This window comes from Methylobacterium sp. 17Sr1-1, assembly GCF_003173775.1.
Classification (GTDB): domain Bacteria; phylum Pseudomonadota; class Alphaproteobacteria; order Rhizobiales; family Beijerinckiaceae; genus Methylobacterium.
In genome coordinates this window covers 5864433-5976415 of record NZ_CP029552.1, presented here as the reverse complement: position 1 = coordinate 5976415, position 111983 = coordinate 5864433, and the positions used below count along the sequence as shown (strand labels likewise).

Below are 111983 nucleotides of genomic sequence, written 5' to 3'. Positions count from 1 at the left end.
TGACGGTAGGGGGCGAGGAACGACGGATCGGCCGCCAGCAGATAGCCGCGCACGCCCGTTTCCTGGTTGAGCATCCCGGCCAGGGCGTCGTCGACGGCGTGAAGTACCGCCTGCGTGTGCTCGGTCCAGTAGTTCCGCTCCTCGATCGACTGGAAGCTCCAATAGTTCAGGGCGTTGACCGTCAGGGTGACGGCCACCAGGCTGCCGAACGCGATGGCCAGCTTGGGAACGATCTTGAGATTGTTGAGCGCGCGCATCGGCCTGCTCGGCAAGACAGCCCCCGGGAGAGCTGGCGGTGAATCGGTGACGCAGATCTGCGTTCACTGAACCTTACAGTCAGGCGTTAATACCCAATCACTGTTGACAATTTTTTACCCGGCTAACCGTTAAGGAGCACGTTTCGTCAATTACAGATTGTGACGATGATGCTGCGTCATCGCTGCGTCAGGCCGCGCGAATACCTCGGCACCCTGTCGACGGACTGCAGCCTCCTCAACGGAGCCTCTGGCTCGGCTCATGATCCGCTCCCCGCCCGGCTCGTTCCGACATCGATAAGGCGCGGGATCCCCCCTCCCGTGTGGGAGAGGGGTAGGGGTGAGGGTGCTACGGTTCTGAGTCGAACTCGGACTGTTCCGCTGCCGGCACCGCGGACACAACTTTACACGGAAGCGCGGTACACTCACCTTCGGCCACGCTTCCCCACGGGAGAGGGGAGATAAGCTTCATGTTGACTTGGACGAACCAAGCGGAAGCTGGGGTGAGAATCGGCCGCCGCGTGTCCGGTGCATTCCACGACACGATGGGACGGGCGCCGGGCCGCCAAGACGCGACGGCCCCGCTTACACGCAAGCCTTGCACGGCCCAAACCTGCCCTCCGTCAGCCCGCGGCAGCCTGGTCGAGCAGCCACACCGTCTCCCCGCGGGCCCGGGCCCGGCCGGAGGGCAGATCCTCGCCGGCGGCGAGACGCACGAGCGGCGCCCGCTTGCCCGCGCCGGTGACCAGGAACAGGATCAGCGGCGTCGCTCCGAGCGCCGGCAGGGTCAGGCTCACCCGCGGGACGAAGGGGGCGAGGCCGGCCTCCGGCACCGCCACGACCCAGGCCTCGCCCTCCCGCGCCTCGGGCTTGCCCGGGAACAGCGAGGCGGTGTGGCCGTCCTCGCCGAGGCCGAGGAGCACGAGGTCGAAGAGCGGCCGGTCCGGATCGAGCCGGTCTGCGCCGTACCAGGCCCTCAGCTCCGCCGCATAGGCCTCCGCGCAGGCCGGCACGTCGCGGTCGGTCGGGATCGGGTGCAGGTGGCCGTCGGGCACGAGGTCACCGAACGCTTCCTCGGCCAGGCGCCGGTTGCTGCCGGCCTCGGGCCCGTCGCCGACGCGCTCGTCGCCGAAGAACCAGTGCAGGCGCTCCCAGGGGAGGCGGTCGCGGAAGTCCGGCCCGGCGAGCAGCCGGTAGAGCAGCTTCGGGGTCGAGCCGCCCGCCAGGCAGAGTCCGATCCGCCCCTGCTTGGCGGAGGCCACGGCGACCAGCCGCTCGGCCGCCGCCCGGGCGACCGCGTCGGCATCGGGCAGGATGCGGGATCCGGGGGGGAGGGCGCTCACGACCCGTGCTCCAGCGAGCGCCAGTCCCGTCCGTCGCGGGTCAGGAGGTCGCGGGCTTGCCTCGGCCCGGCGCTGCCCGCCTCGTAGGGGAGGGCGGCGAGTTCGCCCTTTTCCGCCGCGTCGAGGATCGGCTGGACGATGCGCCAGCCGGCCTCGATCATGTCGGCGCGCTGGAACAAAGTCGGATCGCCGATCATCGCGTCGTAGATCAGCGTCTCGTAGCCGGTGCTGGGCTCGGTCTTGAAGTAGTCCTTGTAGCAGAACCGCATGTCGACGCTGCCCAGCCGCACCGCCGGGCCCGGCACCTTGGCGCCGAATTGCAGCGAGATGCCCTCGTCGGGCTGCAACTGCAGCACCAGCCAGTTCGGCACGTCCTCGCGCACGTTGGTGCCCTTGAACAGCGACAGCGGCGCCTGCTTGAACCGGATCGCGATCTCGGTGTCGCGCCGGGTCATCGCCTTGCCGGTGCGCAGATAGAACGGCACCCCGGCCCAGCGCCAGTTGTCGATGCCGAGCTTCAGGGCCACGAAGGTCTCGGTGCCGCTGTCCGGCGCGACGTCGGGCTCCTCGCGGTAGTCCTTCACGGCCTTGCCGTTGACGGTGCCGGCGGTGTAGCGGCCCCGCACCACGTCCTCGACTCTGGCCGAGGGGGTGGCGAGCAGCACCTCCTCCTTCTTGTCGCGCACGGCCTCGGCCTCGAACGAGATCGGCGGCTCCATCGCGACGAGCGTGTAGAGCTGGAACAGGTGGTTCGGCACCATGTCGCGGAGCGCGCCGGTGGCCTCGTAGAACTTCCCCCGCCCCTCGACGCCGACGGTCTCGGCGACGGTGATCTGGACGTGGTCGATGTGGTCCCGGTTCCACAAGGGCTCGAACAGGCCGTTGCCGAACCGGAACGCCATGATGTTCTGCACCGTCTCCTTGCCGAGGAAGTGGTCGATGCGGAAGATCTGGTCCTCGGACAGGACCTTCAGGATGTCGGCGTCGAGCTTTTCCGCCGAGGGCAGGTCGTGGCCGAACGGCTTCTCGATGATGACCCGGCGCCAGCTATCCTCACCCTCCTCGGTCAGGCCCGCCTCGCCGAGCTTGGCGATCGTCGGCCCGAACAGGCTGGCGGCGACCGCGAGGTAGAACAGGACGTTGCCGCCGCTCTCCTGGCCCGACACCTCGGCGATGGCGCCCTTCAGCTCGGCGAAGAAGCCTGAATCCGAGAGGTCGCCCGAGCGGTAATGGACGCGCCCGACGAGGTCGTTCCACACGCCCTCGTCGAAGGAGCCGCCGCCGGCCTCGCCGCCCTTGGCGGTGATGAAGCCGCGCACGGTCTCGCTCAGCTCGGCGCGAAACTCCTCCGACGACATCTCCGTGCGGCTGACGCCGATGACGGAAAAATCCTTCGGCAGCAGGCCCCAGCGACCGAGATTGTAGAGCGCCGGCATCAGGAGCCGGTGGGTGAGGTCGCCGGTCGCCCCGAAGATCACCAGGGTGCAGGCGGGCGGGGGCGCGGCCCCCTCGGCCATGGCGCTCGTCATTTCGGCTCCTGGTGGCCGCCGAAGCCCTTGCGCATCGCCGAGAGCAGCTTGTCGGCGTAGGTCGCGCTCTGGCGCGAGCGGAAGCGGGCGTAGAGCGCGGCCGACAGCACGTGGGCCGGCACGGCCTCCTCGATCGCGGCGTTCAGCGTCCAGCGGCCCTCGCCCGAATCGGCGACGTGGCCCGAGAAGGCGTCGAGGTTCTCGTCGCCGGCGAGCGCGGTCGCGGTGAGGTCGAGGAGCCAGGACGAGACCACGCTGCCCCGGCGCCACACTTCCGCGATGTCGCCGATGTTGAGGTCGAAGCGCTGCGCCTCCGGCAGTTCGGTCGAGTTGGCGTGCTTGAGGATGTCGAAGCCCTCGGCATAGGCCTGCATCAGGCCGTACTCGATGCCGTTATGGATCATCTTGACGAAGTGGCCGGCGCCGCTCGGGCCGGCATGGATGTAGCCGTGCTCGGCGCGGGCGTCCCGGCCGGCGCGGCCCGGGGTGCGCGGCACATCGCCGAGGCCGGGGGCGAGGGTCGAGAAGATCGGGTCGAGCCGGTCGACCGCCGCCTTGTGGCCGCCGATCATCATGCAGTAGCCGCGCTCCAGCCCCCAGACGCCGCCGGAGGTGCCGACATCGACGTAGTGCAGGCCCTTCTCGTCGAGCACGGCCGCGCGGCGGATGTCGTCCTTGTAGAACGAGTTGCCGCCGTCGATGATGACGTCGTCGGGCTGCATCAGCCCGGCGATCTTCATCACCGTCACCTCGGTCGGGTCGCCCGCCGGCAGCATCACCCAGGCGGTGCGCGGCACCTCGAGCTTCGCGACGAAGTCCTCGAGGCTGTCGGCGCCGACCGCGCCCTCCTGCACCAGGGCCGCCACGGCCTTGGGATCCTGGTCGAACACCACGGCGGTGTGTCCGTTGCGCAGGAGCCGCCGGACGATGTTGCCGCCCATCCGACCGAGACCGACCATGCCGAGTTGCATCGCGTCACTCCTCGCCGGCGAGGCCGGGGCCGGCGGCCCGTGGGCGTGGGGCCCGTTGTCTTGTGTCTCTTACGCGGTCCCCCTCTCCCGTGTGGGAGAGGGGTTAGGGGTGAGGGTGGCTCGGGTTCCGCAATGATCCTGAACCGTCGAGCTGCGCAGTTCCACGCTCGGCGCTTCACACGGATGCGCGCCACCCTCACCCCCGACCCCTCTCCCAAACGGGAGAGGGGAGAGATCGCGATCCAACCTCTAACTAAGGGCCGCCTTCAGCCGGTCGAGCCCCTTGCCCACATCGCCCTTGATGTGGACCCGCAGGGCCCGGCGGCCACGCTCGGAGAGCACGCCGAAATCGCCCCGGGCCTGCGCGGCGATCACGGTCGCGAAGCCGAGGCTGCGGCCGGGGATGGCGAGGTCGGGGGCCTCCGAGGTGATCTGGAGGAAGACGCCGCTGTCGGGCCCGCCCTTGTAGGCCTGGCCGGTCGAGTGCAGGAAGCGCGGCCCGAACTCGGCGCAGGTCGCGACGTGCCTGGCCTCGCGCAGGGCCACGCGGGCCTCCTGGAGCGGTTTCAGGTGCTCCGGGTTGCGGGTGACGTAGGCGAGCAGCGCGACGTAGTCGCCGGCCGAGACCCGGCCGATCTGCGCCTTGATCCAGCTCTCCGGGTCCGCGCCGGCGCCGGCCTTGCGCAGGGCGTCGGCATTCGTCGGGTCGGTGTAGAGGGCGAAGGTCTCGTCCTCCGCCACCGGCGTCTCGGCCGGCAGGGCGCCGTTCGTCTCGGCGGCGGAGAAGAGCTCGCGGGTCTTGACCTTGCTCGCCTCGACGTCGGGCTGGTCGAACGGGTTGATGCCGAGCACCGCGCCCGCCACCGCCGTGGCGATCTCGAAGCGGAAGAATTCCTGCGGCAGGCTCGCCTTCGAGGCGAGCGCGATCCGCACGACCGGGTGGCCGGCCGCCTCCAGCGCCTTGACGGCGGAATCCTGCGCGGGATCGGCGCCCTCGTCGAGGCGGAGATAGACGAAGAACCGGTCCTTGCCGTAGGCGGCCGGCGCCGCGAGCGGCTCGTTGTCGATCGGGATGAGGCCCTTGCCCTCCTTCCCGGTCGACTCGGCGATCAGCTGCTCGGCCCAGGCGCCGAAGGTGTCGATGCCCGGCGAGGCGATCAGCGTGACCTTGTCGCGGCCCTCGGCCGTCGCCGCGATGCCCATCGCGAGGCCGAGCTGCACGCCGGGATTCAGGTCCGGCGGCACGTCGGAGCCGCAGGAGCGCACCATGGTGCGGGCGCTCGCCAGGAAGCCCGCGACGTCGAGGCCCATGGCGGCGGCCGGCACCAGCCCGAAGGCCGAGAGCACCGAGTAGCGCCCGCCGATCTGCGGCACGCCGTAGAAGATGCGCCGGAAGCCGTCGTCCTTGGCCGCCTTCTCCATCGCCGAGCCCGGATCGGTCACGGCGACGAAGTGCCGGCCGGCCTTCTCATCCCCGACCACGTCGCGCATCCGGCCGAGGAAGTAATCGCGGAAGACGTTGGGCTCGAGGGTGGAGCCCGACTTCGAGGCGACGATGAACAGGGTGCGCTCGAGGGTCACCGCCGCCTCGACCGCCCGGACCTCGTCCGGATCGGTCGAATCGAGGATGCGCAGGCGCGGGAAGCCGGCTTGCGGCCCGTAGGTCTCGGCGAGCACCTCCGGCCCGAGGCTGGAGCCGCCCATGCCGAGCACCACCACGTCGGTGAAGCCCTCCCGCTTCACTTCCGTAGCGAAGGCGGCGTACTCGGCGGTCTTCTTCGCTTCGTCCTCGACGATGGTGAGCCAGCCGAGCCACTTCGCCTCGTCGGCGCCGCTCCACACCTTGGCGTCGCGCTGCCACAGGCGGCGCACCAGCCCGTCCTTGCGCCAGGTCTCGATCGCCGTCTTCAGCGGCGCGTCGAGGCTGCCGAGCGCGAGCGCCTGCCGGTCGAGGCCGTGATCGAGGAACTTCTCGCGCTTGCCGGCGACGGCGCCCAGCACCTTGTCGGCGGCGTCGACGAAGAGCTGCACGCCCTCCTCGACGAGCTGGCGCGCCACGGCGTCGAGGTCGATCCCGGTCTTGGCGAGGTGGGCGAGCACCCGCTCGGCCTCGTCGACGCCCTCTTCCAGGCTCGCCCGCACCTTTCCGTGATCGCGGAAGGCGTCCATCGTCGCCGGCGGGATGGTGTTGACCGTGTTGGGACCGATCAGCTCCTCGACGTAGAGCACGTCGGAATAGGCCTTGTTCTTGACGCCGGTGGAGGCCCAGAGCAGGCGCTGCGGATGGGCGCCCTTGGCGGCGAGCTTCTGCCAGCGCTCGCCGGCGAACAGGCGCTTGTAGCGCCGATAGGCGAGCTTGGCGTTGGCGATCGCGACCTTGCCCTTCAGGCCCTCCAAAGCCGCCTTCTCGTCCGGATCGTTGGCCGCGGCGATTTTTTCGTCCAGCAGCTTGTCCACCGCCGCGTCGATGCGGCTGATGAAGAAGCTCGCGACGCTCGCGACCCGACCGATGTCGCCGCCGCTCGCCGCGAAGTGTTCCAGACCCTCGATATAGGCGTTCGCCACCTGCTCGTAGGCGTCCTGCGCGAAGAGCAGCGTGACGTTGATGTTGATGCCGTCGGCGGTGAGGTCGCGGATCGCCGGGATGCCCTCGGGCGTGGCCGGTACCTTCACCATCAGGTTGTCGCGGGCCACCGCCTTGTGCAGGCGGCGGGCCTCGGCGAGGGTCTCGGCGGTGTCGAGGGCGAGATAGGGCGACACTTCCAGGCTGACGAAGCCGTCCTGCCCGCCGCTGGCCTCGTAGACCGGGCGCAGCACGTCCGCCGCGGCCTGAATGTCGGCGATGGCCAGCCCCTCGTAGAGGTCGATCACCCGCTCGTCGCCCGCGGCCTTCAGAGCGTCGTCGTACTCGTCGGAATGGCCGATCGCCTTCTCGAAGATCGCCGGGTTCGAGGTCACGCCGCGCAGGCCGTCCTCGTCGACCAGGCGCTTGAGCCCACCCTCCTGAACGAAGCCCCGGGCCACGAAATCGAGCCAGACGGCTTGGTCCTGTTCGGCGTGCAGCTTCTTGAGCGGGTTCATGCCTGCAGTCTCCGCGTGTTTGCCGCAGATGTGGCCCGCAGGCGGGTGATGTCCAGGGGGAGGGCCGAGGGAAGCTTGGCCTTGAGGCCGAAAACGACGCCCGGGACGGCCCGTCAGCGCCTGGCCGGCCAGAATCCCGCGACCGCCACCAGCACCCAGCCGAGAATCAGGATCATGCCGCCGCTCGGCGCCGCCATCGGGAAGAGTGGCACCTGCAGGAGCGCGCGGACCGAGAGGTCGCCGGAGAACAGCGCGAGGCCGAGGGCGAGGGCGAACCCGGCGATCCGCGCCGGGACCGGATGCACGCGACCGCTGCCGGCCAGCAGCGCGAGGCCGAGCAGGGCAGGGGCGTGGAAGAGGAGGAACTGCGCGGCCGTGGCGAGGCTCGTGGCGCCTGCGATGTGGGCGGCCGCCGCCGACAGCCCGACGCCGAGCGCGCCGGCGAGCCCGGCGAGCGCGATCAGGGCTCGGTCGGCGGCAGAAATCCCGTTGGACGTCTGCATCACTCGCCGCGCTCGGAGAGCAGGCGGGCGATGCTGGCGCGCAGATCCGCGACGCCGTCGTCGGTGCGGCTCGAGGTCAGGATGATCTCGGGGTAGGCCGCCGGGCGCCGCGAGATCGCCGTCGCGGTGGAGCTGAGCCGCGCATCGATCTCGCCCTTCTTGAGCGCGTCGGCCTTGGTCAGCACGATCTGGTAGGAGACCGCCGCCTTGTCGAGGCCGTCCAGCACCTCGGCGTCGATCGGCTTGATGCCGTGGCGCGAGTCGATCAGCACGTAGACCCGGGCGAGGTTGGCCCGCCCGCGCAGGTAGTCGTGAATCAGCTCGGTCCAGGCCGCGACCTTCGCCTTCTCGACCGCGGCGTAGCCGTAGCCCGGCATGTCGACGAGGACGAGCTTGCCGCCGCCGATGTCGAAGAAGTTGAGCTGCTGGGTACGCCCGGGCGTGTGCGAGGTGCGCGCCAGCGCGTTGCGCCCGGTGAGCGCGTTGATCAGGCTCGACTTGCCGACGTTGGAGCGGCCCGCGAAGGCGATCTCGTGGCCCCGCATCGGCGGCAGGATCGCGAGCTTGTCGGCGGCGTAGAAGAAGTCGGCCGAGCCGGCGAAGAGCAGCCGCCCCGCTTCGCGCAGGGCGGCAACCTTCTCTTCCTCAGAACGAGGATCGTCCTGCATCAGCTCTTGGCCTTCGCGGCCTTCGGCGTGCGCGAGAACGTCGAGCGCAGGTTGTCCCACAGCTCCACCTTCACCCCGTTGCGCCGCATGATCACGTATTGCTGGATCACCGACAGGGTGTTGTTCCAGGCCCAGTAGATCACCAGGCCGGCCGGGAACGAGCCGAGCATGAAGGTGAAGATGATCGGCATGAAGGTGAAGACCTGGGCCTGGACCGGGTCCGGCGGCGCGGGGTTCATCTTCATCTGCACGAACATCGTCACGCCCATGATGAGCGGCCAGATGCCGAGGTGGAGGATGTCGGGCGGGGTGAAGGGCAGGAGGCCGAACAGGTTGAACAGCGAGGTCGGGTCCGGCGCCGCGAGGTCGCGGATCCAGCCGAAGAACGGCGCGTGCCGCATCTCGATGGTGACGAACAGCACCTTGTAGAGCGCGAAGAAGACCGGGATCTGCACCAGCACCGGCCAGCAGCCGGCAACCGGGTTGATCTTCTCCTTCTTGTACAGCTCCATCATCGCCTGCTGCTGCTTGACCTTGTCGTCACCGTAGCGCTCGCGGATGGCGGTCATCTCCGGCTGGACGGCCTTCATCTTGGCCATCGAGACGTAGGAGCGGTTGGCGATCGGCAGGAAGAACAGCTTCAGGATGAAGGTGACGACCAGGATCGAGACGCCGAAGTTGCCGAACAGCCGGTAGAAGAAGTCCAGCGCCTTGAACATCGGCTTGGTGATGAAGTAGAACCAGCCCCAGTCGATCAGCAGGTCGAAGCGCTTGATGCCGGCCGACTTCTCGTAGCCGTCGATGGTGCCGACCTCCTTGGCACCGGCGAACAGGCGCTGGCTGGCCTGGACGGTGGCGCCGGGCGCGAGCTGCTTGGCCTCGCCGAGGCTGCTGGCCTGGTAGACCTTGGTGGCGCCCTCGTCGCGCTCGGTGAACGAGCCGGTATAGGGCGCGGCCTGATCGGGGATCGCGGCCGCGGCCCAGTACTTGTCGGTGATGCCGAGGAAGCCGCCGGTCACGCCGGTCCAGGAATGGCCGCGGGTGCCGGGGGCGCCGAGCGGGTTCTCCTTGGCGAGCTTGTCGTAGGTGTATTCCTGCAGGCCCTGGTCGCCGAGCACGCCGATCAGGCCCTCGTGCAGGACGTAGTAGCCTTGGGTGTGCGGCTTGCCCCAGCGCGAGACGAGGCCGTACGGGTAGAGGGTGACGGCGTTGCCGCCCTTGTTCTCGACCGCGTCGGCGACCGTGAACATGAACTTGTCGTCGACCGAGATGGTGCGGCGGAAGGTGAGGCCGGCGCCGTTGTCCCAGGTCAGCACCAGGGGCTTCTGCGGCGTCAGCACGTCGCCCTCGGCCGTCCAGAGCGTGTCGCCGCCCGGCAGCGGGCCGGCATTCTGCCCGACCCAGCCGAACTCGGCGTAGTACGGGTTGGCCGAGCCGGTGGGCGAGAGCAGCTCGATGCGCGGCGAGCTGTTGTCGACGGTCTCGTGGTAGTTCTTCAGGAGGACGTCGTCGATGCGGCCGCCCTTGAGCGCCACCGAGCCGGCCAGCGCCGGGGTGTCGATCTTCACCCGCGGCGAGCGGGCGAGGGCCTCGGCGCGGCTCGCGGCGAGGACCGGGCTGCCGGCCGGGGCTCCCGGCAGGGTGCCGGGCAACGGCGCCGCGGGGCCACCCTCGCGGGGGCTCGCCGCCGGGCCGTCCTTCGCGGCTTGCGCCTGCTTGGCGGCCTGTTCCTGGCGCTGGCGCTCCACCTGCGGCGCGCTGACGAAGTAGTTCCAGCCGAGCAGCACTGCCAAGGACAGCACCACGGCGATGATCATGTTCGTCTTGTCGTTACCCATGGACCCGCGACGCCTGCCGCCTAAAGAGCGGGACCGAGGGCGGGCCTGGCGGCCCGCGTCCCGGCCCTCACGACCAACACGACGAGGCGATTCCGGCTGCCCGGGATCGCCTCACGAATTCCGTTCCGGGGGCCTCGGCTCCGGTCGCGGGGGCTTCCCCGCTCCGCCCGAGCCCCGCTTGCCGCGCCCCGCCTTGCGGGCGGGCTGCCCACCGTCGGGGGAGGGCGGTTTCGGCGCACGCGGCTTCGTGACCGCGCCGAGGGCCTGGCGGACGTCCTCGACCAGTTGCGCGAAGGGCGCCGCCAGGGCATCGCGCCGGCCGATCAGCACCACGTCGGCCGCCTTGTCCCGCTGCGCCGGACCGGCCTGCGCCGCCGCGATCTGCGCCGCGACCTTGAGGCGGCGGCGGATGCGGTTGCGCTCGGTGGCGTGGCCCTCGCGCTTCGTCACGGTGAAGCCCACGCGCAGGCCGCCCGGCGGTCCATCGTCCCGCAGGCGGCCCTGTGCCGTCAGGCGCTCGGTATGAAAACGGCGGCCCTTGGCCGCCGCCAGATAATCCGGGCGCCGGGTGATCCAGCCGATCGGCGGCGAACCACCGGTCATCGCGGCGCTTGTCGGCACCGCGAGGGACCTTACGCCGACAGGCGCTTGCGGCCGCGGGCGCGGCGGGCGGCGATGACCTTGCGGCCGCCGACGGTGGCCATGCGGGCACGGAAGCCGTGGCGGCGCTTGCGCACGAGCTTCGACGGTTGATAGGTTCTCTTCACGGCTCGTTCTCCGAAGGCCGGGGCCGGCTGACGCGCGACGCGCTGCCGAGGCCCTCGTGGTCCAGAATGTCTTGGCGAAAGCGAACCGCGCCCGAATGGGGCGCGGTCACGTCGCGCCGGTGTATGGCGGAATGGTCCGGGCGAGTCAATCGCGTTAAGGATCGCGCCGCGGGCGCCGTGAGGGCGCCCGCGCGCGAGGGAGACGCCGATGTTCGACGACGCCGAGACCCGCAAGCCGCCGCAGACCGCGCACCAGATCGGGCAGGACCTCGCCGCCCTGTCCGTCTCCGACCTCGACGAGCGGATCGAGGTCCTGCGCCGCGAGATCGCCCGGCTGGAGGAGGACAAGCGGCGCAAGCAGGCCTCGCAGGAGGCGGCCCGGGCAGCGTTCAAGTTCTGACGCCGGGCGAGTTCCGGAACGGGACGCGGGTGGGGGAGGGCGTCCCGATTCGGGGCGCTGGGGCAGGTCTGGCCGGGTACAGGCTGGGCTTGGTTCTGAAGCATACCGAGCGCCTCTCTCGCCCCATGGGTGAGCTATACCCGGTGAAGGGCCAGGCGCGGCTCCCCTCTCCCGAGTGGGAGAGGGGCCGTGGGGATCGAAGATCCCGCGTGAGGGTGGCTCGGGTTCAGGACATGACGCCGGGTGTTGAGCTGCGCAGCTCTACGGTCCGAGCTTTATTCTCAAACCGAACCACCCTCGCGCGATCTCCGATCGCCCCTACCCCTCTCCCACACCTTGCAGCGATACCGGGCAAGCCCGGTATCGCCTGGAGAGGGGATCCCGCGCCATTCTGAATGACCCGGGCGAGTTCACATCGAAAGGACGATGGGAGCCGCGCGGCTTCGCCCGCCGGTCCTCACACACCCGCACCCCCCTGCACCCCCACCGCTTTCACCACCCCCCTCCCTTCGCGTTAACCATTTTTTAAGCCTTCCGGGTGATAACCAACGCAGTCCAGCTTTCTGGATGTCGAGTGGTCTCTGTCCACTCTGTTTGATGCCTCCCTGTACGACTCTTTCAGCCGCCCCCTCGGGGCGGCTTTCTTTTTTGGCCCTTTCGGCCGCGGTTCCGCAGAAATTCCCGTTGTCCCCGGGATCGTCCGTCCCCTGCCGGCGTTGACGTTAAGGTTAACCAATCGTTGACGGCGCGCGGCCCGCCGAGTGGCGCTATCGTTGCGCCAGACAGCCCGAGCGCACCGTGAATGTCCCGTATCGAGGCGGGACCGGCGTCGCGGTGGCACAGGAGGGATCATGGGCGTGATGGACGTGATGTTTCGGGACGAGCAGCCCACCGTGCGGTTCGGCGAGACCTTCGTGGCTTCGGACAGCTTCAAGATGCTGTTTCGCGAGGGCATGACCCTCGTGGAGGAGACCGCGGCCTATCTCGACGGTCCCGGCCGCGACGAATCGCGCCTGCTCGCCCGCCACGCCGCCCTGACCTATGCCAGCGAGAGCATGCGGCTCACCACCCGGCTGATGCAGATCGCCTCCTGGCTCCTCGTGCAGCGCGCCGTGTCCGAGGGCGAGCTCAGCCTGAGCGAGGCCGCCGAGGAGAAGACCCGGGTGCGCCTCTCGACCGCCGAACCGAACGAGAGCGGGCCGGTCCTGATCGCCGAGCTACCGCTGTCGCTTCAGGCGCTGATCGCCCAGTCGAAGCGACTGCACGCCCGCATCATCCACCTCGACCGCCTGATCTCAGACGACCGTCCGACCCCCGAGCCGCGGGTGAGCCCGGTCTTCGCCCAGCACGACATGCTGCGCGTGGCCTTCGGCTGACGGACGGGGGAGGGCTTTTGCCCTCCCCACCTCGACGTTGCAGGCACGAAAAAAGCCCCGGCCGCGAGGCCGGGGCTTTTTTCGCGCGAAGCTTCGAGATCGGGAGGCTTACTTCTTGCCGCCGAACGAGATGCCGGCGAAGCGCGAGTTGAAGCGGGACAGGCGGCCGCCGCGGTCCATCAGCTTCTGCTCGCCGCCGGTCCAGGCCGGGTGCGTGCTCGGGTCGATGTCGAGGTTGAGGGTGTCGCCCTCCTTGCCGTAGGTCGACCGGGTCATGAACGAGCTGCCGTCGGTCAGCACCACCTTGATGAAGTGGTAGTCCGGGTGCTCGGTCGCGGTGCGGGCCACCTTCGGGGTCGCGACCGACTTGCCGGCGGGGACCGCCTGCTTGGCGGCGGGGGCTGCTTGCTTTGCCATGACGAATTCCTAAGAGTGCGACCCGCGCCGAACGCTCCGCCTCGGGCCGCGGCCATTGATCGCGCGTAATCGGATGAGCGGCGGCCTATACCTCACCTCCGTGCGCCAAACAAGCGCCGTACCCCGGACAGCACGACAGTTCAGATGGCACGTTCCGACACCGCCCGTCCCCGCGCGTCCCTGGGGGCGCTGAAGCCCCTCTTTCCCTTCGCGGCGCGCTACAAGGGCCGGATCGCCGCCGCGATCGTGGCGCTGATCGCGGCCTCGGGCGCGACCCTGACGGTGCCGGTGGCGGTGCGCCGGGTGGTCGATCTCGGCTTCTCGCACGGCGAGGTCGGGATGATCGACGCCTATTTCGGCGCGCTGATCGGGGTGGTGGCGGTGCTCGCGCTCGCCAGCGCCGCCCGCTACTACTGCGTCGTGACGCTCGGCGAGCGGGTGGTGGCGGACCTGCGCGCCGCGGTGTTCGCCCGCCTCACGACCCTCGATCCCGCCTTCTTCGACCGGGCGCGCAGCGGCGAGCTGGTCTCGCGCCTGACCGCCGACGCCGCGCAGGTGAAGTCGGTCTTCGGCGTCTCGCTCTCGATCCTCCTGCGCAACCTGTTCCTGTTCGCCGGCGCGGTCGGCATGATGGTCTGGACCAGCCCCCGGCTCTCGGTGCTGGTCCTCGCCGCGATCCCGCTCATCGTCTTCCCGCTGATTCTCTCCGGCCGCGGCGTGCGCCGCCGCTCGCGGGCGGCGCAGGACCGGCTCGCCGACGCCTCGGCCTTCGCGACCGAGGCCGTGGGGGCGGTGCGTACCATGCAGGCCTTCGGCATGGCCGCGGCCACCGCCGCCCGCTTCGCCGCCGCCTCCGAGGAGGCGTTCCTGGCCTCCCGCGGCTCGGCCCGGGCGCGGGCGCTGCTCACCGGCGTGGCGATCTTCCTGATCTCGGCCAGCGTCGTCGGCGTGCTGTGGTACGGCGCGCAAGGGGTCGCGGCCGGGACGATCTCGGCCGGGCAATTGTCGCAGTTCGTGCTCTACGCGGTGTTCGGCGCGAGCGCGCTCGGCCAGCTCTCCGAGGTCTACGGCGAGCTGACGCTGGCCGCCGGCGCCGCGGAGCGCCTGGGGGAAATCCTCGACACCGTGCCGGTCATCGCCGCGCCGGACCGGCCGCGTGCCCTGCCGGTGCCGCCGCGCGGCGAGATCACCTTCGAGCGGGTGCGCTTCCACTATCCCACCCGGCCCGAGCACGCGGCGCTCCACGACCTCAGCTTCACGGTGGCGCCGGGGGAGCGGGTCGCCCTCGTCGGGCCCTCGGGCGCCGGCAAGAGCACGGTGCTGCAACTGCTGCTGCGCTTCTACGATCCGGAATCCGGCGAGGTCCGGATCGACGGCGTGCCGGTCGACGCGGTCGAGCCCGAGTCCCTACGCGCCCGCATGGCCCTGGTGCCGCAGGATCCGACCGTGTTCAGCGGCAGCATCCTCGACAACATCCGCTACGGCCGGCCGGAGGCGACCCAGGCCGAGGTGGAGCGCGCCGCCGCCCAGGCCCATGCCGACGGCTTCATCCGCGCCCTGCCGCAGGGCTACGCGACCCTCGTCGGCGAGCGCGGCGTCACCCTGTCGGGCGGCCAGCGCCAGCGCATCGCCATCGCCCGCGCGATCCTCAAGGACGCGCCGATCCTGCTCCTCGATGAAGCCACCTCCGCCCTCGACGCCGAGAGCGAGCGGGCGGTGCAGGCGGCCCTCGACCTGCTGATGAAGGGCCGCACCACCCTGGTCATCGCCCACCGGCTCGCCACCATCCGGGCTGCCGACCGCATCCTGGTGCTGGAGGACGGCCGCATCGCCGAGCAGGGCAGCCACGACGCGCTGCTCGCCCGCGGCGGACTCTACGCCCAGCTGGCGGCGTTGCAGTTCGGCGCCGGCATGGAGGCGGCGGGCGAGCGGCAGGTGGCGGAGGCGTGACGCCCGCCGTCCATCGACGGTTTTGCCGAAAATTTGAGCAGAGTCACGCCGATCCCTGCCCGTCCTGCACCATCACACCTGACCTTGCGCAAGGAATATGGGTTTGACGCCCGCGCAGGACGCATTTCCTTTGCCTTGGCCCCCGTCTTGCGTCTAGCTTCGGGGCAAACAGAGGGACGCCCATGCCGCTCAGCGCGTTCGACGAGATGACGGGTACTCAGGAGAGCGGACTGAGCCCGGCCGCGGTGCGCGAGGCGTACGCGGCGCTCAAGACCTGGCTCGACAGTACCCCGCCCGAGCATTTCGACACGCGGCGCAGCCAGGCCGAATTGTTCTTCCGCCGGATCGGGATCACCTTCGCGGTCTACGGCGACAACGAATCGACCGAGCGGCTGATCCCGTTCGACATCATCCCCCGGGTGCTGACCAAGCCCGAATGGGGCTTCCTGGAGCGCGGCCTCAAGCAGCGCGTCACCGCCCTCAACATGTTCCTGGCCGACGTCTACGGCCCGCAGGAATGCATCAAGGCCGGGATCATCCCGGGCGACCTCGTCTACCGGAACCCGCATTACCGGCTCGAGATGCGCGACTTCAAGGTCCCGCACGGCAAGTACGTCCATATCGCCGGCATCGACATCGTGCGCACCGGCGAGGACCAGTTCTTCGTGCTGGAGGACAATGCCCGCACGCCGTCGGGGGTCTCCTACATGCTGGAGAACCGGGAGGTGATGCTGCGGCTCTTCCCCGAGCTGTTTTCCAAGCACCGGGTCTCCCCGGTCGAGGCCTATCCGGACGCCTTGCTCGCGACCCTGCGCAGCCTCGCGCCGATGAGCGCGGCGCGCGATCCCACGGTGGTGCTGCTGACGCCGGGCCGGTTCAACTCGGCCTTCTACGAGCACTCCTTCCTGGCCGACAAGCTCGGCGTCGACCTCGTCGAGGCCTCCGACCTCTTCACCAAGGACGACGTGGTCTACATGCGGACCACCGAGGGGCCGCGGCGCGTCGACGTGATCTACCGGCGCATCGACGACGACTTCCTCGATCCGCTGGTGTTCCGGCCCGATTCGGTCCTCGGCGTCCCGGGGCTGATGAGCGCCTACCAGAGCGGCAGCGTCACGCTGGCCAACGCCGTCGGCACCGGCATCGCCGACGACAAGGCGGTCTACAGCTACATGCCGGAGATCGTGCGCTTCTTCACCGGCGAGGAGCCGATCCTGCACAACGTGCCGACCTGGCGCTGCCGCGAGAAGGACGCGCTGAACCACGTGCTCGCGAATCTCGGCGACCTCGTGGTCAAGGAGGTCAACGGCTCGGGCGGCTACGGCATGCTGGTCGGCCCCCACGCCACCAAGCGCGAGATCGAGGAGTTCGGGCGCAAGCTGCGCCACGCGCCGGACGGCTTCATCGCCCAGCCGACGCTCGCCCTCTCGACCTGCCCGACCTTCGTCGCCTCCGGCGTCGCGCCGCGCCACGTCGACCTCAGGCCCTTCGTGCTCGCGGGCGCCGACGAGATCCGGATCGTGCCGGGCGGGCTGACCCGCGTGGCGCTGAAGGAGGGGTCGCTCGTGGTCAATTCGAGCCAGGGCGGCGGCACCAAGGACACCTGGGTGCTCGACGGCTGAGACCCGTCGCGGCCCCTGCGCCCCCGAGAGAGTCAGCCGGGCCGTCCGGCCCGGTTTTCGCCCGCACTGCCCCACAGCGTGAGCCTCCTGCCCGCCATGCTCTCCCGCACCGCCGACAACCTGTACTGGCTCTCGCGCTACGCCGAGCGCGCCGACTTCGTCGCCCGCATCCTCGACGCGGCCCTGCGCCTCTCCGCCCTGCCGGCCAATTACGGCGGCAGCGACACCAACGAGTGGGAATCGGCGCTGGCCTCGGCCGGCAACATCGAGCTCTTTCGCCCGCTCTACGACAGCGTCAACGAGCACACCGTCCGGGACTTCCTGGCCTTCAGCCCCAACAACCCGTCCTCGATCCGCTCCTGCCTGCAGACCGCCCGGGAGAACGCCCGGTCCGTGCGCACGGCGCTGACGAGCGAGATGTGGGAGGCGATCAACGAGGCCTTCCTGCACCTGCGCAGCTTCGAGGGCCGGGACATGACCCGGGAGGAATTCGCCCGCTTCCTCGACTGGGTGAAGGGCGTGTCGCTGGCCTTCGACGGCTCGGCCTACCGCACGATGCTGCGCAACGACGCCTACTGGTTCACCCGGCTCGGCGTCGCCCTCGAACGCGCCGACAACACCGCCCGCATCCTCGACGTGAAGTACCACGTGCTCCTGCCCGAGACCGAACGGGTCGGCGGCAGCCTCGACTACTTCCAATGGACCACGATCCTGCGCGAGGTCTCGGCGCTCACCGCCTATCACTGGGTCTACCGCGAGAGCATCAAGCCCTGGCTGGTCGCCGACCTCTTGATCCTCAACCGCGAGATGCCACGCTCGCTGGCCAATTGCTACGAGATGCTGGTCAACAACCTCGACCGCATCGCCGATTCCTATGGCCGCCGGGGTCCGAGCCAGCGCCTCGCCCGCGGCATGCTGGCCAAGCTCGACGACGTCACGGTGGAGGAGATCTTCGCCTCCGGCCTGCACGAGTTCATCCAGGCCTTCATCGCCGAGAACAACCGCCTCGGAGCGGCGGTGGTCGAGCAGTATCTCGGCTGAGGGCAGGCTCCGCATTCCGGCCAAGGTTTCGCCCATCCGCGGGACGGTGTACGACCGCCCCGCTTTCAGCATGACAGCGAGCATCGCGACACCATGCGCATCCGCGTCGTCCACGAGACGGTTTACCAGTACGACAGCCCGGCCCGGGGCCTGATCCAGATGCTGCGGCTGACGCCGCGGGACCATGACGGCCAGCACGTGCGCGCCTGGCGCATCGAGCCGACCGTGGACGGGCGGCTCAGCCGGCGCGAGGACGGTTTCGGCAACGTCGTCCACGTCTTCAGCGCCGACTGCCCGGAGGAGACCCTGACCATCCGGGCCACCGGCGAGATCGAGACCAGCGAGACCCACGGGGTGATGCGCGGCATCTCCGAGTGGCTGCCGGACCCGTTCTACCTGCGCGAATCGCGCTTCGCCGTCGCCGACGAGGCGATCCGGACCTTCGCCGACGAGGCGGTGGGTTCTGCGACCAACCGGCTCGACCAGCTGCACCGCCTGCTCGCCGCCGTCCATCAGGCGGTCGATTACGCCCCCGGCCCGACCGGCGCCGCGACCACCGCGGCGGAGGCCTTCGCGCTACGCAAGGGGGTGGGGCAGGACCTCGCCCACGTCTTCATCGCGGCGGCGCGCCACCTCGAGATCCCGGTGCGCTACGTCTCGGGCTATTGCTGGCAACCCGACATGGCGGACCGAGAAGCCGGCCACGCCTGGGTCGAGGCGCGGGTGCCGGATCTCGGCTGGGTCGGGTTCGATCCCGCCCACGGCATCGCCGTCACCGAGGCGCATCTGCGGGTGGCGATCGGCCTCGACTACCTCGACGCCGCCCCGGTCCGCGGCAGCCGCACCGGCGGCGGCACCGAGACCATGACGGTGCGGGTCAGGGTCGACGATGCCCGGGCGCAGGCGCAGGCCCAGCAGGCGCAGGCACCGCAGAAGGCCAAGGATCAGGCCCAAGACCAGGTGCAGGCGCAAGGATAGCGACGCCCCCTGTGGCCCCGCCGCGCCAGGCGAGGGCCACCTCACCTCGGGGCAGCGGAATAGGCTGGATTAAGGCCACGGGCTGCGCCAGGGTGGCGCCGCGCGCGGTGCCGGACCGCTCGCCTGAGATCGCCGGGGGGCGAGCGATGACCTATTGCGTCGGGATCCTGGTGGAAGAGGGTCTCGTCATGATCGCCGACACCCGCACGAATGCGGGGCTCGACGACATCTCGACCTACCGCAAGCTCCACATGTTCACGAAGCCCGGCGAGCGGGTGCTGTCGCTCGCCTCGGCCGGCAACCTCTCGGTGACCCAGTCGGTGCTCTCGCTCTTGACCGAGGGCGTCGAGGATCCCGATACCGGCAAGCTGGAGACGATCTACGACGCGCCGACGATGTTCCGCGCCGCCCAGCTCATCGGCCGGGCGATCCGCAAGGTGCGGACGATCGAGCGCGCCGGCTTCGAGGCGGCGCAGCTGCGCTTCGAGGTATCGTTCCTGTTCGGCGGCCAGATCGGCGACGGGCCGATGCGGCTCTACATGATCTACTCCGCCGGCAACTTCATCGCCTGCAGCCAGGACGCGCCGTTCCTGCAGATCGGCGAGCACAAATACGGCAAGCCGATCCTCGACCGCGCGGTGACCTTCCGCACCGACATCTACGACGCCCTGAAGGTCGGCCTGGTCTCGATGGATTCGACGATGCGGTCGAATCTCGGCGTCGGCCTGCCGATCGACCTCACGGTGATCCGCCGCAACACCTGCGACACCGAGGTGCTGCACCGGATCGAGGCCGGCGAGCCCTATTTCCACGACCTGCGCGAGCGCTGGTCGGCGGCCCTGCGGGCGGCCCACCGGGCGATCCCGCGGCCGCCCTACGGGCCCGGGACGAAGTAGGGCGGATTAGAAACACTTACCCGCGAGCCCGTCCCGACCTCGTGGACGGGACGGGCCCCGGTGCTGGTTCCGGTGAGTCCGAGCGGCGCAGCCTCCACTTGATCTGTACAAATAAAGACAAGGCGTGCCTCCCCTCTCCCGTTTGGGAGAGGGGATCCCGCGCTTCATTTTTATTGATTCAGATTGTTACTTGGACGGAACGCCGCGCGGCATCCCGTCAGGCCGCCGGCTCGCGCCGCACCCGCACGGCGAGGCACAGGAAGGCGGCGATCACCGGCCCGGCCGCCAGGGCGAGGAGGGCGGGGGTGAAGCTCTGCGTCGCGTCGCGGATCCACCCGACCAGGTAGGGCCCGCCGAAGCCGGCGATCTGGGCGAGCCCGTTGATCATCGCCAGGCCGCCGGCCGCCGCCGCGCCGGTGAGGAACTGGGTCGGCAGGGCCCAGAACACGCCGAGCAGGGCCCAGACCCCGAAGGCGGCGGCGCAGAGCAGGAGCAGGCTGAGGAGCGGCGTCGGCGCCACGGCGCTGGCGGCCAGGAACAGGCCGCCGATCAGCGCCGAGAGGGCGGTGTGGAACTTGCGCTCGCCGGTGCGGTCGGAGGAGCGCGCCACCACGACGAGGCCGATCGCCGCGAAGACGAACGGGATCGCGGTGACGAAGCCGGTCTGCAGATCGGAGAGGCCCCCGATGCTGCGCACGATCTGCGGCAGCCACAGCACCACGCCGTACACCGCCACGGCGTTGAACATGTAGACGAGGGTGAGCAGCCAGACGCGGTAATCGCGGAAGATGGTGCGGAACTCGTGCGAGCCGACGCTCTCGACCTGGCGGTTCTCCTCGGCGAGCGTGCGGACCAGCCAGGCGCGCTCCTCGGCATCGAGCCAGCGCCCGTCCTCGGGCCGATCGACGAGGTAGAAGAACGTCACGACGCCGAGGATCACCGCGGGGGCGGCCTCGAGGATGAACAGCCACTGCCAGGCCGCCAGCCCGAACCAGGTCGGGTTGCTGGCGAGGATCCAGCCGGAGAGCGGCGCGCCGATCACGCTCGAGAGCACCGTCGCGGTCATGAAGCCGGCCGTCGCCTTGGCGCGGTCACGGGCCGGGTACCAGTAGGTGAGGTAGAGCAGGATCCCGGGCACGAAGCCGGCCTCGGCCAGCCCGAGCAGGAAGCGCATTGCGTAGAAGCTCCACTCGCCCTGCACGAAGGCCATGCCGCCGGAGACGAGGCCCCAGCTCACCATGATCCGGGCGATCCAGCGCCGGGGGCCGACCCGGTGCATGATCATGTTGCTCGGCACCTCGAACAGGATGTAGCCGAGGAAGAAGATGCCGGCGCCGAACCCGTAGGCGGTGGCCGACAGCCCGAGATCCTTGTTCATGTGAAGCGCCGCGAAGCCGACGTTCACCCGGTCGAGGTAGTTGATGATGAACAGGACGAAGCAATAGAGCACGATGCGCGGCCGGAGCTTGGCGAGCACGCGGCGGCGCAGGTCGGGATCACGGCTCGCGGCTGCGGAGACATCCGCGACGGCGGCCATGGAGGCGGTGTTCATGGTGTCCTCTCGGTGAAAAGCCGGACGGCGCGCGAGGGGCGGGCCGGCGGGCGACAGGGAAAGCTGGGTTCGCCGAAGTCTGGTCCGGGGCGGGGCACCTCGCGCCTCGATCGGGTACGATCGCGGCATGGAACGGTGCACCGGATCGACAAATCTGCCGCAGCCGCGGAACCTGATCGGGACTTGGCGGCGCTTCGGCGTTACAGGCCCGGTCTACGAGAATGTCGGCGTCGGGCAGACCTTGGGCGACGATGACTGCCTGATGCGCGTGCGGCTCGTCGAGACCGGCGAGGAAGTGGCTTACCGTTTCACGGACATCCTCGACGATCCTCCGGAGCAGTGATGTTCGCCATCGCGTTCGATCCCGTGGTGGCCGAGACCCAGAAGCATCACCCGCGAGGCGTTGCCAGGCCTATGCGGATAGTCGATCCAGTCTCGGCGAACATGGCTTCGACTGGATCCAGGGAAGCCTCCATGCCAGAGCTTGCCCGATTGAAAACACACAGAGTTGGCACCCTGCATGTCATTCCGGGGCCGCGCAGCGGAGCCCGGAATCCAGAACCGCTGATGATTCAGGATTGAGCGGACGTCATTCCGCCTTATTCTGAAAAACCTGTGGTTCTGGATCCCGGCCTCCGCTGCGCGGCCCCGGGATGACCCTGAGTGGTGGAAGCGTCATTGCCGAAGATTTCGGCCGAAGACCTCGGCCGACAACCGCCGCGACGAATGCTCAGTACGTCGCCCGGCCCCCCGACACGTCGAACACCGCGCCGGTCGAGAACGACGCCTCCTCGCTCGCCAGGAAGCAGATCAGCGAGGTCACCTCGTCGATCGCCCCGAAGCGGCCGATCGGGATCTTCGACAGCATGAAGTCGATGTGCTGTTGCGTCATCTGGTCGAAGATCGCGGTGCGCACCGCCGCAGGCGTGATGCAGTTCACCCGGATCTCCGACTTCGCCAGTTCCTTGCCGAGCGACTTCGTCAGCCCGATCACCCCGGCCTTGGAAGCCGAGTAGGCCGAGGCGTTGGGGTTGCCCTCCTTGCCAGCGATCGACGCGACGTTGACGATGCGGCCGTAGCCGCCCGCCTCCATCGCCGGCACCGCGGCACGGTTGCAGTAGAACAGCCCGTTGAGGTTGACGTCGATCACCCGCTGCCAGGCGTCGACGGGGTAGTCGCGGAGCGTGGTGTTCGGCCCGGTGATGCCGGCGCTGCAGACCAGCACGTCGAGGCGGCCACCCAGAGTAGCCAGGGTCTCGCGCATCGCGGCCTCGACCGCGGCGGCGTCCGCGATGTCGAGGGCCTGCGTGTCGGCGGCGCCGCTCTCGGCCTTGGCTTTCGCCAGCGCCTCCTCGTTCAGGTCCCAGATGGCGACCGTGGCGCCCTCGGCCCTCAGCCGCGCGGCGACCGAGAGGCCGATGCCGGAAGCGCCGCCGGTGACGAGGGCCGTGCGGCCCTCGAAGCGGTTCGGGAAGGTCATGCTCTCACGCCTCCCGGCGCTGCCAGGCGGTGACGTCCTGGCGCTGTTGCCCAAGCTTCTCGATGCCGAGCGTCATCACGTCGCCGGCCTTGAGGAAGACCGGCTCGGGCTTCATGCCCATGCCGACGCCGGGGGGCGTGCCGGTGGTGATGATGTCGCCGGGCATCAGGGTCATGAAGCGGCTGACGTAGGAGACGATCTGCGCGCAGGTGAAGATCATCGTCCGGGTGTTGCCGGTCTGCATGCGCTTGCCGTTGAGGTCGAGCCACATGTCGAGGCTCTGCGGATCGCCGACCTCGTCGGAGGTGACGAGCCAGGGGCCGACCGGCCCGAAGGTGTCGCAGCCCTTGCCCTTGTCCCAGGTGCCGCCGCGCTCGATCTGGTACTCGCGCTCCGAGACGTCGTTGACGAGGCAGTAGCCCGCCACGTAGTCGAGCGCCTGCGCCTCCTCGACGTAAGCCGCGCGGCGGCCGATCACGATGCCGAGCTCGACCTCCCAATCGCTCTTCACCGAGTCCTTCGGCAGCATCACCGGGTCGTTGGGGCCCGAGAGCGAGCTGATCGCCTTGGTGAAGACAATCGGCTCCTTCGGCACCGGAAGGTTCGACTCGGCGGCGTGGTCGGCGAAGTTGAGCCCGATGGCGATGAACTTGCCCACATTGGCCACCGGCGTGCCGAGGCGCGGCGTGCCCTCGACCACAGGCAGACTGCCGGCATCGATCGCCGCGAAGCGGGCCAGCACCTCGGGGGCCAGGGCCTCGGGGCCGAGATCGGGCAGGTGGGCGGAGAGGTCGCGGATGCGGCCCTCCGCGTCGAGCAGGCCGGGCTTCTCCTGGCCCGCGGGGCCGTAGCGCAACAGCTTCATCGGGTCGAACCTCCTTGGAATCCGGGCGCACCCCTCACGGCGCGCGGGTCTGCGGGCGCGGGGCAGGGCGGGACGGAGGTGTTCACTGCGGTTTCCTCCGGCACGGCCCTGGCGCCGCGCCACTCGATCCTATATGTTGGGATCTTGTTCTTGTATGTGGGACGATACGCCGATGCGATCGAAGCCGTCAACCGCGGAGGCGGGCGGGGCGCCGGGGAGCCAGACGCTCCTGCGCGGTCTCGCCATCCTGGAGGCGGTGGCGGGGGGCGCGCGGGACCTCGCCGCCCTGTCGGCGTCGCTCGGCACCACCCGCAGCACCACCCACCGCCTCGCCGCGGCCCTCGTCGAGCAGCGCTACCTCACCTTCGCGCCGCGGGAGGGCTATGCGCTCGGCCCCAAGCTCGTCGAACTGGGATTTCGCGCCCAGCAGGCGGCGCCGGTGACCCGGGTGGCCCGGCCCCACCTCGAGCGCCTCTCGGCGGAATGCGGCGACACCATCCATCTCGGCGTGCTGGAGGGCGACTGGGCGCTCTATCTCGACAAGCTGCCGGGGCGTCGGCGCATCGAGATCAGCTCGCGGGTCGGCGAGCGCCAGCCGGTCTGGTCGACCGGCCTCGGCAAGGCGCTGATCCTCGATCTCGACGAGGCGCGCTGGCGGAGCTTCCACCGCCTCGGCGCGGCGCGGGGCGGCCACAGCCCGGACCTGGAGACCCTGAGCCTAGAGACCTGGCTCGCGCGGATGCGGACCTACGCGGCGCGGGGCATCGCCTACGACCGCGAGGAGAACGAGCCCGAGGTGCGCTGCGTCGCCGGCCCGATCCGCGACGCCAGCGGGGCGATCGTCGCGGCGTTCAGCGTGACGAGCACGGTGCAGTACATGGACGAGGCCCGGATGGAGGCGCTGGCCGGGACGGTCCGGGCGGTCGCCGGCGCGATCAGCCGGGACCTCGGCTGGTCGGATTAGCGCATTCTCCGGGAACGCGCCGCGCCGCTCAACCGGCCCCCTCCCGCAAGGAAGACGAACAAGGGGATGGGATGACCGTCAGGTCAGGCGGATGAACCCGACGTCGCACCGATCCACTGTCCACCTTCGGCCGAGCGCTTTACTGGCTCGCGGCAGACGCTAACTTCCCGTCGGGACAAGACGGGAAACTCGCGCTGCCGAGCCGCGGGCCGGAGGGGTGCACGATGAATCCGCTGATCCGGAAGCTCGAACGATTCACGCGCCTGAGCGACGCGGACAAGCGCCTGCTGCAGCAGGCCGCGAGCGCCCGGATCGTCAACTACGACTCGCATCAGGACATCATCGCCGAGGGCGAGGAGCCGAACGACGTCAACCTCATCCTCGGCGGCTGGGTCTGCCGCTACAAGCAGCTCGCCGATGGCGGCCGCCAGATCATGTCGTTCCTGCTCCCGGGCGACCTGTGCGACCTCAACATCTTCCTCCTGCGCCGCATGGACCACGCTCTCGGCACCCTCACCCCCGTGGCGGTGGCCAAGATCTCGCGCGACCTGCTCGACGAGATGCTGAACGCCGATCCGCGGCTGACCCAGGCCCTGTGGTGGGAGGTGCTGGTGACGGCCGCGATCCACCGCGAATGGCTGGTCAATATCGGCCGGCGCACGGCGCTGGAGCGCGTCGCCCACCTGCTCTGCGAGGTCTACGTGCGCCAGCAGGCGGTCGGGCGGGTGCGGGACGGCCGGTGCGAGCTGCCCATCACCCAGGTCGAGCTCGCCGACGCGCTCGGCCTCTCGGCCGTGCACGTCAACCGCACCTTGCGCGAATTGCGCCTGTCCGGCCTGATCGACTGGCGCGACAAGCAGCTCGGCATCCCGGACCTCGACGCCCTGACGGCGGTCGCCCGGTTCGATCCGGATTACCTGCATCTCGACTACGAGGGCGAGCGGTTCGAGACGGGGTGCTAAGCAGACCTGCGTTGGCTGGCCGACGCTTCGTCCGCTCAGGCTTTTGGTCTTCGCAAATTTTTGTCGCTGACCCGGCGACCACTTTTGCGAAATCTGCTCGGCTTTATCGCCCGCGATGCCCCACCCGGGACGTCACCGCATCCCGCGCTTGAGATCGTCCGCGATCAGGAGCGCGCTGCGCCCGTCCCCGGCCTCGGCCAGGCGGTTGCGGTAGACCTGCAGATTCTCGGTCACCCGCTGGACGTAGTTGCGGGTCTCGGTGAAGGGGATGCGCTCGACCCAGTCGACCGGGTCGATGCCCGGGTTGCGGGGATCGCCGTAGGCGTCGATCCACTTCTTCACGTTGCCGCCGCCGGCATTGTAGGCGGCGAAGGCGAGGATGTAGGAACCGCGCCAATCCTCCATCAGCTCGCCGAGATGGGCCTGGCCGAGGCGGGCATTGTAGGCCGGGTCGCTGGTCAGCCGGTCGGTGTCGAAGGCGGCGCTGACCCGGCGGGCGGTGCGCTGCGCCGTGGCCGGCATCATCTGCATCAGGCCGCGGGCCCCGACGCTCGACTGCGCCCGCGGGTCGAACTGGCTCTCCTGCCGGGCGATGGCGAAGACCATCGCGCGCTCGACCTGCGGCACCGCCGCGGAGGCCTCGTAGGCCGGGATGCCGTTGGTCGGGTAGGCGTGCCGGTCGAGGGGCAGGCCGCGCTGCACCGCGGTCTTGCCGATCGCCACGAGGGCGCGGGGATCGTTGAGCGACATCGCGACGTCGCCGAGGGCGTTGAGCTCGGCCGGCTCGCTCAGCCGCTGGGCGAAGTCCATGTAGAGCGGCAGCATCAGCTCCTTGAGGCCGGCGGCCGCCAGCAGGCGCAGGGCCCGCACGGCGTTGCGGTTCTCGAAGGCGGTGCGGGCAGTCTCGTCGAGGGTGCTGCACGGGCGCAGGGCCAGGGACGACTGGCCGAGCTTCGCCCGGGCGAGCTGGCCGTAATAGGCGATCGGCTGGGCGCTCGCGCGCTCGTAGAAGGCTCTCGCCTCCGTGGCCTGGCCCAGGCTTTCCGCGGCGCGGCCCTGCCAGTAGGCGGCGCGCGCCACCGAGATCGGCGTCTCGGCGATCGCCGCGGCAGTGGCGAAATGCGTCGCCGCGAGGGTGGCGTCGTGGAGGAAGCGGAGCGCGATCCAGCCGGCGTGGAACTCGGCCTCGATGCGCTTCTCGACCGTGCGGGCGCTGTGGCCGGCAGCGACCGCGTAGGCCGCCTTGGCGTCGTCGGCATCGAGGAGCTTGCGGGCGACGATGCGGCGCTCGATCCACCACTCGTCGGGATCGGCCAGAACCTCGGGGTTGCGCGGCGCCTGGGCCATCACGGCGGCGGCCTCCGCCGGCCGGTCGAGGCGGCGGAAGTACTGGGCACGGGAATAGAGGTAGGAGGAATCCTGCCGCAGGCTCGGCGGCACCGCGTCGAGGGCGGAGCCGGCATTGGCGGCCTTCGCCTCGACGGCGCGGCGGGCGCGCACCAGGGTGCCGTAGGCCTTGCCGGCGTAAGCCGCGGCGCGGCCGGCGGTGTCCCAGTCCTCCCGCATCAGCGCCCGCTCCATGCGGTAGCGGTGATCGATCTCGCCGATCAACCCCGGGAAGGCGTCGAGGACCCTCAGCTCCAGGGTGCGGCCGAACGTGTCCTCGCGCCACAGGTCGCGCACCAGGCCGGCGGCGTCCTCGGAAAGCCCGTCGGCCTTGAAGGCGAGGGCGAGGGCGAACTTGCCCGGCGCGCTCTGCGGCCGGCGCGCGGCGAAGTAGGACCGCACCAGGGACGGGGACTTGCGCTGCGAGAGCAGGGCCTCCTCGGCGCGCCGGCGCAGGACGGCGCCGACCGGCCAGTCCGGGTTGTCGCGGATGAACGCGACCGTGCGCTCGAAGCCGATGCCGGCCCCGGCGCGGATCGCCGCCCAGTCGAGGAGCGCGCGGGCGGCCGGGTCCTTGAGCCCGTCGCGGATCCGGTCGCCCTCGCTCACCTGGCCGCGCCGGTAGGCCTCGACCGCGCTGCGCAGGGCCGGGCCGTCGACCTCGATGCCGAGCACCGGCCGGCCCGGATCGGGCACGCTCGGCACCGGGGCAGGAGGGTTGATCGCCGCGTCCGGGGCGGGGAAGGGGATCGGCACCTCCGGGTCGGCGGCGGCGAAGGACGCGGCCGTCGCGGGCAGCCGCTCGGCCGCCGCGCCCGCGCGCTGGCCGTCCTCGTCGACCCGCTCGACCGCGCGGGCGGTTGGCGCCGGCAGGGTCGTCCCCGGCAACGTCGTCCCGGGAAGGGCCGCCGCGGCGGCCGGAGCCTCCGGCGGAGCCGTCACGGTCGAGCCGCCGAGCGCCGACAGCGAGGTCAGCGCGGCGCCGGACACCGTGAGGGCGAGGACCGCGAAGCGGCGCCGTCGAGGCGAGAGCAGCATGGTTCCCGTTCCCCTGGAGAGCTCGAAAGACCGGACGCCCATCGTGCGGGCGCCGCGTTAAGAAGCGATTAACCCTGGCGCCCGGTCGTGCCGGAACGCGAGGCTGGACGTGAGCGTTTGCGCGCGACGCGGCGTGCGCCGGAGCGTTTGCGCCGAGGCCCCGAAGGTCCTATGTGTCGGACGCCGGACGGCCGAGTTGTTGGTCCCCCAGAGCTGGATCCCTCTCAAGATCGGCATGCGGACCGGCCTCCCAACCAGAGATCCCGGGGGCGTCGCCCCGACCGGGCGAGGAACGCCACCATGACGTCGACGCAGACTTCGCAGCGCCTGAGGGGCTCGCTCACCGCCCTGGTGACGCCGTTCCGCGACGGCGCCTTCGACGAGCACGCCTTCCGGGCCTTCGTCGCCTGGCAGATCGAGAACGGCACCCACGGCCTGGTGCCCACCGGCACCACCGGCGAGAGCCCGACGCTCAGCCACGCCGAGCACGACCGGGTGGTCGAGGCCTGCATCGACGAGGCCGCCGGCAAGGTGCCGGTGGTGGCCGGCGCCGGCTCGAACTCCACCGCGGAGGCGATCGAGCGGTCCCGTCATGCGGAGAAGGCCGGCGCGGACGCGCTGCTCATCGTCACGCCCTACTACAACAAGCCGACCCAGGAAGGGCTGTACCAGCACTTCAAGGCGGTGAACGATGCGGTCGGCATTCCCATCCTGATCTACAACATCCCCGGTCGCTCGGTGATCGACATGAGCGTCGACACCATGGCCCGGCTCTTCGAGCTGCCGAACATCGCCGGGGTGAAAGACGCCACCGCCAACGTCGCCCGGGTCAGCCTGCAACGCCAAGCCATGGGCGAAGACTTCGTCCAACTTTCTGGCGAAGATGCGACCGCTCTGGGATTCATGGCGCATGGCGGCCACGGCACGATCTCGGTGACCTCGAACGTCGCGCCGCGCCTCTGCGCCGACTTCCAGGAGGCCTGCCTGTCGGGCGACTACCGCACGGCGCTCACGCTCCAGGACCGGCTGATGCCGCTCCACACCCACCTCTTCGCCGAGACCAACCCGTCGCCGACCAAGTACGCGCTGGCCCGCCTCGGCCTGATGCGCGAGGACGTGCGCCTGCCGATGGTGCCGGTGGGCGAGGGGACGCGCGGCCTCGTCGACGGGGCGCTGCGCCATGCCGGCCTCACCAACGGCTGAGCCGCGCCTTATATGAGGGCGGGGGCCTGCCGGCTCCCGCTGCCCGCTTCCGAGGACCTCCGCCGCCCGATGGCCAAGAAACCCGAGCCGAAGAACCGCGTCGTCGCCGACAACCGGAAGGCCCGCTTCAACTACGAGATCACCGACACGGTCGAGGCGGGCATCGCGCTGACGGGCACCGAGGTGAAATCCCTGCGCGGCGGCAAGGCGACGATCGGCGAGGCCTTCGCCGGGCCGTCGGGCAACGACCTCCTGCTGTTCAACGCCTACATCCCCGAATACCTCGAGGCGAACCGCTTCAACCACGACACCAAGCGGCCCCGCCGCCTGCTGCTGCACCGCCGCCAGATCGACAAGTTCATCGGCGCGACCCAGCGCGAGGGCTACACGGTGGTGCCGCTGAAGATCTACTTCAACGAGCGCGGCCGGGCGAAGGTCGAGCTGGGGCTCGGGCGCGGCAAGAAGCTCCACGACAAGCGCGAGACCGCCAAGGAGCGCGACTGGCAGCGCGACAAGGCCCGGCTGATGCGCGACAAGGGCTGAGGGGCCGAGCCCGGTCGGCTCGCCTCGAGCGAAGGGCTGCAGAGGGTCAGGCACCCGACGTTAGAAGCCGTGTCCTCGTCTTGGCCCGGGGAAAGGCCTTTCTCGTGGACCGCAGGCCGCTTCCCGCGCCCATGGCGCGGTCGCGCGTATCGGGACCGGTCGTCCTGCTCGCGTCCCTGCCCATCCTCGTTCTCGCCCATCACGCGGCCGTGCTTGTCCACGAATACGGGCATTCGGGGGTGGCGTGGCTTCTCGGGCTGAAAGCCACGCCCGGGTCGCTGCGGTGGGGACCGGTGACGCTCATGAACGCCCTCACCCTGCACGGCATCGGCGAGAACGTCGATTATGCCAGCGCCTTCGCCGCCGGGCGGGGCACGGCCGTCGCGCTCGTCGCCGCCACGGGACCGCTCATCCTGAATGGCGGCCTCTATCTCGTCGCGCGACACATTCTGCTGCGCACGCCGACCGCCCTGACCGGGCTCGGGGGACTGCTCGTCTACTGGTTCCTGTTCATGAACCTCGCCAACGTCTTCGACTACGTGCCCATCCGCACGTTCGCGCAAGGCGACATCGGCCATCTCTGCCAGGGGCTCGGCCTTCCTCCGTGGGTCGTCTGCGTCGTCCTGACGCCGCCGGTCATCGTCGCGCTTCTCGACCTCTACCGCACGGTGCTCCCAACCCTTTACGGGGTGCTGCGTCTGCCGTCGTCCGCCTGCATCGTGACGCACGTCCTGACCACGGGCTTGATGTTCGGGTATTTCGGCTTGGCGGGTCTGCGATCGAGCGATGCGATCTCGGCACGCCTCTCACTGCTCTCGCTCGCATGCCTCCCGATCGTGCTCCTGGCGGGCTGGCCGCGCCGCGCCTGGGTGCGCGCCAGGGCAGAGGCCGCGGCGGCGTCCCTGCGAGCGGCCTGACCCTCCGCTCCGGGTGGCGGGCCGCCCCTCGCGCCGCGCGGCTGATCGAGCCCCAGGTCCGAGCGTGCCGTCGGGCACAACACGCCGCACTGACAGTACCGCCCCGGCCTCCTACCTTCCGTGGGCATAGGCCCGCGCGGAGGCGCCGATGTTCGTCGAGGGAGGATGGCGGCCGCCCTGGGAGCCGCCGCCGCGCCCGCCCCGGCCCAGGCTGACCGGGCGCCAGGAGCGGGTGCTGGTCTGGATCATCGTCGTCAACGTGCTCTTGTGGTTCCTCGCCCCGATCGGCGGCGCGACCGTGATCCACGCGGCGCTGGCGATGATGCATCAAGAGGCCAGGCTCACCGGCCGGTGATGACCGGCAAGTGACTACCGACACGTGACGAAGACGCTCATCGCCTTGGAGTGGTCGGCGAGGTCGGCCGGCGCCATCGGGGCCGTGGCTGATCCCGGCGTGAAGGTGACGCCGTTGCTGTCCAGGAAGTTCGCCGCCACCATGCCCTTCAGGGCGAAGTTGACGTTCTGCGGGATGTCGCCGTTGATATTCATCATTTTTTGGGCGTTGAGCTTCGCCGTCACCACGCCGATCAGGTTGCCGTTGCCGTCGAGGAGCGGCCCGCCGGAATTGCCCGGCTGCACCGGCGCCGAGACCTGCAGGTAGCTGGTGTTGTCGCCGAGCCCGGTCAGCGCCGTCACGTTGCCGAGGGTGAAGTTGCCCGAGGTCGAGAGCATGCCGGCGAGGGGATAGCCGAAGGCCGCCACCGGCTCGCCGAGGCGGATGCCGGTGCGCAGGCCCGCGACCTTCGGGGGCGTGAGGCCGGTGCGCAGGATCGCGAGGTCGTTGGCCGGGTCGCGGGCGACGACCTGGGCCGGCACGCTCCCGAGCGGGCCGCGGACCTCGACCCGTCCGCACCCCTCGACCACGTGCGCGTTGGTCAGCACCTCGCCGGCCCGGCCGACGAAGAAGCCGCTGCCGGAACTGCCGCTCGGCTTTCCGGCGGACGGGCTCGGAGGGGCGGCAGGCGGCACGACCGGAGAGGCCGGCGGGGGTGGCATGGCCGGCGGCGCGGTCTGGACCGGCGGCTGGGCGAGCATGCGGGGCTCGGGCGCGACGAAGTCGGGCAGCGGGATGGGAGGCGCGTCCGGCGTCATCGCCGACCACAGCGAGGCGGAGAGCAGGACCGCGATGCGCTCGGCGGACAGGTCGGTCGCCCGCGTCTCCCAGCGCAGGGCGAAGCCGAGCGCACCCGACCCGTCGCGGTGGTAGCGCATGTAGATCTCGGTACCGTCCCGCGCGGCCGAGAGGGCGAAGAAGTCCGGCCGCAGCACCTTGTAGTCGACGGTGGCGCCCTCGCGCCGGAGCCTCTCGAGCGTCGAGGCATACGCCTCCGCGACTGTGACGTCCGGCAGGAAGTTGTAGGCGAGGGAGAGCCGCCCGCCCGGGTCCTTGAGATCGAGGCCGCGAGACGTGCGCTGGGCCGTGAGCCCGAGGCCCATCGGCGCCCAGATCGCGACCGGGCGGAGGGGATGCGCGATCGTCCTCAGGCCCCAGAGCGCGAGCTTCGGGCTCGCCAGCTCCCGCAGCCGGGCGACCTGTGCGCCGTCGAGCCAGCCGGTCGGCCGGAAGCCGTTCTCGCCCTGGAACTGCGCGATCGCCTCGAACAGCCGCTGCCCGAACGTGACGTTGGGCATGCCGGTCCAGTAGCCTGCGGCGGTCAGCAAGGTCTGCACCCGCACCCGCCGCTCGGTCTCCATGAAGGCGAAGCGCGATTCCGCTTCGGCGTAGCCCGCCCGTGCCTGAGCGAGGGCAGGCACCGGCCCCGCGAGCGCGAGACCGACGGCGAGGGCGGTCCGGTGAACGCGATGCAGGGCCATGCTGGTGGAGTCTCCGTGTCGCCGGGCAATCTGCACGCCGAGGCTTTGACACGGCCTTGACGGGCAGGCGGCAATTGTCCGGGCTCGCGTAACCCTCGCGCGCCGCCGCAGCCCAGACGCGCGCCGCCCCGAATTGCCGCACCGCAACCCCCGTGCTAGCGCGGCGTCCGATTCCACGGACGAAGCGAGCATCATGGCGCGGCGCCCCCTCCTCTCCGGCGACATGCTGCCGCTGCTCACCCGGCTGTGGCGCGACTGGCTGCGGCCGCATGCCGGCACGCTGGCGATCGTGCTGGTGCTGATCGCGGTGATCGGCGCCGCCACCGGTTTCTATCCCACCCTGATCAAGGCCGCCTTCGACGCCTTCGACGCCAAGGATGCCGGGGCGCTCGCCTACGGTCCGGTGCTGGTGATCGCCGTCACCGCGGTGCGGGGCTTCGCGTTGCTCGGCCAGACGGTGCTGACCAACCGGGTCGTCACCCGGATCGAGGCCGACATGCAGGCGGCGCTCTACGGCCACATGATCGAGCAGGACCTGGCCCAGATCGGCCGCGAGAGCCCGGCGAGCCTGACGCAGCGCTTCACCACCGACTTCGCCTTCATCAAGGAGGCGCTGACGCGGATCTCCACCGTGCTCCTGCGCGACGTGGCGATGCTGGTGGCTTTGGTCTGCGCGATGGTGTGGATGGATCCCTGGCTGACCCTCGTCGCCGGGGTCACGGTGCCGTTCGTCGCCGGGCCGATCGCCCGGATCGGCAAGAAGCTGCGCCGGGTCTCGACCTCGACCCAGGAGCAGGTCGGCGTCACCGCGAGCCTGATCAGCGAGAGCCTGGCCGGGATCCGGGTCGCCAAGACCTACGGCCTCGAGGGCTACCTCAAGGGCCGCACCCGCGACGCCCTCGACGAGGTGCGCCGCCTGAAGATGAAGGCCGCCAATGCCCGCGGCCGGCTCGACCCGCTCTTGGAGGTCGGCGGCGGGCTCGCGGTCGCGGGCGTGCTCGCCTTCATCGGCCACCGCATCCTCTCGGGCGAGAAGACGGTGGGGGACTTCACCGGCTACGTCGCGGCGCTCCTGCTCGCCGCCCAGCCGGCCCGGGCGCTCGGCAACCTCAACGCCATCCTCCAGGAGGCGCTCGCTGCCCTGTCGCGCACCTTCGCGCTGATGGACGAGGCGCCGACGATCCGGGAGAAGCCGGGCGCGCCGGCTCTCACGGTCTCCGGCGGCGAGGTCCGGTTCGAGGGCGTGCACTTCCGCTACCGCGACGACGCGCCGGCGCTGGAGGGCATCGACCTGACCGTACCGGCCGGGCGCACCACGGCCCTCGTCGGCCGCTCGGGCTCGGGCAAGTCGACGCTGCTCTCCCTGGTGCCGCGGCTCTACGACGTCGGGCAAGGCCGGGTCGCGATCGACGGGCAGGACGTGCGCGACGTGACGCTGGCCTCGCTCCGCCGCGCCGTCGCGGTGGTGTCGCAGGACGTGGTGCTGTTCGACGACACCATCGCGCAGAACATCGCCTTCGGCCGCGAGGGCGCGAGCCGGGACGAGATCGAGGCGGCGGCGCGGGACGCCGCGGCGCACGGCTTCATCACCGCGAGGCCTGAGGGCTACGACTTCCGGGTCGGGCCCGCCGGCAACCGGCTGTCGGGCGGCGAGCGCCAGCGCATCGCCCTCGCCCGCGCTTTCCTGCGCGACGCGCCGATCCTGCTCCTCGACGAGGCGACCTCGGCGCTGGACGCCGAATCCGAGCAAGCGGTCCAGGCGGCCCTGACCCGGCTGATGCGGGGCCGGACCACGCTCGTCATCGCCCACCGCCTCTCGACGGTGCGCGACGCCGACCTGATCGTCGCGATGGAGGGCGGCCGGATCGCCGAGACCGGCAGCCACGCCGCGCTGATCGCCCGGGGCGGCACCTACGCCCGGCTGCACCGGCTCCAGCTCGCCGACGACCGGGAACCCGCTTCCGCGGCGCAGGCGTCGTGAGGCCGCTCGCCACCGAGGCGCCCGCCGGGCGGCGCCTCGCGGAGGGCGTCGCCTTCGCGCTCCTCGCCGTCAGCCTGTGGGGCGGGTGGTTCGTCATCACCCGCCGGGCAGTGGGGGCGGGGGGCGTGCTCGGCCCGGCCGACCTCGTGGCCCTGCGCTTCGGCATTGGCGGCCTCGTGCTGCTGCCGGTGCTGCTCTTGCGGCTGCGCGGGCTGCGCCTCAACCGCGCGACCGTCCTCGACGGGGCGGTGCTGTTCGTCTCCCAAGGCGCGCCGTTCGCGCTGCTGATCTCGACCGCCCTGCGCTTTGCTCCCGCAGGCCACGGCGCGGCGCTGACGCCCGGCACGATGCCGCTCTTCGCCGCCCTCCTCGGCGCCCTCGTGCTGCGCGACCGGCCGGGGCGCCTGGCGCTGGCCGGCCTCGGGCTGATCGCTGCGGGCGCCCTCACCCTGGCCGGCGGCTTTCGCGATGCCGACGAACTCCTGGGCTACGCCATCTTCCTGACCGCGGCCCTGATCTGGGCCGCCGGCACGGTGCGGATGCGCCGCTCGCGTCTCTCGGCCGTCGACGCCACCGCGCTGATCTGCGTCGGCTCGCTCGTCACCTACATCCCGCTCTACCTGCTCTCGGGCGTGTCGCGGCTCGCGCAGGCGCCGATGGCCGAGGTGGCGATCCAGGCGGTCTACCAGGGGGTGATGGTGAGCGTGGTGGCGCTCATCGCCTTCAACCGCTCGCTGGCGCTGATCGGACGGCGCACCCCGGCCTTCACCGCCCTGGTGCCGGTGATCGCGACCCTGCTGGCGATCCCGGTCCTCGGCGAGGTGCCGGACCCGCTCCATGTCGGGGCCATCCTGGCGATCGGGGCGGGGGTGCTGCTGACGACGCGGGGGTGAGCCCGGTGCTGCCTTCGCTCATGCGCCGCGGGGGCTTGTGAGACGAGAACCGGACATCATCGTCCGGTTCTCGTCTCACTCCCGCCGCAGCAGCCGGTCCACCAGCAGGTCCGACCACAGCCCGGCGCGGAAGTCGCGCTTGAGCGCCTCCGGGTCGTAGACGTGCTCCACCCAGTCGAGGAAGCTCAGGCCCTTCGGCTCGCCCTCGGTGAGATAGCGCTCGAAGAACGCGTCGAGGATGCCGGTCTTGGCGAAGCGGAAATGGCCGAACTTCGCCGAGAGCTGGCGCGCCGCCTCGCGCACCGGCCGGCCCTCGTGCAGGATCAGGTAGAGCGCGGCGGCCAGCCCCGCCCGGTCGGCGCCGGACTTGCAGTGCAGCACCGCCGGATAGGCGAGGCCGGCGAAGAAGTCCTTGGCGGCGAGCAGCGTCGCCCGGTCGGGCGCCTCGCGCGAGCGCATCACGAACTCGACGAGCTGCAGCCCCTCGCGCTCGCAGGCCTCGCGCTGGAGCTGCCAGGAGCCGTGCTCGCGCCCGCCGCGCAGCGAGATGATCGTGCGCACGCCCTGGCGCCGGAACCAGGCGAGATCGTGGGGCGCCGGCTGGGCCGAGCGCCAGACCATCCCGCGCCCGATCCGGTGCCGGTTGAGATAGGCCAGCCGGATCACGCCGTGGTCGATCAGCAGCATGTTGGCCCAGGCGCGCAGGCGGCCGCCCGGGCCGGCGATCGGCTGCTCCCAGCGGGCGATGCGGGCCATGCGGCGCGCGTAGCGGGTCTCGGGCGGAAGGAAACGGTTGAGCACGAAGGGGAGGGCGCCTGGCTTCAAGGAAAAATACGCGATTCGCGTGACGCGCAGCGTGCCGCTCTATCAGCCGCGTGACCCGGCCGCAACGACGCCGCCGGAGATGAGCCGGCGCACAAGCCTGGCATTGCGCTTGCGACGCCTCCCCCGCATCGTAGGGACGCGATCCGTCGGGTAGAGCACCAGCCGATCGCGTTGCAATCGGCTGGTGCTCTAGGTCTTTGATTTTGCCGCATTTTCTTCGACGGGCGGGTATCCGCCTCGTCGGACAATGCTTTAACAATCGAGGGGGAAGGCCGTGAGCACTCAGGTCGTCAGCATTCGCCGGGCCCGGGACCAGGATGCCGGGATGCTGTCGGAGATCTTCGACGCCGCCTGGCGCGAGGCCTATCAGGGCATCATCCCGGGCGTCGCCCTCGACCGGATGCTGGCCCGGCGCGGGCCGCGCTGGTGGCGCTCCACCATCGGCCGCAACCGGCCGCTGGTGGTGCTGGAGTTGGGTGAGAGCGTCATCGGCTACGTCTCCTACGGCCGCTGCCGCGACCGGGGGCTGAAGGCCGAGGGCGAGATCGACGAGATCTATCTCGCGCCGACCTACCAGGGTCTCGGCTACGGCACCCGGCTGTTCCGGGCGGTGCGCAACGACCTCGCCGACCGGGACGTGCGCCGGGTCGCGGTGTGGTCGCTCGCCGAGAACGATCGGGCGCGGGACTTCTACGAGCGGATGGGCGGGCGCGTAGTGGCCGAGGCGACCGACCGCATCGCCGGCGCCGACCTGCACAAGGTCGCCTACCTGTTCGGCTGACGGAAGGGAGCGGCTCCCCGGCGGAGCGGTCCTGCCTCTTCGGTGACCACGGAGGCGGGCGACTGCCCAATCCGGGGTCATCTGCAGCAGCGGGCGCGGGGGCGACGGTCGTCGCCCGCCGCCCGGCCGCGGCGGAACTTGTCCTCGACTGTCACGGCGACCGTTGCGTCCCGGCGCTTGTGCGGGCGCCCGCGTCCCTCTAAGTGCACCTCACGAAGCTCCTGCTGCGCTGACGCCGCCACGGCGAGCAACGGCGGCGACCGTGGAAGCTTCGTGAGAGACACTCAGGACCGCGCCATTCAGGGGCATTCGCGCCCTTGCAGGGAGTTTGCTCATGCGCCTCGATGCCATCTCCATCGGCAAGAACCCGCCCGAAGACGTCAACGTCGTCATCGAGGTTCCGGTCGGCGGCGAGCCGATCAAGTACGAGATGGACAAGGAGGCCGGGACGCTGATCGTCGACCGGTTCCTCTACACCGCGATGCATTACCCGGGGAACTACGGCTTCATTCCGCACACGCTGTCGGGCGACGGCGACCCGTGCGACGTGCTGATCGCCAACACCCGGGCGATCGTCCCCGGCGCCGTGATGAGCGTGCGCCCGGTCGGCGTGCTGGTGATGGAGGACAATGCCGGCGAGGACGAGAAGATCATCGCCGTCCCGTCGCGCAACCTGACCAAGCGCTACGACCGGATCGAGAACTACACCGACCTGCCCGACATCACGATCCACCAGATCCAGCACTTCTTCGAGCACTACAAGGATCTCGAGCCCGGCAAGTGGGTCAAGATCGTGCGCTGGGGCGACAAGGCCGAGGCGCAGCGCTTGATCCTCGAGGGTATCGAGCGGGCCAACAAGGCGAAGTGAGGAGGAGCGGGCGCCCTTTGCGCCTGCCTCCGCTTCTGCGAGGGCCGCAACGCGAACCCTCCCCCACGGATCTTGGGCTTGCCCGAGATCCGCATCCACGTGCCCAAGTCAGCAAGCCCGACTTGGATCGGGGGAGGGTGGTCCCCGCGTCGGCAGGGGCCGGGAGGGGGCAGCGCGACGCTGTTCCAGGGGGCGCCCTTCATCGGGGTCGCGACCTCTCCGGAAGCGTGGTTCCCCTCTCCCGCCCGGCTACGCCGGGCGCCCTCCCCCGCAGAGGGGGAGGGTTGATGCGATCACGGGGCACACCGCATCGCCCGCTCCATCGAGGCGATCTCGGCGATCTCGGCGCGCTGCCGCGCGGACAGAGGCACGTCGGCCTGATCGTCGTAGCGGCAGCCGGCATTGCCGAAGTTCCGGATCGCCTTGGCGGTCTTGAAGCAGTAGCCCGCCTCCTTGAAGATCATGTTCCGCTGATACCAGAACTCGTCGCAGGACTGCGCCAGAACGGGCGTCGCGCCGGCCAGCAGCAGCAGGACGGAGATCGCGGCTGTCTTCATGAATCGCACCTGTTTCCGGTGGACCGAGGCGGGTCAGGACGAGACGCCGCCCCGCTCGCGGGCGGATCCGGCCGTCAGGCCCGCGCGGCCGCGCTTCCCGTCCGCGGCTTCTTCACCGCGTCGTTGTAGGGCGCGTTGTAGGCGCGGCGCACCGAGGCCCAGTAGGCCTCGCGCTCGCGGGCCGAGAGGCGGCCGAGCGCGGCGTTGAGCGCGGCCTCGCCGGCAGCTTCCAGCCCGCGCAGCTGGTCCGGGGTGACGTCGTGAACACTGGTCATGGTGGAGGGGTCCCGAGCCCGGTTGGGTTCGGCCGGCACCATGCCACAAGCGCGGCGGTTCCGCACGCCTGCGCTTGCCCCGCGGCAGCGTCGCCCTACAGCATTTTTCGACGCGAGCCGCCGATCGGCTCAGCGGTGCACGGAATCCACGCGATGGTCAGGCAGTACCGCATCGTCGCCGACTACCATCAGTTCTACCTGTGGGATCACGGGACGAGTCCCGATGCGCCGACGGACTTCACCGACGCGGACGTCGCCCGCCGGATCAAGGCGGCGCCCCACGTGGTCGTCGTCCAGCCCGAGCGGAACATGGAAGTGCCCGTCGAGATCGAGGTCGTATCGGACGCCCCGCCCCTCGACCTGGATCGCTGGGATCACGTCGCGGAGGCGAGCCTCGCCCTTCCCTCCGGGCGGCTGGAGATCCATGAATGCACGGGCGGGTCGGTCGACGTCGTCCCGGTGACTCCCGGCACCTACCGGGTGAGGGTCGAGCATGGCGGCCTCGGCACGATCAGCCCGGACGGTCTCGACGGCCAGGACCAGTACCGGATCGTCTTGTGGCCGGCCCCCTTCGCGGAGGTCGCGGTTCTGAAGCAGTACGACGCGTGAAGCGCCCGCGCCGACCGGCCGCCCCGCGAAAACAGCCGCGCGGCCCGCACGCTCAGCGCGCGCCGCTCCTCGACCCGGACAGAGCGGGATTGCGGTCGGCGGCCCGGGCGGCGCTCGGCGGCAGGCCGTCGGCGTCCTGCGGCTTGTCCCAGGCGGGGAGGGGCGTGCCGGGCGTCCTGCCCTCGCGATGCGCCTTGCCCCAGCCGTAGCCCGCATTGACCCCGGCATAGAAGCCGGTGAAGTCCTCCGCCGCCGCCGGGCCGGACAGGGCACCCGCCACGGCGAGACCGATCAGGACGGCGCACAAACGGAAAGGAGCGGTGGCCAGGGGCCACCGCTCCGTCCGTGTCGATCGATCACTCGTGCGACAACGCACCGAGGATCAGTCCACGCTGATGCTCTGAGCCTCGCGGCCCTTCATGCCCTCGACCACGCCCATGGTGACGGGCTGGCCCTCGGCGAGGGACTCGAGGCCGGCGCGGGCGAGCGCCGAGCGATGGATGAAGACGTCCTTGCCGCCGTCATTCACCGAGACGAAGCCGAAGCCCTTGGCGGGGTCGTACCACTTCACGGTGCCGCTCATCTCGGTCGACGGACCGGAGGCGAAGCGGCCACCGCCGCCACCGCGCTCGGGACGATCGCCGAAGCCGCCGCCACCGAAGCCGCCGCTGCGCGGCGGACGGGGATCGCGACGGACCGGAGCCTCGGCCGTGCTGGTGTCCACGCTGGTGATGTTGGTCACCTGCGGGCCCTTCTGGCCCTGCGCCGTCTGGACGGTCAGGCGGGTGCCCGGCATCAGATCGGCATGACCGGCCGCCTCGACGGCGCGGATGTGGAGGAAGGCGTCGCCCGAGCCGTCGCCGAGCTCGACGAAGCCGAAGCCCTTCTCCTTGTTGAACCACTTGACCGTCGCGTCACGCTCCGGCCCCGAGGGGGCAGCGCCGCGCGGTCCGCCGCGGTCGAAGCCACCGCCGCCGCCGCCGAAGCCGCCGCCGCCGTAACCACCACCGCCGCCACCACCGTAGCCGCCGCCACCGCCACCGTAGCCACCGCCGTAGCTGCTGCCCTGCGGCGCCTGGTCAGGCCACCGCGGCTCGCCACCACCCTCGTCGAAGCCGCGACGGCGCGGCTCCCTGAAATCACGACCACGTCCCATTAGAAGCTCGCCAAAACGTAAAAACCGCCGACCACCCTTGTACCCCGGTGCGCTCTGTGCCTGACAGCCGACGCCTCGAGATCGTTCCATTCCCGGCTGCGGTGACCAAGATGACCGCCACACTCCTGACGCAACTCAGACCGTACCGCAAGGCGGATCTGCCACGCGTGGCGATGACGGGGGTTACTTTCTCACGTCGCGGCGCGGATTGACAGCCCGATTCGGCATCTTTTCCCCGTGTCCATCGCGCATCACTGTGGCGTATGAGCACGGTCTCGTACCCGCGAGCACGGCCCCGCGCGACACGGGCAGGGGTCCAACACCACGGGTGCATCCGCGCGGGACCCCGCCGAAGCCGCGACGCGTTGCCTGTCCTGCTCCCGTGCTTCACTCACCCCCTTCCGTCCGCCGAGGTCCCGATGCCGGCCCCCTCCCTTCGCCCGTCGCGCCGTCACGCCGATCTCGGCCCCGACTTCTACGACGTCGTCGCGCCCGCCCGCTTCCCGGCCCATATCCTGCGCCACCGCAACCAGCCCTGGGCCGAGCGCGTCGGCCTGGGCGCCCTCACGGACGAGGAGTGGATCGCGCATTTCGGCCGGTTCCAACCCCTGCCGGGCAGCTTTCCCGAGCCGCTGGCCTTGCGCTACCACGGCCACCAGTTCCGCAGCTACAACCCGGATCTCGGCGACGGCCGCGGGTTCCTGTTCGCCCAACTCCACGACCTCCGGGACGGGCGCCTGCTCGATCTCGGCACGAAGGGCAGCGGCCAGACGCCGTGGTCGCGTACCGCCGACGGACGCCTGACGCTCAAGGGCGGGGTGCGCGAGGTGCTGGCGACCACGATGCTGGAGGCGCTCGGCGTCGAGACCTCGAAGTCGTTCAGCCTGATCGAGACCGGGGAGGCGCTGATCCGCGGCGACGAGCCGTCGCCGACCCGCTCGGCGGTGCTGGTGCGGCTCAGCCACTCGCATCTCCGCATCGGCACGTTCCAGCGCTTCCGCGCCTACGACGACCGCGACAACCTGCTCCGGCTCCTCGACCACACGATCCGCACCTACCGGCCGGACGTCTGGCGCGACGACCCGGGCGACCGGGCGGCGGCCTTCCTCGCCGATGTCTGCCGAAGGGTTGCCCGGATGGGCGCGCAATGGATGGCGGCGGGCTTCGTCCACGGCGTGCTCAACACCGACAACATCAACGTGACCGGCGAGAGCTTCGATTACGGCCCCTGGCGCTTCGCCCCGGTGAACGATCCGGCCTTCACCGCCGCCTATTTCGACGAACACGGCCTCTACGCGTTCGGCCGCCAGCCGGAGGCCCTGGGGTGGAACCTGGCGCGGCTCGCCGAATGCCTGCTGCCGCTCTCCGACGAGGCGCGGCTGGGGAGCGCCATGGACGCCTACGGCCCGGCCCTGCAGGAGGCCTTCGCGGGTGCGATCCTGCGCCGCCTCGGCCTCGCGGTGCCGGCGGACGAGACGGCGATGCACGCCCTCGTCGGCGCGTTCTGGGCCTTCCTGCAGCAGAGCCGGGCGCCGTTCGAGCAGGTCTTCTTCGACTGGTACGGCGGGCTGGCGAGCGAGGCGCGGGCGGCCCGCAGCCCGGCCGCGGCGCATTACACGGGTGAAGGCTTCGCGCGGGTGCGCCGGGCGCTCGAACCGCTCTCGCCCGATCCGGCGGCGCGGCTCGACCATCCGTACTTCGCGAAGGAGACGCCCTGCACGATGCTGATCGACGAGGTCGAGGCCCTGTGGGCGCCGATCGCGGCCGCCGACGACTGGTCGGCCTACCACGCCAAGCTCGCGGCGATCGGCGAGATGGCGCAGGCCTACGGCACGGAACCCGCAGCGCCCTGAGGCCGGAGGCCTGAGGCCCCGCGGGATTCGGACCCGCTCAGCCCGACGCCGCGAAACAGGTGCCGGCCGAGGGGGTCCATCCGGTAGCCCGTCACCTCGCGCCGCGCGACGACGAACACCGCCGAGTGGGCGATCGGCACCCACGGCACCTCGCGGGCGAAGATGGCTTGTGCCTGGACGTAGAGCGCGGCCCGGGCGGCCTGGTCGGGCAGGCGCCGGGCCCGGGTCACCAGGGCGTCGAAGGCGGGGTCGCACCAGCGGGCGACGTTGCTGCCGCCGGGCCGGGCCGGGATGCAGCCGAGCAGCACGCCGAGGAAGTTGTCCGGGTCGCCGTTGTCGGCGGTCCAGCCGAACAGGGCCATCGCCGGCACGCCGGCCAGCATCTTGGCCCGGTAGGCGCTCCACTCGTCGGTGAGAAGCCGCAGGCGCACGCCGATGCGGGCGAGGTCGGCCTGGATCATGTCGGCGACGCGCCGGCCGTTGGGGTTGTAGGCCCGGCTCACCGGCGGATACCACAATTCGGCCTCGAAGCCCGAGGGGAAGCCCGCCTCGGCGAGCAGCTTCTGCGCCGCCGGCCGGTCGAGGGCTAAGTCCCGGAGCGTCGGGTCGTGGCCCCAGAGGTTCGGCGGCAGGGGCGAACGGGCCGCGGTGCCGCCCGGGCCGTAGATTCCCTCGACGATCGCCGCCTTGTCGATCGCCATCGCGACGGCGCGGCGCACCCGCAGGTCGTCGAAGGGCGGTCTCAGCACGTTGAGGGCGAGGTAGCCGATGTTCAGCTCCTCCTCCCGCATCAGGGTCAAGGCCGGATCGGCCCGGATGGACTCGAGATCGGACGGGTTGGGGAAGGGCATCAGGTGGCACTCGCCGGCCCGGACCTTGGCCAGCCGCACCGCCGCGTTGGGGGTGATCGAGAAGACCAGGCTGTCGATCGCGGGGCGCCCGCCCCAGTAGTCCGGAAACACGCGGTAGCGGAGCGCCACGTCGGGCTGGAACGCCACGAAGCTGAACGGCCCGGTGCCGATCGGCTCGCGGTCGAAGCGCTCCTGCTCGCCGGCCGCCAGGAGCGTGGCGGCGTATTCCGCCGACTGGACCGCCCCGAGGGTCATGGCGATGTTCGGCAGGAAGGTGGCGTCGGCCTCGCGCAGGCGGATGCGCACCGTGCGGGGATCGGGCGCCTCGACCGCCTCGATCAGCTCGGGCAGGCCGAGATCGCGAAAGTACGCGTATTGCCCGCCGGAGACGGCGTGGAACGGGTGGTCCGCCCGCCATTGCCGGGTGATCGAGAACACCACGTCCTCGGCGGCGAGCGGCCGGGTCGGCTTGAACCGGGCATTGCGGTGGAAGGCGACGGCGGGCCGCAAGGTGAAGGTGTAGTCGCGCCCGTCCGGCGAGATCGTCCAGGATTCGGCGAGGCTCGGGCGGATCGTGGTGGTGCCGGGCTCGAACGCCACCAGGGTGTCGAAGACCGGCCAGGCGGCGTCCATCCCGGTCGTCGTGGTGACGAGCTGCGGGTTGAGCGATTCGGGATTGCCCTCGGAGCAGAAGACCAGGGTCCTGGCCGCGGCCGGCAGCGCGGCGAGGCAGAGGAGGGTGGCCAAGAGGGCCGGTGCGGCGCGAAGGAGCGCCGGGGGCCGCCCCGCGGCCCGGCAGCGCTTGCCGCCTCGTCGTGTCCTGCCCGGCATCGCTCCCCCGCCTTCCGTCCCGCGACGTCGGACCGGAGCGGCGCCCGATCGGGTGCCGCGCCAGGCCCCAGCCCCATCATCCCGGCCGAAGCGGTCCTCCGCCCGCCGGACGATGCCTGCCGTGTCACTACACCACGGCAAGGAAAAAAATTCCCAATCTGCGCCGCACACTACTGCGCCGCCACGCGAGTCTCCGCGCCCGCCCGGGCGGATGCCGGCACGGGAGCCGGTTTTGCGAGGCGGGCCGGGAACTCGACCCGCACCACCGTGCCGCTGCCCTCCCGGCTCTCGACCGCGATGCGGCCCTGCAGCTGCCCGGTGACCAGGTTGTAGACGATGTGCATGCCCAGCCCCGAGCTGCCACGGTGGCGAGCGGTGGTGAAGAACGGATCGAAGATCCGCTCGCGGTCCGCCGCCGCGATGCCGCGCCCGTCGTCGCGCACCTCGAGGCGCACCCAGGCGCCCTCCTGCGGAAGCGCCCCCTGAGGGAGTGCGCCCTGCGGGAGTGCACCTTGGGGCGCCGCGACCTGCGACACAGCGACGACGATGCGCCCCGGCTGTCCGTCCGCGAAGGCGTGCACCACCGCGTTCTTGACCAGGTTGGTGATGACCTGGGCGAGCGCCCCCGGATGGGTGTCGACCTCGAACTCCCCGCCGTCGATCCCATCCCGGGCCTCAGGCCCCTCCAGTTCGAGCCGGTGCCCGCCGCGGCGCAGGAGCGGGCCGAGGCTGCGCAGCAATTCCCCCAGCCACTCGCGCAAGGCGAAGCGGCGGTGCTCGTCGCTCACGCGGTCGACGGCGACCTGCTTGAAGCTGTGGACGAGGTCCGCCGCCCGGGCGAGGTTGGCGGTGAGCAGGTGCGAGCCCTCCTGCATCCGCTCGACGAAGTGGGACAGGCGCGAGCGCGAGAGCTGGCCGGTCTTTGCCAGCTCGCCGAAATCCCGCGCCTCGTCGCGCACCAGGGTCGCGGTGGTGAGCGCGATGCCGAGCGGCGTGTTGATCTCGTGCGCCACCCCGGCGACGAGCTGGCCCAGCGAGGCGAGCTTCTCGGCCTGGATCAGGTCGGACTGGGTCTGGCGCAGCTCGGCGAGCGTCCGGTCGGCCTCCTCCTTGGCTCGGCGCAGGGCGCGCTCGCGCCGGCCGATCTCCTCGACGAACATCGCGGTGGCGCGCGCCATGTCGCCGAGTTCGTCGCGACGGCGCCCGACCGCCTCGCCCACATCTCTGCCCCCGATTTCGCCCCCTCCCAGCACGCGCCGGGACGGATCGGCGGCGAGCACCAGCATGCTGCGCTGGAGCTGGCGCAGCGGTCCGGTGATCGAGCGCGCCGCCGCGAGACCGACCGTCGAGCCGACCACCAGGCCGGCGCCGGCGCCGACGAGCAGGAGGCGCAGGAGGAAGGTGCCGAGGCGATCGGCATCGTCGATGAAGATCTCGTTGAGGCTGCGGGCGGTCTCGCCGATCACCGCGGCGAGGCCGTCCATCGCCGCGATGCCCTCGTTCTGCCGGCGCAGGCCCTCGACCGTGGTGCCGAGGCGCTCGCGCCAGCCGTCGATCGCGTCGATCATCTCGCCCTGGATCAGCGGCGAGATCGGCAGGGCGGCGGCGGTCTCGGACAGGCGCCGCCCGTCCTCCAGCATCGCCGCCGCCGCCGGCACGTCGCGCCGGCGCAGGGCCTCGGCGGTGCGCTGGCCGAGCTTGAGGGTCTCGAGGGCGATGTTCTGGGTCGCCTGCTCGGTCTCGTTGGCCTGCACCGCGTAGGAGAGGAGCTGCGTGACCTCGTCGTGCAGGGCGCGCTGGGCCGAGCCGTCGATCTTGAGGATCCGCTCGCACCACTCGTCGAGGACGTTGACCGGGGAGGGGAGCGGCGCGTGCTCCGGCACCGTGCCGCCCGCCGCCAGAGGGCGCGGCTCCTCGGCCCCGCGCCAGGCCTCGTAGGCGGCGGTCAGGATCAGCAGCTCCTCCGCCTCGCGCTCGCGCCGGTCGCCCTTGAGCGCCGTCGCGAGGTCGCGGGCGGCGTTGCGCACTTGAACCATGGTGGATTGGACCATGGTGGACGGCGCAGCGCCGGCACCACCGCCGCCCTTGTCGGCGCCTCTGGCGGCCTCGATCTCGGCCCGGGCCACCAGGCTGCGCAGCTCGTTGACGGCACCGACCACGTCGCGGACCTGGCGCAGGGTGGCGGCCTTGTCGGTGAGGGAGACGACGAGGTCGGTGTTGGCGGCGCGCTGGCGGTCGCGGGCCTGGTCGGCGAGGCTCACCAGGGCGTCGGCGCGGGCGGCCATGTCGGCGATCAGCCCGTCGTTCTCCCGGGTGATCCGCACCAGGGCCTGCATCTGCTCGATCGAGTCCCGCAGCGCATCGCGCGCCGCCTCGATGCGGGCGGCCTGATCCGGGGTGCGGGCGTAGCGGCGCAGGTCGTCGAGCGAGCCGGCCGACTCGGCCGTCAGGCGGGCGAAGCGCTCGGCATGGTCGGTGCGCTCGGCCGGGCGCGCCGCCACGAACTCGTCGCGCACCGTCGTCGACAGGGTCAGGGTGCGGTAGATGGCGCCGGCCAGCACCGCGCCGTCGCGGGCCTTCCCGGCCTGGTCGAGCAGGAGCCAGCCCGCGAGCGCGATCAGCGCCGCGATGGCGATCGGCAGACCGCCGACCAGGAAGATCTTGTGGCCGACCCGCATCGTGGTCCCGTTCCGCCGCGGGTGCCGACTATGCATTATTTCTCAAGGTCTGCCAGCGCCCGGGGCCAGCCGGACCCGGAGAGGCCGGCCCGCCTCATCCCGGCATCGGCGGCCGCAGGATCGTCCGGCCGCGGGTCCCGGAGACCGGGCCAGGACCGCTTTTCATCGACCGGCGTTTCGTCGCCCGGCCTTCGGGGACCTGCCGCCTCGGCCGGGGGGCGGGGACCGGCGCCGCCGGACGGGCGGGGGTCAGGGGAGCCGGCCGGCAGCCGGTGCAGCGGCTCGGGCCCGCACCGAAGAGGGCGCGCAGCGCCTCCAGCCCGGCGGGATCGCCGGTGAGGAGCGCATCGAGGCGATCGGCGCTGAAATGCGGCATGGCGGTCTCGCGGTCGGCGGCCTCGTCGCGGGGTGTCCCGCGTCATCCGACCGAGACCCGGCCGGGCATCCGGACGGGCGAGGCCGGGCGCAGCTCCTCGATCATCCGCACCGGCCGGCGCGGCGCGGTCCCCTGCGGGGCGCCCTCCGGCTGCAGGCAGGTGTCGGGCCGGAAGGGCCAGGCCGCCTCCGTGCAGGCGCGCCCGGCGGCCGGGGCCGTCGAGACCGGGAGCGCCCGGGGCATCTCGGCGGGCGCTTCCACGGACATCCCGGCGGGGACCGCCCCGCGGGCATCCCCGGCCAGGTGCGCGGCCGTCGTCTTGGTCAGCTCGACGACGCCGGCCGTCAGCATTGCACTCATCAGGATCACCCGCGCCACAATCATCTTCGCCTCCTCGCAACCCGTTATGTCCGGGGCTCTTGTGGGGGGCGGTATAGGGGCGTTGCATGTCCGCGATTTTGCGTCGGAGACCCAATTCGGCCCAGTCGGAGCGGATCGTGTTTCGTCGGCTGTAGTCGACGAAACATTCGCCGTTGCAGCACAGCCGAGAAAAATCCCCCTCTCCGGCGGGAGAGGGGGACGGACTTCGTCGGAGGAGCTTGGTGCGGTCGCAGACCGCGAGCGAACCGATCGTTTCAGATCAATCGACCGCGAACCAGTCCGATTGGATCACTCGGCCGGATGCTGCTCGGCGGTGAAGTGGCCGCACCAGTCCTGGCCGGCGACGACCGGCCACAGGCCGTGGCCCTGCGGCTCCGGCTGGCTGACCGGCGGGTTGTAGCGGCACAGGCCCTGGTCGCCGGTGGCGGCGGCGCCATTGAGCTTGTGGTCGTCGAAGTAGCGGCAGCTGTTGCAGGCCGCGCCCTGGGTGGTCGCCATCGTGATCTCTCCCGTCCGGTGAGCCGTCGCCCGGCCCCGTCAGTTGTTAATTAGAACAACTCAAAACTGGAGGCAAGAGGAACCTGAGGGAAAGCGCATCCGCGGCGAGAGGCTGCCGGAACGAACTCCGGGCCGCGGTCCCGCGGCCGGGCCCGTGGGGCTTGCGCCGGCCCTCCTCCCCGTCTTCCTGCCGCTCCATCCTCCTGCCGGCACGCGCAGGACCACCCGCGCCTCACGTCCTGGCACCATGCGCCAGGATGGCCGGCACACCTCTCGAAGACGCGGATCTGCGGGGTGCTGCGGCGACGCCCCTCGGAAGGCACCTCCCATCCGCCCACGGCGCCGACGGTGCAGCCGCCCCCGATTCGCGGGCCGCCCAGCCAGACCGGACGCCTCGCCTCCACAGCGGAGTCCGGATCGCCCCGGACGCCGCCGCTCGCGAGCTGTCCGGGACGGCTGCAGAAATCCTTCGAACATCGTAATCGTACCGACCCCGACGGATCGGCATCACATCGATATCGACCGGATATTCCATCGGCGATTAGAAATTTTTACTGATTAAACTATTCCTATCCGTGATTATGCTCACATTTGACAGATCTGACTCTCGACATTTCTATTTTGTTAGCGCCTGATGACGGCGGAAGTAATCATAACGACATTGCTTGTTAGTTCTTGACGACTTTGTTAGCGCATAAGTCACATCTAAGATGTGGCACAGTCACAATGTGGTGATTCTGCCACATTCTCCCGTCAAGGCGGCTTCAGGCGCTTGTTAGTGCTTGGATGAGATTGATCAACTCGGCGTCATGAAAGATTGTTCCGTCGCACCGCATGAAGTCAGGTGCGGTTCGGCCGAACCTGTGCGGCGGCCGAATCTTCGGGGGCATAAGAGGGACATGGTCTCGAGGCCGAAAAGGTCTTCGGAACAGAGTCGTTCACCCCTTTCGGGTCCGAAATCTTGGAGGTCTCCATGAAGCTCGTTAAGAGCCTTCTTCTCGGGTCGGCCGCTGGCCTGACCGTTGTTGCCGCTGCGCAAGCCGCCGATCTGCCGATCAAGAAGGCTGCGCCCGTCGAGTACGTCCGCGTCTGCTCGACCCACGGCGCCGGCTTCTTCTACATCCCGGGTACCGACACCTGCCTGCGCGTCTCCGGTCGTGCCCGGTTCCAGGCCACCTACCTGCAGAGCTACACCCGCGGCACCAACAACAACGGCGGTGACCTGACGGGCTACCAGGGCCTCGGCCGCCTGAACCTCGACGCCCGCACGGCGACCGGCTACGGCACCCTGCGCGCCTTCGTCCGCTTCGACCTGTCCTACGGCACCGGTCCGTTCCTCGCCTCCGGCACCGCCCGCAACGCCGGCACCGGCTTCCCGGCCTTCGGCGTCGACACGTTCGGCCGCGTGACCAACGGCGTGAACCTCGACAAGGCGTTCATCCAGTTCGCCGGCTTCACCGCCGGTCGCGCCGCCTCGTTCTTCGACTTCTACGCCCACGACCTCGAGTTCATCGCGTCGTCGCTCGGCTCCGACATCTCCTCGACCAACCTGCTCGCCTACACGGCGACCTTCGGTCAGGGCTTCTCGGCCACGCTGTCGATGGAAGACCCGCTGCTCCGCAAGACCCCGATCTACGGCAGCGGCGCGGTCGGCGGCAACTTCACCGGCTACCAGATCTTCGTCCCGAACTCGGGCAACTTCACCCCGGTGCTGGGCACCAACGCCCTCGGCCAGCCGGTCATCGCCGACTACGACGTGATCCAGCGTCAGCGCCTGCCCGACTTCGTCGGCGCGCTCCGCTACGACGCCGCCTGGGGTTCGGCCCAGATCTCCGCCGCCGTGCACGAGATCAACACCGCCAACGCCAACCAGGTGCGTTCGTTCGGTGGCTTCTCGACCGTCGGTGCCTCGGCGCCGCGTCCGGGCAGCGACTACGGCTGGGCCGTCCAGGGTGGTCTGAAGATCAACCTGCCGTTCATCGCCGCCGGCGACCTGCTCTACCTGCAGGGCTCCTACGGCGAGGGCGCGATCCGCTACACCGGCTACAACGCCTGGCTCGGCGGCTACACCAACTTCGCCACGCTCGCCGCCGGCACCTCGCTCGGCTCCTCGCTGGTCGACGCGGTCGTCGATCCGGTGACCGGCAAGCTCGATCTGTCGACCTCGTGGACGGTTACCGCGTCCTACCTGCACTACTGGACCCCCGAGTGGCGTTCGGCGGTGTTCGGCAGCTACGGCGAGATGTCCTACGGCAAGCAGAGCCGCGCCAATCTCGGCCTCGTGAACCAGATCGGCGGCTTCGCCACCTCGTCGCTGCCGAGCCCGTTCGCTGCCGGCTACGCGTTCTCGAACCAGATCCGCGACACCAACCAGCTCGTGGTCGGCGCCAACCTGATCTGGTCGCCGGTGCGTGACCTCGACATCGGTCTGGAGGGCAACTACGCCCGCCTCGCGACCCAGAGCGGCCGCGTGATCGACCAGAACAAGGCTCCGGGCGTCACCGCCGCCTCGGTCGCCAGCGTCGTCAACGGCGTGCCGTTCACCGCCGCCGGCGTCGCCCTGCCGACCACCAGCGCCACGGACACGTTCCAGATCCGCATGCGCGTCCAGCGCGACTTCTAAGATCTCGGAAGTCCAGATATCGGGGGTCCCGGCGCGAGCCGGGACCCCTTTTTCGTTGCCCAGGTATCGAGACAAGAAAAAAGGCGCACTCGGGGAGTGCGCCTTGCAGGTGCCCTGGGTCTCGAAACTCAGGATGCCCTTTTCTATCAGCATCCGAAGGTCACTTCAACTGTCAGAGCTCAGTTTATATCCATCGTCACAATAAAAAATTCCCATCCGCTAAGCACTAACAATGTCAGGCTTCGAGCTTCGCCGACGGGAGCGGGCCGGCGCCGTGCGATCCGGCCGGTCGAGGGAGGCCGCAGCCGTTCCCACACCGGCGATCGCCGGATCCTCTCGGCCGGCGTTTCAGGCCCGCTGCTCCTTCAGGCGGCGGACGCAGCGGCTGTAATATTGCGGCCAGCGCGGCCCCTGTGCCGCCTTGTCGGGCGGCGTCAAGGCGCGCCACTCGGCGCCGCACCGGCGCTGGCGCTCGCGGGCGGCGAGGCTGCGCGGGCTCGGCTCCCGGCGCGGCGCGGCTTCCGGACCTGGGACGGTCTGGCCGAGGGCCGCGGCGGGTGCGGCGACGAGGAACGCCGCCAGGCAGGCGCGAAGGAGAGGGGAGGGCAGGCTCATCGGAAGGCTCGCGGCAGGCGCGCCGTCGAATCGGCCGGCGCGGGACCGACAGTGCCACAGCCTGACGCAAGGGCAAGACGATTGGGCGAGGGGCCCGGGCAGGAGACTCGAGCGAGAGACTCCGGCGAGGAGCTCAGGCGGAGACGACAGGTGGGATCTCGCCGGTCCAGGCCGCGACACCGGTGCACGACCGGCGCGAGATCGCCGATTGAGACAACCTTCACCCTGTACAGGGCGGGCCCGGGTCTGTTTACCTCTCCGGAACGCCCGATGCGCGACGGACGCGCCCCGTCCCCGCCGTGCCAGAAGGACCAGCCGCATGTCGGCCGTGACGACGACGCCGATCGACCTCTACTACTGGACGACGCCGAACGGCTGGAAGGCCTCGATCATGCTCGAGGAATGCGGCCTGCCGTACCGCATGGTGCCGATCAACATCGGCAAGGGCGCGCAAGGAGCGCCGGACTTCCTGGCGGTGTCGCCGCACGGCAAGATCCCGGTCATCGTCGATCCGGACGGGCCCGGCGGCACCCCGATCACGGTGTTCGAGTCGAACGCGATCCTGCAATATCTCGGCCGCAAGACCGGCTTGTTCTACCCCGCCGAGGAGCGGGCGCGCATCGCGGTCGACATCTGGCTGTTCTGGCAGGCGGCGAATTTCGGGCCGGCCCTCGGCCAGACCCACCATTTCCGCATCTACGCCTCGGAGAAGATCCCCTACGCGATCGAGCGCTTCACCGCCGCGACGACGAAGCTCTACGCCACCCTCGACGCGCAGCTCGGCCGCCACCCCCACGTCGCGGGCGAGGACTACACCATCGCCGACATCGCGATCCTGCCCTGGGCCAAGCTCTGGGAGCGCCAGGGCCAGGACATCGCCGCGTTCCCGAACGTCGCCGCCTGGATCGACCGGATGAAGGCCCGGCCGGGGGTCCTGCGCGGCTTCCGGCTCAAGCCGGACCCGGAGGAGGGGCCGGGTCCGCGCGGGTGAGGCCTTGTACCAACGGCCTAAGATGCTGATGCATCGACGTCGATCTCGGGCGGGCCCGAGATCGACGAGGCCTCTGATCCATCCTCGAATGTTCGATGCCAAGCCAGAGGCTTGACGACAACTCGAGAACGGAACCAGAGGTCGTTTTCAACGACCGTTGGTATCAATTCGCCGCGGGCTTCGCCTTCGGCGCGGCGTGGGCGGCGGCCGGAACGGCCTGCGCGAACTCGTCGGGCGCCTTGGTCCAGGTCTGCGAGCCGCACAGGATCTTCAGCATGCAGCCCGAGATCGCGAGCTCGCTCGCGCTCGCGCGGTTGATCGAGACGTCGTAGAGCTTGCCTTCCTCGGCATTGTAGATCTGGCCCTTGTAGGCGCCGTCCTCGGGCTTCAGGCTGTCCATCAGGGTGAGGCCGATCACCGGGCGGGTGCGCTTCTTCGGGTCGGGATTCTTGATGTCGGTGCGCGGCTGACCCTGGTCGTTGAGGGGCGTCTTCAGCCACACCACCTTGCCGCAGGCATGGGCGGCGCCCGGACCGCACTTCTCGATCTTGATCTTGGCCCGGCCGTCCTCGGTGAGCCAGGTCCCCGACGGATCGCCCGCAGGGGCCGCGGCGGCGGCACCGGCCGAGAGCAGGGAGGCGGCGAGGGTCGGGATCAGGATCGAGCGCATGCAGGAAGCTCCTGGCTGTCCGCGGCCCGCGCAGGGCGCCGGCGGCGGAAGGCTTGAGGGACGCCGCCGCGGACGAACCGGGCAGCGTGGCCGAATGGTCACGTCCGAGTCACCAAGCCCGATCTTTGGGGCGATTTTTCGGCCGTGTTGCGGCGCTGCCGCATCAGGCGGCCCGCCGGCGCCGTATCGGGCAATTCTCCCGCGCCGCCTTCGGCGCTTGAGGGAGGCGGGGCCCACGGCTATAAGCCCGGCGCCGGACGTCCGCTCACGGACCCGGCGCGCGGGCGCTCGCGCCCGGCTTGAGAGCCGGACCTCCCAGGTTTGATCCTGAAGGGTCCGGTGCCGCGCGGCATCCCACCGCCCACGCCACCGCTATTCTTCGAACGGACGTCCCATGGCCACCGAGCGCACCTTCTCCATCCTGAAGCCCGACGCCACCGCCCGGAACCTCACCGGCGCGGTCAACGCCGTGATCGAGGAGGCGGGCCTGCGCATCGTCGCCCAGCGCCGCATCCGCATGTCCGACGCCCAGGCCAAGAAGTTCTACGAGGTCCACGCCGAGCGTCCGTTCTACGGCGAACTCGTCGAGTTCATGACCTCGGGCCCGGTCGTGGTCCAGGTGCTCGAGGGCGAGAACGCCGTCGCCAAGTACCGTGAGGTGATGGGCGCCACCAACCCGGCCCAGGCCGCCGAGGGCACCATCCGCCAGAAGTTCGCGAAGTCGGTCGGCGAGAACACCGTGCACGGCTCCGACAGCCTCGAGAACGCCGGCATCGAGATCAAGCAGTTCTTCGACGACAAGGACATCGTCGGCTGACGGTTCCCCCGACCGGGAAACGCCGATAGGCTGACAGCCCTCGCCGCCCCGCGGCGGGGGTTTTTTCATGCAGGAGCGAGCGGTGACGGCGCAGCCACGGATCGAGCGGACGACCTCCACCTGCCCGCACGACTGCCCGTCGGTCTGCGCCCTCGAGGTCGAGGTGATCGACGGCGCCACGATCGGCCGGGTGCGCGGCAACCCGCGCCACAGCTACACGGCGGGCGTCGTCTGCGCCAAGGTCGCGCGCTACGCCGAGCGCATCCACCATCCCGACCGGCTGACCCAGCCCCTCATCCGCACCGGCCCGAAGGGCTCCGGGCAGTTCGCGCCGGTCGGCTGGGACGAGGCGCTCGACCGCGTGGCGGAGGCGTTCCGCGAGGCCGAGGCCGCGCACGGGCCGGAAGCGGTCTGGCCCTACTACTATGCCGGCACGATGGGGCTGGTGATGCGCGACGGCATCAACCGCCTGCGCCACGCCAAGGGCTATTCGGGCCAGTACTCGACCATCTGCACCACGCTCGCCTGGTCGGGCTACATCGCCGGCACCGGCCGCCTCGGCGGGGTCGATCCGCGCGAGATCGCCGAGAGCGACTGCGTGGTGATCTGGGGCACCAACCCGGTGCACACCCAGGTCAACCTGATGACCCACGTCCAGGCCGCCCGCAAGAACCGGGGCGCCAAAGTGGTGGTCGTCGACATCTACGACAACCCGACGATGAAACAGGCGGACCTCGCCCTGCTGCTGCGGCCGGGCACCGACGGGGCGCTCGCCTGCGCGGTGATGCACGTGCTGTTCCGGGACGGCTTGGCCGACCGCGACTACATGGCCCGCTTCACCGACTGCCCGGAGGAGCTGGAGGCGCATCTCCGGAGCCGCGATCCCGCATGGGCCGCCGCGATCACCGGGCTCAGCGTCGAGGAGATCGAGCGTTTCGCCCACCTGGTGGGTGTGACGAAGAACACCTTCTTCCGCCTCGGCTACGGCTTCGCCCGCAGCCGCAACGGCGCGGCCAACATGCATGCGGCGCTCTGCATCCCGGCGGTGACGGGCGCCTGGCAGCACCGCGGCGGCGGCGCCTTCCACTCGAACAGCGGCGTGTTCGGCCTCAACAAGCGCCTGATCGAGGGGCTCGACGTCGTCCGCCCCGGCACCCGCATGCTCGATCAGTCGCAGATCGGCCGGGTGCTCACCGGCGACCCGGAGGCCCTGCGCCAGGGCCCGCCGGTGACCGCGATGCTGATCCAGAACACCAACCCGGTCTCGGTCGCGCCGGAGCAGGAGCTGGTGAAGCAGGGCTTCGCCCGCGAGGACCTGTTCGTCTGCGTCCACGAGCAGTTCATGACCGAGACCGCCCGCATGGCCGATCTCGTCCTGCCCGCCACGATGTTCCTGGAGCACGACGACCTCTATACCGGCGGCGGCCAGCAGCACATCCAGCTGGGGTTGAAGCGCATCGCGCCGCCCCAGCTCTGCCGCTCGAACCACGAGGTGATCGTGGCCTTGGGCCAGCGTCTCGGCGCCGAGCATCCGGGCTTTGCCATGAGCCCGCGCGACTTGATCGACGCCACCCTCAAGGCGTCGCGCCGCGGCAGCCTGGCGGAGATGGAGGGGGAGGGCTTCCTCGACGTGCAGCCGGCCTTTGAACGCGCCCACTTCCTCGACGGCTTCGCCTATCCGGACCGGCGCTTCCGCTTCAAGCCGGACTGGGCGAGCGTACCGGTCGCCAAGGACGGGCCGCGCGGGCCCATGATGCCGCCGCTCCCCGACCATTGGGAAGCGCCGCTGATGGCGGCGACGGTCGATCACCCGTTCCGCCTCGCCACCAGCCCGGCGCGCAACTTCCTCAATTCGAGCTTCACCGAGACCCCGACCTCCCTCGCCAAGGAGCGCCACCCGACGGTGATGATCCACCCGGAGGATGCCGGGCCGCTCGGGATCGGGGAGGGGGCGTGGGTGCGCCTGTCGAACGAGCGCGGCGCGGTCACCCTGCGGGCGACGCTGTTTCCCGGCCTGCGCCGCGGCGTGCTGATCGCCGAGTCGATCTGGCCCAACGACGCCTATCCGGACGGGCGCGGCATCAACACCCTGACGGGGGCCGACGCACCGGCCCCGTTCGGCGGCGCCGCGTTCCACGACAACCATGTCGCCATCGCGGCCCTGCCGCAGTAGCGGACTTTCGTCCCCGGTGTGGCCCGCCCGCCCTTGTGCGGGCGGGGAGTTTCGGCGTCCAACGGTCGAGCTTGACGACAAGCAGCCCAACGGACCTCACTTCCCATGCGTCTCCGCACCTTCCTCGCCGCCGGCTTCCTCGCGCTGGGCGTCACTTCGGCGCTCGCCGGCGCCTCCTCGTCGCAGCTCGAGGCCTACCAGCCCGATCCGTCGCTGCGCAGCGCGCCGACCTCGGAGCTCGAGACCCGGGTGCGCCGCGCCTGCGCCGTCGTCCAGGCCCGGATGCAGAACGCCGCCGAGACCAGCTTCGAGCGCCCCTGCGGCTGCTACGCCCGCACCACCCTGCGTTCCCTCGACGCCTCCGAGATCGCGGCCTACCGCACCACCGGCTACTTCAACGATTCGGCCCGCGCCAAGGCGCTCGGCGCCATCGACAGCTGCAAGCTGCAGCGGCCGGTCTGAACGGTGTGAGCCGGGAGCCTGAGACTCGCACAAACTATATCGTCCCACTCTCCACCTCATCCTGAGGTGGAGAGTGGAATTCGATGAGTTTCGGATGTCCGGGATCCGGCACCCGAAACGCTTCTACAACCGCGCCCGCGCGGACCGCGGCGTCGACAGCAACAGGTGCGTCTCCGAGGTGGTCACGCCCGGCACCAGGCGCACCCGCCGCAGCATCTCGTCCAGCTCCGGCAGGCTGCCGGCGGCGACCTCCACGACGATGTCCCAGGTACCGACCGTCGTGTGGACCGCGGTGATCTCGGCGAAACCCTTGAGCGCGTCGATCACGTCGCCGGCCTTGCGCCCCTCGACCGCGACGAGGGTGATCGCCCGCACCGCCGCCGGCATCGCGTCGGTGCGCAGCACCACCGTGTAGCCGACGATCTCGCCGTCGCGCTCGAGCCGGTCGAGCCGCGCCCGCACGGTGGCGCGCGACACCTTCAGCAGCACCGCGAGTTCCGAGACCGGACGCCGGCAATCGTGCCGCAGCAGGGTGACGAGGTTCTGGTCGAGGGCATCCATGTCGACACTCTGCGCAGTGATGCTTGCCAGACTGTGCGATCCGGCTCGAAAATCGACCACCTTCCCGTGTTCAGAGTGACGCGGCCGCACGCTACCGTCGAGCCTGCTCGGGAGACGGGAGCGGGCGGGTGGCGGCAAGACATCGAGTGGCGGGCACACATCCTGAGAGGTGCGTCCTGGTCGGGGCGCCGGTGCAGTCTGGCACCGACCGGCTCGGCTGCGACATGGGGCCGAGCGCCTACCGGGCGGCGGGCCTCGTCGAGGCGATCCGCGATCTCGGCCTGCCGGTCGAGGATGCCGGCGCGGTCGCGCCGCTCCCCTTCGCGAGCTCAGCCCACCCGAACCGGGCGATCCACCACCTCGCCGAGACGGCGGGCTGGACGCTGGCGCTGACCGAGGCCGCCTTCCGGCACAGCGCCGAGGCGCGGCCGATCTTCCTCGGCGGCGACCACAGCCTGTCGGCCGGCACCGTGGCGGGCATGGCGCGGCGGGCGGACGCGGAGGGACGGCCGCTGTTCCTGCTCTGGCTCGATGCCCATGCCGACCTCCACACCCTCGACACGACGACGAGCGGCAACCTGCACGGCGTGCCGCTGGCCTACCTCACCGGCAGGCCGGGGTTCTCCGGCTACTTCCCGCCGCTGAAAGCCGCCCTCGATCCGGCCAGGATCTGCATGTTCGGCCTGCGCAGCGTCGATCCGGCGGAGCGCGGGGCGCTCGCCGAGAGCGGTGCCCGGGTCCACGACATGCGCGACATCGACGAGACCGGGATCGTCGCCCCCTTGCGCGACTTCCTGCGCGAGGTGAGCGCGGCGGAGGGCCTGCTCCACGTCAGCCTCGACGTCGATTTCCTCGATCCCGGCATCGCGCCTGGGGTCGGCACCACCGTGCCGGGCGGGGCCACCTTCCGGGAGGCCCACCTGATCATGGAGCTGCTGCACGATTCCGGGTTGGTGCGCAGCCTCGACCTCGTGGAGCTCAACCCCTTCCTCGACGAGCGCGGCCGCACCGCCCTGCTGATGACGGACCTCGCCGCCAGCCTCTTCGGCCGCCGCATCCTCGACCGACCGACACGGAGCTTCTAGATGCCGGCCCTCAACGTCGTCCCCTTCGTCAGTGTCGACAACATGATGCGCCTCGTCCACGCGGTCGGGATCGAGGCGCTGCTCGCCCGCCTCGCCGCCGCCATCGCGGAGGATTTTTCCCGTTGGGACGCCTTCCACAAGACGCCCCGGATCGCCGCCCACAGCCCTGACGGCGTCATCGAGCTGATGCCGACGAGCGACGGCCACACCTACGGCTTCAAATACGTCAACGGCCACCCGAAGAACGCCGCCGGCGGGCGCCAGACCGTCACCGCCTTCGGGGTGCTGGCCGATGTCGGCAACGGCTATCCGGTGCTGATCACCGAGATGACCCTGCTGACGGCGCTCCGCACCGCCGCCACCTCGGCGCTGGCGGCGCAAGCCCTCGCGCGGCCGGATGCGCGCACCCTGGCGCTGATCGGCAACGGCGCCCAGGCCGAGTTCCAGGCCCTGGCCTTCCGGGCGCTCCTCGGGATCGACCGTTTGCGCCTCCACGACATCGACCCGGCGGCGACCGCCAAGTGCCTGCGGAACCTCGCGCGCTTCGGCTTCGACCTCACGGCCTGCGCCAGCACCGCCGAGGCGGTGCGCGGGGCCGACATCGTCACCACCGTGACGGCGGACAAGCGCAACGCCGTGATCCTCGGCGACAACCTGGTCGGGGAGGGGGTGCACATCAACGCCGTCGGCGGCGACTGCCCGGGCAAGACCGAGCTGGCGCCAGCCATCCTGCGCCGCGCCGCCCTCTTCGTCGAGTACGAGCCGCAGACCCGCATCGAGGGCGAGATCCAGCAGCTGGCGCCGGACCATCCGGTGACCGAGCTGTGGCAGGTCCTCGCCGGCCTCGCGCCCGGCCGCCGCGATGCCCGCGAGGTCACGGTGTTCGACTCCGTCGGCTTCGCGATCGAGGACTTTTCCGCGCTTCGCACCGTGCGAGACCTCCTGGCCGCGCACCCCTACTACGAGAACCTCGACCTCCTGGCCGATCCGGACGATCCGCGCGACCTCTTCGGCATGCTGCTGCGGGCGGAGCCGCCGCGCCTCGTCGCCTGACGCGTCCGCGCGGGACATCGCCGCGCAGCGGGTCCGGACGTTCGAGGATCCGTCGCTCGCGCCTCGGAGCCTGTTCGAGGTCACCGGCCGAGCCCCCATCCTCCATCGTCATCCCGGGGCCGCGACAGCGGAACCCGGGATGACGCGAGAGTAGAATCTCGACTGACGCCACACCTCGAACGGGACGAATCCAACTTCCCTCATCTTCGAGGCAGAGTGGACTGGGTTGCTCCGTCCGCGGTCCTTGAAGCGCTCCAGTCGGCATCCTGGCGAAGATCGCAGTCACCGTCCGGCATCGCTGGAATCGGCGCCGAGAGCAGGATCGTTCCCCGACACCGCATCTCCCGGTCAAGACACTCTCCGGGAGTGTCATCAAGCAATCATGCCGTCCTACCGCAGTGGTTACAGGGCCTTCGCCGGCCCGTCATGCACAGGCCTTCCCCAACGAAACTACCTACGCAATGTCGACAGCCCCGGCGTAAGTCTTTGTCGGCGATCCGCTTTCCGGAAGCGCCTTAGTTAACGAACCGTCAAGTGTTCGCCTGCACGTCTCGACACGTTTTGAAACATCTGGCATCTCAAGACTGCGGACGGGGCAAGAAACCAGCCCCGGACTTGAGGACAGCCCCGATGAAGACTCTCGACCTGAAGACTCTCGGCACCATCGCTGGCGGCACCATCTGCGCCCCGGTCTGCCCGCCCCCGGCCCCCGCCTGCCCCCCGCCGGCTCCGTCCTGCGGCAGCAGCAAGTCCAAGAAGCACTGCTGATCGCTCCCGCGTCAGCCCGACTTCAACCATCCAAAGACAGACAGGAGAGACCATCGTGAAGAAGCTCGACCTGAAGACTCTCGGCACCGTCGCCGGCGGCACCATCTGCGCCCCGGTCTGCCCGCCCCCGGCCCCCGCCTGCCCCCCGCCGGCTCCGTCCTGCGGCAGCAGCAAGTCCAAGAAGCACTGCTGAGCCGCCGACCGCGGACCCGTGCGGGGCACTTGCTTGAGAGGGATTGAGGTCTGATGAGGACGGCCCCGCACATCCCCTGGACCACCGCGCGGCTGGCGAGCCTGCCGCTCACCTGGCGACGGCGCGCCCTGCGCGCCCTCGTCACGGGCCGCCGCCTCCTGACCGGGGACAAGGGCGACGGCTTCGCGGCGACCTTCGAGAGCGTGCTGCGGCTGCCGCGCCGCGAGGCCCTGCGCCTGTCGCGCGAGGCCGCCCACCACGACGTAGCCTCCGAGATCGAGTGGTGCGCCCTGCACAGGCGCCCGATCGCGGCGATCCAGCGCGACATCGCGCGGGTGCGGGTCGCCGATCCGGCGGTGATGGAGCGCATCGCCGCCACCGGCCGGCCGGTGATCCTGGCGCCGCTCCACATGGGCGCCTACGTGCTCGGCCTCGCCGCCCTGATGACCCGCTACTTCCCCGGCCGGCCGATGCTGGTCCTGCGCCAGCGCGACGACATGGCGATGGAGACGGAGGTGATCGAGCGCCTGCGCGAGGTCGACGTCGACGTGCGCTTCCTCAATGTCAGCCAGCGGGCCGATTTCCTGTCCGCGGTGCGCTTCGCCCAGAAGGGTGCGGTGATCGTGGTGTTCTGCGACCTCGACCCGTCCTACGGGGCGCCGGCCGAGATGCCGATGTTCGGGATGCCCTTCCGGTTCGCCTTCGGCACCGACACCCTGGCGCGGCTCACCGGCGCGACCGTGGTGCCGGTCGCCACCACCATGGACGACCACGGCGACACGATCGGCCTCGGCCGGCCCTTCGAGGTGCGCGGGACCGCGTCCGAGGAGCGGGCGCACGTCGCCGCCATCATGCGCCGGCACATCCAGGCCGCCATTGCGGCCCGACCGGAGCAGTGGCATCTCTGGCCGCTGCTCGCCGAATATTTACCCTCCTCTGCGACGGTGCAGGACAACTCTCCGGCAGGCGGGGAGGCGCCGCGCGACCTCGTGGCGTGAGGTCCAGCGAGCGGACGGTCGATGAGCGAACCCGCGGCGCCTCCTCCCGCGGAGGCCAGTTTCCAGCGCCGGCGGCTCACCGGCAGCGTCCACCTCCAGCACGACCGCGGCAGCGTCTGGATGGCGTGGTTCTTCGGCGCCATCATCGTCGTCATCGTCGCGAGCCTCTTCCTCGGCCGCCTCGCCCGGTCCGAAGCGGTGCGCGGCTACGTCTCGGCCGCCTCGGGCCTCACCCGCCTCGACGCCCAGGCCGCCGGCATCGTCCGGGAGATCGCCGTCAAGCAGGGTGACACCGTCGCCCGCGGCCAGCGCCTGATGCAGGTGCAGCTGCGCGAGCAGACGACGGGCGGCGTCTCGACCGTCGGGGCGACCCTGCGCAGCCTGCAGGAGCGGCGCACCAGCCTGTCCGCCGAGCAGGCGCGCCTCTCGGCCTATCTCGACTCGACCCGCGGCGACCGGGACGACACCGAGCGCAACGTCGCGGCGGTCCTGCGCGCCCTCGACGACCAGGAGCGCACCCTCAAGGAGGGTCTCGCCCAGCAGGAGGAGATGGTCGCCCGCGTCGAGGCCTATCTCCGCCAAGGCTACGCCACCCGCGAGACCCTCAACGGCCAGCGCCGCGCCGCCCTCGACTACGCCCGCCAGATCGCCGAACTGCGCGCCCGCCGGGCCGAATTGCGCCAGAGCACCTCCGAGCGCCTGCGGGCGCAACGCACCGGCGACACCGAGAAGGCGGCCCAGCTCGCCGCCACCCGCAACGAATTGAGCGCGATCGAGGCGCAGATCACCGCGCTCGGCGCCCAGTCCCGCATCGACGTGGTCGCCCCCACCGACGGCGAGGTCGCCGGCCTCTACGTCCAGCCCGGCGATTCGGTCACCGCCGACCAGGTGGTGGCGATCCTCGGCGACACGCGGGCCGATCCGCTGGTCGTGCTCGAAGTGCCGGCCCGCGCGATCGGGCTGGCCAAGGTCGGCCAGGAGGTGGTGCTGAAATACGACGCCTTCCCGTTCAAGACCTTCGGCATTGCCAAGGGCACGATCACGGTGATCTCCGGCACCCCGTTGCGCAACCCGATGCTGGCGTCCGCCGAGGAGGGCGGGGGCGATGCGGCGGCGGCCGCCGCGCGCCAATCCGTCTACCGGGTCGAGGTGCGGCCCGACTCGCGCACCATGCGCGCCTACGGCACCGACGAGCCGATCCGCATCGGCTCGACCCTCTCGGCGGACATCGTGGTCGAGCGGCGGCGGTTGATCGACTGGATGCTCGATCCGATCCGGGCGATGCGCGGAAGAGGATGATCCGATGACCGACTGGCTCAGGCGCGCGCTCACGCGCAAGCGGCGGGTGCGCTCGATCCTCCAGAACGAGGCCAACGAGTGCGGGCTCGCGGCGCTGGCGATGGTGGCGAATTACCACCGCCACGACATCGACCTCGCCTATCTGCGGGCGCTGTTTCCGCTGTCGCGCAACGGCATGACGCTCGCGAGCATCGTGCAGGTCGCCGACAGCCTCGATCTCGACGCCAGCGGCTACGCCCTCGACGGGGTGACCGAGCTGGATCAGGTGGCCCTGCCGGCGATCCTGCACTGGCGCGGCAACCACTTCGTGGTGCTGGAGAAGATCGCCCGCGGCCGGTACCACGTCCAGGATCCGGAATTCGGCCTGCGGGTCTACGAGCGCGCCGACATGGAGCGGCTGTTCGGCGGCGTCGTGCTCGAATTCGCGCCACGGATGGACTTTCGGGCGATCAAGGTCGGCGACCGGCTCAAGCTGTTCGACATCCTGCGCAGCGCCCGGGGCTTGAGCGGCACGGTGTGGCAGATCACGCTGGTCTCGGTGGCGATCTCGCTCCTCGGCCTCACCACCCCGGTGCTGCTCCAGATCGCGCTGGACGTGGTGATCCCGCAGGTCGACCTCGACCTGATGCAGATGCTGGCCGCCGGCCTGGTCCTGATGATGCTGTTCGAGGCGTTCGGGCAGTGGCTGCGCGGCTACATCGCCTTGCGCGCCTCGACGCTGCTCCAGCTCCAGTTCACCCGCAACGTCGTCGGCCACGCGCTGCGCCTGCCGCTGAGCTACTTCGAATTGCGCCATCCGGGCGACTTCGTGACCCGGATCCAGTCGATCGACACGATCCGCACCTTCATGGTCGGAGGCCTGGTGACGTCGTTCGCCGATATCGGCACGTCGTTCCTGCTCGTCGGGCTGATGGTCTATTACTCGCCCGTCATGGCGTCGATCACGCTGGCGACGCTGGCCGCGGTGCTGGCGATGCGCTTCGTCACCTTCCCGACGCTGGACCGCGCCACCGCCGGCTCGCTCGAGGCGCGCTCGCAGGAGCAGGCGAGCCTGATCGACGGGTTGCAGCGCATCGGCAGCCTGAAGGCCCACAACAGCACCGAGCTCTTCGCCATGAACTGGTTCGAGAGCTTCGCGCGCTTCGCCAATCTCGACTTCCGGGCGAAGAAGGCCGGGCTCGACGCCGAGTTCCTGATGCACGTCGTCATCGCGGTGAGCACCGTGGCGACGCTCTATCTCGGTATCACCGGCGTCATCAAGAACACGCTGACGATCGGCACGCTCTACGCCTTCATCGCCCTGCGCACCGACTTCTTCGACCGGGTCAACCACCTGACCTCGAGCCTGCTCCAGCTCGCCGCCCTCAAGGTCCACGTCGCCCGCCTCGACGACGTGATCGGCCAGGCGCCGGAGGAGGGCCTGCACGAGGCGATGGTCCACCGGTCGATCCGCAAGGAGGTGCGGGTCGACAACGTCACGATCCGGTTCGGCCGCGGCGACGAGCCGATCCTGACGGGGGCCTCCCTCACCATCGATGTCGGCCGCTGCGAGACGATCGCGATCGTCGGCGCCTCGGGCTCGGGCAAGTCGTCGCTGATGCGGATCCTCGCCAGCCTCACCGAGCCCGCCGCCGGCTCGGTCATGGTCGACGGCGCGCCGTTGAGCCAGTTCGGCAAGCGCGAGTACCGGGCCAATCTCGGGGTCGTCTTCGCCGATGACGGGCTCTTCGCCGGCACCGTGGCCGACAACCTGTCGCTGTTCGATCCCGCCGTGTCCCACGCCGAGATGGAGGCGGCCCTGGTCCGGGTCGGCTTGCGCGAGGAGATCGAGCGGCTGCCCCAGGGCTACGCCACCCACGTCTCGGAGGAGGGCAGCGTGCTCTCCACCGGCCAGCGCCGCCGCCTGCTGCTCGCCCGCGCGATCTGCCGCCGGCCGCGGCTGATGCTCCTCGACGAGGTGACGGCGAATCTCGACCCGGCGACGGAGGTCGCCCTCGTCGAGAGCCTGAAGGGCGTGAAGGCCGCCAAGGTGTTCATCACCCACTCCGAGCGCCTGCTCGATCAGGTCGACCGGGTCTTCCGGATCGAGAACGGGCGGCTGACGGAGGATCCGCGCCCGCCGGAGAAGCCCGGAGCGCCGGTGCCGGAGGCGGCGTGAGGGGCGGCGTGCCTCGGTGCGAGGTGAGCGGCGGATCGAGAAGACGCTTCCCCCAAACGGACCTGGCACCCTCCGCGTCATTCCGGGGCCTCCAAGCGGAACCCAGCATGAGCCGGAGGGTGTCGATCCAGCTGGAGCACGGCATCCGACAATGATCCAGGTCGGAGCTTGCAAGAGGACGTTTGTCATAGGGCTCCCCTTTCCCGGACGACTGAAGCGTCAGCGGAAGGAGATCCGGGATCCAGGAGAGAAGTGCCGCGAAGCGGCTCCTTGACTGCACCGTTGCAGACAGACGGACGCTTCGCGAAGTTTCCTGCTGGATCCCGGATCTCCTTCCGCTATCGCTTCAGTCGTCCGGGAAAGGGCGCGGGGTGAAAACTGAATCATCGCTCATTCGAGACGATCGCCCACCACTGCCGTACCGCGTGCGGCTCGAGATCATCCGTCAGCTCGACCCAGGGCCCCCGCGCCGAGACCCGGCACTCTACCGGGAACCGGCTTCCGCCCGCGACACCCGCAGCACCGGCGCTGGCAGCGCCCTCGCCCCCACCGCCGCCGGCCCTGCGCCGCTCCCGCGCAGGACCGGCACAGCCTCGACAGGCGCCGCCGCGAGCGAGCGGCGCAGGGCCGGCGGCGGCGGCGGGGCGACCGACTCGAACCGCCGCGCCGGCGACCCACCCGGCGCGGCGTCGAGGAGCGCCGCCGCGGCGGCGAGCTGGAGCGCCTGCCCGTCGCGCTCGTTCAGCACGATTTCCGCCGCCACCTCGGCATTGGCGAGCTCGCCGCGGATGTTCAGTTCGTCGAGGACGGTGCGGAAGCCCGCCGCCCGCTCGATGCCGAAGCCGCGCATCGTCTCGCGCAGTTCGCGGATCCGCGCCGTCAGCTGGGCGTATTGCTCGGCGGTAGCCTGGCGCCGCGCGAATGCGATGCGGGCCGCGGTGAGCGTCGCCAGTTCCTTGTCCTGCGCCTCGTAGCCGCGCTGGCGCGCGAGCGCCGAGGCTTCGCCGATCCGCGGCAGGCTGCCGGGCTCGTAGATCGGTACGCTCGCGACGACCCGGGTCGTGGTGTCGGTGATCCGGTCGAGGGCCGGGCTGTAGCCGAGCTGCGCGATCTTCGAGAATTGCAGGTTGACCTTGGGGAGCAGGTCCGCGACCGCCGCCTTGGCCTGGTAGCCGGCGGCCTCCGCCTCGAGCTGGAACGCCGCGATGTCGGGATTCGCCTTGCGCACCAGCTCGGCATAGGCGTCGGCGCTGCGCGGCAGCCCGTCGGGCAGGCGCGGCGGCAGCATCCGCTCCGGCGCCATCCGGGTGAGCCGGGTGAAATCGAGCCGGGAGGCCGTGAGGTCGGCCTGGGCCCGCAGGCGCAGGGCCTCGGCCTCCTGCACCCGCGAGCGGGCGAGCGCCACGTCGGTGCGGGTGGCGTCGTTGAGCTCGAACTGCTTGTCGGTGAAGGCGGCGATGCGCTGGATCGCGACCCGTTGCGCCTCGCGCGCCGCCAGGATCCGGGTGTCGCGCAGGACCGCGAGATAGGCGATCGCGGTGTCGAGCAGCACCTGCTGGCGCCGGCCGATCAGGAGCAGCCGGCCCGATTCGGCGAGCGTGCGGGCGGTCTGGTAGCCGTTCCAGCGCCGGAACCCGTCGAAGAGCGGCAGGTTCGCGGTGATCCCGACCACGCTCGGCGCCCGCCGCGGCGTCGCGTCGAGCCCGACCACCGGCGGGGCGGCCTCCGGCGCGTAGGTGATCCGGCTCTTGAGCGGCCGGTCGGCCGTGAAGGCGACGGTGGGCATGAAGGCGTCGATGGCACCGCGCAGGCGCTCCTCGGCGCCGTCCTGCCGGGCGCGCTCGGCCCGCAGCACGAAGCTCGATTCGAGCGCCGCCGCGGAGGCCTCCTCGAGGCTCTGCGCCCGGACCGCACCCGCGGAGCCCGCCAGGATCGCCAGGACGCAGCCCAGCCTCTCCATCCTCGCGCGCCGCACCGACATCTGAGCTCCGAAGGAAGGCGACGACCGGTCGCCGCCCCAGGGTTAATCCGAGGCGGACGCCGCGAACGGCCGCTCTCTTCTTCGCGCAACAGGGTGAAGGAAGCCTTACCTACGGACGCGCACCCGTGCAGGCACCGGTTGCACAGCGAAACGCCACCGGATCCACAGATGCGACGTGCACATCATCTCGATAGCGCAACGTCATGCCTGGCGCATGAAACGTCGAGCGGCCGATCGCGCCTGACCCGGAGGGCGGCAATACTGTCGAGCAGCTCGAACAGGTTCTGAGATCCAGACCGATCGAGACCTGGCCCGCAGGGCACGGAGACCTCATCCGGCGGGCGGAAGCGCCTCGACGGCCTCCGGCCCGTGCATCCGCGCCGGCGCACCGCCCAGCGGGCCGACCGCGATCGAGCGCAGCAGAGTCGCCCGGGCGGTGCGCAGATGGGCCCGGCAGGTCTGGTCGATCTGGCGCAGGTCGCGCGAGCGCAGGGCGGCGATGTAGTCGAGGTGCTCGCGCAGGGCGACGCGGTGGCGCTCCTTCTCGTCGGATTTGTCCCATTGGTAATGGTAGTGGAAGATGATCGAGATCACGTCGTAGAAGTCGCGGATGAAGCGGTTGCGCGAGGCGTCGTGGATCAGCCGGTGCAGCCGCTCGTCGAGGCGTGAGAAGTCGCGATAGCGCGCGTCGATCTCGGCGAGCAGGGCGTGATGCTCGCGCTCGATCGCCGCAAGCTCGGCCCAGGCCGGCGAATCCGGCGCCAGTTCGACGAAGCGGCGGGCCGAGCGCAGCTCGAACATCTCGCGGATCTCGTAGATTTCGGCGGCGAAGTCCGGCGTCACCCCGGCGAAGATCCAGCCGCTGTTCTCGCGCCGCTTCAGCAGCCCGAACTGGCTGAACCGGGTCAGGTATTCCCGCACCGCCGTGGTCGAGACGCCGAACAGGCGCGCCAGTTCCGCGGTGTTGACCATCTGGCCCGGGCGGCAATCGCCCTGGAGCACCCATTGCATGAACTTGCGCTCGACGGCTTCGGCCACCGTCTCGGTCTCGAGTCCCGGAAAATAATCCTCCGGCCGCGGATGACGGATCAGGCAGCGCCGTGCCCCGTCCATCCCGACGATGCCGGACGCGGCGAGCCCTGCCAGCACGCCCCGCACCGTCGTGCGGCTGACCTCGAGCAACTCGGACAGGTCGGCCTCCGAGGCGGACCAGGATCCGAGCGGCCGCGCCGCCAGCACGGACAAGCATTGGTTGTAGGCCCGCTTGTGGACCGTGTTCGCCCGCATCCCGTCCTCCCGCGGGCACGAGTCCAGCACGCCGCACGGCCCCGCGTCCATCCGCCTTCAGGCGGCTTTTCGCACATAAAAAACCGTTTGACAGCCGGAGCCGGGCGGTTCTTTATGCATGATAATACATAAGCCCCATTCGGTGAGGACACGCCCATGGCCCCGATCGGCAGCATTTCCGCCTGTGCGGCGCGTTGCGCATGAGCGTCGCCCCCGAGAGCAGCACCCGTCCGACCCGGCGGGTCGTCCAGTTCGGCACCAGCCGCTTCCTGCAGGCCCATGCCGACCTCTTCATCCACGAGGCGCGCGAGGCCGGCCAGGCGGTCGGCCCGGTCGCGGTGGTGCAGACCTCGGGCGCGGCCTCCCGCGCCGGACGCGTCGCCGCCTTCGGGGCGCCGGAGGGCTATCCGGTCGTCATCCGTGGCATCGCGGACGGCGCCCCGGTCGAGCGGCAGGTCACCGTCACCAGCATCGACCGCGGCCTCTCGGCGACGACCGATTGGGACGCCGTGACGGCCCTGTTCGTCGAGGAGGCCGAGATCGTCCTCTCGAATACCGGCGATACCGGCTACGCGATGGCCGCCTCCGACCGCGGTGCGGGATGGGTCGAGGCGCATCCCCCGGCCTCGTTTCCGGGCAAGCTGACCCAGCTCCTCTACCGCCGCTGGCAGGCGGGCGGGCGCCCGCTCACGGTGCTGCCCTGCGAGCTGATCAACCGCAACGGCCGGGTGCTCCAGGGCCTGGTCCTCGACCTCGCGGGCGAGGCCGGACTGCCGGACGCCTTCCGGACCTGGCTGCGCGAGGGCGTGACCTTCACCGACACCCTCGTCGACCGCATCGTCTCCGAGCCGATCGAGCCGGTGGGCGCCGTGGCCGAGCCCTACGCCCTGTGGGCGATCGAGCGCCGGCCCGGCCTCGTGCTCCCCTGCGAGCATCCTTGCATCGTGCTCGCCGACGATCTCGAACCCTACGAGCGGCTGAAGCTGCACATCCTCAATCTCGGCCACACGTTCCTCGCCGAGATCTGGCAGCGCGAGGGCCGGCCCGAAGCCGAGACCGTGCGCGAGATCCTGGCCGATCCGGCGATCCGGGCGCGGCTCGACGCGCTCTACCGCGACGAGGTGGTGCCGGGATTTTCCGCCCGCGGGATGGGGGCGGAGGCCGAGGCCTACGTCGCCGCCACCCTCGACCGGTTCCTCAACCCCTACCTGAACCACCGCCTCTCCGACATCGCCCAGAACCACGTCCAGAAGGTCGAGCGGCGGATCCCCGCCTTCCTGGCCTGGGTCGAGGAGGCGGGCACGCAGCCGCCCGCGCCGGTCCTGCGCGCGCTCGCCGCCGCCTATCCGGCCTCGGGCGCGGCATGACCTACCAGTTCGATTTCGCCGCGCTGCTGCCGTACTGGCGCGACTTCGCCGCCGGGGTCTGGCTGACGCTCCAGCTCTCGGCGCTGGCGACGGTGCTCGGCTTCGTCGGCGGCGCGCTCTGCGCCATCGCGCGGGCCGACGGGCCGCCCTGGGTGAAGCGGGTCGTCGGCGCCTATGTCGAGGTGATCCGCAACACGCCGCTGCTCGTGCAGATCTTCCTGGTCTATTTCGGCATCGCGGTGCTCGGCCTGCGGGTCGATGCCAACGTGGCGGCGGTGCTCGCCCTCGTCGTCAACGTGGTGGCCTATACCTGCGAGATCATGCGCGCCGGGATCGAGAGCATCCACAGGGCGCAGGTCGAGGCCGGGGAGTGCCTGGGGCTGAACCGCCGCCAGATCTACTGGCACGTGGTGTTGCGCCCGGCGATCGAGCGGGTCTATCCGGCGCTGGTCAGCCAGTACGTGCTGCTGATGCTCGCCTCGTCGATCTGCTCGCAGATCTCGGCCGAGGAGCTGACGGCGGTGGCGAACCGCATCCAGTCCGACACCTTCCGCAGCTTCGAGACCTACATCGTCGTCGGCCTCGTCTACCTCGCCCTGTCCTTCGTCGTGCGCTGGGCCTTCTGGGGCTTCGGCCTCCTCGTCTTCACCCGCCGGCGCAAGCTCGGCACGGCGCTCTAGAGGGGAGGGGGAGATGCCCACTTTCGGACCCCAGCACCTCTGGTTCCTGCTCCAGGCCGCGGGCTGGACGCTGGCGCTTTCGGCAATAGCCTTCATCGGCGGCGGCCTCCTCGGCTTTTGCGTGGCGCTCGCCCGCATCTCGCCGAACCGGATCGTGCGGGGGCTGGCCACGGTGTACGTGCAGGTGGTGCAGGGCACGCCGCTCCTGATCCTGCTGTTCATGATCTATTTCGGCCTCGCCATCGCGGGTTTCGACCAGCTGCCGGCGCTGATCGCGGCCGGCGCCGGGCTCACGATCTACGCCTCGGGCTTCCTCGGCGAGATCTGGCGCGGCTGCATCGAGGCGGTGCCGAAGACCCAGTGGGAGGCGGCGGAATGCCTCGCCCTGTCGCCCTGGCAGCGGCTCACCCGGGTCGTGCTGCCCCAGGCGATGCGGCTCGCCACCGCCCCCACCGTCGGGTTCCTGGTCCAGATCGTCAAGAACACCTCGCTCGCCTCGGTCGTCGGCTTCGTCGAGCTGTCGCAGGCCGGCAAGCTCATCAACAACTCGATCTTCCAGCCCTTCATCATCTTCGTGACCGTGGCGATCTTCTACTTCGCCATCTGCTATCCGCTGTCGGCCTGGAGCCGCGGGCTGGAGAGGAGGCTCAATGTCGGCCGTCGTTAAGCTTGCCAACGTCCACAAGAGCTTCGGCCCGCTGAAGGTCCTCGACGGCGTCTCGTTCGAGGTCGGCCGCGGCGAGGTGGTGGCGCTGATCGGCCAGTCCGGCTCCGGGAAATCCACGGCGCTCCGCTGCATCAATGCGCTGGAGACGATCGAGGAGGGGGCGATCGAGGTCTGCGGCCACGCGATCCACGCCCCCACCCTCGACAAGCGGGCGTTGCGGCTCTCCGTCGGCATCGTCTTCCAGAGCTACAACCTCTTCCCGCACCTGACGGCCCTCCAGAACATCATGCTGGCGCCGACCTGCGTGAAGGGGATCAAGCGGGGGGAGGCCCGCGACCTCGCGATGGAGTGCCTGGCCCGGGTGGGGCTTTCCGAGAAGGCCGAGCACTACCCCGAGCAGCTGTCCGGCGGGCAGCAGCAGCGCGTCGCCATCGCGCGGTCGCTCGCCATGCAGCCGCAGGTGATGCTGTTCGACGAGGTCACCTCCGCCCTCGACCCGCAGCTCACGTCCGAGGTGCTGAAGGTCATGGAGGATCTCGCCCGCGGCGGCATGACCATGATCCTCGTCACCCACGAGATGGGCTTCGCCCGGCGCGTCGCCGGCACCGTCATCTACATGCGCCAGGGCCGGGTCTGGGAGACCTTGGCCGGCCGCGACCTCGACAACCCACGCACACCCGAGTTGCGCGACTTCGTCGGCAGCGGGCTGTAACCAACAGGAGATTTGGGGATGAAACGCAGGACCTTCCTGGCCGGCGGCCTCGCGGCCGCCTCCACCCTGGCGATGCCGGCCCTCGCCGACACGCTCGACACGATCAAGAGCCGCAAGAAGCTGCTCGTCGCCCTCGATCTCGGCTCGCCGCCCTTCGGCATGACCGATGCCGCGATGCAGCCGACCGGTTCCGACGTCGAGACCGCCCGCCTGCTCGCCGCCGAGTGGGAGCTGCCGCTGGAGATCGTGCAGGTGACGAGCCCGAACCGGGTGCCGTTCCTGCTCACCGGCAAGGCCGACATGGTGATCGCCTCGTTCAGCGTGAACGAGGAGCGCCAGAAGGTGATCGACTTCTCGGATCCCTACGGGGTGATCCAGGCGGTGATCGCCGGGCCGAAGGGCCGCGAGATCAAGGATTACGCCGCGGTCGTCGGCAAGCGCCTCGGCACCACCCGCGGCAGCACCAACGACAAGGAAGCGACCACCAGGGCCCAGGGCGCCCAGATGGTGCGCTACGACGACGACGCCACGCTGATCACCGCGATGGTGTCGGGCCAGGTCGACATGGTGGCGACGTCGCCGCAGGTGATGAACACCGCCAATAGCCGGAAACCTCCGGAGCCGTTCGAGACCAAGATCGTGATGCGGACGTTCCCCTACGCGATCGGCATCCGCAAGGGCGAGGCCAAGCTCCAGACCGCGTTGAACGAGTGGGTGCGCAAGAACCTGCGCAACGGCCAGCTCAACGCCATCTACAAGAAGTATCACGGCAGCGACCTGCCGGCCGAGATGCTGGCGTAGTCAGGATAAGGCGCGGATTCCTCCTCTCCCCGCGGGCGGGGAGAGGGGAAGGTCTGCGCTTCTACTTCGAGCCGTCAGCCTATCCCGACCTCATTCTCTCGAAAGACACATCCCCATGAAGGTGCTCCTCTGCGACGAGCCGGGTCGCTTGCGCGTGACCGAGCGGCCGGAGCCGGTCCCGGCCGAGGGCGAGGCGCTGGTGCGCATCCGCCGGGTCGGCATCTGCGGCACGGATTTCCACATCTACCAGGGCAAGCACCCGTTCCTGCAATATCCGCGGGTGATGGGCCACGAATTGTCCGGCACGATCGAGCGGGCGCCCGCCGGCAGCGGTCTCGAGGCGGGGCAGAACTGCTATATCGTTCCCTACCTGTCCTGCGGACACTGCGTCGCCTGCCGCAAGGGGGTGACCAATGCCTGCCAGAACATCAGCGTGCTCGGCGTTCATTGCGACGGCGGCATGGCGGAGCTGATCAGCGTCCCGGCGCAAAACGTCGTGCCGGTGGGCGACACGCCCCTCGACGACGCCGCGATGATCGAGTTCCTGGCGATCGGCGCGCACGGGGTGAAGCGCGGCGGCATCACGAAGGATGATCGCGTGCTGGTGGTCGGCTCGGGGCCGATCGGCATGTCGGCGGTGATCTTCGCCAAGGCCCGCGGCGCCCACGTCACCGTCATGGATCTGCGCGAGGACCGGCTCGCCTTCACGCGAGATGCGCTCGGCGCCGACGCGCTGCTCACCGCCAACGACGAGGCCGAGGCGAAGGCCGGGGCCGCCACCGCGGGCGACTTCTACGATTGCGTGATCGACTGCACCGGCAACCGCGCCGCGATGCAGCGCGGCTTCGGCTTCGTCGGCCATGGCGGGCGCTACGTGCTGGTGAGCGTGGTGCGCGACGACATCGTGTTCTCGGATCCCGAGTTCCACAAGCGCGAGACCACCCTGTTCGCCAGCCGCAACGCCCAACCCGACGACTTCGCCGAGGTGGTGCGCCAGATGCAGGCCGGCCGCGTGCCCACCCAGGCCCTGCGCACCCATCGCGGGGCGCTGGCGGACGGGCCCGCGCTGTTCCAGGACTGGTTGCGGCCGGAGGCGGGGGTGATCAAGGCGATCCTGGAACTCTGACGAACCGTCGAATCGTCACGACGGAGATGACACCCTCCACGTCATCCCGGGGCCGCGCAGCGGAACCCGGGATGACGGCCTGGCAGATGAGCATCCGTGAATCTCACGCGACGCTTGCCGAAGAGCGTCTCATGCAACCCAGGTGAAGGAGCCCGGAAGCCCCTCCCGACATACCGACGGGATGGATCCGCGCAGCCCACCCCCCGGAGACGGCCGCCTCACCCCCGCAGATCTCCGCCTCTGGGCCGTGCTGGGCCTGGCGCTGGTCTTCCTCGCCCTCGCCGCCCTGTTCCTGGCGGCGCCCGCCCTCGGCGCGCTGATCTACGGCGTGCCTGCGCCCGAAGGGATCGGCCGCACGGCCCTGCGTGCGATCGGCGCCCGCGACGCCGCCCTCGCGCTCTATCTCGCCGGCCTCGCCCTGTTCTCGACCCGGCGCGCCGTGGCGATCGTCCTCGCCGCGAGCCTCGTCATCCCGGCCTGCGACCTCGTGCTCATCCTGTCCGCCGGGACGGCGGCGTGGTGGCAGGTGGCGTTGCACGGGGTGAGCGCCGGCGTGCTGGCGCTCACCGCCCTGTGGCTCGCCCGACGTAATCACTCGGCGTAGTCCGGCTCCTCCCGGTCCAGCCGCCGGCGCACCGCCGCGAGGTGGAGGCGGGCCGATTCGGGGTCGCCCTCGCGCATCTGGCGGTAGGCGGCTTCGGCGATGGCGGGATCGACCGGCAGGACCTGCCGGCCGGTCGAGAGGGCGAGAACCTGCACCTCCGCCGCGCGCTCCAGGTAGTAGAGGTCGTCCCAGGCCTCCGCGATGGTGGGCCCGAGCACCATCACGCCGTGGTTCTTCATGAACACGATGTCGGCCTCGCCGACGCTGTCGGCGATGCGGTCGCCCTCAGCGGTGTCCAGGGCGAGGCCGTTGTAGTTCCGGTCGAAGGCGGTGCGGCCGTAGAACTTCAGCGCGGTCTGCCCGGCGAAGATCAGGGGATCGCCCTCGGTCATCGAGAGGGCGGTGGCGTAGGGCATGTGGGTGTGGAACGCCACCCGCGCCCGCGGGATGCGCTTGTGCAGGCGGGCATGGATGTAGAAGGCGGTCGCCTCCGGCTGGCTCTCGCCCGCCACGACGTTGCCGTGGAAGTCGCAGACCAGGAGCTTCGAGGCGGTGAGCTCCGCGAAGGCGTAGCCGTAGGGGTTGACGAGGAAGAGGTCGTCGTAGCCCGGCACCATCGCCGAGAAGTGGTTGCAGATGCCCTCTTCGAGGCCGTGGCGCGCCGCCATGCGGAAGCACGCCGCCAGGTCCTCCTTGGCGCGGCGCACCTCGGGCCCCGCGAGGTCGGGCTGGTTGAGGCCGTCGGGAATCCGCTCGCCGGCCGGCGCGCCGAGTGCGTGAGCCATGGTGTCCGTGTCTCCTGAACTCTCGCCCCGGATCCTGACGGAAGCCGGACCGGCTTGTCCACGCCTGCTCGCTCCAGGCAGGTCAGCGGGCGGCGCGCAGGTGCTCCAGGAGCGCCGGGGTGGCGTAGCCGTCCGCCGGCAGCCCGGCGGCGATCTGGTAGCGCCGCACGGCCTCGCGCAGTTTGGGCCCCGCGCGGCCGTCGAACGGGCCGTCGTAGAACGCTCGTGCCGAGAGCCCGCGCTGGAGCGCGGTGAGCCCGGCCTGGTCGAGGCGCGGGCCGGTCGGCCAGGGGGCGGCGAGGGGAGGGCCGCCGGCGATCCGGTCGGAGAAGTGGCCGATGGCGAGCGCGTAGGAATCCGAGGTGTTGTAGGCGCGGATCGCCTCGAAATTGGCGGTGATCAGGAAGGCCGTCCCGCCGGCGCCACCGGGCAGGAACAGGCTCGCCTCGCCGGCCTCCGGCAGGGCCGCGCCGTCGAGGGCCCGCACCCCGCGCCGGGCGAAGTCGGCGAACGGGCCGCGGTAGCGCGCGAGATCGAACTCCTCCGGCAGGGTCACGGCGACGCCCCAGGGCAGGTCGCGGCGCCAGCCGGCCTGCTTGAGGAAGCTCGCGATCGACGCGAGCGCGTCCGGAACTGAGTCCCAGATGTCGCGCCGTCCGTCGCCGTCGAAATCGACCGCGGCGCGCAGGTAGGCCGAGGGCAGGAACTGCGTCTGCCCCATCGCACCGGCCCAGGAGCCGCGCATCCGCTCGGGTTGGACGTCGTGGTGCTCGAGGATCTCGAGCGCCGCGAGCAATTCGTCGCGGAACAGCTCGCCGCGGTGGCGCGCCTCGGCGAGGGTGGCGAGCGCCCGGATCACCGGCACCGTGCCGGCGCTGGCGCCGAAATCCGATTCGATGCCCCAGAAGGCCAGCAGCACCGGGCCGGGCACGCCGTACCGCGCCTCGATCGCCGCGAGCGTCTCGGCGCGGCGCGTGGCCTCCGCCCGCCCGCGGGCGATGCGGCCGGCGGAGACGGCACCGGTCAGGTACTCCCAGACGGGGCGGCCGAACTCGCCCTGGCGGCGCAGGCGCGCCAGCACCGCGGGGTCCGGGGCGACACCCCGGAACGCCGCGTCGAAGGTCGCGCGCGAGACGTTTCGCGATTGGGCCGCCGGCCACAGCTCCTCGACGAAGGCCCGGAAATCGCCCGCGCCGACGGGAGCGGCGAGGACCAGGACGGCGCCGAACGCCAGGGCGGCGCGAAGGACGAACCGGGTCTGGGGCATGGGTTCAGATCCGTGGGCTCAGACCCGGTTGCGCCGGCCCAGCGCCTCCTCCCAGGCGAGCGCCTGGGTGACGATCTCGCGCAGGTCGTCGTGCTGCGGCACCCAGCCGAGCTCGGCCCGGATGCGGTCCGCCCCGGCGACGATCCGCGACGGGTCGCCGGGGCGGCGCGGCGAGAGCTTGACCGGGAAGTCGACGCCGGAGACCGACTTCACTACATCGATCACCTCCAGCACCGAGTAGCCGCGGCCGTAGCCGCAATTGAGCGTCAGGCTCGTCCCCCCGCCGCGCAGGTGGTTGAGCGCCACGAGGTGGGCCGCCGCCAGGTCCGAGACCTGGATGTAGTCGCGCAGGCACGAGCCGTCCGGCGTCGGATAGTCGGTGCCGAACACCTCGAGCTGGCCGCGCTTGCCCAACGCCGCCTGCGTCGCGACCTTGATGAGGTGGGTGGCGTTGGGGGTCGACTGGCCCGAGCGCCCGCGCGGATCGGCGCCCGCCACGTTGAAGTAGCGCAGGACCACGTAGCTGATGCCGTGGGCGCGGGCGGCGTCCTCCAGCATCCACTCGGTCATCAGCTTGGAGCGGCCGTAGGGGTTGATCGGGTTCGGGGTCAGGTCCTCGGGCACCGGCACGACCGCCGGCTCGCCGTAGACCGCGGCGGTCGAGGAGAAGATCACGTGGCGCACGCCCGCCTTGATCGCCGCCTCGATCAGCGCGCGCGACTTGACGGTGTTGGCGAGGTAGTAGCCGAGGGGATCCGACACCGAGTCGGGCACCACGATCTTGGCGGCGAAGTGCGCCAGGGCGTCGATCTTGTGCCGGCGGATGGTCTCGGCCACCAGATTCTGGTCGGCGACGTCGCCGCGCACCAGCGTGACTTCCGGCGGCAGCGCCCAGTCGAAGCCGGTCGAGAGATCGTCGAGGACCACCACTTCGTCGTGGCCGGCATCGATCAGGGCGAGCACCATATGGCTGCCGATATATCCGGCGCCGCCCGTGACAAGTACCGCCATTCCGCTCGCTCCCGACGTGAGACGGGTTGATCCATACCCCGCAATGCTTCAGCGTCAATTAAGCTGTCCGGTGGCAAGGCTGCCTGGGAGAGGGGGTCGGCCGGGCGTGAGAGGCCCGGATGCGCCCGGTCCCGCCGGGCGGTCCGGCCGCTCCCTGGTGTTCACTGGATCACGCACGATGAAACGCATTCGCAAAGCCGTCCTCCCGGTCGCGGGCCTCGGCACCCGTTTCCTGCCGGCGACCAAGGCGGTGCCCAAGGAGATGCTGACGGTCGTCGACCGTCCGGTGGTCCAGCACGTGGTCGACGAGGCCCGGGAAGCCGGGATCGAGCATTTCATCTTCGTCACCGGCCGTGGCAAGGCGGTGATCGAGGACCATTTCGACATCTCCTACGAGCTCGAGCGCACCCTGCAGGAGCGCGGCAAGACGGAGGCCTACGAGGGCCTGAAGAAGGACCTGCCGGCCGCCGGCCAGACCAGCTTCACCCGCCAGCAGGAGCCGCTGGGCCTCGGCCACGCGGTATGGTGCGCCCGCGAGATCGTCGGCGACGAGCCTTTCGCGGTGATCCTGCCCGACATGCTCAGCCGCGGCAGCATGGTGCAGATGCTCAAGGCCTACGACCAGCACGGCGGCAACATCATCGCCGTCGAGGAGGTCGCGCCCGACCAGACGCACCAGTACGGCATCGTCAGCGTCGGCCAGGAATTCGGCGACACCTTCGAGATCACCGGCATGGTGGAGAAGCCGCCGAAGGGCACCGCGCCGTCGAACTACATCATCTCGGGCCGCTACATCCTCCAGCCGGAAATCTTTTCGATCCTCGAGCGCGGCGAGCGCGGGGCCGGCGGCGAGATCCAGCTCACCGACGGCATGAAGCGCCTGTCGGAGACGCAGAAGTTCTACGGCATGCACTATCGCGGCAAGACCTACGACACCGGCTCGAAGCTCGGCTTCCTGGTGGCGAACCTCGCCTACGGCCTGGAGCGGCCGGAGCTGCGCGACGCGCTCAAGCAGGAGATCGAGGCGCTGCTGGCCAAGGGCTGACACGCGAAGGGCCGACTTGGTCCGGCGTCGGAGCCCTGCGGGCCTCGACGCCGCTTCGCCCTGTCCATCGGCCCTACTCGTCGTCGAACCAGTTGCGGCCGGGCTCGATGCAGCGAAAGCCGACGAGGCATTCCGGCGTGTCGCGGGTCGGCACGAAGGCGTTCTTGGTGATCTGCGTCGGCTCGCAGAAGCTGCGGTCACGCACGAATCGGTCGTAGGTGTAGCCCCCGGTGCCGAGCACCGCGGCGCCCCGGGCCGCGAGGAAGCTCCGCGCCTGGCCGCAGGTCATGTCGAGGGTCGAGGGGCGGCCTTGCTGCGCGCTCGCCGCGGCCGGGATGGCCGCGACGATGCAGGCGGCGAGCAGGATCGGATATCGGCGGCGATCGGCGGACACGGCACTTCCCGAGACAGGAACGCGGCCAACGCGCGGATGTCGAGCCCGGATCCCTCTCCCGGATCCCTTGAGCCCTACTGCGTCAATTGCCCCACGCTCAGGATCGCCCCCATCACCGAGATGATCAGGCCGCCGATCAGGCCGCCGATCGCCACGGTCACGAGCGGGGTGAGCAGGGCGAGCAGGCGGTCGATGCGCTGGCGGGTCTCGGTCTCGTGCATCTCGGCGGCGTGGATGAGGACGCTGCCGAGGCGGTTCACCTGCTCGCCGCTGGCGATCAGGTTCAGGGTCGAGGCGGCGTAGGGCTTGAGCGAGGAGAGCCCCGAGGCGAGGCTGCCGCCTTCCGCCAGCCGCCGCCCGGCCTCGTCGAGGGCGCGGCGGAAGACTCGGTTGCCGGCGAGCGGCCGCGTCGCCGCCACCGCGTCGGGGATCGGCACCTCGGCGGCCAGCAGCGTGCCGAGCACCCGGCAGAAGCGGCCGCACTCGATGCCGACCACGATCTCGCGCACCAGCGGCAGGCGGAGCGCCAGTTGCGCCCGGGCAGCCGCGAAGGCGGGCATCCGCCACGCCCGGGCGAGCCCGAGGACCGTCAGCGCGAGGCCCCCGAGGAGGAACGGCCAGGTCGCCGCGAGCGTGTCGCCGAGCCAGCCGGCGGCGCGGATCGCGAAGGGCGGCGCCTGGCCGCTGCCCTCGAAGAGAGGCGCGAGGGCCGGCACCAGCACGCCGACGATCATCGCCACGGTGCCGACCGCCATCGCGATCAGGAGCGCCGGGTAGATCATCGCCGAGGAGAGGTGGCGCCGGACCGCGTCGCGGCGCTCGATCGAGGCGGTGAGCGAGCCGACGACGTCGACCAGCGTCCCGGTGGCCTCGCCGGCCCGCACGATGTCGACCATGTCGCGCGGGAAGGCCTGCGGGTGGGCCGCCATCGCCCGCGACAGCGAGGCGCCGGCCACCACCCGCTCGAGCAGGTCGGCCAGCACCGGCTTGAGGGCCGGGCCGGCCTGGCGCTCGACGAGGCGTAAGGCGCGGTCGACGGTCAGCCCGGCCCCGACCAGCGTGCCGAACTCGCGCAGGAAGGCGATGCGGGCGGCGTCGTTGACCCGGTCGCGCCCGAACAGGTCGCGGCGCCAGAACGGCGCCGGCCCGGCCGCCGCCTCCGCGATCTCGTAGACCTGGAGCCCGTCGGACCGCAGTCGCGCCACAGCGCGCGGGCGGGTCTCGGCCTCGATCGTGCCGGCGCGCGAGCGCCCGTCCCCCGCATAGGCCTTGTAGGCGAAGCGCGGCATTTACACGATTCCTTCCAGCACCCGCCCGACCTCGTCGAGGGTCGTCTCGCCATCGAGCACCCGCGCCCTCGCGCACTCGGCAAGGGGCGTCATCCCGGCGGCCCGCGCCCGGGCGGTGAGCGTCTGCTCGTCGGCACGGTTGGCGATCAGCCCGCGGAGCTCCCCGTCCAGGGTCATGATCTCGGAGGCGACCATGCGGCCGCGATACCCGGTGCCGTTGCAGGTCGGACAGCCGCGGGCGCGCTTGAGGCTCAAGGGGGTCTCAGGCGAAATGCCGAGGCGCAGGCGCTCCTGCTGCGTCGCCGGACTGGGTTCGGCGCAGGAGCCGCAGAGACGCCGGACCAGGCGCTGGGCCACCACGCCGTTGAGGACCGCGGCGATCAGGTAGGGCTCGACGCCCATGTCCATCAACCGGGTCACGGTGGCGGGGGCGGAATTGGTGTGGAGCGTCGAGATGACGAGGTGGCCGGTCAGCGCCGCCTGCACGGCGATGCGGGCGGTCTCGCCGTCGCGGATCTCGCCGACCATCACCACGTCCGGGTCCTGGCGCAGGATCGAGCGGAGCGCGGCGGCGAAGTCGAGGCCGATGCCGGGATGGGCCTGGACCTGGTTGACGCCGGCCATCCGGTACTCGACCGGATCCTCGACGGTGACGACCTTGAGATGCGGGCCGTTGATCCGGCGGAGCGCGGCGTAGAGCGTCGTGGTCTTGCCCGATCCGGTCGGGCCGGTGACGAGGACGAGGCCGTTCGGCCGGCTCGTCATCGCGGCGATCGCGTCGATCGCCGCCGCGTCGAAGCCGAGGGCGGAGAAATCCTCGACCCGGCGCGAGCCGTCGAGGACGCGCAGCACCACGCTCTCGCCGTGGGCGGTCGGCAGGGTCGAGACGCGGATATCGACGTCCTGGCCGCGGTCGGGGGCCTGCATGCGCCCGTCCTGGGGCAGGCGCCGCTCGGCGATGTTGAGGCCGGCCTGGATCTTGATGCGGGTGGTCAGCGCCAGCTGCACCGATTTCGCCAGCCGCTCGGACTCGACCAGCACGCCATCCACGCGATAGCGCACCCGCATGTCGGCCTCTTCCGCCTCCAGGTGGATGTCGGAGGCCGAGAGCTCGAAGGCCTTGCGCACGAGGCGCGCGGCGAGCCGCACGATCGGCGCCTGGCTCGCCACGTCGGCGAGGCGTGCCAGGTCGTCGTCGCCCCCCGCCTCGCCCTCCTCGGCGACGTCGCCGTAGACGGCGCGGTGGGCCCGCTCGAAGCTGCCGGGCCCGAGGAGGCAGGGGGCGACCGCCCGGTCGAGGAGGTGCTCCAGCGCCCGGGTGGTCTCGCCGTCGAACGGGTCGACGACCGCCACGACGAGGCGGTCGGGCTCGGCGGAGAGCGGCAGCACCCGGGCGCGGGCGCAGTAATCGGGCGAGAGGAGATCGGCCAGGACCGGCTCGCCCGGCAGGTCCTCCTGGCGCAGGATCGGCAGGCCGGTCGCCTCCGAGAGGGCGGTGACGAGCGTCGTCTCGTGGACGAGGCCGAGCTCGGTCAGCAGCAGGGGCAGGGGGCGCCGGCCGGGCCCGTCGAGGGCGGCGAGCGCCCGCTCGTGGCCGGCGGCGTCGAGCACGTCGCTCTCGGCGAGCCGGTCGACGAAGGCGCGCAGGTCGTCGGCACGGCTGCGGGCGGCGTCGCGCCGGTCGGCCCGCGCCCGCCGCGGCCGGGTCTTGCCCGCCCAGATGCTCAGCATCGTCCTGACCCAGAGAAAGACGAAAAGGAAGCCCGACCGAACCGGTCGGCGCAGGCAAGCAGGGGCGCATTCTCCCGCGGCGCCCTTAAGCGGACGGAAATATCGCTGCGTTAGATGTCTCTGCGACGCCCGCCGCATCCTGACGGGCGCCGGAGCCGACCGGTCTTGCGCGCGCCCTCCCTCCCGTCCCCGGTCCAGGGGCTGCTGTCGTCGGTCGGAGCCTCGCTCCGGTCCGGCCTCGACGCCGCCTTGCACCTCCTCGGCCTGAGCGAGGTCCGCGCCGACCGCGAGCCGGCGCTCCTGACCCTACGGCTCGGGGCGCCGGGCGAGACCGGCGTCGCGGTGATCGACCGGCGCGACGGGCAGGACCGGACCTACCGCCTCGACCTCCAGGCGGACGACCTCGCCGACCGGATCGCGGCGATCCGGGGCGGCCGGCCGGGGGCCCGCGCGAAGATCGTCGTCGATCCCGCCGCCTGCTTCATCCGCACCCTGGAGCTGCCGGGGGCGGCCCTGCCGCGGATGCGCGCGGTGCTGGCCCAGGAGCTCGAGGCCGCGACCCCGTTCCGCGCCGACCAGGTCTTTTCCGACTGGTACGTCGAGGGCGAGCACGCGGCGACCCGCACCCTGCGGGTGCGCCACGTCGTGCTCAAGCGCGCCCGTCTCGTCCCCCTGCTGGAGGCCCTGGCGGGGGCGGGGATGAAGGCGAGCGTCGTCGCGGTCGGGCCGGCGGAGGACCGGACGATGCCGGTCGACCTCCTGTCGAGCGGGCACCACGCCCTGCCGTCGCTGCTGCGCAAGGCCGGCGACCTCGTCCTCGTGGCGGCGACCGGCCTGTTCCTGCTCGCCGCCTTCCTCGGCCTGCGCCAGCACCAGGCGGCGACGCTCGCCGCCCTCGACGACGCCTTCGCCGCCGCCCGCCGGGCCGCGGCCTCCGGCCTGCCGCCGGCGGTCCAGGCGGGGGCCGCCGCGATCCTCGCCGAGCGCGGCCTCCCCGTGGCGCGGGTGTGGGATTCGGTCGCGGCGGCGCTGCCGGGCACGGTCTCGGCGGAGTCCTTGCGCCTCACGCCCGCGGGGCTCGAATTGACGCTTCTGGCGCCGGACGCGCCGACGGTCCTCGCGGCCCTGGCGCGGCTGCCGGGCTTCGGCGCCCCGGAGCTGCGTCAGGACGCGCCGGCGGAGGGCGGCCAGCGCCTCGTCGTCGCACTGCCGCGCCGCACCGGAGCCCGGCCGTGATGCCGCCCTCCCTCGCCGGGCGGCCGCTGCTCCTCGGCCTCGCCGGACTGGTCTTCGTGGCCGCCCTCTCGCTCGGGCCGGTGCTCGACGCGCTCGGCGCCCAGGACGACATCGCGCTCGCCCGCGAGCGCCTCGCCCGGGCGCAAGCCGCCTCCGCCGGCCCGCCCTCGGTGCCGCCCCTGTCGGCGATGGACGAGGCCGGCCTCGTCGCCGCCTTCCGGGCCCGCCTCGACGCGCTGGCGGCGGAGCGCGTCGCCGTGGTCGACGGGGCCGGGCTCCAGCCCGATCCGGCCCGCCCGACCCTGCCGCGCCTCACGGCCTCGCTGCGCGGCTCCGCGGAGGGCCTGCACGGGCTGCTCCAGGCGCTCGAGACGGGCAGCCCCCTGATCGTCCCGGAGGAGGCCGAGATCGGCATCGAGCGCCCGGCCGATCCGGAGATCGGGCGCGCCACCGTGATGCGCCTCACCCTCACGGTGCGCGGCGTGCTGCTGCCCGCCCCGGCCGTCAGGACCACCCCATAAGGACGCCTCGACCGTGGGACGGATCGGACCTCACCTGCGCGCGACCCTGGCGGCGACCGGGCGCGGGCCCCGCATCGCCTGCGCGCTGGCGGCCTGCACGACGCTCGCCGCGTTCGCCTGGCCGGTCGACGGGGGCCCGGCGCCCCTGCCGCCCCGCGCCGTCGCCGCGACGCCGCCGGCAGACGAGACCGCCTTGCAGCGCCCGCTCTTCGATCCCGGCCGGCGCCTCTGGACCGCCCGGGGCGCGCGCGACATCCTGGACGGCGACCCGCCGCGCCCGGTGCTGACCGTGCGCGGCATCCTGCTCGACGGCTCGGCCGCGCGGGCGCTGATCGACGACGGCAGCGGCACCCAGGCCTGGCTCGCCCGCGGCGAGGGACGGGGCGACTGGCGCGTCGCCGCGATCGGGCGCGACCAGGTCACCCTGGCCCAGGGCGAACGCCGCTACGTCGCGACCTTCCTCGGCGCGCCCGCGACCCTGCGGCCGGTGGGCGCGAAGCCGGTGGCGGAGGCGGGGCAGGCGATGCGGCCGTGAGGCGAGTGTGGGGTCGGGCCAGACAGGTCCCGACGCGCGACGGGCGCCCCCTCAATCCAGCATCCGCCGCAGGATGCCCTGCGAGCCCTGATGCGCCGCCGGCAGGGGCGGGGGCGGCAGGACCGGGCGCACCGGCATCATCGCGCGGAACTGCTGGCGGAAATCCTCGGAGATGCGGTCGGCCTCGGCCGTGCCGCGGATCACCCGCGGGCGGATGAACACAAGGAGTTCCGTCCGGACCCGCTGGTCGACCCGGTTGCGGAACGCCGCGCCGATCACCGGCAGGTCGCTCAGCACCGGCAGGTTCTCGTTGGTGATCTGCGCCTTCTCCTGCACCATGCCGCCGATGGCGAGGCTGTGCCCGTCGTTCACCGCGACGCTGGTCGCCACCCGGCGCTGGCGGATCGTCGGCGAGTCGATCGTCGAGGTCGTGGTCGGGACGACGTCGCTGACCTCCTGGTTGATGTCGAGCACGACGAGGCCGTTCTTGTTCACCCGCGGCGTCACCGAGAGGATGACGCCGGTATCCTTCATCTCGATCTGGTTGAGGATCGGCGCGCCGGCGGTGAGCGCGCTCTGGCCGGTCTGCTTGATGATCGGGACCTGGTCGCCGACCTGGAGCTTGGCGGTGCGGTTGTCGAGCACCGTGATGTTGGGCGACGAGATGACGTTGACGCGGGTCACGCCCTGGAGCGCGTTGAGCACCACGTTGAAGTCGGTCCCGGCGAGCAGGTAGTTGAAGCCCGGCACGCCGCGGATCGCCGAGGTGATCAGGCCCGCGGTGCCGCTCGTCAGCGCCGCCTTGTCGGTCTCGGTGCTGGCGAGGTTGAAGCGGCTGCCGCGCTCCTTGAGGAACCACTGCACGCCGAAGGCGAGGTTGTCGTTGAGCGTCACCTCGGCGATGACCGTCTCGAGCAGCACCTGGGTCGGCATCGCGTCGAGGCGGCCGAGGATGCGCAGGATCTTGTCGTACTGGTTGCGGGTGGCCGAGATCACCAGGCTGTTGTTGGCGTCGTCCGCGACGATGCCGATGGCGTCCCGCCGCATCCCGGCGCCGCCCGAGAACCCCGAATCGAGCCCGCCGCCGTAGGCGCCGTAAGCGCCCCCGCCGAACATCCCGCCCCCGCCGGCCATGGCCGTCCCGAGCCCGCCCGACGCGCCGAGGCCCGCGCCGCCGGCACCGGCATCGCCGCCCGAGGCCCAGCCGGATCCCGACGGGGAGGCGCCGCCCGCCGCGGAACCGCCGGACGCACCCAGGGATCCGCCCCCGGCGGCTCCGCCGGCCACAGCGCCCGCACTGAGGCCGCCGCCTGACACACTGCCGAAGCCCCCCGCGCCGCCAAGGCCACCGCCATAGCCACCACCCATGGCGGCGTAGCTGCCGGAGGCGCCCCCGTAGCCGCTCCCATAGCCGCCGCCGTAGCCGCCCATCCCGGACATGCCGGAGGCACCGCCCATCTCCGCCATCACCACGCCCTGGAGCACGGCGGCGAGTTCCTTCGCCGAGCGGTTCTGGATCCGGTAGACGAAGAGCTGGCGCTCGCGGTCGGCGGCCAGGGTCTCGAGCTGCGCCAGGAGCGCCCGGGCGCGGTCGAGATAGGCGGCGCGGGAGCTCACCACCAGGATCGCGTTCAGCGCCTCGTTGGGGATGAAGCGGATCACGTCGCCGGAGCCGGAGGTCTCGCCGCCGAAGATCTGGGTCAGGTCGCGGGCCAACGCCACCGGGTTCGAACTGCGCACCGGCACCATCGCGGTCGACATGCCGCGCATCCAGTCGACGTCGAACACCGCGATGGTCTGGCGCAGCACCCGGATCTGGTTGGCGTCGCCGGAGAGGATCAGCAGGTTGCGCGCCCGGTCGGCCCGCAGCACCACCTCGCGCGGCGCCACCGCCCCCAGAATCGCCTGCATCTCGGCGGCCGAGATCCAGCGCAGGGGCACCGCGACCGCGCCCGCCTCGGCGCCCACGCCCTGGACCGGGCGGATGTCGGGGGCGCCGCCCGCCGGCACGATCTGCACGCTGCGGCCGGAACGGCGCAGGGACAGGCCCCGGCTCGCCAGCGCCGTCTCGAACATGTGCAGCAGCGCCTCGCGGCTCACCGCTCCGCCGGTCTGCAGGGTGATGGTGCCGGAGGCCCGCTCGTCCAGGCTGTAGCCCCAGCCGAGCGTGTCGGCGAAGACCGCCTTGGCGGCCACCGGCAGCGGCACCTCCACGAGGTTGAGGCTCACCGGCCCGCCGGCGATCGGTTCCCGGGCCGGGGGCTCGCCGCCAATCAGCCGGTCGTCGCCGCGCAGGACCAGGGCACCGGTGTCGCGGGCGCCGGCATACCCGCCGGCATATCCTGGGCCAGCTTGCCCGATCGGTTCCGCGGCGCGGGCGATCGGCGCACAGCCGCAGGCGAGCGCCAGGGCGAGGACAGGCGCACCTCTGATCATCACCCCGCCGTCCCCGTCGCCTGCTTGCCGATGCGGCGAACGTTAGGAGAGTTATGGTTAATGCGGAGTTGAAGGGACCGCGGCGGCCGACTTCCTGCAATGCTCGCGCGCTGAAGTTGCAGCCTCGGCATGCCGCATGCCGGAGCGATCCCACGCCCGGGCGGCATCCCGGCACCACGTCAGCAAGAAACGCCCAACAAGAACCGGATCGCGCGATCGCAGCGACAACCGGATCACGCCGTCCGGATCCGGCACCGGACTGTCGATCCTGAGCGATCGACTGTCGGACAGCGCCGGACCATCATCCGATACGGCCCGCGCGGCCGGCGGATGGCGGGCCTGACGCCGCATCGTCCGACGGTCGCGGAACAGGGGCCGTCAGTTGCTCGCGACGTCGGCCTGGTCGCCGGCGCCGCCGGCCTTGCCGTCGGCACCGAGGCTGTAGACCTCGAACGGGGTGCCGGCGGTCCCGGGGAGCGGTAGAGGTAGGCGTGGCCCCACGGATCGGTGAGGCCGCGGGCGTCGCGCACGTAGGGGCCGCGCCAGCCCGGGCCGGTCGGCTGCACCAGGGCCTGCAGGCCCTGCTGGGAGGTCGGGTAGGCGCCGAGGTCGAGGTAGTACAGCTCGACCGCCTGGGCGATGTTCTTGACCTGGATGCGCGCCGTCTCGCCCTTGGCGCGGCCGAGGTAACCCAGCACCTGCGGCGTCACCATGGTGGCGATCATGCCGATGATCGCCAGGACGACGAGAAGCTCGACCAGGGAGAAGCCCGCCTGACTGTTCTGCCGGTCATGGAGCCGGGTCTCGCGCGGTTCGCCGCGATCCGGTTGCGTTGTGATGAGCATCGTGCGGCCTCGGCGCGAATGGACGATCGGTGCGCGAGGGTGCCGTCTCTTCGTAAAGAAGCCCTCACTGCCGGTGCTGACGGAGCGGCGGCACGCCGCCCAAGTCGGGATTTGTTGTCCAAAGTCGGGATTTGTTATCCAATTCCGACCAAGATCGGAGCTCGCGACCGCGAGGCCTTGGGGCAGGGGCGTTCGGGCGAGGATTGTTTTCCAGAACAGGGCAGGGGAGACGCATGAACCGCTCAGCCGGACACGCGGCCCGCGCGGGTGGACGCCGCCGGCGCGGTCGAAGGATCGCCGGCCCGGCGGTGGCGGGGCTCGCGCTCGCGAGCCTGCTCGGCGGCGGGGCGCTGGCCGCCGAGCCGCTGGTGGTGCCGCTGCCGGCGCCGTTCCCGCCGATCCGGGTGCTGACGCTGCTCGTCGCCCTGCATCTCCTCGGCCTGTCCTTCGGCCTCGGCGGCGCCACGATGCTCGACTTCTGGATCCTGCGCTGGATGCGCTGGGGCAGCCTGCCGGGCGAGATCGCCCGGATCTTCCTGTTCGTCGGCAAGGTCGTCTCGGTCGGCCTCGGCCTGCTCTGGCTCTCGGGACTCGGCTTCCTCGCCGTCTACGCGCTGGAATCGCCGGAGAAGTTCGACAACCCGAAGCTCTGGGCCAAGATCGTCGTGGTGCTGGCGCTCACCATCAACGGCCTCGTCATTCACGCCGTCGTGCTGCCGGGCGTGCTGCGCGACATCGGCCGGCCGATGCTCGACGGCGTGTCGGGCGTGCGCACCGGCATCTTCCTGGTCTCGGGCGCGGTCTCCGGCGTATCCTGGTACACCGCTTTCGCCCTCGGGCTGATGCGCGAGTTGAACGGCCGGGTTCCCGCCGGCCTGCTCCTGGCCCTGTGGGTCGCCGGCGTCCTGGCGGCCTCGCTGGCGGCCTATTTCTACTGGCTGCACCTGCGCGAGTGGAGCGTGCGGCAGGTCGCCAAGACCTCGAAGGAACAAGCCTCGAACGGGCAGGCCCCGGCGCCGGCTCGGGCCGCGACACCGGACCCTGCGCCGATGCCGGCACCGGCGGACGTCCTGGCCGAGCCCGCGCTCCGCCTCGGCGGGCCCAGGGCCACCCTGGCGGAAACGGCGGCGGCTCTCGCATTGCCGGCGATCGGTCTCGCCGAACCCGCTTCACGCTCGGCCGAACCGGGCACTCCCGCGGGCCCCCCGTCGCCCGTCGCGCCGCCCACGGAGCCGGCCCGCCCCGCCCCAGCCGGCCCGGCCCGGATCCCCGCCGACCGGATCCTCGCCCTCGCGCCGGCGGCGCCCCGGGCGCGCCCGGCCGGGCGGGCGTGATGTCGGCCGCCCTCCTCGCCGGCGCGGTGCTGCCCGCCCTGCTGCCGCTGCCGCTGACCCTGTCGGCGAGCCTGATCGACCTGCGCCGCCGCATCATCCCGGACGCGCTCAACCTCGCGCTCCTCGGCCTCGGCCTCGGCCTCGCCGGCTGGCGGGACGGGGCGGAGGGACTCGGCTTCGGCCTCGCGCAGGCCGGCCTCGCCTACGGGCTGTTCCGGGCCCTGCGCGCCCTGCACGCCCGGGCGAGCGGCCGGATCGGGCTCGGCCTCGGCGACGTCAAGTTCATCGCCGCCGCCACCGCCTGGACCGGGCTCGCCGGCCTGCCGGTGCTCGTCCTGGCGGCCAGCCTGTCGGCTTTGGCAGTGGTCGGCCTGGTGGCGCTGGCCGGGCGGGCGGTCGGGCGCGAGACCGCGCTGCCGTTCGGGCCGTTCCTGGCGCTCGGGCTCCACGCCGCCCTCCTGATCGGGCCGGCCGGCTGATGGACGGGAACGGGGGGCGGGAGAGCGTCGGCCAGGCGGGCTTTTCTCAGGCGGGCTTCACGCTCGTCGAGATGCTGGTGACGATGGCGATCATGGGGCTCGCCGCCGGGGTGGCGTTCCAGTCCCTCGGCCCCGGCGCCCTCGACCGGCGCACCCTGCTCGTCTCCGAGACCGTCGCGGCCGAGATCGGCCGCCTGCGGGCCGAGGCGATCCGCACCGGCCGGGCCGGGCGCCTCGCCTTCGAGCCGCAGGCGCGGCTCTTCACCAGCTCCCGCCCGGGCGCGCCGCCGATCCCGGTCGGCGGCCTCGCGGTGGCGGTCGAGCCCGGCCCGGTCGGCCGGCCGGTGCCGGGAGAGGTGCGGCTCATGCCCGACGGCAGCTCGACCGGCGGGCGGATCCTGCTCGCCGGGGGCGGGACGCGCCGGGCCCTGTCGGTCAGCGCGCTCACCGGCCGGGTGCGGCGGGAGGACGGGCCATGAGGGCGCTGACGAGGGCGCTGCTCCTGCGCATGCGGCCGCGCGCGAGAGCCGCGCCCGATCATGGTGCGATCGGGCGCGGCTCTCGGTCTTTGAGTGTGCCGCGTGTTCTTCGCCCGACCGGCGGCCACTTGGTCGGGAAATGCTGTCGCCCGCGCGAGGAGGACGGCTTCACCACCGTCGAGGTGCTGGTGGCGTTCGGCATCGCCGCCGCCGCGACGATCATGGCATTCCAGATCGCCGGCACGGCGGCCGCGGCTGTCCGGCGCATCGAGGCGAGCCGCGTCGCCGCCGACGAGGCGGAGGGCGTCGTCCTGCGCCGCCTCGCCGCCGGTCCGCTGCGGCCAGGCCTCGTCCGGGACGTGTTCTCGGACGGCACGCCCTATGCCCTCGCCGTCACCGACCTGCGCCCGGCCCTCGGGCTCGGCCGCGTGCCGCCGCTCTGGCAGATCCGGGTAATGGGAGCCTCGGGCGCGCCGATCTACGCCACGCTGATCCCGGAGAAGACGGAATGAGCCGGGACATAATGAGCCGGGACATAATGAGCCGGGACTTGGCCGCATGAGCCGGGACTTGGCCGCGCGGCAGGCCGGGTTCACCCTGGTCGAGACCCTGGTCTGCCTCGCGCTGGCCGGGCTCGTCGGGGTGCTGCTGCTCAACGCCGTGCGGATCGCCGGCGGCGCCTCGGCTGCGGCGGCGCGGGCGGCGGGGGCCGAGGAGGTGCAGTCGGTCCGCGACCACCTGCGGCGCACCCTCGGCAGCCTGGCCCAGCGCCGCCCCGACGGCCGCCGGCCGACCCTGCGCGGCGGGCCGGACGGGCTCACGGCGGCGCTGGCCCCCGACCAGACCCTCGAGCGCCCGACCGAGATCGCGATGACGCTGGCGGCGATGCCCGCCGGGGGCGCCTTCGACCTCCTGGAGAGCCGCAGCGAGGCCGCGGCGCTGCCGGGGCAGCCGCCGGCCTCGCCGGGCCGCGAGGCGATCCTCGGGCGGATCGCGGCCTTGAGCCTCCGCTATTACGGCGCCCCCGCCGACGGCGCCCCGCCGCTCTGGCTGCCGGCCTGGTCGCGGCCGGACCGGCCGCCGCACCTCGTCGAGATCCAGGTCGCCTTTCCTCCCGCGGACCGCCGCCGATGGCCCCCCCTCCTGATCGCCCTCGACGCCGGCCCGTGAGCGCCTTGGACGAGAGCGCCTTGGACGAGAGCGCCTCCGGCGAGGCCGGCTTCGTGCTCCTGTCGGTGCTGGCGATCTTCATCGTCGTCGGCGCGGTGCTGGCGGCGGCGATCCTGCAGGTGCGCTCCGCCACCGGCCTCGCCCAGGCCCGGGCCGAGGCGGTGCGGCTCCAGGGCGCGGCGGACGGGATCGCCCGCCTGATCGCCTACGAGCTCGACCTCGGGCGGACCTACCGCCGGTCCGGCACCGGCCTGCCGCAGGACGGCACCGTCACCGCCTGCCCGCTGGCGCCGGGGCGCACGGCCTCCCTGTCGCTCCAGGACCAGGGCACCCTGATCGACCTCAACACCACGCCGCGCCCGGCGATGGAGGAGGCCTTCCGGCTCCTCGGCGTGCCGGACCGGGACGCGCTGACGCTGTCCGCCGAGATCGTCGATTACCGCGATCCCGACGACACGCCCGAGCCCGGCCGCGGCGCGGAGCTGCCGCAATACCGCGCCCGGGGCCTGCCCTGGGGCCCGCGCAACGCGCCCTTCGCCAGCATCGACGAGATCGACCGCCTGCCCTCGATGACGCCCGCCGCCGCCGCGCGCCTGCGGCCGGTGCTCACGGTCTACAACGAGACCGGCCGCTTCGACCTCGCCGCCCTGGTGCGGCGGGCGAACCCCTCGGCGATCCGCTCCCTGCCCGGCTCCGCCGGCCCGGTGCCGTCGCCGCGCCAGGTCTTCCGCCTGTCGGTCGTCGTCGAGGAGGGCCGCGCCCGCGCCGGGCGCGCCGCGATCGTCACCCTCGGCGGCGGCGGCTTCCTGGTCTGGCAGCAGACCGTCGCGCCGGATCTCGGCGGCGGCACCCTCCATCCTGCCTGCGCGCAGGTGGCGGCGGCCCTCGCGGAGAGTCCTTAGACCGTCGCACGGCGCGATCCGGGCCGCCTCCAAGGTCCGCGCCGTCGTATCCGGGGGGAAGTCGACGCCGAAGACCGCCACCTCTTCAAGATCGCGCAGGATCTACCGGGCGGCGACACGAGTTGAGCTTGGCGAGTTGAACTTGGCGAGTTGAACTTGGGACGTGGTATAGAACGACCCTGGAGACGAAGGGAGCTCGGTGCGATGACGGAGGCCAGGGCGGTTCCCCGGTGCCCGGACGTGGTGCTGTCGGATTTCGGGAGCTTCTTCGAGGAGCAGCGCCGGCGCCGCGAGGCCGCCGCGGTCCCGGAACCGGCGGACGAGGCGCCGCTCTCGCCGGAAGACGCGCAGCGCGTGGCGCTTCTGCGCGACATCGCCGCCGAGGTGCTGGAGGCGGCCGGCAGCCAGCTCGAGCCCCACGGGGTGCTGATCGAGCGCGGGCCGTCCCTGCGCGGCCGGCCCGACTTCGAGCAGGCCTACACGCAGTTCATGCTGATCAACCGGCACACCGGCCAGGCCTCGGACGTCTACGTGATGAGCATCACGGATGCGGGCTACTTCCTCGCCAGCGCCTGCGACCCGCGCCTCGACCACGACCATTTCGACCGGCAGGTCACCCACTGCGCTGCCAGCGCCCTGACCTGCGACGTCGTCGCCCGGGTCGTGAAGGACGCGATCCTGCACGTCGCGTGACCCCGGGCGGGACGGGGAGGGCGCGACCGGGCGGCGGCTCCCTTAACCTCTCCTTAGGTTTTGTTCCAGCGCGGCAGCACAAAAAAGTCGGCTACAAATCCCTCTTGACCATCCCTCTCGGCAGGGGCAGCATAGTCCCTGTCGAGACGAACTCGAGGAGGTAGCCATGAATTCTCAAGGTTGCAGCCCTCACGCGACACAGACCGATGCCGGTGACCAGGAAACTCCACCGGACTGTTATCGACAGGGATAGTGGCTTCAGGGCGGGCTGAATACGGTACGGGGCCGAGACGGCCATCGCAATCGTACCGTGCGAACACACCCGCACCCTGAAACGTGGACCCTGCCCTTTAAGGCTCGTCGGTGCGCCGGCGGGCCTTCGTCGTTTCGAGAGCGGCGCTGGGCGGCGAGGGTTGCCGCGCCCGATCCGTCCCTCGACCGGGCGCACCGACAGTTTGTCCGAACGAGCGACCGAGGTGAAACCCTCCTCGTCATCCCGGGGCCGCGAAAGCGGAACCCGGGATCCATAACCGCCGACGATGCAGGATGAAGCGGACGGCGTTCAGCTTGAAGCGGTACCGTCGGCCGTTATGGATCCCGATTCTCGCCATGGTCCGCCCCGGGACGACACAGAGAGATGTCCGCCCTGCTGCCGGATCGAGCGACGCTGCCGTTCAACGGGGCTCCGGGAACCGCGGGGCTTGCGCGCCCTCGCGTCCGCCCGCCGCGCCATCGCCCGGCAGCTGCGTGCCGCCATCCGATTGGTCACGCCGCGACGGGAGCCCGGCGCCAACGCACGATACGGGGTTTTTACCTCTCGTTAAGTTTCGACCACCCCTCGAAGATACAACGCAGTCGGCTACGAATCCATCTTGACCATCCCTCTCGGCAGGGGCAGCATAGTCCCTGTCGAGACGAACTCGAGGAGGTCGCCATGAGATCTCAAGGTTGCAGCCCTCACGCGACAAGTACCGATGCCGGTGACCAGGACACGCCACCGGACTGTTATCGACAGGGATAGTGGCTTCAGGGCGGGCTGAATACGGTACGGGCCGAGACGGCCATCGCGATCGTACCGTGCGAACACACCCGCACCCTGAAACGTGGACCCTGCCTCCTCAAGGCTCGTCGGTGCGCCGGCGGGCCTTTGTCATGTGCGGGTTCTCGTTTCGTGACGGTCCGCACCGTGGTAGGGCCGTCCGCAGGAGGACCCCCATGACGTCTGACCGTTCCCGCCGCGGCAGCGACCCGCGCCAAGCGGCCGAGGCCGCGTTCCGGGCCGTGACCCGCAAGGTGCCGGAGGGCGCAGGCCCCGCGCCGAAGGCAGCCCCGAAAGCCGCCGTGCCCGGCGTGCGCGAGACCGTGTCCTTGCGCCTCGACCGTGACGTGCTCGAGCATTTCCAGGAGGACGGGCCGGGCTGGCAGGAGCGCATCAACGCCGCCCTGCGCAAGGCCGCCGGTCTCTAGATGCGGCTGAGGCTCGCAGGTCTCCTGCTGCTTCTCGCCGCCCCGGCGCGGGCCGAGGGCGGGCTGGTGACCAACCCGTTCGCGTCGAACTACCCCTCCGTGCCGATCCGCGAGCGGATCGCTCCGCCCCGGCTCAGCGCAGGAACTGCCCTAAGGCCCGCGGCCCGTCCGAGGTCTTCACCGTCCCGGTCACCGTCAGGGACGCGGCATCGATCACCGTGAGGGTGTTCGATTCCCAGTTCGCCACGTAGACGGTCTTGCCGTCCGGGCTCGCCTGGATACCCTCCGGGTATTCGCCGACCTCGAGCCGCGGGCCCGGCGCCAGGGTGGCCGTGTCGAAGGTGCTCACCGTGCCGCCATACTGGTCGGTGACGAAGGCGCGGCCCTGGGCGATTGCCACCGCATAGGGCCGCTCGCCGACCGTGACCCGGCCGACCTGCCGGCGCGCCGCGATGTCGACGACCGAGACGTCGTTCGAGCCGACATTGGCGGCGTAGGCCCTGCGACCGTCAGGATCGATCGTGACCCCGAACGGCCGCGTGCCGACCGGGATCACCGCGATCCGCTGCCGCGTCGCGGTGTCGACGAGGGAGAGGGCGTCGTCGTCCCGGTCCGCCGCCAGCAGGAATCGGCCGTCCGGCGTCACCGCGACGCCCGACGGCGAGGTGCCGACCGGGATCTCGGCCGCGACCGCGAAGGTCTTGGGATCGACCTCCCACAGCCGTTTGGCGTACCAGTCGGCGACGTAGACCGCGCCGCTCACCGGGTTCACCCCGACCCCGAGGGGTCCGCCGCCGAGCGCCACCGTGCGCGCGACCCGCCGCGACGCGGCGTCGATCACCACCAGCGCCTTGCCCTCGGGCGCGGTGACGTAGACCGAGGCCCGGTCCGGCGACAGGGCGATGCCCGCCGGCGCGCCCGGGACGGGGATCGTCGCCACCACCCTGGCGAGGCCGAGATCGACCACGTCGACCGTGTCGGAGTTCTGCGCGGTGAGGAAGGCCTCCGCCGCCCGGGAGGGGAGCGGCGAATGGCCGATCCCGACCAGCAGGCAGAGCCCGGCGAGACGCCGGGCGTGCCTCACGAGTTGCCCTTCTCGATCTTCGCTTTCAGGTTATCGAGGCCGCCGCGATAGAGCGCCTTGACCGCCTTGATCGCCGCCTCGTCGCTCAGCTCGGGCGGCGGGTCGTTGTTCATGTAGCCGCGGTAGAACGCGCCGTCCCACACCACCTCCGACGCCTTGCCGCCGTCGGCCGGCTCGACCTTGATCGTCGAGGAGTAGTTGTTGACCGGCAGCACCTTCACGTCGACCTTGTTGATCCGGTACGACAGGCTCTTCTGCTCGGCCGAGTACTTGTAGAGCTCCTCCTCGACGGTGGCGCCGCCGGTCAGGGTGAGGGTGCGGGTGGCCTTCACCTCGTTGCCGCCCTTGCCCTCGGTCTTCTCGACCGGCGGCAGCCAGCTCATGTCCTGGAAGTTGCCGACGACCGCCCAGACCTTGTCCGGCGCGGCGTTGATCGTGACCTTTTCCTCGACCTTCTTGCGGGTCGGACCGTGGGCCTGGACGGGCGCCGCCGCGAAGGCGGCGACGAGGGCGGCCGCGAGAATGCGCTTCATCGGGTGTCTCCTCTCAACGTGTTATCTCACGCGTCGTCGACCGCGAGGGACGCGGCGGCCGCCTGCTCAAGGGCGGCCGCGACCTTCGCGGCGATCCAGTTCCAGGCCTCGCGCTCGGCGGGCCCGGCCGTCTTCTCGACGGCGATGCGGTGGTGGTGCAGCTCGGCCAGCACCGTCTCGGGGGCCAGCATGTGAAGCCGCGTCGACAGGATCGCCGCCTCCAGCACCGCGTTCACCGCCCGGTTGTGACCGAGGAACGGCCGGTGCCCTTGCGCGTGCACCACCCGGCCGCGGAAGCGGGGGCGGACGGGGTCGTCGCGCACCTCCACCACCTGCAATTCCATGTGGCCGTAGGCCTCGGCGAGGCGCGGCACCGGGATGGCGCGGGACGGCACGGTGGCCCAGTCGCGCCGGCCGGTGACGCAGCCGGCGATCACCCGGATGTCGACCGGCGCGGCCGCCGCGAAGAACGGCACGGCCTCCAGGTTGGCGATGGTCGGCGAGGGGCGGAACGGGGCCACCCAGAAATCCTCGCCCTCCTGGATCAGCCCGAACGGCACCAGGTGCAGGGCCCCGTCGGCGGAGGCCGTGGTGACGATGGTCTCGCGGATCAGCGGCACGACTCAAGGTTTCCCGCTGTGGCGCGTATGGCCAGGGGCCTTGAAGCGGGTGGTGTCCTCCACCTCCCCGTCGAGGGCGCAGCCCCAGTCCAGCGCCTCGTCCTGGACGTAGCGCTTGCCGAGCCGCCAGGCCAGTTCGGCCTTGGTCAATTCGCCGCCGAGATAGAAGGCGTGGGCGCCATCCCCCTCGACGCCGAGATCGGGGAAGAACGCCATCGCGTCGCGCCCCACCTTGTGGATGTTGCGGTTGTAGATGTGGACCCCGTCCTCTGCCACCGCCACGCGGTAATTCGGGTCGCGCACCTCGGCGGCGAGGGCCGCGATCTCCTCGGGCGTCTGGGTGTACGGGCGCTTGTCGTGCAGGGAGAGCAGCGCGCGGCCGTAGCCCTTGGGCAGGGCGGCGTCGGCCTTCGCCGCGTACATCACCCGGCGGGCGGCGTCGTGCTCCTCGACCGTGCGGCGGGTGTGGTTCGAGACCTGCACGATCAGCACGTTGCCGATCGCGAGTTCCGAGCACACGCCCATCAGGAGCGCCGTCACCCCGAGGCTGTCGGCCTCGGTGAGCTCGGTCAGGTTGCCGGTGCCCATCATCATGGCGATGTCGGGGTGGCGGCGGCGGGTCTCGTGGTAGCGCACCAGCGAGGCGGCGAAGCCGAAATGGATCGGCTCCAGGATCGGGTCGGCGATGAAGGGGCGGCCGGCCCGCTGCATCCGCTCGATCGCCCGGTCGAGGGAGGGCAGGTCGTCGGGGCGCAGCGGCACCAGCACCGGCACCGCGTCGGTCTCGAAGGCGAGGTCGAGACTGTCCTCGTTGAGGCTGAGCAGGAAATCGGCGCCGGCCGCCGCGCCCTGGCGCAGCTCGTCGGGCGAGAACGAATCGACGCTGACCCGCAGCCCCTCGGACTTGAGCAGCCGCACGGTGTCGGCGAGGTGCGGGAAGGGCGTGTCGGGCAGCCCGCCGAGATCGATCACGTCGGCCCCGCGCCGGGCGAGGTCCTGGGCGCGGATCAGGATCTCGGCGGGCGTGAGCCGTGAGGCGTCGACGATCTCGGAGAAGATCCGCACGTCGTGGCGCGACAGGTCGACCTTGCGCCCGGCGAGCCCGAGGAAGACCGGCAGGTCGACGATCTCGTCCGGCCCGCGCTCGACCGGCAGGCCGAAATGCGCGGCGAGCGCCGCGGGGTCGGCCCGGCAGCGCCCGGGCAGGATGATCCGCGTCGCGCCCTCCGGCACGGCGACCCGGCGGCGGATGATCTCCTCGGTCATCAGCGCCGCGACCTTCACGCCGGCATCGGCGATGGTCCAGGCGAAGCGGTCCGGCGGCAGAGCGGCCGCGATCTTTTCCAGCCTCGCCTTGGCGAGGCGCCCGGTGACGAAGACGAGGTGCTCCCTCACGCGGCGCACTCCGGAACCGCCCCGCGGCACGGCTGGTCGCCACCGGGGCCCCGCAGCACGATCCGGCCGGGGAAGCGGGACGCGAAGCCCGGGAACGCGGCATCGACGAGGCCGGTGCGGGCGAGGTCCGCCGGGCCGGCCCCGGACGGGGGATCGGCGGATTTCACCAGCAGGCAGGTCGCGGCGTCGAGGCGTGTGGCGAGCCAGAGCGCCAGGCTGTCCGAGGTGACGTCCCAGCTCTCCGGGATATCTCGATGGCCGCCGTCGAGCCCCGACGGATCCCAGACCGGCACGCGGCCGGCGGCGAGTTCGTCGCCGGGCGTCTTCGTCACCGCGAGGCGCGGCTCCAGGGCGGCAAAGATCCGCGCCATGCCCGCCATGGCATCGAGCGCCAGCCGATGGGCGAGGGGATCCGGGAAGCCGAGAGCGGCTTGCGTCGCCCGCACCGCGTCGGCCAGGGCGCCTCCGCCCGGCACGATCACCCCCGGCCCCTCGGCCCCGTCCGCGAGGGCGCCGAGCAGCCGGCATAGCCGGACCCGATCGGCCACGAGGCTGCCGCCGATTTTCACGACGGTGAGGGCGTGGCTCATGGTTCGCGCCCCGTGCCTGCCGGGCTGCCCGGGAAAAATAATAGGCGCGGGACCCCCTCTCCCGTGTGGGAGAGGGGTAGGGGCGATCGAAGATCGCGCGAGGGTGGAGACGGTGCCGCAATAATGCTGGACTGTTCCGCTGCCAGCTCGGCGCTCAGTGCTTTACCCTCAAGCGTGTCACCCTCGCGCGATCTTCGATCGCCCCTACCCCTCTCCCACACGGGAGAGGGGATCCCGCGCTCTGTACTGCCTCGAATGCTCGCGCGGACAGCCCTTTGATACACGGTCACGCTCACGCCGCCTCGACGCGCGGCACGACCCCGGCGAGCCGCCGCGCTCCATCCGCGATCCGCTCCGGATCGAGCCGGCCCCTCCGGTCTCCCTGCGCGCACAACCCGCCGCGAAAGCCCAGATAACCCGGCCCGAGCGCGGCCAGGACCGGGATGTCGTCGAGGGAGAGCGAGCCGGCGAGGCCGGAGAGCAGGCCGTGCGCCCGGCACGAGGCCGCGAACGATGCGAGCCGTGGCAGCGGCAGGTGGTCGGTGAGCCGCCGCCCGTCCTTGCCCCGCGTGTCGATCATCGCCCCCGAAAAACCGGCCGCCGCCAGGGCCGGCACGTCGGCCCCCTCCGGCCCGTCCTCGGCGAACAGCACCGCGATCACCGGGAGGCCGGCGGGCAGCCTCAATCCCGCGGCGTCGCGCCCCGGCGCCCAGGCGATCTTGAGGTAGCGCACGCCCGTCCCGGCCAGCGCCGCCAGGCAGGCGGAGGCCTCCCGGGCATCAAGCGGCTCGCCGGCCACGGCGCTGGTCAGCCGGTCGCCGGAGGCCGCCGCGATCGCCCGCACGGTCTCAGGGTGCAGCGCCCCGAGGGCGCCGCGATCGGGATCCTTGGCGTCGATCAGGTCGGCGCCGTGATCGCCGGCGAGCGCGGCTTCGGCCGCATCGCGCACGCTGACGAGGAGGCGGGGACGGGGGAAGGCGAGATCGGGCACGGGGATCAGGACCGGTTCGGCAGCGGCTCGGCGAAGAGGCGGTTCTTCACGAGCGAGCGCACGCCGTGGAGCCAGGTGTCGTCGGTGTCGCCCTGGATCACCACCTGGCCGCCGCGCAGCACCTTGCCGCTGCCGGCCTCCGTGATGGTGATGGTGAGGTTGAGCACCTGCGGGGCGCTGCGCTGGACATAGCCGTAGACGACATAGGCCGCTCCCGCCGCCTGAGCGATCTTTTCCGCGCAGCCCTCGCATTTGTAGAACGGCGCGTCGCGCCGGATCGCCGCGGCCTGGGGGGCGAGATCCACGGGTTCGAGCCCGCGGCCCGCCACCTCCCGGCGCAAGGCCTCGCTGGCGAGCCCCAAGCGCCGCGCGTCCTCCGGCTTCAACGGCCGCGGCCCGACCGTGCCGGGCTCCGCCAGCTCGATCCCGAACACCGCCGCCGGACCTTGAGCGGCGGCGGCCGGCAGGCCGACGAGCAGGGCCGCGAGGGCGGGGAGGGCGCGAGAGGACAGCATCGCCCGACCCTCGCATGCCGGCGCGGGCCCGCGCAACGCGCTCGCCGACCGGCCGTGTTCGGACTTTCGGGGGAGGGTGGGTGGTCTTAAACAATCCTCATCGAAGAGGCGTTGAGGGTGCGGGAGAAACCCTGGTAGCGTGCCGCCCGCATGGCACAGTTTCGCACGGCCACCCTCACCCTCGGTCTCATCGCCGCCCTGGCGGGACCACCGCCCGCTCTCGCACAGCAGGCGCCGAGCCCGCTGCCCGCGGCGGCGCAAACGGCCGAGATCCGCATCGGGCTGATCTACCGGCCGGCCCCGGCGCCGTCCTCCTACGACGCCCAGGCCGCGCCCGAGGACGAGGGTCTGGCCGGCGCGAAGCTCGCGATCCAGGACAACACCACGACCGGCCGCTTCGTTCGCCAGAGCTACGCCCTCGACGCGGTGGCGCTCAAGGCCGCCGCCCCCGGCGAGGCGCCGCCGCAGAGCCCGGTCGAGGCCGCCCGCGGCCTCGTCGAGAGGGGCCTGCGCTTCATCGTGCTGGCAATCCCCGCCGACGAGGTGCTGGCGGTGGCCGACGCGCTGAAGGGCTCAGGGACAATCCTGTTCAACGCGGCCGCCCCCGACGACCGCCTGCGCGGGACCGACTGCCGATCGGATGTCTTTCACGTCGCCCCGAGCCGGGCGATGCAGACCGACGCACTGGCGCAGTTCCTCGCCTTCATGCGCTGGCGCAAGCTGTTCCTGATCACCGGCCCGCAGGACGGCGACACGCTGTGGGCCGCGGCGATGAAGCGCTCGGCCAAGAAATTCGGATTGCAGATCAGTGCCGAGCGCCCCTGGACCTTCGGCCCGCTGGCCCGCGCCCGCGGCGACACCCCGACCCGGGCCGAGGCCCTCGTCTTCACCCGCGGCCTCGATTACGACGTCGCCGTGGTGGCGGACGAAGCGGGGGATTTCGGCGATTACGTGCCGTTCCACACCGTCGATCCGCGGCCCGTGGTCGGCACGCAGGGGTTGACCCCCACCACCTGGCATCCGACGCTGGAGGTCTGGGGCGCCGCCCAGGCCCAGAACCGCTTCCGCCGCCTCGCCGGCCGGCTGATGCGCCCGCTCGACTACCAGGTCTGGGCCTCGGTGCGGACGGTGGGCGAAGCGGCCTTCCAGAAGAAGACCACCGATCCTGCGGCGCTTAGCGCCGCCATCGCCGATCCGGGGTTCAGCCTGCCGGGCTACAAGGGCGTGGCCCTGAGCTTCCGCCCCTGGGACCGCCAGCTGCGCCAGCCGCTGCTCCTGGTGCAGCCCCAGGCACTGGTGGCGGTGGCGCCGGAGCAGGGCTACCTGCACCAGCGCACGCCGCTCGACACGCTCGGGATCGACCTGCCGGAGACGCAGTGCAAGCTGACGAAGTCGTGACCCGGCCATAAGTCGGTCTCGCCCGCGGCGCCGCGGCGGGCCAGGTAAGCATGAGAAGACGGACCGCGGGCGAAGAGCGCGGCCGGGAGGGAGGATCGATGAGCCGTCACCGGATCGGACCGGCGCCCTGCGCACTCGTCGCGGCCGCGCTCCTCGCCGCGCCCGCCCACGCCACCACCGTCTACGTCAGCAACGAGAAGGGCAACTCGGTCAGCGTCATCGACGTAGACAGCCTGAAGGTCACGGCGACCTGGCCGGTCGGGCGGCGCCCGCGGGGGATCACGGTCGGGAAGGACGGGAGCCTGCTCTACGTCTGCGCCAGCGACGACGACCGCATCGACGTGCTCGACACCAAGACCGGCAAGATCGTGCGCTCCCTGCGCTCCGGACCGGATCCGGAGCAGTTCATCGCGCACCCGTCCGGCAACCCGGTCTACGTCGCCAACGAGGACGACAGCCAAGTCACGGTGCTCGACATCGAGAAGAACAAGGTGGTGGCCGAGGTGCCGGTCGGCGTCGAGCCGGAGGGGCTGGGGTTGAGCCCGGACGGGTCGATCCTGGTCAACACCTCCGAGACCACCAACATGGCCCACTTCATCGACACCAAGACGTTCCAGGTGATCGACAACGTGCTGGTCGATGCCCGTCCCCGCTTCGCCGAGTTCAGCCAGGACGGAAAATGGCTGTGGGTCTCGGCCGAGGTCGGCGGCACCGTCTCGGTGATCGACGTCGAGACCCGCAAGGTGGTCAAGAAGATCACCTTCAAGATCCCCGGTGTCACCGACGAGCAGATCCAGCCGGTGGGTGTCCGCATGACGAAGGACGGGAGCAAGGCCTTCGTGGCGCTCGGCCCCGCCAACCGGGTCGCGGTGGTCGATGCCAGGACCTACGAGGTGCAGAAATACCTGCCCGTCGGCCAGCGGGTCTGGCAGCTCGCCTTCACGCCGGACCAGAAGCTTCTCTTCACCACCAACGGCACCTCGAACGACGTCTCGGTGATCGACGTCGAGGCGTTGAAGGTGACGAAGAGCATCCCGGTCGGGCTGCTGCCGTGGGGCGTCGCGGTCTCGCCGCAGTAAATTTTTCTGGCCGCGCCTCAAGACGAGTGAAGCGCGGGATCCCCTCTCCCGAGTGGGAGAGGGGTAGGGGTGAGGGTGTGACGCTTCAGCAAGAAGACCGAACCGTGCCGCTGCCGGCACGACGTTCTAAGCTTTACGCGGAAGCGCGCCACCCTCACCCCCGGCCCCTCTCCCACACGGGAGAGGGGAGTGCGTTCTACTCCCAGCCGGATCGCCCATGCGTCGCCTCCTCTTCACCGCCTTCCTCGCCTTCCTCCTCACCACCCCCACCCTCGCCGGCGACCTCACCAAGGGCCGCACCGACCTGCCCGACCTCGTGCTCGGCGCCGAGGACAACGACTACGCCGTGCCGGTGAAGGACATCGAGATGGAGGCCGGGAAGTCCTACCGGCTGCGCATCACCGCCAAGGGGCAGAAGGAGTACAAGTTCTTCGCCAGCGAGTTCTTCCGCGGCGTGTGGATGAACCAGATCGTCATCAACCATCTCGAGGTGCACATGGCCGGGCCGCCGCACCACCTCGAATTCGACGACCAGGGCACGATCGCGGTGGAGTTCGTGACCGTGCGGGCCGGCGAGTTCCCGTGGTCGGTGCAAGGATTGGAGAGCCGGGGCATGACCGGGCGCTTCATCGTGAAGTGACAGGGGTTTGCGGGCCGCGGCCCGCCGGCCTACATCGGCCGCAAGAACCCGATAGAACGGACTGGAGGAAACCCGGGATGCGCGCGCTCCTCGCCGCCCTGCTGCTGCTGACGGCCCTGCCCGCCCGCGCCGACGACGCGGCCGCGTGCCGGGACGGCATCGCGACGCTCAAGGCCGAGCTGGCGAAGTCTCCCGCCGAATCCGTCGCCAAGGTCCTCCGGAAGGAACTGCGCGTCGCCGAGCGGGAACTCGGTGAGAAGGAATACGACGAGTGCCTCGACGCGGTGCGCGACGCCCGCAAGGCGTTGACGCGATGAGCGCGGCGCTCGCGGTCGAGGGGGTGAGCCACCGCTTCGGCGCCCGCACGGCGCTGGACGACGTGTCGTTCGAGGTGCCGCGCAGCGCCTTCACGGCCCTGCTCGGGCCGAACGGGGCGGGCAAGACCACCCTGTTCTCGGTGGTGACGCGGCTCTACGCCAGCCAGGCCGGCCGCATCGCGCTGCTCGGGCACGACCTCAACCGCGAGCCGTCGCGGGCGCTCGCGCGGCTCGGCGTGGTGTTCCAGGCCCGCACCCTCGACACCGACCTGACGGTGCGCCAGAACCTGCTCTACCACGCCGCCCTCCACGGCATCCCCCGCAAGGCGGCGCTCCTGCGGATCGAGGCCCTGCTCGCCCGCATCGGCCTGGTCGAGCGCCGCGACGACAAGATCCGCACGCTCTCGGGCGGCCAGTCGCGGCGGATCGAGATCGCCCGGGCGCTGATCCACGCGCCCGACCTGCTGCTCCTCGACGAGCCCACGGTCGGCCTCGACCTCGACTCCCGCGCCGACATCGTCGCCATCGTGCGGGCGCTGGTGCGGGAGGAGGGGCTGTCGGTGCTCTGGGCCACCCACATCTTCGACGAGATCGAGCCGGACGACCGGGTCGTGGTGCTGCATCGCGGCCGCATCGTCGCCCGGGGCCTCGCCGGGACTTTGAGCGAGCCGACCGGCTCCCTCGAGACGGCGTTCCGCCAGATGACCGCCGAGCGGGGAGAAACCCCGAGGAGAGTCGCATGAGCGCGGGCGCCACTCTCACCCCGGTCCGCGGCCGGCTCGATGCCGGCGGCTACCTCATCGCGCTCGCCGGCATCGTGCGGCGGGAGCTGTTGCGCTTCTTCAACCAGAAGGAGCGGTTCTTCTCGGCTTTGGTGCGGCCGCTGGTCTGGCTGTTCATCTTCGCCGCCGGCTTCCGCAACACGCTCGGCCTGTCGATCACGCCGCCCTACGAGACCTACGTGCTCTACGAGGTCTACGTCGTGCCGGGCCTCGCGGTGATGATCCAGCTGTTCAACGGCATGCAATCGTCGCTGTCGATGGTCTACGACCGCGAGGTCGGCTCGATGCGGGTGCTGCTCACCAGCCCCTATCCGCGCTGGAGCCTGCTGCTGGCCAAGCTCATCGCCGGCGTGATCGTGTCGCTGGTCCAGGCCTACGTCTTCCTCGCCATCGCGAGCTTCTTCGAGACCGACATCCCGTGGAGCGGCTACCTCTACGCCCTGCCGGCCTTCCTGGCCTCGGGGCTGATGCTCGGCGCGATCGGGCTGTTCCTGTCGTCGCTCGTGCGACAGCTCGAGAATTTCGCGAGCGTGATGAACTTCGTGATCTTCCCGATGTTCTTCGCCTCCTCGGCGCTCTACCCGCTGTGGCGGGTCAACGAATCGAGCGCGACGCTCTACTGGATCTGCCAGATCAACCCCTTCACCCACGCGGTCGAACTGGTGCGCTTCGCCCTCTACGGCGCGTTCAACCCGGTCTCCTGCGCGGTCGTGGTCGGGACCGGGCTCGCGTTCTTCGTCATGGCGGTCGCCGCCTACGATCCCGGCCGCGGGCTGCTCGCCCGGCGCGGCGGCCCGGCCGGGGAGGCGGGCTGACCGCCCTTCAACAAGAAGAGATGCCCGTGATGCTCCGCTCCGTCCTCGCCACGCTCCTGATCCTCTCGGCCGCCCCGGCGCTCGCCCAGCCGCGGCCCGACCCCGACTGGCCCTGCGCCCAGCGCAAGGTCTCGACGCTGGGCCCCGGCGCGGTCTGGACCGGGCCCGACCCGACGCAGGCGCTCGCCGAGTGGGGCAACGACACCGAGGCGGCCCTGCTCGCCCAGAAGATCGCGTCGCGCCGGCTGCCGGTGGAGGAGGTCGACGGCCTCCTCGACGCCTTCGCGGGGAAGCTCGGCGAGGCGGAGAAGGCGACCCGCCTGACCCGGGTCTTCGCCGGCGTGTTCGAGGTGCTGAACGGCGAGCGCGACAAGGTGGTGTCCGGCATCGGCCGCTACGCCCGCGGCCAGCGCGTGATGGCCGAGCGCATCCGCGACGAGGCCGGGAAGATCAGCGAGGTGAAGACCGCGCCGGACGTGCCCGACACCAAGGAGCTCGCCGAGCTGGAAACCCGCTTCGCCTGGGACAAGCGCATCTTCCAGGAGCGCAGCCAGTCGCTGACTTACGTGTGTGAGGTGCCGACCCTGCTGGAGCAGCGGCTGGGGACGATCGCGAAGAAGATTCAGGCGCGGTTGTAAGACGACAGGCGCTCGCCTGAGCGAGTGTCGCAGAGGGTTCGAGAACCGGGGGGAAGGCGAGCCCCGCTCTCACTCCGCCGGCGCGAACAGCTCCCCCTTGCCCAGGGTCGCGAGGTCGCCGCCGTAGCGGCGCAGGGGCGCCCGCAGCAGTGCTGCCGCCTCCGGCGCCAGGGCCTCGAGCGATTTCGCCATGAGCCGCAGCACCACGAGATCCTGCCGCCCGGTCTCCACGAAGGTCGGCAGCAGCGCCCCGTGGCGGGCGGTGACCAGGGTGCCGCGGCGCATGCCGTAGCCGGGATGATCGCCGATCGCGTCGGCCACGATCGTGCCGGCGATCATCCGGGCACCGGCATGCGCCCCGGCGCGCTTCGCCACGATAAGCCCGGCCCGCATCCGGTCGCCGAGGCGGTCCCCCGCGGTTCCTCCGATCACCAGGGTCGCGCCATCGAGCCCGCAGGACGCGCCGTGAACCGCGCCGCCGGCACTCTCGGCGGCGTCGCCCGCGATGCGGATCGTGCCGCCGGTGGCCGCCGTGCCGGCGAAGGGGCCTGCGGAGCCCGACACCGTGAGAGTCCCGCCCGTCATGCCGGCGCCGAGGCGCTGGCCGACATCGCCCTCGACCGCGATCCGCCCGGCGGAAAGACCCGCGCCGACCCGGTCGAGACGCTCGGTGGCGCCGAGGATCCGCAATTCGTCCGAGCCGTCGAGGTGAAGCGCGAAGCAGTCGCCGAGGGTGAGGCCGCGGCGGCTGGTGCCGACCGGCAGCCGGGCGGCCTCCGCCTCCGACAGGCCGGCGAGGGCGGCGGGGGTGATCCCGGCGAGGTCGAGGCGCTCCGGCGGCGCCTCGCGCACGATGAGGGTGCTCATGCGGCCTCCCCGATGAGGTCGCGGAGGTGGAAATGGTGGCGGCCGAGATTGCCGCCGTAATTGCCCGCCGTGACCGCGACGAGGCCGAGATCGGCTCCCGCCTCGGTCGAGGCGTGGAGCGCCGCCCGCATGGCGGCGGCCACGCTGCCCGCCGAGAGCCCGTCGATGACGATCTCCAGCACCACGTCGACCTCCGGCGGCAGCGCCGAGCCGGCGCGGCCCTTCAGCGTCGGGCAGTAGGCGTCGTTGGTCGAGGCCATCATGCCCTTGGTGCGCGCCCCGACCTTGGAGCCGGAGCGCACCACGCCGCCCGGGAAGGGCAGGATCACGTCCGGCACGCGACGGGCCGCCGCGACCGCGATCTCGGCGACCCGCAGGGTGTCGGCGAAACGCCGGCCGAGGAAGAGCAGGTTGCCGCCGCCGACCGCGCCTTGGATCGTCGGCACCGAGTGCTCGCACAGGAACTCGCCGTCCATCACCGGCGTGCGCCAGTAGCGCCGGCCGGCCACGCGCTTGGCGGTGGCGAAGCCGTCACCGAAGTAGCGGATCGCGCCGCCGAGCTTGAGCGCCTTGCCCGCGTTCGGGTCGTCCCAGGCGATGCCCGCATAGGCGGCGCTGCCCGGCGAGGTCAGTACGCATTGCCCGACCCGGCGCAGGAGCTGGTCCTTGAGGCCGCCGGCATCGAAGCCGAACAGCAGCACCCGCACGCCCGGGCGCCCGTCGGGGGTGTCGTCGGGGGAGAGCACGGCGTCGATGCCGGCCTCGGCGCCGCAGCCGATCACCGAGGTGGCGAAGCCCGTCATGGTGGTCGCGGCGATCATCGCCCAGTCGGGCGTCTCGGCGGTGAGTACGAGGGCGGTCGCCGCCATGTCGAAGGCCTCCGCGAAGGTGTCCTCGACCCGGATGCCGTGGAGGATCAGGTCCGGCATGGGATCGCCTCGAACACCTCACGGCCGGGGAAGGCCGCGTCCGGCACGGAAAAGCTCGACAGCCCGGCGCCGAAGCGGCCCTGGAGATAGGCGTCGGTCCGCCGCGCCATGCCGGCATCGGCCTCGACGGCGAGGGACAGGGTGCGGCCGCGCGCCCATGCCACGACCTCGCCGTCCTCGACGATCACCGCGCCGTCCTTCAGCACCCGGTGGGCGCGGGCGAACATCGCGGTCCGGTCCGGCTGGTCGCGGTAGACCGCGATGTCGGCCTTCGCCCCGGGGCGCAGGTGGCCGCGATCGGCGAGGCCCAGAAGCTTCGCCGGGCCGGAGCGGGTGAGCTGCACCATCTCCGCGAAGGTGTATTCGCGCTCCAGGCCCGCGAGGCCGGAGCGCTCGGCCGCGACCTTGGGATGGGCGGCGACCTCCCGGTCGCGCTCCTCCTTGTCCATCAGCAGGTGGAGGATGCGCGGATAGGCGGTGAACGGCCCGCCGTTGGGGTGGTCGGTGGTCAGGATGGTGCGCTCCGGGTCGGGCGAGAGCAGCATCAGCTCGAGCCCGATGGCGAATTGCAGCGAGGAGGTCGGGCCGCGGTCGCGGTAGCGGAACGGCACGATGCCGCCGCCCTCGGCGTCGCCCGCATTGACGATCCACTTCCTCGGGCTCGCCGCCTTGCGGCCGGAGAACTGGCGCAGGATGTCGAGGGAGATCGTCGCGGTCTGGCCGAACACCACCTGGCCGATATCGAGGGTGGCGTTGGGGTGGCGGGCCAGGGCCTCGGCGATGCGCGGCGCAGCGGACACGAAGCCGCCCGTCAGCGGGTTGTCCTTGTCGACAGCCGCGTAGGCGTAGAACTGGGCGTGGGCGAAGTGGATGCGCCGGCCTTCCGCCGCCTCAAGGGTCTCGATCAGGCTGTCGTCCGCCCCCGGCAGGCCGAGATTGCTGCAATGGACGTGGAGCGGGTGGGGGACCTTGAGTGCTTCGACCGCGTCGAGGAGCCCGTTCAGGATTTTTCGCGAGGTCAGCCCGTAAGCCGGCACCTCGTCGTCGAGGGAGAAGCGCACCGCCCCGTCCTTGAAGGCGTCGGCGCCGCCGGCATTGATGACCTTGACGCCGAGCGCCCGCGAGGTGGCGACGTTCAGCGCCACGAGGTCGCGGACCGCGTCCCGGCTCTCGCGATCGCGCAGGAGCCCGAGCAGCTGGTCGTCATTGCCCATCACGCACAGGCCGCCCCGGTCGAGAAGCGGGATCTCGGCCAGTTCGAGCTGGGTCGCGAGCGCGTTGACCGGCGGCATCGCCGGCTCGACCGCGGTGGTGTAGCCCATCCGGGCGTAGAGCATCCCGACGTCGCGGCCCGACCCGTGCGGGTTCGGAGCGTCGGGCTCGGAGACGCCGAGCTCCGGCAGCAGCAGGCGCGCCAGCACCACGTTGCCGCCGGCGATGTGCGAGTGGACCTCGACGCCCCCCGCCATGACGACGCACCCTGTGGCGTCGATGGTGCGGTCGGGCGTGCGGTCGGAGGCGGCGACGACGCGACCATCCTCGATCCAGACGTCACCGATGGCGTCGCGCCCGGCGGTCGGATCGACCACCCGGCCGCCGGCGATGCGGGTCAGCATGGGGCGCGCTCCGGCTGCGGGGCGGGAGAGGCGGCAAGCCGGTCCCGGAGGTCGGCGAGGATCGCGGCGGCGGGCTCCGGCTCCGGCCGCGGCGCTCCGGCGTCGTGCCAGGCGATCACCGCGCGGCGCGGGTGCCAGAGCGCGGCGCCGAAAGTCTCGCCCGGCACGCCGACCTCGATCACCACCCGCGCCTCGTCGCCCTTCGGCGCGCCGAGGAGCGCCACGGTCGGCACGGTGCGGGTCCAGGCGGGGAGCGGGGCCGGCAGGGAGGCGAGCCAGAGCGCCGCATCGACCTCGCCGGCGGCGGCCTGGCGCTCGGCATCGAAGCGCCAGGGATCGTGCTCGGGATAGCCGCGGCCGAAGCCGGCCCGGGGCCCCTGGCCGGTGCTCCAGGCCGCGACCTGGGCGACGGCCCGGCCCTGGTACGGATCGCCCAACGGCAGGGCGAAGCAGCGGGTGGTCTCGTTGAGGTCCCTGACGAGGCCGTTCAGCATCTCGGCCCCGAGGGCGCCGATCTCGGCGGGATCGTAGACGACCGCCCCGTAGAGCGCCTCGCGCAGGCGCACCGCCAGGTCGGCGAGGGGATGGGAGCCGGCGATGCGGCCTCCGACCAGGCCGCGCAGCAGGCCGATCGCCGCCGGCAACCCGGCGTCGCCCACCGGATAGGCGATGTGCCGCACGGCCCCGTTCCCCGGCGCGCCCAGGGCGAGGAGCGTGCGGGGCCGCCCGGCGGCGCGGCCGCGGACGGGCCCCTCCGCCGCCAGACCGCTCAGCGCATCGGTGGTCCAGGGCGCGGCGCCGAGCGCCAGCACGAGATCGGCCCGCCCGCGCGCCTCGGCCGGGGTGGTGGTCATGGCGCCACCGGCGGCGAGCGCCCCGAGGTCGGCGTAGAGCGCCGATCCCGCCGCGGGATCGAGCGAGGCGCCGATCGCGCGGGCGAGGTCGAACGCCGCCTGCACGGACGCCGCCTCGGCGCAGAGCCCGGCGAGGACCGGGCTTCGTGCCCCGGCCAGCAGCGCGGCGGCCGCCGCGACCGCCTCCTCCCGCGCCACCGCCCGCCCATCGATCCAGGCCGTCATCCGCCCTCGCCCACTCCGGCCGCGCAACCATGCATCGCGGACGGTCGCATCCGGGCGCCGGGGCAGGCAAGTCCCCCGAAAGTCCGGCTTCGCACCAAGGCCGGCGGCCAGATATCCGCCGATCCCGAGTTGCCCATCCGGCGGGCGGCGTGGGACAGTCCGGCCCCGGGGACGACGCGGGCACCGAGGCATCCGGGGCAGGAAGCGAGGCCGGTTTGGCGCACGAGACGGGACCAGCGCGGGCGAGGGTGCGGGTGCGCGCCCCGGCCCGGCTGCATTTCGGCTTCCTCGACCTGCATGGCGGGCTCGGGCGGCGCTTCGGCAGCATCGGGCTCGGGCTCGACGCGCCCGGCCTCGACCTCACCGCCACCCGCGCCGACACCCTGACGGTCACCGGCACTGAGGCTCCCGGCATCGCCGCCGAGTACGAGCGGGTGCGCGCCTACGCGGCGCTCGCCGCCCGCCATCTCGGCGTGCCGGAGGCCGGAGACTTCCACCTCGCGGAGGCGATCCCGGCCCATGCGGGTTTCGGCTCGGGCACGCAACTCGCCCTCTCGGTCGCAGCGGCCCTCGCCGCGCTCCACGGCGCGCCCTTCGTGCCTTCCGCCTTCGCCGACGCCCTCGACCGCGGCAATCGCTCCGGCGTCGGGCTCGCCGCCTTCGTCACCGGCGGCCTGATCGTCGATGGCGGGCGCGACGACAGCGACGCACCCCCGCCGGTGATCGCGCGGCTGCCCTTCCCCGAATCCTGGCGGGTGGTGCTGATCCTCGATGCCGGCCGCACAGGCGTGCACGGGGCCGAGGAGCGCCGGGCCTTCCGGGAGTTGCCCCGCTTCCCCGCGCCGGAGGCGGCCGAGATCTGCCGCACGGTGCTGATGCAGGTGCTGCCGGCCGTGGTCACCGAGGATCTGGCGCGGTTCGGCGCCGGGATCACCGGCATCCAGCGCCGGATCGGCGACTATTTCGCCCCCCACCAGGGCGGGCGCTACGCCAGCGCGGCGGTGGCGGCGGCGCTCGCCGACGTCGAGGCCGCCGGCATCGCCGGCTACGGCCAGAGCTCCTGGGGACCGACCGGCTTCGCGCTCACCCGCGACGCGGCGGAGGCCGAGGCACTGGTCGGGTCGTTGTGCGCCCGCCATCCGGGCCTGACCTTCCGCATCGCCCGCGGACGCAACCGCGGGGCGGAGGTCGACTGACGGCGCAGCCCGCCGCGCAACGGCGCGGCGCAGGGACACCGCATCACTCGTCCTGGACCAGACCCTTGTCGCGGAGCCAGTCGGCGATGACTCCCGCGACCTGCGCGTTGTTCCGGTCCATCATCATCAAGTGGCTGTTGCCCCGGATGCCGAGCGCGGGAAGCTGGATCACCTCGGCACGACCGCCGGCGGCATTCTGGGTCTCGACCCATCTCAGGCCGTTGCCCCGGATGACCGGCCACCGCGCGTCCTGCTCGATGTTGTCGCCGTAGAGGACCAGGGTCGGGATGTCCTTGAGCGCGGCCGCCCGTCCGGGTTCGCCGAAGCCGGAGGGCTCCACCGCGACCAGGGCCCGCACCTTGTCCGGGCGCAGCTGCGCCGCCTTGAAGCCGAACTGCCCGGCCTGGCTGTGGAACAGGACGACGCAGGGACAGACCCGGTCGATCTCGGCCAGATAGGCGCGCAGGATGGCGTCGTCGGTGGTCGTCCAGCGCGGCGCCTGCTGGCGGAGGAGAGCGTCGTAGCCCTCCATCGGGAACTGGCTTCCCGGCAGCTGCCGGCGCTTGGCCGGGTCCTCGTCGTAGCTTCCCGGGCCCTGCCCGATCCGGAAGGCCTCGAACGGGCGATTCTTCGGGACGAAGACCGGATCGCCGTCGAACACGCCGGGCGGCGGGAATCCGGCGCGGCCGCGCTCGACGGCATCGCTGACATAGGTGTCCCAGCCGCGCCGGACGAAGTAATCGAGCCATCCGGGCCTGCCGTCGGGCGTGGTTTCGTACGCGACGCCGGTCAGGCCGCCGCCGTGCCACAGCAGCAGCGGGACGGCGCCCCGCCGTCGGGCCGGCACGAGGTATTGCACGTACATCTGCTCGACGACGTACACCCCGTTCGGATCGACCCGGGTCGGCGCCCCGCCCGGGGTGAGCAGCATCTCTCTCACCGGCCGACCGGTGATCGCGATCTCGCGTCCCCCGACATGGAACGAGCCGAACCCGCGCAACTCCAGGTTCGGCTGCCCATGGCTCGATCGTGTCTGGTCCGACTGCGCCTGTACCGACGCGGCGGCACCGCACAGGGCCAGGACGACCGCGATCCTACGCTTCATGGTCCACGCTCGAGGCTTTGCCGGAACGGCGTCCGATCGGATGGCACGACGATGCCCGCATTGGCGTACCGCACCTTTTAACTGGGCAAACTCTTCGTCAAGAGCGGGCCGAGCGCGCCTGCCGATCGCCACGCAACGACATCGAATCCGTGTCGAACGAAGGCGGCGACGCGCATGCATCGACAAGATGGCATGGACGTTCCTCCGGCGCCGTCCTTCTGCCGACGGGCCTCCCGGGGCAGCCGGATCCGCGCGCCGGCCCGCACCAACGTCCATGAGACGGGCGGACCCGGATCCCTGTAGGGGATGAGGCGGCGCAGACCGGTGGTCCCGATCCGCTTCGGGACACGATCGTGGCGCCCCCTGTTGGCCGCGGGAGGAGATTCGGGCGATGGGCTCTGCCCAGACCGGCGAGGGCGCGGGGAAGGCCTGCGCGTCCGACAGCGATGGGACGGGGACACCGGTCCTGATCGCGGCGCAATCGGGCCGGGCGCTCGCCGCCGCGGCGCGGCGCGCCGGCTACCGCCCCTTCGTCGCCGACCTGTTCGGCGACGAGGACACCCGCGCGCTCGCCGCCGGCTACCGCCGCGTGCCCGGCCGCCTCGGCGCCGGGCCGGGAGCCCGGGGCGTGGAGGCGGCGCTGGCCGACCTC

110 protein-coding genes and 1 pseudogene (2 of these 111 cut by a window edge) are annotated in these 111983 nt (G+C 71.3%); 60 read left to right on the top strand and 51 right to left on the bottom strand.

What is annotated here, in order from left to right; genetic code table 11:
- From DK412_RS27260 to rpmH, 10 genes are all read right to left on the bottom strand, one after another.
- On the bottom strand, positions 1-257 hold the start of the coding sequence (locus tag DK412_RS27260; protein WP_109974533.1) for a CHASE3 domain-containing protein. The gene continues 1429 nt to the left of window position 1, outside the view; the window shows 257 of its 1686 coding nt (coding positions 1-257); the start codon lies at positions 255-257; its stop codon lies beyond the left edge, outside the window.
- Positions 258-877: 620 nt separating this feature from the next.
- Positions 878-1597, bottom strand: a complete 720-nt coding sequence (gene pgl / locus DK412_RS27255; RefSeq protein WP_109974532.1) for a 6-phosphogluconolactonase — start codon at positions 1595-1597, stop codon at positions 878-880.
- Positions 1594-3126 carry a glucose-6-phosphate dehydrogenase gene (zwf, locus tag DK412_RS27250; protein WP_109974531.1) on the bottom strand — a complete coding sequence of 511 codons (1533 nt, stop codon included), beginning with the start codon at positions 3124-3126 and terminating at the stop codon, positions 1594-1596. The genes pgl and zwf overlap by 4 nt, the downstream gene beginning before the upstream one ends.
- On the bottom strand, positions 3123-4097 hold the full coding sequence (gene gnd, locus DK412_RS27245) for a phosphogluconate dehydrogenase (NAD(+)-dependent, decarboxylating) (RefSeq protein WP_109974530.1): 975 nt from the start codon (positions 4095-4097) through the stop codon (positions 3123-3125). The genes zwf and gnd overlap by 4 nt, the downstream gene beginning before the upstream one ends.
- Before the next feature lie 249 nt (positions 4098-4346).
- On the bottom strand, positions 4347-7178 hold the full coding sequence (locus DK412_RS27240; RefSeq protein WP_109974529.1) for a bifunctional transaldolase/phosoglucose isomerase: 2832 nt from the start codon (positions 7176-7178) through the stop codon (positions 4347-4349).
- 113 nt (positions 7179-7291) lie between these two features.
- Positions 7292-7663, bottom strand: a complete 372-nt coding sequence (locus DK412_RS27235; RefSeq protein ID WP_109975526.1) for a DUF423 domain-containing protein — start codon at positions 7661-7663, stop codon at positions 7292-7294.
- A 17-nt stretch (positions 7664-7680) separates the two neighbouring features.
- On the bottom strand, positions 7681-8349 hold the full coding sequence (yihA, locus tag DK412_RS27230; protein ID WP_109974528.1) for a ribosome biogenesis GTP-binding protein YihA/YsxC: 669 nt from the start codon (positions 8347-8349) through the stop codon (positions 7681-7683).
- Complete coding sequence (yidC, locus tag DK412_RS27225; RefSeq protein ID WP_109974527.1) at positions 8349-10187, bottom strand: membrane protein insertase YidC; 1839 nt, start codon at positions 10185-10187, stop codon at positions 8349-8351. The genes yihA and yidC overlap by 1 nt, the downstream gene beginning before the upstream one ends.
- Positions 10188-10298: 111 nt before the next feature.
- The gene (locus tag DK412_RS27220; protein WP_109974526.1) at positions 10299-10790 is read right to left on the bottom strand and encodes a ribonuclease P protein component; all 492 of its coding nucleotides are present in this window, start codon (positions 10788-10790) and stop codon (positions 10299-10301) included.
- Between the two features lie 29 nt (positions 10791-10819).
- Entirely contained in the window at positions 10820-10954 is a 135-nt protein-coding gene (rpmH, locus tag DK412_RS27215) for a 50S ribosomal protein L34 (protein WP_010300405.1), read from the bottom strand.
- Between the two features lie 208 nt (positions 10955-11162).
- On the opposite strand from rpmH, the gene DK412_RS27210 reads away from it, so the two are divergent.
- A complete protein-coding gene (locus tag DK412_RS27210) occupies positions 11163-11354 on the top strand; it encodes a DUF1192 domain-containing protein (RefSeq protein WP_109974525.1) in 192 nt (63 codons plus the stop codon).
- Between the two features lie 851 nt (positions 11355-12205).
- On the top strand, positions 12206-12730 hold the full coding sequence (locus DK412_RS27205; protein ID WP_109974524.1) for a DUF1465 family protein: 525 nt from the start codon (positions 12206-12208) through the stop codon (positions 12728-12730).
- Positions 12731-12838: 108 nt separating this feature from the next.
- Here DK412_RS27205 and rpmE read toward each other — a convergent pair whose 3' ends face one another.
- Complete coding sequence (gene rpmE, locus DK412_RS27200; protein WP_245571988.1) at positions 12839-13078, bottom strand: 50S ribosomal protein L31; 240 nt, start codon at positions 13076-13078, stop codon at positions 12839-12841.
- 213 nt (positions 13079-13291) lie between these two features.
- Between rpmE and DK412_RS27195 the strand changes: the two genes are divergently transcribed.
- The 5 genes from DK412_RS27195 to DK412_RS27175 all read left to right on the top strand — a co-directional run bounded on the left by DK412_RS27195 (position 13292) and on the right by DK412_RS27175 (position 19634).
- Entirely contained in the window at positions 13292-15097 is a 1806-nt protein-coding gene (locus DK412_RS27195) for an ABC transporter transmembrane domain-containing protein (RefSeq protein WP_109974522.1), read from the top strand.
- A gap of 182 nt (positions 15098-15279) precedes the next feature.
- Positions 15280-16719 carry a circularly permuted type 2 ATP-grasp protein gene (locus tag DK412_RS27190; protein WP_093567909.1) on the top strand — a complete coding sequence of 480 codons (1440 nt, stop codon included), beginning with the start codon at positions 15280-15282 and terminating at the stop codon, positions 16717-16719.
- A gap of 96 nt (positions 16720-16815) precedes the next feature.
- The gene (locus tag DK412_RS27185; RefSeq protein ID WP_109974521.1) at positions 16816-17760 is read left to right on the top strand and encodes an alpha-E domain-containing protein; all 945 of its coding nucleotides are present in this window, start codon (positions 16816-16818) and stop codon (positions 17758-17760) included.
- Between the two features lie 93 nt (positions 17761-17853).
- On the top strand, positions 17854-18738 hold the full coding sequence (locus DK412_RS27180) for a transglutaminase family protein (RefSeq protein WP_109974520.1): 885 nt from the start codon (positions 17854-17856) through the stop codon (positions 18736-18738).
- 146 nt (positions 18739-18884) lie between these two features.
- On the top strand, positions 18885-19634 hold the full coding sequence (locus DK412_RS27175) for a peptidase (protein ID WP_109974519.1): 750 nt from the start codon (positions 18885-18887) through the stop codon (positions 19632-19634).
- Positions 19635-19851: 217 nt separating this feature from the next.
- Here DK412_RS27175 and DK412_RS27170 read toward each other — a convergent pair whose 3' ends face one another.
- Positions 19852-21186, bottom strand: coding sequence for an MFS transporter (locus DK412_RS27170; RefSeq protein ID WP_245447319.1), 1335 nt, complete (start codon positions 21184-21186; stop codon positions 19852-19854).
- 127 nt (positions 21187-21313) lie between these two features.
- On the opposite strand from DK412_RS27170, the gene DK412_RS27165 reads away from it, so the two are divergent.
- Positions 21314-21529: a DUF5397 family protein gene (locus DK412_RS27165; protein WP_109974518.1), complete on the top strand. Its 216-nt coding sequence runs from the start codon at positions 21314-21316 to the stop codon at positions 21527-21529.
- A 387-nt stretch (positions 21530-21916) separates the two neighbouring features.
- On the opposite strand, the gene DK412_RS27160 is transcribed toward DK412_RS27165, so the two are convergent.
- Both DK412_RS27160 and DK412_RS27155 read right to left on the bottom strand, forming a co-directional pair.
- Positions 21917-22666 carry an SDR family NAD(P)-dependent oxidoreductase gene (locus tag DK412_RS27160; RefSeq protein WP_109974517.1) on the bottom strand — a complete coding sequence of 250 codons (750 nt, stop codon included), beginning with the start codon at positions 22664-22666 and terminating at the stop codon, positions 21917-21919.
- Positions 22667-22670: 4 nt separating this feature from the next.
- On the bottom strand, positions 22671-23531 hold the full coding sequence (locus DK412_RS27155) for a fumarylacetoacetate hydrolase family protein (protein ID WP_109974516.1): 861 nt from the start codon (positions 23529-23531) through the stop codon (positions 22671-22673).
- 172 nt (positions 23532-23703) lie between these two features.
- On the opposite strand from DK412_RS27155, the gene DK412_RS27150 reads away from it, so the two are divergent.
- Together DK412_RS27150 and DK412_RS27145 are read left to right on the top strand one after the other, a co-directional pair.
- Complete coding sequence (locus DK412_RS27150) at positions 23704-24495, top strand: IclR family transcriptional regulator (RefSeq protein WP_109974515.1); 792 nt, start codon at positions 23704-23706, stop codon at positions 24493-24495.
- Positions 24496-24719: 224 nt separating this feature from the next.
- Positions 24720-25457 (top strand): Crp/Fnr family transcriptional regulator, encoded by a 738-nt coding sequence (locus tag DK412_RS27145; RefSeq protein ID WP_109974514.1) that lies wholly within the window; start codon positions 24720-24722, stop codon positions 25455-25457.
- 132 nt (positions 25458-25589) lie between these two features.
- On the opposite strand, the gene DK412_RS27140 is transcribed toward DK412_RS27145, so the two are convergent.
- The gene (locus tag DK412_RS27140) at positions 25590-27881 is read right to left on the bottom strand and encodes a lytic transglycosylase domain-containing protein (RefSeq protein ID WP_109974513.1); all 2292 of its coding nucleotides are present in this window, start codon (positions 27879-27881) and stop codon (positions 25590-25592) included.
- A 300-nt stretch (positions 27882-28181) separates the two neighbouring features.
- Between DK412_RS27140 and dapA the strand changes: the two genes are divergently transcribed.
- The 4 genes from dapA (at position 28182) to DK412_RS27120 (ending at position 30899) form a co-directional block, all read left to right on the top strand.
- Positions 28182-29084 carry a 4-hydroxy-tetrahydrodipicolinate synthase gene (gene dapA / locus DK412_RS27135; RefSeq protein WP_109974512.1) on the top strand — a complete coding sequence of 301 codons (903 nt, stop codon included), beginning with the start codon at positions 28182-28184 and terminating at the stop codon, positions 29082-29084.
- 69 nt (positions 29085-29153) lie between these two features.
- Positions 29154-29627: an SsrA-binding protein SmpB gene (smpB, locus tag DK412_RS27130; RefSeq protein WP_048428442.1), complete on the top strand. Its 474-nt coding sequence runs from the start codon at positions 29154-29156 to the stop codon at positions 29625-29627.
- Between the two features lie 302 nt (positions 29628-29929).
- On the top strand, positions 29930-30544 hold the full coding sequence (locus DK412_RS27125; protein ID WP_162596319.1) for a hypothetical protein: 615 nt from the start codon (positions 29930-29932) through the stop codon (positions 30542-30544).
- A gap of 148 nt (positions 30545-30692) precedes the next feature.
- The gene (locus DK412_RS27120; protein ID WP_109974510.1) at positions 30693-30899 is read left to right on the top strand and encodes a hypothetical protein; all 207 of its coding nucleotides are present in this window, start codon (positions 30693-30695) and stop codon (positions 30897-30899) included.
- Between the two features lie 14 nt (positions 30900-30913).
- Here the strand turns inward: DK412_RS27120 and DK412_RS30425 are convergent, their stop codons facing one another.
- Positions 30914-32419 carry a serine protease gene (locus DK412_RS30425; RefSeq protein ID WP_162596318.1) on the bottom strand — a complete coding sequence of 502 codons (1506 nt, stop codon included), beginning with the start codon at positions 32417-32419 and terminating at the stop codon, positions 30914-30916.
- 193 nt (positions 32420-32612) lie between these two features.
- Between DK412_RS30425 and DK412_RS27105 the strand changes: the two genes are divergently transcribed.
- A complete protein-coding gene (locus DK412_RS27105) occupies positions 32613-34400 on the top strand; it encodes an ABC transporter ATP-binding protein (protein WP_204165451.1) in 1788 nt (595 codons plus the stop codon).
- The gene (locus DK412_RS27100; RefSeq protein WP_109974509.1) at positions 34397-35293 is read left to right on the top strand and encodes a DMT family transporter; all 897 of its coding nucleotides are present in this window, start codon (positions 34397-34399) and stop codon (positions 35291-35293) included. Before DK412_RS27105 ends, DK412_RS27100 begins: the two co-directional genes overlap by 4 nt.
- A 75-nt stretch (positions 35294-35368) precedes the next feature.
- On the opposite strand, the gene DK412_RS27095 is transcribed toward DK412_RS27100, so the two are convergent.
- Positions 35369-36094 (bottom strand): tyrosine-protein phosphatase, encoded by a 726-nt coding sequence (locus tag DK412_RS27095; RefSeq protein WP_109975522.1) that lies wholly within the window; start codon positions 36092-36094, stop codon positions 35369-35371.
- Positions 36095-36392: 298 nt separating this feature from the next.
- Between DK412_RS27095 and DK412_RS27090 the strand changes: the two genes are divergently transcribed.
- Together DK412_RS27090 and ppa are read left to right on the top strand one after the other, a co-directional pair.
- Positions 36393-36899 (top strand): GNAT family N-acetyltransferase, encoded by a 507-nt coding sequence (locus tag DK412_RS27090; protein WP_093567924.1) that lies wholly within the window; start codon positions 36393-36395, stop codon positions 36897-36899.
- 334 nt (positions 36900-37233) lie between these two features.
- Positions 37234-37767, top strand: a complete 534-nt coding sequence (gene ppa / locus DK412_RS27085; protein WP_109974508.1) for an inorganic diphosphatase — start codon at positions 37234-37236, stop codon at positions 37765-37767.
- Positions 37768-38060: 293 nt separating this feature from the next.
- Here the strand turns inward: ppa and DK412_RS27080 are convergent, their stop codons facing one another.
- On the bottom strand, positions 38061-38324 hold the full coding sequence (locus DK412_RS27080; RefSeq protein WP_109974507.1) for a YARHG domain-containing protein: 264 nt from the start codon (positions 38322-38324) through the stop codon (positions 38061-38063).
- 74 nt (positions 38325-38398) lie between these two features.
- A complete protein-coding gene (locus DK412_RS27075) occupies positions 38399-38599 on the bottom strand; it encodes a hypothetical protein (RefSeq protein WP_109975521.1) in 201 nt (66 codons plus the stop codon).
- A gap of 153 nt (positions 38600-38752) precedes the next feature.
- Here DK412_RS27075 and DK412_RS27070 point away from each other — a divergent pair, with 153 nt between their 5' ends.
- Positions 38753-39208, top strand: a complete 456-nt coding sequence (locus DK412_RS27070) for a hypothetical protein (protein ID WP_109974506.1) — start codon at positions 38753-38755, stop codon at positions 39206-39208.
- A 52-nt stretch (positions 39209-39260) separates the two neighbouring features.
- Here DK412_RS27070 and DK412_RS27065 read toward each other — a convergent pair whose 3' ends face one another.
- Positions 39261-39488, bottom strand: a complete 228-nt coding sequence (locus DK412_RS27065; protein WP_245447318.1) for a hypothetical protein — start codon at positions 39486-39488, stop codon at positions 39261-39263.
- Positions 39489-39590: 102 nt separating this feature from the next.
- Positions 39591-40364 carry a cold shock domain-containing protein gene (locus DK412_RS27060; protein WP_109974504.1) on the bottom strand — a complete coding sequence of 258 codons (774 nt, stop codon included), beginning with the start codon at positions 40362-40364 and terminating at the stop codon, positions 39591-39593.
- A 419-nt stretch (positions 40365-40783) separates the two neighbouring features.
- On the opposite strand from DK412_RS27060, the gene DK412_RS27055 reads away from it, so the two are divergent.
- The gene (locus DK412_RS27055; RefSeq protein ID WP_109974503.1) at positions 40784-42217 is read left to right on the top strand and encodes a protein adenylyltransferase SelO; all 1434 of its coding nucleotides are present in this window, start codon (positions 40784-40786) and stop codon (positions 42215-42217) included.
- Here the strand turns inward: DK412_RS27055 and DK412_RS27050 are convergent.
- The 5 genes from DK412_RS27050 to DK412_RS27030 form a co-directional block, all read right to left on the bottom strand.
- Positions 42190-43815, bottom strand: a complete 1626-nt coding sequence (locus tag DK412_RS27050) for an ABC transporter substrate-binding protein (protein ID WP_245447317.1) — start codon at positions 43813-43815, stop codon at positions 42190-42192. The genes DK412_RS27055 and DK412_RS27050 overlap by 28 nt on opposite strands.
- 254 nt (positions 43816-44069) lie before the next feature.
- On the bottom strand, positions 44070-46577 hold the full coding sequence (locus DK412_RS27045) for a HAMP domain-containing sensor histidine kinase (protein WP_109974501.1): 2508 nt from the start codon (positions 46575-46577) through the stop codon (positions 44070-44072).
- Positions 46578-46671: 94 nt separating this feature from the next.
- A complete protein-coding gene (locus tag DK412_RS27040; RefSeq protein ID WP_109974500.1) occupies positions 46672-46953 on the bottom strand; it encodes a hypothetical protein in 282 nt (93 codons plus the stop codon).
- Positions 46954-46995: 42 nt separating this feature from the next.
- Positions 46996-47337 (bottom strand): hypothetical protein, encoded by a 342-nt coding sequence (locus tag DK412_RS27035; RefSeq protein WP_109974499.1) that lies wholly within the window; start codon positions 47335-47337, stop codon positions 46996-46998.
- Positions 47338-47622: 285 nt separating this feature from the next.
- Entirely contained in the window at positions 47623-47832 is a 210-nt protein-coding gene (locus tag DK412_RS27030; protein ID WP_093567936.1) for a hypothetical protein, read from the bottom strand.
- A 973-nt stretch (positions 47833-48805) separates the two neighbouring features.
- On the opposite strand from DK412_RS27030, the gene DK412_RS27025 reads away from it, so the two are divergent.
- Complete coding sequence (locus DK412_RS27025) at positions 48806-50455, top strand: porin (protein ID WP_109974498.1); 1650 nt, start codon at positions 48806-48808, stop codon at positions 50453-50455.
- Positions 50456-50803: 348 nt separating this feature from the next.
- Here DK412_RS27025 and DK412_RS27020 read toward each other — a convergent pair whose 3' ends face one another.
- Positions 50804-51070 carry a hypothetical protein gene (locus DK412_RS27020; RefSeq protein WP_204165450.1) on the bottom strand — a complete coding sequence of 89 codons (267 nt, stop codon included), beginning with the start codon at positions 51068-51070 and terminating at the stop codon, positions 50804-50806.
- Between the two features lie 319 nt (positions 51071-51389).
- Between DK412_RS27020 and DK412_RS27015 the strand changes: the two genes are divergently transcribed.
- A complete protein-coding gene (locus DK412_RS27015; protein ID WP_109974497.1) occupies positions 51390-52061 on the top strand; it encodes a glutathione S-transferase N-terminal domain-containing protein in 672 nt (223 codons plus the stop codon).
- Between the two features lie 163 nt (positions 52062-52224).
- Here the strand turns inward: DK412_RS27015 and DK412_RS27010 are convergent, their stop codons facing one another.
- On the bottom strand, positions 52225-52731 hold the full coding sequence (locus DK412_RS27010; RefSeq protein ID WP_109974496.1) for a DUF2147 domain-containing protein: 507 nt from the start codon (positions 52729-52731) through the stop codon (positions 52225-52227).
- Between the two features lie 394 nt (positions 52732-53125).
- Between DK412_RS27010 and ndk the strand changes: the two genes are divergently transcribed.
- From ndk to DK412_RS26995, 3 genes are all read left to right on the top strand, one after another.
- Complete coding sequence (gene ndk, locus DK412_RS27005; protein WP_048429253.1) at positions 53126-53548, top strand: nucleoside-diphosphate kinase; 423 nt, start codon at positions 53126-53128, stop codon at positions 53546-53548.
- 67 nt (positions 53549-53615) lie between these two features.
- Positions 53616-55721, top strand: a complete 2106-nt coding sequence (locus DK412_RS27000; protein WP_204165449.1) for a molybdopterin oxidoreductase family protein — start codon at positions 53616-53618, stop codon at positions 55719-55721.
- A gap of 105 nt (positions 55722-55826) precedes the next feature.
- A complete protein-coding gene (locus DK412_RS26995) occupies positions 55827-56183 on the top strand; it encodes a hypothetical protein (protein WP_109974494.1) in 357 nt (118 codons plus the stop codon).
- Between the two features lie 123 nt (positions 56184-56306).
- Here the strand turns inward: DK412_RS26995 and DK412_RS26990 are convergent, their stop codons facing one another.
- Positions 56307-56744: an Lrp/AsnC family transcriptional regulator gene (locus tag DK412_RS26990; RefSeq protein ID WP_109974493.1), complete on the bottom strand. Its 438-nt coding sequence runs from the start codon at positions 56742-56744 to the stop codon at positions 56307-56309.
- A gap of 146 nt (positions 56745-56890) precedes the next feature.
- Here DK412_RS26990 and rocF point away from each other — a divergent pair, with 146 nt between their 5' ends.
- The 7 genes from rocF to DK412_RS26965 all read left to right on the top strand — a co-directional run bounded on the left by rocF (position 56891) and on the right by DK412_RS26965 (position 64298).
- Positions 56891-57829 (top strand): arginase, encoded by a 939-nt coding sequence (rocF, locus tag DK412_RS26985; protein WP_109974492.1) that lies wholly within the window; start codon positions 56891-56893, stop codon positions 57827-57829.
- Complete coding sequence (locus tag DK412_RS26980; protein WP_109974491.1) at positions 57830-58882, top strand: ornithine cyclodeaminase; 1053 nt, start codon at positions 57830-57832, stop codon at positions 58880-58882.
- Between the two features lie 630 nt (positions 58883-59512).
- Positions 59513-59650: a hypothetical protein gene (locus tag DK412_RS30420; RefSeq protein WP_162596317.1), complete on the top strand. Its 138-nt coding sequence runs from the start codon at positions 59513-59515 to the stop codon at positions 59648-59650.
- A 55-nt stretch (positions 59651-59705) separates the two neighbouring features.
- Positions 59706-59843: a hypothetical protein gene (locus tag DK412_RS30415; protein ID WP_162596316.1), complete on the top strand. Its 138-nt coding sequence runs from the start codon at positions 59706-59708 to the stop codon at positions 59841-59843.
- Positions 59844-59896: 53 nt separating this feature from the next.
- Entirely contained in the window at positions 59897-60841 is a 945-nt protein-coding gene (locus tag DK412_RS26975; RefSeq protein ID WP_109974490.1) for a hypothetical protein, read from the top strand.
- Between the two features lie 21 nt (positions 60842-60862).
- Positions 60863-62140 carry an HlyD family efflux transporter periplasmic adaptor subunit gene (locus DK412_RS26970; protein WP_109974489.1) on the top strand — a complete coding sequence of 426 codons (1278 nt, stop codon included), beginning with the start codon at positions 60863-60865 and terminating at the stop codon, positions 62138-62140.
- A gap of 4 nt (positions 62141-62144) precedes the next feature.
- The gene (locus tag DK412_RS26965) at positions 62145-64298 is read left to right on the top strand and encodes a peptidase domain-containing ABC transporter (RefSeq protein WP_109974488.1); all 2154 of its coding nucleotides are present in this window, start codon (positions 62145-62147) and stop codon (positions 64296-64298) included.
- Between the two features lie 484 nt (positions 64299-64782).
- On the opposite strand, the gene DK412_RS26960 is transcribed toward DK412_RS26965, so the two are convergent.
- Positions 64783-66279 (bottom strand): TolC family protein, encoded by a 1497-nt coding sequence (locus DK412_RS26960; protein WP_109974487.1) that lies wholly within the window; start codon positions 66277-66279, stop codon positions 64783-64785.
- A 330-nt stretch (positions 66280-66609) separates the two neighbouring features.
- Positions 66610-67566 (bottom strand): GntR family transcriptional regulator, encoded by a 957-nt coding sequence (locus DK412_RS26955; protein ID WP_109974486.1) that lies wholly within the window; start codon positions 67564-67566, stop codon positions 66610-66612.
- 200 nt (positions 67567-67766) lie between these two features.
- Between DK412_RS26955 and DK412_RS26950 the strand changes: the two genes are divergently transcribed.
- The 7 genes from DK412_RS26950 (at position 67767) to DK412_RS26920 (ending at position 73523) form a co-directional block, all read left to right on the top strand.
- The gene (locus tag DK412_RS26950) at positions 67767-68933 is read left to right on the top strand and encodes a D-mannonate oxidoreductase (RefSeq protein WP_109974485.1); all 1167 of its coding nucleotides are present in this window, start codon (positions 67767-67769) and stop codon (positions 68931-68933) included.
- On the top strand, positions 68930-69613 hold the full coding sequence (locus DK412_RS26945) for an amino acid ABC transporter permease (RefSeq protein WP_109974484.1): 684 nt from the start codon (positions 68930-68932) through the stop codon (positions 69611-69613). The genes DK412_RS26950 and DK412_RS26945 overlap by 4 nt, the downstream gene beginning before the upstream one ends.
- A gap of 13 nt (positions 69614-69626) precedes the next feature.
- Positions 69627-70280, top strand: a complete 654-nt coding sequence (locus DK412_RS26940; RefSeq protein WP_109974483.1) for an amino acid ABC transporter permease — start codon at positions 69627-69629, stop codon at positions 70278-70280.
- Entirely contained in the window at positions 70264-70992 is a 729-nt protein-coding gene (locus DK412_RS26935) for an amino acid ABC transporter ATP-binding protein (protein WP_109974482.1), read from the top strand. Before DK412_RS26940 ends, DK412_RS26935 begins: the two co-directional genes overlap by 17 nt.
- Before the next feature lie 18 nt (positions 70993-71010).
- Positions 71011-71793: a transporter substrate-binding domain-containing protein gene (locus tag DK412_RS26930; RefSeq protein ID WP_109974481.1), complete on the top strand. Its 783-nt coding sequence runs from the start codon at positions 71011-71013 to the stop codon at positions 71791-71793.
- A gap of 115 nt (positions 71794-71908) precedes the next feature.
- Positions 71909-72919: a zinc-binding alcohol dehydrogenase family protein gene (locus DK412_RS26925; RefSeq protein ID WP_109974480.1), complete on the top strand. Its 1011-nt coding sequence runs from the start codon at positions 71909-71911 to the stop codon at positions 72917-72919.
- A 181-nt stretch (positions 72920-73100) separates the two neighbouring features.
- Positions 73101-73523: a DUF4267 domain-containing protein gene (locus DK412_RS26920; RefSeq protein ID WP_109974479.1), complete on the top strand. Its 423-nt coding sequence runs from the start codon at positions 73101-73103 to the stop codon at positions 73521-73523.
- Here the strand turns inward: DK412_RS26920 and DK412_RS26915 are convergent.
- From DK412_RS26915 to galE, 3 genes are all read right to left on the bottom strand, one after another.
- Entirely contained in the window at positions 73511-74308 is a 798-nt protein-coding gene (locus tag DK412_RS26915) for an aldolase (RefSeq protein WP_109974478.1), read from the bottom strand. The genes DK412_RS26920 and DK412_RS26915 overlap by 13 nt on opposite strands.
- Before the next feature lie 82 nt (positions 74309-74390).
- Complete coding sequence (locus tag DK412_RS26910; protein ID WP_109974477.1) at positions 74391-75575, bottom strand: lytic murein transglycosylase; 1185 nt, start codon at positions 75573-75575, stop codon at positions 74391-74393.
- A gap of 18 nt (positions 75576-75593) precedes the next feature.
- The gene (gene galE, locus DK412_RS26905) at positions 75594-76586 is read right to left on the bottom strand and encodes a UDP-glucose 4-epimerase GalE (protein WP_109974476.1); all 993 of its coding nucleotides are present in this window, start codon (positions 76584-76586) and stop codon (positions 75594-75596) included.
- Between the two features lie 178 nt (positions 76587-76764).
- Between galE and galU the strand changes: the two genes are divergently transcribed.
- Positions 76765-77631, top strand: a complete 867-nt coding sequence (galU, locus tag DK412_RS26900) for a UTP--glucose-1-phosphate uridylyltransferase GalU (protein WP_109974475.1) — start codon at positions 76765-76767, stop codon at positions 77629-77631.
- A gap of 73 nt (positions 77632-77704) precedes the next feature.
- Here the strand turns inward: galU and DK412_RS26895 are convergent, their stop codons facing one another.
- The 3 genes from DK412_RS26895 to DK412_RS26885 form a co-directional block, all read right to left on the bottom strand.
- Positions 77705-77995 (bottom strand): hypothetical protein, encoded by a 291-nt coding sequence (locus DK412_RS26895; RefSeq protein WP_204165644.1) that lies wholly within the window; start codon positions 77993-77995, stop codon positions 77705-77707.
- Between the two features lie 104 nt (positions 77996-78099).
- Positions 78100-79314: a type II secretion system F family protein gene (locus DK412_RS26890; RefSeq protein ID WP_109974473.1), complete on the bottom strand. Its 1215-nt coding sequence runs from the start codon at positions 79312-79314 to the stop codon at positions 78100-78102.
- Positions 79315-81045: a GspE/PulE family protein gene (locus DK412_RS26885; protein ID WP_109974472.1), complete on the bottom strand. Its 1731-nt coding sequence runs from the start codon at positions 81043-81045 to the stop codon at positions 79315-79317. It abuts the gene before it with no gap.
- Between the two features lie 165 nt (positions 81046-81210).
- Between DK412_RS26885 and DK412_RS26880 the strand changes: the two genes are divergently transcribed.
- From DK412_RS26880 to DK412_RS26870, 3 genes are read left to right on the top strand one after another with little or no spacing between them, the layout of a single operon-like run.
- Entirely contained in the window at positions 81211-82281 is a 1071-nt protein-coding gene (locus tag DK412_RS26880) for a hypothetical protein (RefSeq protein WP_109974471.1), read from the top strand.
- Positions 82281-82802, top strand: coding sequence for a GspMb/PilO family protein (locus DK412_RS26875; protein WP_109974470.1), 522 nt, complete (start codon positions 82281-82283; stop codon positions 82800-82802). The genes DK412_RS26880 and DK412_RS26875 overlap by 1 nt, the downstream gene beginning before the upstream one ends.
- Positions 82803-82815: 13 nt before the next feature.
- On the top strand, positions 82816-83337 hold the full coding sequence (locus DK412_RS26870) for a hypothetical protein (RefSeq protein ID WP_109974469.1): 522 nt from the start codon (positions 82816-82818) through the stop codon (positions 83335-83337).
- A 51-nt stretch (positions 83338-83388) separates the two neighbouring features.
- On the opposite strand, the gene gspD is transcribed toward DK412_RS26870, so the two are convergent.
- Positions 83389-85773: a type II secretion system secretin GspD gene (gene gspD, locus DK412_RS26865; protein ID WP_109974468.1), complete on the bottom strand. Its 2385-nt coding sequence runs from the start codon at positions 85771-85773 to the stop codon at positions 83389-83391.
- Between the two features lie 378 nt (positions 85774-86151).
- Positions 86152-86618: pseudogene (gspG, locus tag DK412_RS26860) on the bottom strand (type II secretion system major pseudopilin GspG).
- 233 nt (positions 86619-86851) lie between these two features.
- Between gspG and DK412_RS31205 the strand changes: the two are divergent.
- The 8 genes from DK412_RS31205 to DK412_RS26815 all read left to right on the top strand — a co-directional run bounded on the left by DK412_RS31205 (position 86852) and on the right by DK412_RS26815 (position 93142).
- Positions 86852-87952 (top strand): hypothetical protein, encoded by a 1101-nt coding sequence (locus DK412_RS31205; protein WP_245447315.1) that lies wholly within the window; start codon positions 86852-86854, stop codon positions 87950-87952.
- On the top strand, positions 87952-88431 hold the full coding sequence (locus DK412_RS26850) for an A24 family peptidase (RefSeq protein WP_109974467.1): 480 nt from the start codon (positions 87952-87954) through the stop codon (positions 88429-88431). The genes DK412_RS31205 and DK412_RS26850 overlap by 1 nt, the downstream gene beginning before the upstream one ends.
- Positions 88431-88910, top strand: coding sequence for a prepilin-type N-terminal cleavage/methylation domain-containing protein (locus DK412_RS26845; protein ID WP_109974466.1), 480 nt, complete (start codon positions 88431-88433; stop codon positions 88908-88910). The genes DK412_RS26850 and DK412_RS26845 overlap by 1 nt, the downstream gene beginning before the upstream one ends.
- Positions 88911-89005: 95 nt before the next feature.
- Positions 89006-89422, top strand: coding sequence for a type II secretion system protein (locus DK412_RS26840; RefSeq protein WP_162596315.1), 417 nt, complete (start codon positions 89006-89008; stop codon positions 89420-89422).
- Between the two features lie 46 nt (positions 89423-89468).
- Positions 89469-90080: a prepilin-type N-terminal cleavage/methylation domain-containing protein gene (locus DK412_RS26835; protein WP_109974464.1), complete on the top strand. Its 612-nt coding sequence runs from the start codon at positions 89469-89471 to the stop codon at positions 90078-90080.
- 20 nt (positions 90081-90100) lie between these two features.
- Positions 90101-90982, top strand: coding sequence for a type II secretion system protein GspK (locus tag DK412_RS26830; protein ID WP_245447313.1), 882 nt, complete (start codon positions 90101-90103; stop codon positions 90980-90982).
- A 204-nt stretch (positions 90983-91186) separates the two neighbouring features.
- The gene (locus tag DK412_RS26825; RefSeq protein ID WP_109974462.1) at positions 91187-91675 is read left to right on the top strand and encodes a hypothetical protein; all 489 of its coding nucleotides are present in this window, start codon (positions 91187-91189) and stop codon (positions 91673-91675) included.
- A 1215-nt stretch (positions 91676-92890) separates the two neighbouring features.
- A complete protein-coding gene (locus DK412_RS26815; RefSeq protein ID WP_109974460.1) occupies positions 92891-93142 on the top strand; it encodes a BrnA antitoxin family protein in 252 nt (83 codons plus the stop codon).
- A gap of 133 nt (positions 93143-93275) precedes the next feature.
- On the opposite strand, the gene DK412_RS26810 is transcribed toward DK412_RS26815, so the two are convergent.
- The 7 genes from DK412_RS26810 to DK412_RS26780 all read right to left on the bottom strand — a co-directional run bounded on the left by DK412_RS26810 (position 93276) and on the right by DK412_RS26780 (position 98870).
- Positions 93276-94193, bottom strand: coding sequence for a beta-propeller fold lactonase family protein (locus tag DK412_RS26810; RefSeq protein ID WP_109975519.1), 918 nt, complete (start codon positions 94191-94193; stop codon positions 93276-93278).
- Between the two features lie 29 nt (positions 94194-94222).
- Entirely contained in the window at positions 94223-94759 is a 537-nt protein-coding gene (locus tag DK412_RS26805; protein WP_109974459.1) for an SRPBCC family protein, read from the bottom strand.
- A gap of 26 nt (positions 94760-94785) precedes the next feature.
- Positions 94786-95379 carry a DUF447 domain-containing protein gene (locus tag DK412_RS26800; protein WP_109974458.1) on the bottom strand — a complete coding sequence of 198 codons (594 nt, stop codon included), beginning with the start codon at positions 95377-95379 and terminating at the stop codon, positions 94786-94788.
- 3 nt (positions 95380-95382) lie between these two features.
- Positions 95383-96774 carry a DUF6513 domain-containing protein gene (locus tag DK412_RS26795; protein ID WP_109975518.1) on the bottom strand — a complete coding sequence of 464 codons (1392 nt, stop codon included), beginning with the start codon at positions 96772-96774 and terminating at the stop codon, positions 95383-95385.
- On the bottom strand, positions 96771-97364 hold the full coding sequence (locus DK412_RS26790; protein WP_109974457.1) for a uridylate kinase: 594 nt from the start codon (positions 97362-97364) through the stop codon (positions 96771-96773). The genes DK412_RS26795 and DK412_RS26790 overlap by 4 nt, the downstream gene beginning before the upstream one ends.
- Positions 97365-97656: 292 nt before the next feature.
- A complete protein-coding gene (locus DK412_RS26785) occupies positions 97657-98355 on the bottom strand; it encodes a (5-formylfuran-3-yl)methyl phosphate synthase (RefSeq protein ID WP_109974456.1) in 699 nt (232 codons plus the stop codon).
- Between the two features lie 5 nt (positions 98356-98360).
- Complete coding sequence (locus DK412_RS26780; RefSeq protein WP_109974455.1) at positions 98361-98870, bottom strand: DUF3280 domain-containing protein; 510 nt, start codon at positions 98868-98870, stop codon at positions 98361-98363.
- A gap of 150 nt (positions 98871-99020) precedes the next feature.
- Between DK412_RS26780 and DK412_RS26775 the strand changes: the two genes are divergently transcribed.
- The 7 genes from DK412_RS26775 to DK412_RS26745 all read left to right on the top strand — a co-directional run bounded on the left by DK412_RS26775 (position 99021) and on the right by DK412_RS26745 (position 104539).
- Complete coding sequence (locus DK412_RS26775) at positions 99021-100268, top strand: ABC transporter substrate-binding protein (RefSeq protein ID WP_109974454.1); 1248 nt, start codon at positions 99021-99023, stop codon at positions 100266-100268.
- Positions 100269-100366: 98 nt separating this feature from the next.
- Positions 100367-101347, top strand: a complete 981-nt coding sequence (locus tag DK412_RS26770) for a YVTN family beta-propeller repeat protein (RefSeq protein WP_109974453.1) — start codon at positions 100367-100369, stop codon at positions 101345-101347.
- Between the two features lie 217 nt (positions 101348-101564).
- On the top strand, positions 101565-101987 hold the full coding sequence (locus DK412_RS26765) for a hypothetical protein (protein WP_109974452.1): 423 nt from the start codon (positions 101565-101567) through the stop codon (positions 101985-101987).
- A 77-nt stretch (positions 101988-102064) separates the two neighbouring features.
- On the top strand, positions 102065-102304 hold the full coding sequence (locus tag DK412_RS26760) for a hypothetical protein (protein ID WP_109974451.1): 240 nt from the start codon (positions 102065-102067) through the stop codon (positions 102302-102304).
- Positions 102301-103047, top strand: a complete 747-nt coding sequence (locus DK412_RS26755; protein ID WP_109974450.1) for an ABC transporter ATP-binding protein — start codon at positions 102301-102303, stop codon at positions 103045-103047. The genes DK412_RS26760 and DK412_RS26755 overlap by 4 nt, the downstream gene beginning before the upstream one ends.
- Positions 103044-103901 carry an ABC transporter permease gene (locus DK412_RS26750; protein WP_109974449.1) on the top strand — a complete coding sequence of 286 codons (858 nt, stop codon included), beginning with the start codon at positions 103044-103046 and terminating at the stop codon, positions 103899-103901. Before DK412_RS26755 ends, DK412_RS26750 begins: the two co-directional genes overlap by 4 nt.
- 29 nt (positions 103902-103930) lie before the next feature.
- Positions 103931-104539 carry a hypothetical protein gene (locus tag DK412_RS26745; RefSeq protein WP_109975517.1) on the top strand — a complete coding sequence of 203 codons (609 nt, stop codon included), beginning with the start codon at positions 103931-103933 and terminating at the stop codon, positions 104537-104539.
- A 69-nt stretch (positions 104540-104608) separates the two neighbouring features.
- On the opposite strand, the gene DK412_RS26740 is transcribed toward DK412_RS26745, so the two are convergent.
- Genes DK412_RS26740 through DK412_RS26725 form a run of 4 tightly spaced genes read right to left on the bottom strand, consistent with a single transcriptional unit; the run spans position 104609 to position 109030 of the window.
- Entirely contained in the window at positions 104609-105406 is a 798-nt protein-coding gene (locus DK412_RS26740) for a formylmethanofuran dehydrogenase subunit C (RefSeq protein WP_109974448.1), read from the bottom strand.
- Positions 105403-106335 (bottom strand): formylmethanofuran--tetrahydromethanopterin N-formyltransferase, encoded by a 933-nt coding sequence (gene fhcD / locus DK412_RS26735; protein ID WP_109974447.1) that lies wholly within the window; start codon positions 106333-106335, stop codon positions 105403-105405. Before fhcD ends, DK412_RS26740 begins: the two co-directional genes overlap by 4 nt.
- Positions 106323-107951 carry a formylmethanofuran dehydrogenase subunit A gene (locus DK412_RS26730; RefSeq protein WP_109974446.1) on the bottom strand — a complete coding sequence of 543 codons (1629 nt, stop codon included), beginning with the start codon at positions 107949-107951 and terminating at the stop codon, positions 106323-106325. The genes fhcD and DK412_RS26730 overlap by 13 nt, the downstream gene beginning before the upstream one ends.
- Positions 107945-109030, bottom strand: coding sequence for a formyltransferase (locus DK412_RS26725; RefSeq protein ID WP_109974445.1), 1086 nt, complete (start codon positions 109028-109030; stop codon positions 107945-107947). The genes DK412_RS26730 and DK412_RS26725 overlap by 7 nt, the downstream gene beginning before the upstream one ends.
- Positions 109031-109245: 215 nt before the next feature.
- On the opposite strand from DK412_RS26725, the gene DK412_RS26720 reads away from it, so the two are divergent.
- A complete protein-coding gene (locus tag DK412_RS26720; RefSeq protein WP_245447311.1) occupies positions 109246-110226 on the top strand; it encodes a beta-ribofuranosylaminobenzene 5'-phosphate synthase family protein in 981 nt (326 codons plus the stop codon).
- 43 nt (positions 110227-110269) lie between these two features.
- On the opposite strand, the gene DK412_RS26715 is transcribed toward DK412_RS26720, so the two are convergent.
- A complete protein-coding gene (locus tag DK412_RS26715) occupies positions 110270-111331 on the bottom strand; it encodes an esterase (RefSeq protein WP_204165448.1) in 1062 nt (353 codons plus the stop codon).
- A 391-nt stretch (positions 111332-111722) separates the two neighbouring features.
- On the opposite strand from DK412_RS26715, the gene DK412_RS26710 reads away from it, so the two are divergent.
- Positions 111723-111983, top strand: the start of a protein-coding gene (locus DK412_RS26710) for an ATP-grasp domain-containing protein (RefSeq protein ID WP_109974443.1). Its footprint extends 1050 nt past the window's final position; only the first 261 of its 1311 coding nucleotides appear in the window; it begins with the start codon at positions 111723-111725; its stop codon lies beyond the right edge, outside the window.

Coding starts and splice junctions, on each gene's coding strand:
- zwf (WP_109974531.1), bottom strand. CDS start 3,126: ATGACGAGCGCCATGGCCGAGGGGGCCGCGCCCCCGCCCGCCTGCACC.
- gnd (WP_109974530.1), bottom strand. CDS start 4,097: ATGCAACTCGGCATGGTCGGTCTCGGTCGGATGGGCGGCAACATCGTC.
- DK412_RS27240 (WP_109974529.1), bottom strand. CDS start 7,178: ATGAACCCGCTCAAGAAGCTGCACGCCGAACAGGACCAAGCCGTCTGG.
- yihA (WP_109974528.1), bottom strand. CDS start 8,349: ATGCAGGACGATCCTCGTTCTGAGGAAGAGAAGGTTGCCGCCCTGCGC.
- yidC (WP_109974527.1), bottom strand. CDS start 10,187: ATGGGTAACGACAAGACGAACATGATCATCGCCGTGGTGCTGTCCTTG.
- DK412_RS27220 (WP_109974526.1), bottom strand. CDS start 10,790: ATGACCGGTGGTTCGCCGCCGATCGGCTGGATCACCCGGCGCCCGGAT.
- DK412_RS27210 (WP_109974525.1), top strand. CDS start 11,163: ATGTTCGACGACGCCGAGACCCGCAAGCCGCCGCAGACCGCGCACCAG.
- DK412_RS27205 (WP_109974524.1), top strand. CDS start 12,206: ATGGGCGTGATGGACGTGATGTTTCGGGACGAGCAGCCCACCGTGCGG.
- DK412_RS27195 (WP_109974522.1), top strand. CDS start 13,292: ATGGCACGTTCCGACACCGCCCGTCCCCGCGCGTCCCTGGGGGCGCTG.
- DK412_RS27190 (WP_093567909.1), top strand. CDS start 15,280: ATGCCGCTCAGCGCGTTCGACGAGATGACGGGTACTCAGGAGAGCGGA.
- DK412_RS27185 (WP_109974521.1), top strand. CDS start 16,816: ATGCTCTCCCGCACCGCCGACAACCTGTACTGGCTCTCGCGCTACGCC.
- DK412_RS27180 (WP_109974520.1), top strand. CDS start 17,854: ATGCGCATCCGCGTCGTCCACGAGACGGTTTACCAGTACGACAGCCCG.
- DK412_RS27175 (WP_109974519.1), top strand. CDS start 18,885: ATGACCTATTGCGTCGGGATCCTGGTGGAAGAGGGTCTCGTCATGATC.
- DK412_RS27170 (WP_245447319.1), bottom strand. CDS start 21,186: ATGAACACCGCCTCCATGGCCGCCGTCGCGGATGTCTCCGCAGCCGCG.
- DK412_RS27165 (WP_109974518.1), top strand. CDS start 21,314: ATGGAACGGTGCACCGGATCGACAAATCTGCCGCAGCCGCGGAACCTG.
- DK412_RS27160 (WP_109974517.1), bottom strand. CDS start 22,666: ATGACCTTCCCGAACCGCTTCGAGGGCCGCACGGCCCTCGTCACCGGC.
- DK412_RS27155 (WP_109974516.1), bottom strand. CDS start 23,531: ATGAAGCTGTTGCGCTACGGCCCCGCGGGCCAGGAGAAGCCCGGCCTG.
- DK412_RS27150 (WP_109974515.1), top strand. CDS start 23,704: ATGCGATCGAAGCCGTCAACCGCGGAGGCGGGCGGGGCGCCGGGGAGC.
- DK412_RS27145 (WP_109974514.1), top strand. CDS start 24,720: ATGAATCCGCTGATCCGGAAGCTCGAACGATTCACGCGCCTGAGCGAC.
- DK412_RS27140 (WP_109974513.1), bottom strand. CDS start 27,881: ATGCTGCTCTCGCCTCGACGGCGCCGCTTCGCGGTCCTCGCCCTCACG.
- dapA (WP_109974512.1), top strand. CDS start 28,182: ATGACGTCGACGCAGACTTCGCAGCGCCTGAGGGGCTCGCTCACCGCC.
- smpB (WP_048428442.1), top strand. CDS start 29,154: ATGGCCAAGAAACCCGAGCCGAAGAACCGCGTCGTCGCCGACAACCGG.
- DK412_RS27125 (WP_162596319.1), top strand. CDS start 29,930: ATGAACGCCCTCACCCTGCACGGCATCGGCGAGAACGTCGATTATGCC.
- DK412_RS27120 (WP_109974510.1), top strand. CDS start 30,693: ATGTTCGTCGAGGGAGGATGGCGGCCGCCCTGGGAGCCGCCGCCGCGC.
- DK412_RS30425 (WP_162596318.1), bottom strand. CDS start 32,419: ATGGCCCTGCATCGCGTTCACCGGACCGCCCTCGCCGTCGGTCTCGCG.
- DK412_RS27105 (WP_204165451.1), top strand. CDS start 32,613: ATGGCGCGGCGCCCCCTCCTCTCCGGCGACATGCTGCCGCTGCTCACC.
- ppa (WP_109974508.1), top strand. CDS start 37,234: ATGCGCCTCGATGCCATCTCCATCGGCAAGAACCCGCCCGAAGACGTC.
- DK412_RS27080 (WP_109974507.1), bottom strand. CDS start 38,324: ATGAAGACAGCCGCGATCTCCGTCCTGCTGCTGCTGGCCGGCGCGACG.
- DK412_RS27075 (WP_109975521.1), bottom strand. CDS start 38,599: ATGACCAGTGTTCACGACGTCACCCCGGACCAGCTGCGCGGGCTGGAA.
- DK412_RS27070 (WP_109974506.1), top strand. CDS start 38,753: ATGGTCAGGCAGTACCGCATCGTCGCCGACTACCATCAGTTCTACCTG.
- DK412_RS27060 (WP_109974504.1), bottom strand. CDS start 40,364: ATGGGACGTGGTCGTGATTTCAGGGAGCCGCGCCGTCGCGGCTTCGAC.
- DK412_RS27055 (WP_109974503.1), top strand. CDS start 40,784: ATGCCGGCCCCCTCCCTTCGCCCGTCGCGCCGTCACGCCGATCTCGGC.
- DK412_RS27045 (WP_109974501.1), bottom strand. CDS start 46,577: ATGCGGGTCGGCCACAAGATCTTCCTGGTCGGCGGTCTGCCGATCGCC.
- DK412_RS27040 (WP_109974500.1), bottom strand. CDS start 46,953: ATGCCGCATTTCAGCGCCGATCGCCTCGATGCGCTCCTCACCGGCGAT.
- DK412_RS27035 (WP_109974499.1), bottom strand. CDS start 47,337: ATGATTGTGGCGCGGGTGATCCTGATGAGTGCAATGCTGACGGCCGGC.
- DK412_RS27030 (WP_093567936.1), bottom strand. CDS start 47,832: ATGGCGACCACCCAGGGCGCGGCCTGCAACAGCTGCCGCTACTTCGAC.
- DK412_RS27025 (WP_109974498.1), top strand. CDS start 48,806: ATGAAGCTCGTTAAGAGCCTTCTTCTCGGGTCGGCCGCTGGCCTGACC.
- DK412_RS27020 (WP_204165450.1), bottom strand. CDS start 51,070: ATGAGCCTGCCCTCCCCTCTCCTTCGCGCCTGCCTGGCGGCGTTCCTC.
- DK412_RS27015 (WP_109974497.1), top strand. CDS start 51,390: ATGTCGGCCGTGACGACGACGCCGATCGACCTCTACTACTGGACGACG.
- DK412_RS27010 (WP_109974496.1), bottom strand. CDS start 52,731: ATGCGCTCGATCCTGATCCCGACCCTCGCCGCCTCCCTGCTCTCGGCC.
- ndk (WP_048429253.1), top strand. CDS start 53,126: ATGGCCACCGAGCGCACCTTCTCCATCCTGAAGCCCGACGCCACCGCC.
- DK412_RS27000 (WP_204165449.1), top strand. CDS start 53,616: ATGCAGGAGCGAGCGGTGACGGCGCAGCCACGGATCGAGCGGACGACC.
- DK412_RS26995 (WP_109974494.1), top strand. CDS start 55,827: ATGCGTCTCCGCACCTTCCTCGCCGCCGGCTTCCTCGCGCTGGGCGTC.
- DK412_RS26990 (WP_109974493.1), bottom strand. CDS start 56,744: ATGGATGCCCTCGACCAGAACCTCGTCACCCTGCTGCGGCACGATTGC.
- DK412_RS26980 (WP_109974491.1), top strand. CDS start 57,830: ATGCCGGCCCTCAACGTCGTCCCCTTCGTCAGTGTCGACAACATGATG.
- DK412_RS30420 (WP_162596317.1), top strand. CDS start 59,513: ATGAAGACTCTCGACCTGAAGACTCTCGGCACCATCGCTGGCGGCACC.
- DK412_RS26975 (WP_109974490.1), top strand. CDS start 59,897: ATGAGGACGGCCCCGCACATCCCCTGGACCACCGCGCGGCTGGCGAGC.
- DK412_RS26970 (WP_109974489.1), top strand. CDS start 60,863: ATGAGCGAACCCGCGGCGCCTCCTCCCGCGGAGGCCAGTTTCCAGCGC.
- DK412_RS26965 (WP_109974488.1), top strand. CDS start 62,145: ATGACCGACTGGCTCAGGCGCGCGCTCACGCGCAAGCGGCGGGTGCGC.
- DK412_RS26960 (WP_109974487.1), bottom strand. CDS start 66,279: ATGTCGGTGCGGCGCGCGAGGATGGAGAGGCTGGGCTGCGTCCTGGCG.
- DK412_RS26955 (WP_109974486.1), bottom strand. CDS start 67,566: ATGCGGGCGAACACGGTCCACAAGCGGGCCTACAACCAATGCTTGTCC.
- DK412_RS26950 (WP_109974485.1), top strand. CDS start 67,767: ATGAGCGTCGCCCCCGAGAGCAGCACCCGTCCGACCCGGCGGGTCGTC.
- DK412_RS26945 (WP_109974484.1), top strand. CDS start 68,930: ATGACCTACCAGTTCGATTTCGCCGCGCTGCTGCCGTACTGGCGCGAC.
- DK412_RS26940 (WP_109974483.1), top strand. CDS start 69,627: ATGCCCACTTTCGGACCCCAGCACCTCTGGTTCCTGCTCCAGGCCGCG.
- DK412_RS26935 (WP_109974482.1), top strand. CDS start 70,264: ATGTCGGCCGTCGTTAAGCTTGCCAACGTCCACAAGAGCTTCGGCCCG.
- DK412_RS26930 (WP_109974481.1), top strand. CDS start 71,011: ATGAAACGCAGGACCTTCCTGGCCGGCGGCCTCGCGGCCGCCTCCACC.
- DK412_RS26925 (WP_109974480.1), top strand. CDS start 71,909: ATGAAGGTGCTCCTCTGCGACGAGCCGGGTCGCTTGCGCGTGACCGAG.
- DK412_RS26920 (WP_109974479.1), top strand. CDS start 73,101: ATGGATCCGCGCAGCCCACCCCCCGGAGACGGCCGCCTCACCCCCGCA.
- DK412_RS26915 (WP_109974478.1), bottom strand. CDS start 74,308: ATGGCTCACGCACTCGGCGCGCCGGCCGGCGAGCGGATTCCCGACGGC.
- DK412_RS26910 (WP_109974477.1), bottom strand. CDS start 75,575: ATGCCCCAGACCCGGTTCGTCCTTCGCGCCGCCCTGGCGTTCGGCGCC.
- galE (WP_109974476.1), bottom strand. CDS start 76,586: ATGGCGGTACTTGTCACGGGCGGCGCCGGATATATCGGCAGCCATATG.
- galU (WP_109974475.1), top strand. CDS start 76,765: ATGAAACGCATTCGCAAAGCCGTCCTCCCGGTCGCGGGCCTCGGCACC.
- DK412_RS26890 (WP_109974473.1), bottom strand. CDS start 79,314: ATGCCGCGCTTCGCCTACAAGGCCTATGCGGGGGACGGGCGCTCGCGC.
- DK412_RS26885 (WP_109974472.1), bottom strand. CDS start 81,045: ATGCTGAGCATCTGGGCGGGCAAGACCCGGCCGCGGCGGGCGCGGGCC.
- DK412_RS26875 (WP_109974470.1), top strand. CDS start 82,281: ATGCCGCCCTCCCTCGCCGGGCGGCCGCTGCTCCTCGGCCTCGCCGGA.
- gspD (WP_109974468.1), bottom strand. CDS start 85,773: ATGATCAGAGGTGCGCCTGTCCTCGCCCTGGCGCTCGCCTGCGGCTGT.
- DK412_RS31205 (WP_245447315.1), top strand. CDS start 86,852: ATGAACCGCTCAGCCGGACACGCGGCCCGCGCGGGTGGACGCCGCCGG.
- DK412_RS26850 (WP_109974467.1), top strand. CDS start 87,952: ATGTCGGCCGCCCTCCTCGCCGGCGCGGTGCTGCCCGCCCTGCTGCCG.
- DK412_RS26845 (WP_109974466.1), top strand. CDS start 88,431: ATGGACGGGAACGGGGGGCGGGAGAGCGTCGGCCAGGCGGGCTTTTCT.
- DK412_RS26835 (WP_109974464.1), top strand. CDS start 89,469: ATGAGCCGGGACTTGGCCGCGCGGCAGGCCGGGTTCACCCTGGTCGAG.
- DK412_RS26825 (WP_109974462.1), top strand. CDS start 91,187: ATGACGGAGGCCAGGGCGGTTCCCCGGTGCCCGGACGTGGTGCTGTCG.
- DK412_RS26815 (WP_109974460.1), top strand. CDS start 92,891: ATGACGTCTGACCGTTCCCGCCGCGGCAGCGACCCGCGCCAAGCGGCC.
- DK412_RS26805 (WP_109974459.1), bottom strand. CDS start 94,759: ATGAAGCGCATTCTCGCGGCCGCCCTCGTCGCCGCCTTCGCGGCGGCG.
- DK412_RS26790 (WP_109974457.1), bottom strand. CDS start 97,364: ATGAGCCACGCCCTCACCGTCGTGAAAATCGGCGGCAGCCTCGTGGCC.
- DK412_RS26780 (WP_109974455.1), bottom strand. CDS start 98,870: ATGCTGTCCTCTCGCGCCCTCCCCGCCCTCGCGGCCCTGCTCGTCGGC.
- DK412_RS26775 (WP_109974454.1), top strand. CDS start 99,021: ATGGCACAGTTTCGCACGGCCACCCTCACCCTCGGTCTCATCGCCGCC.
- DK412_RS26770 (WP_109974453.1), top strand. CDS start 100,367: ATGAGCCGTCACCGGATCGGACCGGCGCCCTGCGCACTCGTCGCGGCC.
- DK412_RS26765 (WP_109974452.1), top strand. CDS start 101,565: ATGCGTCGCCTCCTCTTCACCGCCTTCCTCGCCTTCCTCCTCACCACC.
- DK412_RS26760 (WP_109974451.1), top strand. CDS start 102,065: ATGCGCGCGCTCCTCGCCGCCCTGCTGCTGCTGACGGCCCTGCCCGCC.
- DK412_RS26755 (WP_109974450.1), top strand. CDS start 102,301: ATGAGCGCGGCGCTCGCGGTCGAGGGGGTGAGCCACCGCTTCGGCGCC.
- DK412_RS26750 (WP_109974449.1), top strand. CDS start 103,044: ATGAGCGCGGGCGCCACTCTCACCCCGGTCCGCGGCCGGCTCGATGCC.
- DK412_RS26745 (WP_109975517.1), top strand. CDS start 103,931: ATGCTCCGCTCCGTCCTCGCCACGCTCCTGATCCTCTCGGCCGCCCCG.
- DK412_RS26740 (WP_109974448.1), bottom strand. CDS start 105,406: ATGAGCACCCTCATCGTGCGCGAGGCGCCGCCGGAGCGCCTCGACCTC.
- fhcD (WP_109974447.1), bottom strand. CDS start 106,335: ATGCCGGACCTGATCCTCCACGGCATCCGGGTCGAGGACACCTTCGCG.
- DK412_RS26730 (WP_109974446.1), bottom strand. CDS start 107,951: ATGCTGACCCGCATCGCCGGCGGCCGGGTGGTCGATCCGACCGCCGGG.
- DK412_RS26725 (WP_109974445.1), bottom strand. CDS start 109,030: ATGACGGCCTGGATCGATGGGCGGGCGGTGGCGCGGGAGGAGGCGGTC.
- DK412_RS26715 (WP_204165448.1), bottom strand. CDS start 111,331: ATGAAGCGTAGGATCGCGGTCGTCCTGGCCCTGTGCGGTGCCGCCGCG.